77 protein-coding genes and 1 other RNA gene (2 of these 78 running past the window's edge) are annotated in these 115,343 nt (G+C 42.4%); 52 read left to right on the forward strand and 26 right to left on the reverse strand.

Annotation, left to right across the window (positions count from 1 at the left end; genetic code table 11):
- From OQ289_RS10230 to OQ289_RS10280, 11 genes are all read left to right on the forward strand, one after another.
- A protein-coding gene (locus OQ289_RS10230) for a hypothetical protein (RefSeq protein WP_270090635.1) crosses the window boundary here: on the forward strand, positions 1–170 show its end. The gene continues 2,326 nt to the left of window position 1, outside the view; only the last 170 of its 2,496 coding nucleotides appear in the window; its start codon lies off the left edge, out of view; the stop codon is at positions 168–170.
- Between the two features lie 371 nt (positions 171–541).
- Positions 542–3,721: a SusC/RagA family TonB-linked outer membrane protein gene (locus OQ289_RS10235; protein ID WP_270090636.1), complete on the forward strand. Its 3,180-nt coding sequence runs from the start codon at positions 542–544 to the stop codon at positions 3,719–3,721.
- A 12-nt stretch (positions 3,722–3,733) separates the two neighbouring features.
- Complete coding sequence (locus OQ289_RS10240) at positions 3,734–5,632, forward strand: RagB/SusD family nutrient uptake outer membrane protein (protein ID WP_270090637.1); 1,899 nt, start codon at positions 3,734–3,736, stop codon at positions 5,630–5,632.
- Positions 5,633–5,650: 18 nt separating this feature from the next.
- The gene (locus tag OQ289_RS10245) at positions 5,651–6,352 is read left to right on the forward strand and encodes a DUF3823 domain-containing protein (protein ID WP_270090638.1); all 702 of its coding nucleotides are present in this window, start codon (positions 5,651–5,653) and stop codon (positions 6,350–6,352) included.
- A gap of 144 nt (positions 6,353–6,496) precedes the next feature.
- Entirely contained in the window at positions 6,497–8,758 is a 2,262-nt protein-coding gene (locus tag OQ289_RS10250) for a GH92 family glycosyl hydrolase (protein WP_270090639.1), read from the forward strand.
- A 251-nt stretch (positions 8,759–9,009) separates the two neighbouring features.
- Complete coding sequence (locus OQ289_RS10255) at positions 9,010–9,837, forward strand: helix-turn-helix domain-containing protein (RefSeq protein WP_270090640.1); 828 nt, start codon at positions 9,010–9,012, stop codon at positions 9,835–9,837.
- A gap of 155 nt (positions 9,838–9,992) precedes the next feature.
- Positions 9,993–11,258: an OmpA family protein gene (locus OQ289_RS10260; RefSeq protein ID WP_270090641.1), complete on the forward strand. Its 1,266-nt coding sequence runs from the start codon at positions 9,993–9,995 to the stop codon at positions 11,256–11,258.
- A gap of 71 nt (positions 11,259–11,329) precedes the next feature.
- Positions 11,330–12,349: a hypothetical protein gene (locus OQ289_RS10265; protein ID WP_270090642.1), complete on the forward strand. Its 1,020-nt coding sequence runs from the start codon at positions 11,330–11,332 to the stop codon at positions 12,347–12,349.
- 57 nt (positions 12,350–12,406) lie between these two features.
- Entirely contained in the window at positions 12,407–13,645 is a 1,239-nt protein-coding gene (locus tag OQ289_RS10270) for a hypothetical protein (RefSeq protein ID WP_270090643.1), read from the forward strand.
- Between the two features lie 148 nt (positions 13,646–13,793).
- Positions 13,794–14,837 carry a glycoside hydrolase family 18 protein gene (locus tag OQ289_RS10275; RefSeq protein ID WP_270090644.1) on the forward strand — a complete coding sequence of 348 codons (1,044 nt, stop codon included), beginning with the start codon at positions 13,794–13,796 and terminating at the stop codon, positions 14,835–14,837.
- A 206-nt stretch (positions 14,838–15,043) separates the two neighbouring features.
- Positions 15,044–15,610 carry a hypothetical protein gene (locus OQ289_RS10280; protein ID WP_270090646.1) on the forward strand — a complete coding sequence of 189 codons (567 nt, stop codon included), beginning with the start codon at positions 15,044–15,046 and terminating at the stop codon, positions 15,608–15,610.
- Between the two features lie 347 nt (positions 15,611–15,957).
- Here the strand turns inward: OQ289_RS10280 and ssrA are convergent.
- Positions 15,958–16,325, reverse strand: a transfer-messenger RNA (tmRNA) gene (gene ssrA / locus OQ289_RS10285).
- Between the two features lie 296 nt (positions 16,326–16,621).
- On the opposite strand from ssrA, the gene OQ289_RS10290 reads away from it, so the two are divergent.
- The gene (locus tag OQ289_RS10290; protein ID WP_270090647.1) at positions 16,622–17,734 is read left to right on the forward strand and encodes a hypothetical protein; all 1,113 of its coding nucleotides are present in this window, start codon (positions 16,622–16,624) and stop codon (positions 17,732–17,734) included.
- A gap of 59 nt (positions 17,735–17,793) precedes the next feature.
- Here the strand turns inward: OQ289_RS10290 and OQ289_RS10295 are convergent, their stop codons facing one another.
- From OQ289_RS10295 to acnA, 4 genes are all read right to left on the reverse strand, one after another.
- A complete protein-coding gene (locus OQ289_RS10295; protein ID WP_270090649.1) occupies positions 17,794–19,821 on the reverse strand; it encodes a M3 family metallopeptidase in 2,028 nt (675 codons plus the stop codon).
- A gap of 123 nt (positions 19,822–19,944) precedes the next feature.
- A complete protein-coding gene (gene hisD / locus OQ289_RS10300) occupies positions 19,945–21,234 on the reverse strand; it encodes a histidinol dehydrogenase (RefSeq protein ID WP_270090650.1) in 1,290 nt (429 codons plus the stop codon).
- 14 nt (positions 21,235–21,248) lie between these two features.
- Positions 21,249–22,100: an ATP phosphoribosyltransferase gene (gene hisG / locus OQ289_RS10305; RefSeq protein WP_270090651.1), complete on the reverse strand. Its 852-nt coding sequence runs from the start codon at positions 22,098–22,100 to the stop codon at positions 21,249–21,251.
- A 305-nt stretch (positions 22,101–22,405) separates the two neighbouring features.
- Positions 22,406–25,183 carry an aconitate hydratase AcnA gene (gene acnA, locus OQ289_RS10310; RefSeq protein ID WP_270090652.1) on the reverse strand — a complete coding sequence of 926 codons (2,778 nt, stop codon included), beginning with the start codon at positions 25,181–25,183 and terminating at the stop codon, positions 22,406–22,408.
- A 132-nt stretch (positions 25,184–25,315) separates the two neighbouring features.
- On the opposite strand from acnA, the gene mnmE reads away from it, so the two are divergent.
- Both mnmE and OQ289_RS10320 read left to right on the forward strand, forming a co-directional pair.
- On the forward strand, positions 25,316–26,692 hold the full coding sequence (gene mnmE / locus OQ289_RS10315) for a tRNA uridine-5-carboxymethylaminomethyl(34) synthesis GTPase MnmE (RefSeq protein WP_270090653.1): 1,377 nt from the start codon (positions 25,316–25,318) through the stop codon (positions 26,690–26,692).
- Between the two features lie 116 nt (positions 26,693–26,808).
- Positions 26,809–27,210, forward strand: a complete 402-nt coding sequence (locus OQ289_RS10320; RefSeq protein WP_270090654.1) for a hypothetical protein — start codon at positions 26,809–26,811, stop codon at positions 27,208–27,210.
- Positions 27,211–27,279: 69 nt separating this feature from the next.
- Here the strand turns inward: OQ289_RS10320 and OQ289_RS10325 are convergent, their stop codons facing one another.
- The 6 genes from OQ289_RS10325 to OQ289_RS10350 form a co-directional block, all read right to left on the reverse strand.
- Entirely contained in the window at positions 27,280–27,939 is a 660-nt protein-coding gene (locus OQ289_RS10325) for a transcriptional regulator (RefSeq protein ID WP_270090655.1), read from the reverse strand.
- A 225-nt stretch (positions 27,940–28,164) separates the two neighbouring features.
- Positions 28,165–28,944, reverse strand: a complete 780-nt coding sequence (locus tag OQ289_RS10330; RefSeq protein ID WP_270090656.1) for a TIGR03915 family putative DNA repair protein — start codon at positions 28,942–28,944, stop codon at positions 28,165–28,167.
- On the reverse strand, positions 28,944–30,203 hold the full coding sequence (locus OQ289_RS10335; protein ID WP_270090657.1) for a putative DNA modification/repair radical SAM protein: 1,260 nt from the start codon (positions 30,201–30,203) through the stop codon (positions 28,944–28,946). Before OQ289_RS10335 ends, OQ289_RS10330 begins: the two co-directional genes overlap by 1 nt.
- A 486-nt stretch (positions 30,204–30,689) precedes the next feature.
- Positions 30,690–31,502 carry an META domain-containing protein gene (locus tag OQ289_RS10340; protein WP_270090658.1) on the reverse strand — a complete coding sequence of 271 codons (813 nt, stop codon included), beginning with the start codon at positions 31,500–31,502 and terminating at the stop codon, positions 30,690–30,692.
- A gap of 54 nt (positions 31,503–31,556) precedes the next feature.
- Positions 31,557–32,117, reverse strand: a complete 561-nt coding sequence (locus OQ289_RS10345) for an NADPH-dependent FMN reductase (RefSeq protein WP_270090659.1) — start codon at positions 32,115–32,117, stop codon at positions 31,557–31,559.
- Positions 32,118–32,259: 142 nt separating this feature from the next.
- Positions 32,260–32,631 (reverse strand): MauE/DoxX family redox-associated membrane protein, encoded by a 372-nt coding sequence (locus OQ289_RS10350; protein WP_270090660.1) that lies wholly within the window; start codon positions 32,629–32,631, stop codon positions 32,260–32,262.
- Between the two features lie 261 nt (positions 32,632–32,892).
- On the opposite strand from OQ289_RS10350, the gene OQ289_RS10355 reads away from it, so the two are divergent.
- On the forward strand, positions 32,893–33,327 hold the full coding sequence (locus OQ289_RS10355; protein ID WP_270090661.1) for an FKBP-type peptidyl-prolyl cis-trans isomerase: 435 nt from the start codon (positions 32,893–32,895) through the stop codon (positions 33,325–33,327).
- Between the two features lie 68 nt (positions 33,328–33,395).
- Here the strand turns inward: OQ289_RS10355 and OQ289_RS10360 are convergent, their stop codons facing one another.
- Positions 33,396–34,697, reverse strand: coding sequence for an ATP-binding protein (locus tag OQ289_RS10360; protein WP_270090663.1), 1,302 nt, complete (start codon positions 34,695–34,697; stop codon positions 33,396–33,398).
- A gap of 121 nt (positions 34,698–34,818) precedes the next feature.
- Between OQ289_RS10360 and OQ289_RS10365 the strand changes: the two genes are divergently transcribed.
- Positions 34,819–36,726: an AAA domain-containing protein gene (locus tag OQ289_RS10365; RefSeq protein WP_270090664.1), complete on the forward strand. Its 1,908-nt coding sequence runs from the start codon at positions 34,819–34,821 to the stop codon at positions 36,724–36,726.
- An 18-nt stretch (positions 36,727–36,744) separates the two neighbouring features.
- Here the strand turns inward: OQ289_RS10365 and OQ289_RS10370 are convergent, their stop codons facing one another.
- The gene (locus OQ289_RS10370; RefSeq protein WP_033565848.1) at positions 36,745–37,539 is read right to left on the reverse strand and encodes an NYN domain-containing protein; all 795 of its coding nucleotides are present in this window, start codon (positions 37,537–37,539) and stop codon (positions 36,745–36,747) included.
- Positions 37,540–38,130: 591 nt separating this feature from the next.
- Here OQ289_RS10370 and OQ289_RS10375 point away from each other — a divergent pair.
- From OQ289_RS10375 to OQ289_RS10385, 3 genes are all read left to right on the forward strand, one after another.
- Complete coding sequence (locus OQ289_RS10375) at positions 38,131–38,616, forward strand: hypothetical protein (RefSeq protein WP_270090665.1); 486 nt, start codon at positions 38,131–38,133, stop codon at positions 38,614–38,616.
- Positions 38,617–38,910: 294 nt separating this feature from the next.
- Positions 38,911–40,935: a DUF4836 family protein gene (locus tag OQ289_RS10380; RefSeq protein ID WP_270090666.1), complete on the forward strand. Its 2,025-nt coding sequence runs from the start codon at positions 38,911–38,913 to the stop codon at positions 40,933–40,935.
- Between the two features lie 147 nt (positions 40,936–41,082).
- Positions 41,083–41,556 (forward strand): SRPBCC family protein, encoded by a 474-nt coding sequence (locus OQ289_RS10385; RefSeq protein ID WP_270090667.1) that lies wholly within the window; start codon positions 41,083–41,085, stop codon positions 41,554–41,556.
- A 46-nt stretch (positions 41,557–41,602) separates the two neighbouring features.
- On the opposite strand, the gene OQ289_RS10390 is transcribed toward OQ289_RS10385, so the two are convergent.
- The 4 genes from OQ289_RS10390 to OQ289_RS10405 all read right to left on the reverse strand — a co-directional run bounded on the left by OQ289_RS10390 (position 41,603) and on the right by OQ289_RS10405 (position 46,870).
- A complete protein-coding gene (locus tag OQ289_RS10390; protein ID WP_270090668.1) occupies positions 41,603–42,649 on the reverse strand; it encodes an NAD(P)-dependent alcohol dehydrogenase in 1,047 nt (348 codons plus the stop codon).
- A gap of 93 nt (positions 42,650–42,742) precedes the next feature.
- Positions 42,743–43,630 (reverse strand): class A beta-lactamase, subclass A2, encoded by an 888-nt coding sequence (gene bla / locus OQ289_RS10395; protein WP_270090669.1) that lies wholly within the window; start codon positions 43,628–43,630, stop codon positions 42,743–42,745.
- A gap of 142 nt (positions 43,631–43,772) precedes the next feature.
- The gene (locus OQ289_RS10400; RefSeq protein WP_270090671.1) at positions 43,773–45,407 is read right to left on the reverse strand and encodes a UxaA family hydrolase; all 1,635 of its coding nucleotides are present in this window, start codon (positions 45,405–45,407) and stop codon (positions 43,773–43,775) included.
- 14 nt (positions 45,408–45,421) lie between these two features.
- Positions 45,422–46,870, reverse strand: a complete 1,449-nt coding sequence (locus tag OQ289_RS10405) for a tagaturonate reductase (RefSeq protein ID WP_270090672.1) — start codon at positions 46,868–46,870, stop codon at positions 45,422–45,424.
- A 309-nt stretch (positions 46,871–47,179) separates the two neighbouring features.
- Here OQ289_RS10405 and OQ289_RS10410 point away from each other — a divergent pair, with 309 nt between their 5' ends.
- The 7 genes from OQ289_RS10410 (at position 47,180) to nagA (ending at position 58,605) form a co-directional block, all read left to right on the forward strand.
- Complete coding sequence (locus tag OQ289_RS10410) at positions 47,180–50,263, forward strand: SusC/RagA family TonB-linked outer membrane protein (RefSeq protein ID WP_270090673.1); 3,084 nt, start codon at positions 47,180–47,182, stop codon at positions 50,261–50,263.
- Between the two features lie 77 nt (positions 50,264–50,340).
- Positions 50,341–51,888: a SusD/RagB family nutrient-binding outer membrane lipoprotein gene (locus OQ289_RS10415; RefSeq protein ID WP_270090674.1), complete on the forward strand. Its 1,548-nt coding sequence runs from the start codon at positions 50,341–50,343 to the stop codon at positions 51,886–51,888.
- 3 nt (positions 51,889–51,891) lie between these two features.
- On the forward strand, positions 51,892–53,907 hold the full coding sequence (locus OQ289_RS10420; protein WP_270090675.1) for an alpha/beta hydrolase family protein: 2,016 nt from the start codon (positions 51,892–51,894) through the stop codon (positions 53,905–53,907).
- Positions 53,908–53,912: 5 nt separating this feature from the next.
- The gene (locus OQ289_RS10425) at positions 53,913–55,337 is read left to right on the forward strand and encodes a Gfo/Idh/MocA family protein (RefSeq protein WP_270090676.1); all 1,425 of its coding nucleotides are present in this window, start codon (positions 53,913–53,915) and stop codon (positions 55,335–55,337) included.
- 22 nt (positions 55,338–55,359) lie between these two features.
- Positions 55,360–56,094: a glucosamine-6-phosphate deaminase gene (locus tag OQ289_RS10430; protein ID WP_270090677.1), complete on the forward strand. Its 735-nt coding sequence runs from the start codon at positions 55,360–55,362 to the stop codon at positions 56,092–56,094.
- A 9-nt stretch (positions 56,095–56,103) separates the two neighbouring features.
- Positions 56,104–57,417 carry a sugar MFS transporter gene (locus tag OQ289_RS10435; protein WP_270090679.1) on the forward strand — a complete coding sequence of 438 codons (1,314 nt, stop codon included), beginning with the start codon at positions 56,104–56,106 and terminating at the stop codon, positions 57,415–57,417.
- 3 nt (positions 57,418–57,420) lie between these two features.
- A complete protein-coding gene (gene nagA, locus OQ289_RS10440) occupies positions 57,421–58,605 on the forward strand; it encodes an N-acetylglucosamine-6-phosphate deacetylase (RefSeq protein WP_270090680.1) in 1,185 nt (394 codons plus the stop codon).
- A 6-nt stretch (positions 58,606–58,611) separates the two neighbouring features.
- On the opposite strand, the gene OQ289_RS10445 is transcribed toward nagA, so the two are convergent.
- Entirely contained in the window at positions 58,612–59,628 is a 1,017-nt protein-coding gene (locus OQ289_RS10445; protein WP_270090681.1) for a LacI family DNA-binding transcriptional regulator, read from the reverse strand.
- Between the two features lie 226 nt (positions 59,629–59,854).
- Here OQ289_RS10445 and OQ289_RS10450 point away from each other — a divergent pair, with 226 nt between their 5' ends.
- The gene (locus tag OQ289_RS10450) at positions 59,855–60,364 is read left to right on the forward strand and encodes a GNAT family N-acetyltransferase (protein ID WP_270090682.1); all 510 of its coding nucleotides are present in this window, start codon (positions 59,855–59,857) and stop codon (positions 60,362–60,364) included.
- A 34-nt stretch (positions 60,365–60,398) separates the two neighbouring features.
- On the opposite strand, the gene OQ289_RS10455 is transcribed toward OQ289_RS10450, so the two are convergent.
- Genes OQ289_RS10455 through OQ289_RS10470 form a run of 4 tightly spaced genes read right to left on the reverse strand, consistent with a single transcriptional unit; the run spans position 60,399 to position 65,180 of the window.
- Positions 60,399–61,316 carry a glycerophosphodiester phosphodiesterase family protein gene (locus tag OQ289_RS10455; RefSeq protein WP_270090683.1) on the reverse strand — a complete coding sequence of 306 codons (918 nt, stop codon included), beginning with the start codon at positions 61,314–61,316 and terminating at the stop codon, positions 60,399–60,401.
- Positions 61,317–61,345: 29 nt separating this feature from the next.
- On the reverse strand, positions 61,346–62,071 hold the full coding sequence (locus OQ289_RS10460) for an MIP/aquaporin family protein (RefSeq protein WP_270090684.1): 726 nt from the start codon (positions 62,069–62,071) through the stop codon (positions 61,346–61,348).
- Between the two features lie 27 nt (positions 62,072–62,098).
- Positions 62,099–63,598 (reverse strand): glycerol kinase GlpK, encoded by a 1,500-nt coding sequence (gene glpK, locus OQ289_RS10465; RefSeq protein WP_270090686.1) that lies wholly within the window; start codon positions 63,596–63,598, stop codon positions 62,099–62,101.
- A gap of 13 nt (positions 63,599–63,611) precedes the next feature.
- Complete coding sequence (locus OQ289_RS10470) at positions 63,612–65,180, reverse strand: glycerol-3-phosphate dehydrogenase/oxidase (RefSeq protein WP_270090687.1); 1,569 nt, start codon at positions 65,178–65,180, stop codon at positions 63,612–63,614.
- Between the two features lie 248 nt (positions 65,181–65,428).
- Here OQ289_RS10470 and agaR point away from each other — a divergent pair, with 248 nt between their 5' ends.
- The 5 genes from agaR to OQ289_RS10495 all read left to right on the forward strand — a co-directional run bounded on the left by agaR (position 65,429) and on the right by OQ289_RS10495 (position 75,448).
- Positions 65,429–66,190, forward strand: coding sequence for a transcriptional repressor AgaR (gene agaR / locus OQ289_RS10475; RefSeq protein WP_270090688.1), 762 nt, complete (start codon positions 65,429–65,431; stop codon positions 66,188–66,190).
- A gap of 153 nt (positions 66,191–66,343) precedes the next feature.
- Entirely contained in the window at positions 66,344–67,612 is a 1,269-nt protein-coding gene (locus OQ289_RS10480; RefSeq protein WP_033565867.1) for a Gfo/Idh/MocA family oxidoreductase, read from the forward strand.
- Between the two features lie 178 nt (positions 67,613–67,790).
- Complete coding sequence (locus OQ289_RS10485; RefSeq protein ID WP_270090689.1) at positions 67,791–71,192, forward strand: DUF1080 domain-containing protein; 3,402 nt, start codon at positions 67,791–67,793, stop codon at positions 71,190–71,192.
- A 435-nt stretch (positions 71,193–71,627) separates the two neighbouring features.
- Positions 71,628–74,870 carry a TonB-dependent receptor gene (locus tag OQ289_RS10490; protein WP_270090690.1) on the forward strand — a complete coding sequence of 1,081 codons (3,243 nt, stop codon included), beginning with the start codon at positions 71,628–71,630 and terminating at the stop codon, positions 74,868–74,870.
- Positions 74,871–75,061: 191 nt separating this feature from the next.
- Positions 75,062–75,448, forward strand: a complete 387-nt coding sequence (locus OQ289_RS10495; protein ID WP_270090692.1) for a VOC family protein — start codon at positions 75,062–75,064, stop codon at positions 75,446–75,448.
- Positions 75,449–75,479: 31 nt separating this feature from the next.
- Here OQ289_RS10495 and OQ289_RS10500 read toward each other — a convergent pair whose 3' ends face one another.
- Positions 75,480–76,826 (reverse strand): sensor histidine kinase, encoded by a 1,347-nt coding sequence (locus OQ289_RS10500; protein WP_270090693.1) that lies wholly within the window; start codon positions 76,824–76,826, stop codon positions 75,480–75,482.
- Positions 76,827–77,528: 702 nt separating this feature from the next.
- Between OQ289_RS10500 and OQ289_RS10505 the strand changes: the two genes are divergently transcribed.
- The 15 genes from OQ289_RS10505 to OQ289_RS10575 all read left to right on the forward strand — a co-directional run bounded on the left by OQ289_RS10505 (position 77,529) and on the right by OQ289_RS10575 (position 105,550).
- Positions 77,529–77,936, forward strand: a complete 408-nt coding sequence (locus tag OQ289_RS10505; RefSeq protein ID WP_033565872.1) for a hypothetical protein — start codon at positions 77,529–77,531, stop codon at positions 77,934–77,936.
- 100 nt (positions 77,937–78,036) lie between these two features.
- Positions 78,037–78,582, forward strand: coding sequence for a hypothetical protein (locus tag OQ289_RS10510; RefSeq protein WP_270090695.1), 546 nt, complete (start codon positions 78,037–78,039; stop codon positions 78,580–78,582).
- Positions 78,583–78,907: 325 nt separating this feature from the next.
- A complete protein-coding gene (locus tag OQ289_RS10515; protein ID WP_270090696.1) occupies positions 78,908–81,214 on the forward strand; it encodes a WG repeat-containing protein in 2,307 nt (768 codons plus the stop codon).
- A 65-nt stretch (positions 81,215–81,279) separates the two neighbouring features.
- Positions 81,280–83,778 (forward strand): WG repeat-containing protein, encoded by a 2,499-nt coding sequence (locus OQ289_RS10520; protein WP_270090697.1) that lies wholly within the window; start codon positions 81,280–81,282, stop codon positions 83,776–83,778.
- Between the two features lie 63 nt (positions 83,779–83,841).
- A complete protein-coding gene (locus OQ289_RS10525) occupies positions 83,842–84,516 on the forward strand; it encodes an NAD-dependent epimerase/dehydratase family protein (RefSeq protein ID WP_270090698.1) in 675 nt (224 codons plus the stop codon).
- Positions 84,517–84,565: 49 nt separating this feature from the next.
- Entirely contained in the window at positions 84,566–86,149 is a 1,584-nt protein-coding gene (locus tag OQ289_RS10530; protein ID WP_270090699.1) for a Na+/H+ antiporter, read from the forward strand.
- A 435-nt stretch (positions 86,150–86,584) separates the two neighbouring features.
- Positions 86,585–87,271 (forward strand): aspartyl/asparaginyl beta-hydroxylase domain-containing protein, encoded by a 687-nt coding sequence (locus tag OQ289_RS10535; RefSeq protein WP_270090700.1) that lies wholly within the window; start codon positions 86,585–86,587, stop codon positions 87,269–87,271.
- Positions 87,264–88,202, forward strand: a complete 939-nt coding sequence (locus OQ289_RS10540; RefSeq protein ID WP_270090701.1) for a hypothetical protein — start codon at positions 87,264–87,266, stop codon at positions 88,200–88,202. The genes OQ289_RS10535 and OQ289_RS10540 overlap by 8 nt, the downstream gene beginning before the upstream one ends.
- Entirely contained in the window at positions 88,193–89,737 is a 1,545-nt protein-coding gene (gene cysC, locus OQ289_RS10545) for an adenylyl-sulfate kinase (protein ID WP_270090702.1), read from the forward strand. Before OQ289_RS10540 ends, cysC begins: the two co-directional genes overlap by 10 nt.
- 206 nt (positions 89,738–89,943) lie before the next feature.
- Positions 89,944–90,795: a hypothetical protein gene (locus OQ289_RS10550; RefSeq protein ID WP_270090703.1), complete on the forward strand. Its 852-nt coding sequence runs from the start codon at positions 89,944–89,946 to the stop codon at positions 90,793–90,795.
- 62 nt (positions 90,796–90,857) lie between these two features.
- Complete coding sequence (locus OQ289_RS10555; protein WP_270090704.1) at positions 90,858–91,397, forward strand: phage tail protein; 540 nt, start codon at positions 90,858–90,860, stop codon at positions 91,395–91,397.
- A 5-nt stretch (positions 91,398–91,402) separates the two neighbouring features.
- Positions 91,403–92,557: an ABC transporter substrate-binding protein gene (locus OQ289_RS10560; protein WP_270090705.1), complete on the forward strand. Its 1,155-nt coding sequence runs from the start codon at positions 91,403–91,405 to the stop codon at positions 92,555–92,557.
- Positions 92,558–92,575: 18 nt separating this feature from the next.
- On the forward strand, positions 92,576–103,747 hold the full coding sequence (locus OQ289_RS10565; RefSeq protein WP_270090706.1) for an autotransporter-associated beta strand repeat-containing protein: 11,172 nt from the start codon (positions 92,576–92,578) through the stop codon (positions 103,745–103,747).
- A gap of 51 nt (positions 103,748–103,798) precedes the next feature.
- The gene (locus tag OQ289_RS10570) at positions 103,799–104,731 is read left to right on the forward strand and encodes a PorP/SprF family type IX secretion system membrane protein (protein ID WP_270090707.1); all 933 of its coding nucleotides are present in this window, start codon (positions 103,799–103,801) and stop codon (positions 104,729–104,731) included.
- Positions 104,732–104,974: 243 nt separating this feature from the next.
- Complete coding sequence (locus OQ289_RS10575) at positions 104,975–105,550, forward strand: hypothetical protein (protein WP_270090708.1); 576 nt, start codon at positions 104,975–104,977, stop codon at positions 105,548–105,550.
- A gap of 77 nt (positions 105,551–105,627) precedes the next feature.
- On the opposite strand, the gene OQ289_RS10580 is transcribed toward OQ289_RS10575, so the two are convergent.
- The 3 genes from OQ289_RS10580 to OQ289_RS10590 all read right to left on the reverse strand — a co-directional run bounded on the left by OQ289_RS10580 (position 105,628) and on the right by OQ289_RS10590 (position 107,489).
- A complete protein-coding gene (locus OQ289_RS10580; protein ID WP_270090709.1) occupies positions 105,628–106,062 on the reverse strand; it encodes a carboxymuconolactone decarboxylase family protein in 435 nt (144 codons plus the stop codon).
- 70 nt (positions 106,063–106,132) lie between these two features.
- Positions 106,133–106,825, reverse strand: a complete 693-nt coding sequence (locus OQ289_RS10585; protein WP_270090710.1) for an alpha/beta hydrolase — start codon at positions 106,823–106,825, stop codon at positions 106,133–106,135.
- Between the two features lie 82 nt (positions 106,826–106,907).
- Positions 106,908–107,489, reverse strand: coding sequence for an outer membrane beta-barrel protein (locus OQ289_RS10590; RefSeq protein WP_270090711.1), 582 nt, complete (start codon positions 107,487–107,489; stop codon positions 106,908–106,910).
- 233 nt (positions 107,490–107,722) lie between these two features.
- Here OQ289_RS10590 and OQ289_RS10595 point away from each other — a divergent pair, with 233 nt between their 5' ends.
- The 5 genes from OQ289_RS10595 to OQ289_RS10615 form a co-directional block, all read left to right on the forward strand.
- Positions 107,723–108,319: a hypothetical protein gene (locus OQ289_RS10595; RefSeq protein ID WP_270090712.1), complete on the forward strand. Its 597-nt coding sequence runs from the start codon at positions 107,723–107,725 to the stop codon at positions 108,317–108,319.
- 120 nt (positions 108,320–108,439) lie between these two features.
- Positions 108,440–109,354 (forward strand): sensor histidine kinase, encoded by a 915-nt coding sequence (locus OQ289_RS10600; protein ID WP_270090713.1) that lies wholly within the window; start codon positions 108,440–108,442, stop codon positions 109,352–109,354.
- 187 nt (positions 109,355–109,541) lie between these two features.
- A complete protein-coding gene (locus tag OQ289_RS10605) occupies positions 109,542–111,167 on the forward strand; it encodes a DUF6377 domain-containing protein (protein ID WP_270090714.1) in 1,626 nt (541 codons plus the stop codon).
- Positions 111,168–111,395: 228 nt separating this feature from the next.
- The gene (locus OQ289_RS10610) at positions 111,396–114,371 is read left to right on the forward strand and encodes a SusC/RagA family TonB-linked outer membrane protein (protein WP_270090715.1); all 2,976 of its coding nucleotides are present in this window, start codon (positions 111,396–111,398) and stop codon (positions 114,369–114,371) included.
- Between the two features lie 13 nt (positions 114,372–114,384).
- Positions 114,385–115,343 carry the 5' portion of a RagB/SusD family nutrient uptake outer membrane protein gene (locus OQ289_RS10615; protein WP_270090716.1) on the forward strand. The gene runs 562 nt beyond the window's last position, so the window shows 959 of its 1,521 coding nt (coding positions 1–959); its start codon is at positions 114,385–114,387; its stop codon lies off the right edge, out of view.

Genomic DNA, 115,343 nt, shown 5'->3' on the forward strand with positions numbered 1-115,343 from the left:
ACGAAGAAGCGATGACTGTACGATGCATTATGATGTCGAGATTAGGAATGCATAATGAGGCGAAGATGACTTATGAGAGTTTTACACAGGAATACCATAAGCTTTATGACGAACTTTATCCCATATCACTTCTGAAAATCTTAAAGAAAGATAAAGGAAACTCCTTTTAGTACTTTTCTTATTCACTTTTAATGATGAAATTAAATGGCTGTTATATAGCTGTTTGTGATTTATTATGTTCATGTTGGATCTAATTAATAAAATATTAAGTCAAAATTAAGCCTCCTTGATTTGATTTGCGGATACCAATTAAAAGAACATAATATGATTACCTATTTCAACACATCGTGATTTTGCCACTCCTTGATTTTCCAGTCACCAACGTTTGTCTCTTACCCGGGACATATTGTATGGTTACTATGAGGTAACCTTGTCATTTTATAAACCTGAATTCGTATGAAATATCTATGCAGCAAAAGCTGCACAAACACAAATAAGTTTAGATATTCCATATGGCCATTAAAAATCAAATTAAATAAGTATGAGTAATTTGAAGAGTAAACCAACATTTCGGTCTATCGGAGGAATCCTGTACCGGCATGTCAAGTATGCCCCACGTTATGCACTTTTTTTGGGCTGCGTAGCGACCCCTATTCATGAGACTTTTGCATTCTCTGACAACCTCTTTTCGACCACCCCGATTGATGTCAACCAACAGGTTCGGCTGAAAGGGCATGTCGTCGATGAAAATGGAGTAGCTATTTCTGGAGCCACAATCTCAGTTATCGGTACTACACGACAGGTCGGATCAGGTGTTGATGGATCGTTCGAGATTGATACCCATCATGGTGCTGTCATTCAGGTTAGTTATGTCGGGTATATAACTCGCAACATAACAGTAGATCGTGATCATCTTACAGTACGACTGTTGGTCGATGCCACCGGATTGGAAGAGGTCGTCGTCGTGGGATACGGCACCCAAAAAAGAGGCAACGTAACCGCCGCAATATCGACTATTCAATCCAAGGATATCTTGACGACTACACATTCCAGTTTGGCACAAAGCCTGCAAGGAAAAATTCCAGGACTGCAGATTAGACAACAGAATTCAGAGCCTGGAGCCTTTAGCTCAACGATTAATATTCGAGGTTTTGGCGAGCCTTTATATGTGATTGACGGTATCGTCCGAGACGGTGGAGTAGAATTTCAGCAGCTTAATCCCAATGATATTGAGAGCATTTCTGTGCTCAAAGATGCATCAGCTGCCATCTATGGACTAAATGCTGCCAATGGCGTCATTTTGGTCACAACCAAAAAGGGAAATAATAGTAAACCAACTTTTAATTATACCGGTACTGTTGGGTTTCAGCAACCAACCAATGTACCCAAAATGGCCAATGCTGCTCAGTATCTGGAGATGTACAACGATGCCATATTCTACCGTGATGGCGTTCATAGTATTAGTAAGGAAGAGTTGAATAAATGGAGGGAAGGAATTGCGGGGTATGAAAGCACCAATTGGTATGCGTCTACTTTCAAAAACACCGCAGTACAGCAACAACATGATTTTTCGGTTAGAGGTGGTACCGAGAATATTAATTATTTCACCAGTGTTGGTTATTTTAAAGAAGGGGGGCTGTTTAAAAGTGGAGATATGGGGTATGATCGATATACCTTTCGAAGCAATTTATCTGCCAAATTGAGCGATCGACTCAAAGCAGATGTTATGGTATCCGGAAGAAGGGGGAAACGTGAGTTCCCAGGGGGTGATGGTTTCATTTGGATGTATAAAGGCACCATTATCAGTAGACCCAATGAATCTCCTTATATCAATGGCGATCCTAATTACCCTGCCAATATCTACAATCAGCAAAATGCAGTCGTGATGTCCCAGCGTGACTATGCCGGATATACCGAAGATCGGAACAAAAACTTCCAATCCGCGATTACGCTTACATATGATGTTCCTTTTGTTGAAGGAATGAAAGCGTTGGGAACTATTTCATATGATAGCTACAATGTGTTTAATAAAAATGTTTGGAAGAATTATCGTATTTACAACCCAGATTTAAGCTCTTTAGTCTACAATAATCCTCGGATAGCCAATAATGCGGATGACGCGGAGCGAATGGTTTTTCAAGGGCAACTGAATTATGATAGAACATTTGCCGAACAACATAATATTAGTGCAACTGCGGTTTTTGAGTTGAAGAAATATACCAAAAAACATGCATATCTGTGGCGGGAATATGAGTTTTTTACAACGGATATTGTTGACTACGCCTCTGGAAGGCAAATTAACAACGGAAATGAGTTCGAAGAACGCAATATGTCCTACATCGGCCGTGTCAATTATGATTTTAAAGGTAAATATCTCTTAGGAAGCTCATTTAGATATGACGGATCTTATCGTTACGCTCCAGGCAAAAGATGGGGATTCTTCCCAAGTGTATCTGCTGGGTGGCGAATCTCAGAAGAAAGCTTTATCAAAAACAATCTGCCATTCGTGAATAATTTAAAAATTAGAGGTTCTTATGGTAGTATCGGGGAGAATGTGGGCGACCCTTTTCAACATATCCTTGGCTTTACGCCACAGACGAACGAAGGTGCAGAGTTTATTAACGGCTCCTACACCGGTGGGTTGAGTGCTCCTGGAGTCATCAATCCCGACTTTACTTGGGTAGAGTCTACAATCGCAGACATAGGAGCGGAAGCTACCTTATTCCGTGGTAAACTAAGTTTTGAAGTAGATTACTATCAGCGTAAAAAGACAGGAAAACCCATTGTTAGAAGCGGTGGGCTACCCAATACATTTGGAGGGTCTATGCCGGTCGAAAATTTTGAGAGTGAGCTGACTAGAGGGTTCGACTTTGTGATATCTCACCAGAATCAACTACGTGACTTTAAGTACGGGCTGAGCTTCAATATGAATTTAGCCAGGACCAAGCATCAGATTGTAGACAAGGCCGAAGCCAATAGCAGTTATGAGCGTTGGAGAAATGGATATGTGGACCGTTGGAACGATTTGGAGTGGGGATTCAACAAAACCGGCCAATTTCAGAATTATGAAGAGATTTACAACGGTATTGTATATGGTGGAGACAGGGGTAATACCCAAGTATTGCCTGGAGATTTCACTTACGAGGACGTCAATGGTGATGGAGTAATCGATGATAAAGATTTAATGCCAATCTTCAGAAATCGTGTCCCTAAGATGTTCTATGGCTTTGTATTAAATGGTGAATGGAAAAATATAGATATCAACATGGTCTTTCAAGGAGCTTCCCTATACAGCATGCGATTCAATGAAGTATTTTCCCAAATGTTTTTCAACAACGGCAATTTACCCGAGTATTTCTATGATAGGTGGCACCTGGCTGATCCATATGATTCCAATAGCGAGTGGGTAGCTGGTGAATGGCCTGCCAATCGATTTGTTGAGCATATGGGTGCCAACTATCGAGAAAGCAGTGCTTGGCGAATGAAAGCCGATTATCTTCGCCTCAAAAGTATAGAAGTAGGTTACCGAATTCCACTTAAAGCATCCGAAAAGCGTTTTGTAAACAGCATTCGTGTATATGCCAATGCACACAACCTGTTGACCTTTGCGGACTCATTCATCAAGCAGTTTGACCCTGAACGATTCGAGGGCGATTATCAAGCAGGGTACAACTACCCACTAATCAAGAGCTATAATTTTGGTGTTAACGTTACCTTTTAAATTTATTGAATTATGAAATATCATCAAATATTTGGAGCATTATGCAGCATACTCTTGATGTTTTGCATCGGTTGTTCAGATTATCTGGATGTTACCCCCCGAAATAAGATTCCTGGGGATGCCGTACTATCAGATCCCAATGGCGTCAAGGCTTTCTTGGCTAACCTGTATTATCAAGCACCTATTGAAGACCATGTATATCTCCCACGTGCGGGATTCAATGCCCGTGGTAATACCGGATTTCTATCCTTGGCCCAATACGGTATGGAGGCAATCCACTCCGAGTGGCCAAACTGGAACGAATATGCGAACGATTGGTGGGAGAAAGGGTACAAATTGAATAGAAGTATCAATATTCTTCTACAGGCTATTCCTAGTTTAACCATCGCCGATAGCGAAAAGCAAATTTTAGAAGGTGAAGCTGCTTTCTTGAGAGCGTATACCTATTTTGGGCTTGCAAAAAGGTATGGTGGAGTACCTCTCATTTTGGAAAATAAAGACTTTACCAATGACTTTGAAATGTTGAAAGTGCCGAGAAGCACCGAGTTGGAAACCTGGGATCTTATTTTGAAGGAATGTGATAAAGCAATTGCTGCGCTCCCAGAATCACATGCAAATGGGGAGGAGAATAAACGTAGGGCGACCAAATGGGCAGCTTATGCCTTGAAATCTAGAGTGGCATTACATGCTGCTTCGGTTGCCAAATATTGGGGTAGAGCCCCCCTCTCAGGTGAAGCAGTATCCAAAGGGTTGGTCGGTATGGACGCGAGTGTCGCCAACCGTTTTTATAGTGCTTCGATAGAAGCTGCCTTAGCTATTATGAATGCGGGAAAATTCTCATTATATAAAGCACAACCTACAACTCCTGCGGAAGCCACCAAGAATTATCAAGAGATGTTCGTTGACCCTAATCTGGCTAGTACTGAAACAATTTTTATAAAAGGCTATGCTCAGGTAGGCAACAACTTGTCCCATGATTTGGACGGTTGGAATGGCCCCAATCAAACTTCTGAAGGATTTCCGCATAGAGGGCGTACTAATCCCATCCTTGAGTTAGTCGATCTCTATGAAAGCTACGATAATCCAGGCCACGCTGCTCCAATCGTCACGACTATGGACGGTAACGTGTCTGTACCAGAAGGGTATAAAGCGTCTGTAGCCTATAGACATTTTGATAGTCCAGATGAAATTTTCAAAAATAAGGACGCTCGTTTTTTTGCATCCATCACCTATCCCAATTCGACATGGAAGAATCAGTCTATTGTCATTCAAGGTGGTATTGTCCGTCCTGATGGATCTCTATTGGATAGTAGGGGTGAGGTCACAGCTGGCGGTGCGACTTATTATACCTATGGAAAAGAGTTCGCAAATCAGTATTCAGGATTTGACGGGTCGGCTGATATGACTCGTACTGGATTTTTGATGCGGAAGTTTATGACTGAAAATAATCGATATGCTACTTGGTTACAATCTACCACAGATTTCATCGACATGCGCTATGCAGAGGTATTGCTCAATTTTGCCGAAGCTGTGGTAGAGAGTGGTTACAGTGAGCACAATGCTGCCAATCTAGCTGCTAAGGCAATAAATGATATTCGGTTTCGAGCTGGTCATACAGTAGCGGTAGCGTTAACGTTGGATAATGTAATACGTGAACGTACAGTGGAATTGGCATTTGAGAATAAGGGATATTGGGACTTGATACGTAGACGGACATTCCATACCACTTTCAATGATAAGATTAAACAGGCATTGGTCCCATTGTTGGATCTTAGAGGTGTAAAACCACAGTATATCTATGTCCGGAAGAATGTTCCGGGAGCCAATAGCTTGAATTTTCCAGAAAAGGACTATTACAGACATATTCCAAATGTAGCTGGCAATGGTGTTATTCAAAATCCTCAACATTAATCTTAAAAATTCAATACAATGAAGAAAATCATCCATTTAGTAGCAATAGCTGTATTGGGATTGAGCGTGTCCTCTTGTGAACTGAGCGAGATTGACAATTACGACAGTCCTAATGCGACCCTCTCGGGCGGTATCTATGATAAGGAAACCAATGAGCTCGTCCAGCAAGATATCATTCGAGGGATGCAGATCGAATACATAGAGCACGGATTCAGTAATCCACAGACACAATACATTGTGGTGAAAAACGATGGTTCCTATAGGAACAACCTCATGTTTGCCAATACATACTCCATTCGACCTGTTCGAGGCAACTTTGTCCCAATCGAAAGCCAAGAGGTACAAGTCAAAGGTGATACCGAAGTAGATTTTAAAGTGCAACCATATATTCGCATCCGCAACAGCAGTATCAAACAAGAAGGAAACAAAATTGTTGGAACCTTTCAGATTCAACAGACCGTGACCAATCCGGTCAAGCGTATTGGTCTTTTTGCGCATAGTGAGTTGAATGTGGGCGAACCTCTTAATTTGGTGAGCAGCCAATTGGATATCAATGCACAGACAAACGAGTCCCAGATCTACCGTTTAGAAATTGATTTGGACACGAATAACGCAAGGCTGGGGAAAGGAAAGTCTTTTTTCTTTCGTATAGGCGCATTGATTGATGCCAGTGAGGCGAAATTCAATTATGCTCCTGCATTGCGACTTGTTATTCAATAATTGCAGGTACAAAGATACTCGCAGGTTGGTAATATGTTTAGTTAGTGAAAAGTTATCCAGATAGGACCAAGACAAAGTGCCATGTAAATGATGGTCAACGAAGGTAGGCCTGTCTGGATTGGCTTTTCCAAAATAGAGATTTTTATGATAGCAATACTTAGAAACATTTTCCTTTATTTGTTAGCGCTTTCATGCGCAGGGTGCGTCTCCGTCAAGCAGGGGACGGGACCATCCGATGCCGTAAACCCCTATATGGGAAATATCAGTCATTTACTTGTGCCGACATATCCCACTATACACTTACCCAATAGCATGCTCCGGGTATATCCCGAACGACAGGACAACACCAGTGATCAACTCTATGGCTTGCCCGTCATGGTCACCAGTCATAGGGGGAGGTCAGCTTTCAACCTTAGTGTAGTAGATGGTACTGGCGTCGGTCGCTTCGATCGGGTATACGCTCTAGACTACGACAATGAGGTCATAAAGCCCCACCTATATACTTCAACGTTGGAGAATGGGGATATGGAAGTCCGCTACGCGCCATCCCATCAGTCGGCAATCTATGAAGTCACCTTTGTCCAACCCTATAGCCCGACGTTGGTGTTGAATACACGTGCTGGAACAATATCTGTGGTTGGTAATAGCATCTTGGCAACTCAGCAGATTGAGAATAATACCACTGTCTTCCTATTTGCCGAAGTAGATCAAGCTCCGATTCAAGCAGGGACACTTTCCCAGCAGGGGCACCTCCAACCCAATACTACGTTGACAGCATCTGACGATGCTACTGTTGTGATGCAATTTAAAGCCCATACTAGGCAGTTAAAGATTCGTTATGGCATTTCCTTTATTAGTTTGGAGCAAGCCGAACGAAATCTAAGGAGGGAAATAGAGGATTTTAACCTTGATTTGATTGCCGAACGAGGAAGAAAGCTTTGGGATAGTACCTTAGGAAAAATAGATGTTAAAGCACTATCCGAGGACGATAGACAAGTTTTTTACACGTCGTTGTATCGATGTTTCGAACGTCCAGTCAATATTTCCGAAGACGGACGCTATTACAGTGCATTTGACGGTCAAGTGCATACAGACAGTCGTCCCTTCTATACGGACGATTGGATTTGGGATACGTATAGAGCCACACATCCACTGCGACTACTTATTGATCATAAAGTAGAGGCAGATATCATTCAATCTTTTGTCAGGATGGCCCAACAAATGAACGACTTGTGGCTTCCTACTTTTCCCGAAATCACTGGCGATTCTCGACGGATGAATTCCAATCATGGAGTTGCGACCATTGCTGATGCCTATTTTAAGGGACTTAAGGACTTTGATGTCGCGACCGCCTATGAGAGCGGAAGGCGGGCTATCGAAGAGAAGACCTTAGCCCCTTGGTCAGCCTCACGTGCCGGCTGGTTGGACAATTTCTATAAAGAGCACGGCTACATACCAGCACTGCGTCCAGGTGAGGAAGAGACCGTACCTGAAGTCCATCATTTTGAAAAACGCCAACCTATAGCCGTTACGCTAGGTACAGCATATGATGAATGGTGTCTTTCGCGATTAGCAAAGGCATTGGGTAAAGAACAGGATTATCAGCGGTATGCAGAGCATGCCCTCAATTATCGCAATGTGTTCAATGCCGAAACCAAGTTCTTCCATCCAAAAGACAAGGATGGAAATTTCATCATGCCGTTTGACTATCGCTACGCTGGTGGACAAGGAGCTCGAGAATATTACGGCGAAAACAACGGTTGGGTATACCGATGGGATGTACCACATAACGTTGATGACCTGGTCAAATTGATGGGAGGGAGAGAGTCCTTCATCGCTAATCTGGATCAGACGTTTAGAGAAGGACTAGGCAAAAGCAAATTTGAGTTCTACAGTCATCTCCCTGATCATACAGGTAACGTTGGGCAGTATTCTATGGCTAATGAACCGAGCCTACACATTCCTTATCTGTACAACTATGCTGGTCAACCTTGGAAGTCACAAAAGCGTATCCATCAACTGATACATCAATGGTTTAGAAATGACCTCATGGGTATGCCAGGCGATGAGGATGGGGGCGGAATGTCCGCTTTTGTCGTATTTTCCATGCTTGGATTTTATCCGGTCACACCGGGTCTGCCCGTGTACGTTTTCGGTACCCCTTTTTTCAAGGAATCCAGCATGGCACTTCCAGACAACAAAGTCCTTACTGTGAAGGCCATCAATCTATCTAAGCAAAATAAATACATACAAGCAGTCAAGATCAATGGCCAGCCGTGGAATAAACCTTGGTTTTCACATGCTGATATTTCCGCAGGAGCCACTATTGAACTGACGATGGACAAATATCCCAATAAACAATGGGGGGCTGCCGAGCAGAGCGCACCTCCGTCATTCGTATTTTAGTAGTCCACCTTTATGTAACGGTTGACACATATGGCTATAAAGGTTTATCATGGATTCGTTTCCAAGTTCATAATTTAACATTAACAAAGGTCTAGCTCATTTTATTGCAGTGCTGGGCCTTTGTTATGGTAATTAGTCTATTGACGTTCTACAATCCAATGATAGGTCCAAAGTTCCTTCCTTCATCAAAATTTTGATACATATGAAATTTCTTTCGTAATTTTAGGAATAGAATATTTAACCAATTGGCTATGCAATCCCAATCATATCTTCCGCATGAGTCGCTAAGGCCTTACGTTCAATGTTTCGTCTATTCATGTGTTGGAGATCCAAACGATGTTGGATTACAAGAACTAGATCTTTTTCCGGTAGGATACAGTCTTATGGCATTTATTCTTAAAGAGAGCCATCAACTTTTTAATTTCGGCACTAACAAGAGTTATGATGTCCGATTTAATTTTACAGGCCAATTGGATCGATACCATCATCTTTTAGCATCCTCTTCGTCAATGATCTATGTGCTATTCAAGCCCCATGGAGCCTATCAATTGTTAGGTATTCCGCAACATTTGCTTAAAAATGAATGTACATCGCTATTCGATTTAATGGGCAGTAGTATTCATGAAATATTTTCCAAGATGGAAGACCAAGCACATAGTCCCAAGGCCGTGATAGCTCTCCTAGAGCAGTGGCTGTTGCAACAGTTTCATAGGCATCGTCATCTGGATACCAATCGCATTCGCTTGGTCTGTGAGGAGATTATCCTGCACAAGGGGAAGCTGTCTATTCAAGAATTGAATAGTACTTGTGGTATGTCTAAGAGTTCTATGGAACATTATTTTAAAGAGCAGGTGGGCCTCTCTCCAAAGGTGTATAGCCGCATTGTACGTTTTAATCAATTGAATAGGTTCTTAAGGGCAGGTGCTACTACTGATTGGATGGAGATTGTCGATCGCTATGGCTATTTCGACCAGTCCCATTTTATCCACGAGTTCAAGCATTTCTTTGGATATTCGCCTTCCCAAATGCATTTGAGTTACCAAAATCTCGCTGAGCATATCACCTCTATCGATAAATAGCCGCTTTGTCATTCTGTATTACTCCTGATAAGTTTGGGCTTTTTTACAATCCAATTCTTTGCAAGTAACCTAATTTTACCTTTGACAGGAGATGGTAGCTTTGCTTATCTATGCAGTTCACTTCTCTCTCGCGTATGGACTAACTAATTAAGGTTATGAAAAAGAAGTGGATTAATATCATATTGATACTCGTCGTAGCATCATCAGTCGCTGAGGGCCAATTGCTGGATAAAATTGGTAAGAAAGTAGAGCGGAAAGTAAATCAACGTATTGACCGCAAGACCGACAAAGCGATTGATAAGACCTTGGACAAAGCTGAAGACGTTATTGAAGGGAGCTCCACTAGGTCTAAGCCATCCACTAGACCCGAGAAGAATGGAAGTACAAGCGTAGGCCCTGTTGACTCACCTATGGCCGATGACTTCAGCTATGACTCGAAATTTGACTTTGTACCAGGAGATAAGATTCTGTTTTATGACGATTTCGAACAGGAGGCTATCGGCGATTTCCCTTCACGATGGAGTACGAATGGTGCTGGTGAGGTCGTATCCCTAAGGAGTGAGCAAGGTAAATGGCTCAGAATACCCGACAATAGCATTAGTTTTCCAGAGTTAGGAAGCCTACTCCCCCAGCATTTTACCATCGAGTTTGATTTGTATTACCCTGAGATAGGTAAAAGACCACCGATTACATTTGGATTTACCGAAGTGGCATCCCCAGATAGAACGCCATTGCTGCATAAAAATATTTTCTATTTTTTAATTCCACCCTCGGTCAAACAAGCTATTGGTTACAGCACGACTATGTATTCTGGAAGAGAGACATTGTTGGAATGGCCAGTCGACAAAAGGGTGAACATCAAAAACCATGTCAGTATTGCTATCAACGGTACTAGAGTCAGATTGTACATTCAAGGTCGTAAGATTGTTGATCTACCCAAAGGGTTTGATAAAGCAACCTATCGCAACAATTTTCATTTTCGTTCAGCACAACTATTGCCCAAGGCTACAGATGCCTTCTATATCAGTAATCTACGCATAGCCGAGACTGATAAGGACGCTAGGAGTTTGCTTGCTGAGGGGGGCAAGTACAGCACCACGGGCATTTATTTCAATACTGGTACAGCCGTAATTAAGCCGCAGTCTCAAGCGGTACTCAAAGAACTGGCAGCCCTGTTAAATGAAAATAGCGAGCTGCGCCTACTTATTGTCGGCCATACAGACAATGTGGGTAATACGGCCACTAATCTAAGACTATCTGAGCAACGAGCCATTGCCGTCAAGACAGCTCTGTGTACGCACTTTGGTATTGAAGACCAACGGCTATCGATTATAGGAAAGGGGCAATCCGACCCTGTGGCAGACAACCAGACAGTAGAAGGACGCGCACAAAATAGAAGGGTCGAGTTTTTACGACAGTAAATGCTTGTTAAGGAGAGCGTATTGGAGATCATGCATATTAATTTAAAAAAACATATAAAATGGATATCACAATGAGATTACTCACCGTCGCGCTTTGCATCACCATGTTCAGTATGTGTGGTGAAAAATCTGATAATGAGCCGGAGGTGTCAGATAAAGAGCTTTTTGTGTATGTTGGGGGAGGCGAGTCTATCGCAGGTAAGACAGTAGCTAAGTACTGGCGAAATGGAAAAGAAACCCTTCTTTCCGATCGTGAGTTTTCTACTTCTATCTCAGCAATTGCAGTATCTGAAGGCACCGTTTATAGCGCAGGTACTATGTACAACGGAATGTCTAATATTGCATTATATTGGAAGAACAACCAACAGATACTACTTACTCCGACAACTAGCAGTGCAAATGCCTTCGGTATCGCAGTCTCCGAGGATGATGTTTACGTGGTAGGGGCCGAAAAAAGCGCCGCTAGCTTCGAAGCCAAATATTGGAAAAATGGTACGCCTGTATCTCTGAGCAATGGAGCATACAATACATACGGTCGAGGTATAGCAGTATCGGGTGCAGATGTATATGTGGCCGGTTATGAAAATAACAGTGCAGGATCTATTGCTAAATACTGGAAGAATACTGTCGCCGTTCCATTGAGTGAACCAGGTGCTTTTAACTATGCTATGGATATAGCTGTGAAAGGTGAGGACCTATATGTAGCTGGATATGCCACTGTCGGAAGCAACACAATAGCCAAGTATTGGAAAAATACGGAACCGATATTGTTGAGTGATGCGTCTAGCTATGCACAAGCTCATGCGATCTTTATCGCTGGGCAAGATGTATACGTAGCAGGGTTTGAACACAACAGCGAAAATGTGTCTGTGGCTAAATATTGGAAAAATGGTGTTGCGATACCGCTGTCGGATGGACGTTTTCAAGAAAATGCTAGAGCAATCTACATCTTGAATGGTGATGTATATGTGGCCGGATTTCAGGTCAAGAACGGAATCACTTTGGCTAAATATTGGAAAAATGGAAAAGAAGTGTTTGTTGGAACAGGCGACAACCATGCTACACTTAGCAGTATAGTGGTTGTCCAATGAAGACTTGGTTGTGCATATTGCTAGACAGCGATCAGTTACTAACTAAAGATATGATTTATGAAATATATACTCCTTGTAATATTTTTTATTTTTTTCCAGACGACAGATGCCCAAGAAGAGAAAAAAGTAGAAGTATTCGAAAAGCCAGAAAATGCAAAGCCTTTTCAACCTAACGACAAGCTATGCTTCGATTATCAGGTTGTTTTTAGTGGTGTGTTCAATGGAAGACCTACTACCGGCTGTTTCTTTATCAATATCGAAATTGGTGCCGTTTTGAGCTTCGGATTTGATCAAGCTACTCAGTCAGGTTGCAACTATGATTTCCAAAGTAAGGATTTCAATGCTTATCTCTACACGCTTAAAGGGAATACTTATACCTACTATAATAATATAGAGCGAGAACCCAGGTCCAAGATCGAGACGATTAATCACTATGTTCGCACGGGGAATACGGAGTCGGCAAGTCCTGAAAATATGTATGTGGGGAAGAAATTCTACCATAAAGATCATGCAAAAGAATTCGGAGGTGCTCAGTTTAAAGGGCAACAATATGTTTCAGATAATGGTGATATGTCTATTTTCGTTCTGGTTGACGAAAACTTTCCCGATATGTTCGAATCTTACCAATTTTTGGGAGCTTATGGCATTGGCTTCATCCATACTTCCAAAGGTACCTATTTAGTATTAGGGTATCAACAAGACAAAACCGAATCAGCCATCGTTGATCTGAAGAAAATTGCTGGAAGTGAATGCTTTTTAGCTGCAAATTTCAGAAAGGAGGAACTTACCCGTACATCCGTTCACTTGGATGAAACAGATGAGTACTCAATGGATATTGAAAAAAATATCGCTAAAGCGAAAGTCTTGGTTAGCAGTTGCGCGGCTTTAAAGCTTAAATTTCATGAAGAACAAAAACGTCAGAATGATGAAAAAGCTACCCAATTACATTATTTAAAAACAAATAAAGTGGATTATAAAAACCAAAAAGATTTACAAAAAGCCTATGGCAAATATGATCCATTTGCAGTCTTTGTCCTGATGCGAATGGAGGAAGAATATAAACTTTGTCAGATAGACGAGTATTTGAGTCGTGAGCTTGATAATATTGAAGAAGTAAACAAGGCGATTAAGCGAAAACAATGCCTTTTTCAAAAGGTAACCAAATTGAAGGCTATAGAATCCAAGGTTGCTTCGGCAAAGCATGCTTATCGAAATGATGATCGTGGATGGAAGGCGGAGCAAAAAAAATCGCTAATGGCCATACATCAGACAATCAAGGAACATCCATGTAACTGATTCCATTTTTTACAGAAGCTTTCAAGCATATTTCCTCTACAAATTATAGCTAATAGCGATAATGAGATTTTTTTGTATCTTGTATCCATTAGACGAAGAAGTCTACCAGCTAAATTATTGACCTAACCTTCACGTAATGATGATTGATATGCCTAGAAATACAATGCACCTAAACAAATATACCGTACATGGATTTGTTATCCTCTTAGTGGTATTAGGAAGCATTTTGCCAATTAGCACGTTCGCCGATAAGCCTCCCAAAAAGGTTGTGATTGCATATGTAACATCGTGGACTAGCGTCGTCCCCGATCCTCACCATATCACGCATATCAACTATGCTTTTGGCCACGTTAATGATAGCTTTGACGGCATTCGTATTGACAACGAATCTAGACTAAAGACAATTGTGGCTTTGAAGCAAAAGAATCCCGATCTCAAGGTCTTGCTATCTATTGGTGGTTGGGGGAGCGGGAGGTTTAGTGAAATGGCTGCAGACGAGTCGCGACGAGAAAAGTTTTCAAAAGATTGCGCTAGAGTAGTGAAAGCATTTAATTTGGATGGTATAGATATCGATTGGGAGTATCCGTCCAGTAACGCGGCGGGGATATCATCCTCCCAGGCCGATACGCACAATTTTACGTTGTTGATGAAAGATATAAGAAGTGCTATTGGAAATAAGCAACTGTTGACATTGGCCTCAGCAGCGAATGGGAAATACATTGCATTTGCTGATATCGTTCCTTATGTGGATTTCGTGAATATCATGACCTATGATTCTGGGGGGCCACCTTATCACCATGCGAGTCTATATCGCTCGGAAATGTCGGGAAATGTGACCTGTGAAGAGGCTGTAAATGCACATGTAGCAGCAGGTATGCCCATAGAGAAGCTTGTTTTGGGTATTCCGTTTTACGGACGTGGAAACAAAACCGAAATTAAGAATTTTATTGACTACAAGGATCTTTTACAATTGGAGGGATTCGAAAGAAAATGGGATGACAAAGCAAAGGCCGCTTACATGGTGAATGACAAAGGCGATTTCGTGTTGACTTACGAGACTCCCGAATCTATTGTTCTTAAATGCAAGTATATACTGGAGAATGGGTTACGGGGAGCAATGTATTGGGAGTATGCTGGAGACACTGATCAAGGTGTATTGCGTAATACGGTTTATAAAGGAGTCCTGAAATAAATCGGGGACATTAGTCACATATTTTTCAGATCCATTAAGATTTCAAACATTATTTCGGTCGTATCACAGAAAATATTTGTGTGTCCAGTAATTTAAGAGCGAATGGCTACGTACGTTACACCTTTATCTTTTACTACGTTCAAATGACGTGATAGTGCTAGTAAAATCAAATAACCAGTATATTTAGTATATATAAACAATGATACATGACACGTAACCGAAATAGGCGCATAAAGAATATCTTTATAAGGGTTACATTCTGTATATATGGTATTTTAATGTTGTCTGGATGTACATCATTGCAGCAGACCAAGCGCGACGGCTTGCTAGAAATCTCAAATCTGAAGACGTTTGATGGGATATATGAAAATCCCTTCGGCAAGAATAGCGACGCTATGTATGCCTCGTTGTGGAACCAATTGGTGTTACGAGATAAATTGGATACGCTCGATTTTCGAAGTGCTAGGATAGGACTTAAAGCAATATCTAAAAATCAGATTAAGGCCACCTGGCTAGAAGGTGATACCGAAAAGAAAAGTATCATATTGAAAGGAGCGCTTAAAAATAATTATTTTGTATCTCGCCACAAACGAACGATAATTCCCATTCCGCTGATTTATGGAAAGTTTACAAATGATCAGTTCCAATTGTCATTGAATAAAGAAAAGCAACTACACGTCGATAGGTTGCAGAATGCCTGGGGATGGGTGTTCGTTTTTCTAGCTGATAACGACCGCACGTCAAGCTATGTATATAGTAGGGTTGTAGACTAAGAAGGCTGACATGCTCTTTTTAGGGCGTAGTTGTCCAATCGATTGATAAGACCTATTATGCTTATTGTAAATAAGCGGATATAGTGATTTACTAAATCAGCCTCCATGCTTCTGATATTTTACATACGATTTCATTGACCGTCATATGGTATATAGTCCGGTACCAAATGCAAAAATAGTACTGTTAAGCACGGAAATAGGAACGTGGTGTTCGACAGCAATTTATAGTATAAAGATGGTCTCTATCGAACGTCTATAATAACAGTTTCATTTTTTGTTTAAAATGAAAAGAGGGTGAGTGTTGAGCGTTAATAAAAAAGGAGACAACTTCTATTAAGTGTCTCCTTAAGTGGAGCCGGAGAGATTCGAACTCTCGTCCAGTCATGGTACTGTATACGCTTTCTACATGCTTAGCTTCTCTTTGGTTGTCGGGAGAGGGAAGGTGAGTTGCGGACCTATACCTTTCTCCGTATTTGCTGTTTCTCGCCGCTGCTTAGCAAAATCACAGTGGCCAGTTCTATTGTTCGATGCCCCGAGTGTTAAACCAAAGAACAGGATCTAACGGGACAAATAGCTATGTTAAGTCTAACTTAAGCAGCTAAGGCGTAGTTTTCTTCGCCAGTTGTAATTCTGAAAGTTCCGATTAAAGTGCTCTACTAACAACGCACTGCATGCTTACATAACCGTCTCCATCCTGTCAATTCCGGTCGACCCCATTCAGTTATTGTAACCACTACAAAAGTAGTTAAAATCGACGGTATATACAAGTTGTGGCCGTTTAAGCATAGATGGACTTAGTCAAAATAGAAAATATGGAGGAGATGTAAAAGGGGAATATTAGTGCGACCTAACGTGTGAAAAATCATATGTATTGGACTAAAGGGTTTATTAGGTGGTATTTAGGAAATTAATTCGTATATTAGAAAATACGATTTACGATAAAACAAATGCAGTTTTGATTTGTTTATGCTTTGATAAAATTATAATTAAAAATATATAAAAAGATAAAAAATGGCCAAGTCAAAATCATCCAATGAAAAAAAAGACAAGAAGGAGAAAGAAGTGGCTCCACTTGTAAAAGGAAAAAAAGCAGATGCAAAAAAGTCTGAAAAGAAGAAAGTAGAAGACACAAAAGCAGTTGCTACTAAGAAAAAAGATACTACCAAGAAAAAGGTAGATGCAAAAAAGGCTAAAGATAAAGCTAAGAAAACTAAGAGTAAACAAAAGGCTTCTAAACTCGAAAAAGCCTATAAAAAATTGACGAAAGAGGTAAAATCTCTGGTTGGTAAATTGAAAGCAAATGTAGAGTCTGCTGTCGAGCAGGTCACTAGTGATAAAAGTGCAGATAAGAAAACTGTAAGTCCTAAAAAGATTGCAACCAAAGCCCCAGCAGTAAAGGTAAGTCCGTCGTCACCAAAAAATGCGACTAAGGCTAAGCCAGTGGCAAAACCAGCTACTGCTACAAAATCAAATGTGGCTGCAGCAAAAACCGTAGCGACAAAAGCTCCTGTTGCAAGTAAAGCAGTAGCTTCGTCTAAAACCGTACCTGCTAAAGCCCCTGTAGCAAAAGCAACTACAGCTGCTAAGACAACTAGTGCACCAACTAAAGTAACCACACCTGCTAAGGCATCTGCAGTTAAGACAGCCACACCAGCAAAGGCAGCAGCACCAGTTAAAAGTGCCGCGATAAAGGCGCCCGCTTCAAAAGCACCTGTAGCTAAATCAACAGCTCCCGCAGCGAAACCCGCAGCACCAACAAAAACTGTAGCGGCAAAATCTCCAGCGGCGAAAGCACCTGCTAAGGTTGCTCCGAAGAGCCCTGCAGTAAAGCCTGTGGCTTCTAAGACCCCAACAGCGAAGACCGCAAGCCCCGCTGCGAAACCTGCACCAGCTAAAAAAGTAGCCCCTGCAGTGACTAAATCAGCTGCACCGAAAGCGACCACTCCTGCACCGAAAGCGACCACTCCTGCACCGAAAGCGACCACTCCTGCTGCGAAAGCGACCACTCCTGCAAAAAAGGTGGCGGCTCCGGTGGTTAAAAGTACACCCGCTCCTACAGCTGAAACTAAAGCACCTGCAACCAACGCTACTGCTCAATCAGCAACAGAAAATAAGGATGCATAAACACTTTTGTGTTGACACATTAAAAGGGGCGAAAGTTATAAACTTTCGCCCCTTTTAATTTATATCAGCCCTGCTCGTTTGAGTAGAGCTTCTGGACTTGGTTCCTGTCCTCTGAAGCGTTTGTAAAGCTCCATCGGATGCTCCGTACCCCCTTTGGATAAAATATTGTCCTTGAACTTAGTGGCGATTGTCCTGTTGAAAATACCATTCTCCTTGAAATACTCAAAGGCATCAGCATCGAGTACCTCAGCCCATTTGTAACTATAATAACCAGAAGAATATCCGCCATTAAAAATGTGTGAGAATGCAGGACTCATAGCGTTTTCCGCTACATCAGGATACAGTTGAGTGGCTGCAAATTGCTCATTTTCGAAGGATTTAAGGTCCGTAACCATTTGCGGATCTTGACCATGCCAGCCCATATCTAGCATGCCGAAGCTAAGTTGTCTTAAGGTTGCCATCCCTTCTAAGAATGAAGCACTATCTTTTATTTTCTGTACCAACTCCATCGGAATTTCGGTGCCCTGCTCATAGTGTTTAGCAAATAATGCCAATGCTTCTTTTTCATAGCACCAATTTTCCATGATTTGACTGGGCAATTCTACGAAGTCCCAATACACGGATGTCCCGGAGAGAGTGGGGTAGGTTGTATTGGCAAGCATTCCGTGTAAAGCATGTCCAAATTCATGAAATAGTGTTGTGACCTCATTGAAAGTAAGCAAGGAAGGCTTGGTGGCGGTGGGTGGAGTAAAATTGCATACAATAGATACATGAGGTCGCTCTTGTTGACCTGCTTTGCTGTATTGAGGCTTAAAGGATGTCATCCAGGCACCGTTACGCTTTCCCTTTCTTGGGAAAAAGTCGGCATAAAATACCGCCACAAAATTTCCCTTCTCGTCGTGTACTTCAAATGTTTGTACGTCTTTGTGATATTTATCAATCGTATGGATTTCATTGAATTGAATGCCAAAGAGTTTGTCTGCGACATCGAAAGCACCCTGTAGTACGTGTTCGAGTTGGAAATAGGATTTCAGCACCTCGTCATCTAACTGAAACTTTTGTTGTTTGAGTTTTTCTGCATAGTATGCACCATCCCATTTTTCGAGTCTATCTATGCCGTCTTTTGCTTTTGCAAATGCTGTTAACTCGTTGAATTCTTGCTCTGCTGCTGGCTTCGCTTTAACCAATAGGTCATTTAAAAAGGTGTTTACTTTCGCAGGTGTCTGCGCCATACGTTCTTCCAGGACGAAATGTGCATGGGTGTCATATCCCAGTAATTGAGCACGACGGAATCGAAGTTTGGTAATCTTTAATATGTTGCCTTCATTGTTGTATTCATTTTGTTGAAACGCTTTACGACCTGCAGCAATACTAATCTCCTTTCTTAAGTCCCTGTTGTCAGCATAGGTTACAAATGGGATATAGCTAGGGTAGTCCAATGTAAAGATCCATCCTTCCCTTTCATATGTTTGGGCAAGGGCACGTGCTGCTTCCTTTGCGCCATCAGGAAGTCCTGACAAATCTTTTTCATCGGTTAGATGCAGCTGATATGCATTTGTTTCAGCCAAGACATTTTCACCGAAAGTAAGTTTCAAAACTGCTAGCTCAGCATCGATATCCCGCAATATGTTTTTTTGTTCATCATTGAGCAATGCTCCATTGCGGACAAAGTCCTTATAGTTTTTCGTTAACAATGTTCGCTGTTCGACAGTTAGTTGCAAACTGTCTTTTTTATCGTACACTGCTTTGATTCTTTTGAAGAGCTGAAAATTCAATGTGATGTCATTGCTGAGTTCTGTCAGCTTGGGAGCGATTTGTTGTGCAATTTGATCAAGTTCATCGCTTGTCTCTGCTGAATGAAGATTGAAGAATATATTGGATATCCGATCTAGTGTCATTCCCGAATAGGCCAGTGCTCCAATGGTATTCTCAAACGTTGGGGCTTCAACCTGTTGGGTAATAGCTGTAATTTCTTCTCTAGTGGCATCAATAGCAGCTTCGAAAGCAGGAATATAGTGTTCGTTTTTTATTTTAGAAAATGGCGCAGTGTTGTGTACTGTGGCAAAGTGGTCTGTTAAAATACTCATAAGGTAAAAATAAGATTATAATTGCAAGTCGGGAGAGAAAAGTCGTAATAATGGCGATAGGATGATATAAAAATTCCCCTAAACCGTAAAGGCATAGGGGAATATAAAAGGTTTTGCACTCGATTATTTGCTTTTACGAATCGTAACTGCATTTTTATGGGCATGTAAACCTTCGAGCTCAGCTAAAATTTCGACTGTAGACCCTATTTGTTCAAGTCCTTCTTCAGAGATATGTTGGAAGGTGATTTTTTTGACAAATGAATCGACCGATACCCCAGAATATGATCGTGCATAACCTGAAGTAGGTAGTGTGTGATTGGTGCCAGATGCATAGTCTCCAGCACTCTCTGGCGTCAGGTGTCCCAAAAATACAGACCCGGCATTTAAAATCTGACTAGTCAGCGGTTTCCACTGGTCCGATTCAATGATCAGGTGTTCAGGAGCATAGCTATTAGAAAACTTCATGCCTTCAACAAGATTGTCAACGATTACCCCATAGGAAGAGTCTAGTGCTTTTTTTGCCATCTCCCTTCTCGGGAGCACTGCGAGTTGATCCAACAAATGTTTATTGACTTCGTCGATAATTTGCTCGCTAGTCGCCACTAATACAGCTTGGCTATCCACACCATGTTCGGCTTGCGCTAGCAAATCAGCCGCAACATATGCAGGATTGGCCGATTCATCGGCGATAACCAATACTTCGGAAGGTCCTGCAGGCATATCAATACTGACATTGCTCATGCCTTGCACCAAACTTTTGGCCTTGGTGACAAATTGATTTCCTGGTCCAAAAATCTTATCCACTTTAGGGATGGTCTGTGTACCATAGGCCATTGCCGCGACGGCTTGTGCTCCGCCGACAAGATACACGCGTTCTATTTTTAATAATTTTAAGCAGTAGGCTACGAATCCATTAATCTTGCCACTTGCTTGTGGTGGTGAGCATACAATGATTTGTTTGCAACCTGCTATTCGAGCTGGGACACCCAACATCAAAAGCGTGCTGGGCAGTACTGCCGATCCGCCAGGAATGTATAGCCCCACTTTTTCAATGGGTCTTGGTTCACGCCAACACTTTACACCTGGCATGGTCTCTACCACACGTTCGCGCTTCAGTTGGTAGCTGTGAAATTTGTGAATATTGTGAAAAGCAATTTCCAACGCTCGCTGTTGGTCACGGTTAATGGTATATGCCAATTCGTCGATGTCATCCGCATCTAAATAGAGCTTATCTAAGCTAACTTTGTCAAATTGAGCAGCGTAGTCTATGAGCGATTGGTCCCCATGCGCACGCACTTGGGACATAATCTGCAAGACCGTGTCTTGTATTGCAGCCGAGGGGTCAGCATTCCGAGTCACCAATTCTGCCAATTGGTCCTCAGTAAGTTCATTATAGCGATATTTCTTCAGCATTTTTGTTTTTGGGCTTACATGATGATTTTTTCAATTGGCATCACGACTATTCCCTGCGCTCCAGCAGCTTTTAGCCTGTTGATTTTTTCCCAAAAATCGTCTTCACTAATTACGGTATGAACAGCCACCCATCCTTCTTCAGCGAGAGGTACTATTGTAGGGCTCTTTACACCGTGGAGCAACGTTGTTACCGCAGATAGATTTTTTTTCTCAACATTCAGCACTACATATTTGGTTTCTTTAGCCATTAGGACTGATTCTATGCGTTGTACGAGTTCGCATAGGATATGATTGTCTTCAAGTCCCTTGCGGCCGATAAGTATAGCTTCCGAACGTCTTACATCAGCAAAAGGTTTCAATCCGTTGCTCTTAAGGGTACCTCCTGTAGACACAATATCACATATGGCATCGCTGAGCCCTAGACCAGGAGAAATTTCAACAGAACCTGATATAAGGCGGATGTCCGCATTGATATTGTACTCATCCAAGAAGTTTTTAAGAATTACCGGATAAGAAGTTGCGATGGCTTTGCCATTTAGATCTTTCAAATCTTCTATCGTACTGTCTTTGGGTATCGCTAGTTTTAGGGTACACTTGCCGAAACCAAGCCTTTTGATGTAGGATACTTGCGCCTCTGACTCGTCAATCACATTTTCGCCTACGATCCCAAGATCGGCAATACCTTGCTCTACATATCCCGGTATATCATCATCCCGGAGGAACAGAATTTCCAATGGAAAGTTGGCGACCGAAGTAATGAGGGAGCTTTTGTAATTTTCAAAAACAAGACCACAATTTTTAAGGATTTGTACAGACTTTTCGTTTAATCTACCCGATTTTTGGATAGCTATTTTGAGATTTTTCAATGCTTTATAATGTTAGCCGTAAATTATTAATAAATAGGATTCAAACACTGGAGAAAAAATGCTTCACGTAGAAACACATCAATTACATATCGCCGCAGGGGCGATGATGAAAATGAAAGTGATGTACGCATGCAAAGTTCATGTTTGTCATTAATAATACGCCAAAAATAATCTTTTATTAATAGTAATCAAATAAAAAAGCGTTTTTTTTATGAGAATAGAAAATAACCTGCAATTGTCTACAATCCCCGTAATTTATTTCAGGGATTGTAGACAATTGCAGGAAGCATACTTTAGAAATTAGTCTAGTTTGTTTCCTTTAAGTATTCGCGCAGTACATATTGTAAGATACCATCATTTTTGTAATATTCTATCTCGATGGCCGAGTCCAAACGTGCCTTGACTTGAAAATCTATAGTGTTTCCATTTGGGTGAATAGCCTTGACATCTAGGGTCTTATGAGGGGTTAGTTCATCGGCCAAGCCAGCGATGGAGTATGTTTCCGTACCGTCCAATCCTAAAGACTCTGCATTTTGTCCCTCTAGAAATACCAGAGGTGCTACACCCATACCCACTAGGTTACTGCGATGTATACGCTCAAAACTTTCGGCGATAACAGCTTTCACGCCTAAGAGAAAGGTACCTTTCGCAGCCCAATCGCGTGAGGAGCCTGAACCATATTCTTTTCCGGCCAAGATTATCAGTGAGGTGTGATCTTGCTGATAGGACATGGCTGTCTCATAGACGGTCTTGACCTCATTCGTAGGGAAGTAACGACTGAAACCACCTTCTTTATCGACGATTTTGTTTTTGATACGTACGTTTGCAAATGTGCCGCGCATCATAACCTCGTGATTTCCTCTTCGGGAACCATATGAATTAAAGTCAGCGCGTTCTACGCCGTGGCCTGAGAGGTATTGACCAGCGGCTGTCTCTTCTTTAAACGAACCCGCAGGTGAAATATGGTCGGTAGTGACAGAATCGCCAAGGTATAACAGTACACGGGCATTTTGGATGTCGCTCACAGGTTGAGGCTCTGGGGCTAGATTTTCAAAGAATGGCGATTCTTTGATATAAGTAGAGTGCTCGTCCCATTCGTAATTCTGATCGAGGCTCACTTCCAATTCTTGCCAGTCCGTCGACCCGTCGAAAATAATGTCATAAACTTCTTTGAAGTCTTCTTGTTTGACACAATCATTTATTGTATTGAGGATCTCTTCACGTGTAGGCCATATATCTTTTAAATACACAGGATTACCATTCGGGTCATAATCCAGTGGGTCGGAGAGGAGGTTGATGTCTACCCTTCCAACAAGCGCATAAGCGACCACGAGCATTGGAGACATAAGAAAGTTCATTTTGACCTGTGGATGTACGCGTGCTTCAAAGTTACGATTGCCAGATAATACCGACGCGACAATCAAATCTCCTTTATCCACTGCTTCAGCAATCTGTGGTGGTAGTGGCCCCGAGTTGCCAATACAGGATGTACATCCGTATCCAACAGTGTGGAAACGGAGGGCGTCAAGATCGGCATCCAATCCAGCTCGTTGTAAATATTGCGTGACCACTTTGGAGCCAGGCGCTAGTGAAGTCTTTACCCACGATTTGGTGCGAAGGCCACGTTCTATGGCATTCCGCGCTAATAATCCTGCGCCAATCATCACTGCAGGGTTGGACGTATTGGTACAGCTTGTGATAGCGGCGATGACTATACTACCGTCACTTAGGATAAACTCCTTGTTCTTATGTTTGATTCTAACGGATTGAATAGCTTCTTGTTCAACCTGGAATGGCGTATCGCCAGATATAGGAGTCTTTCCAAAGATGAATTCTGTCCCTGAACCACCGTCCGCTAGCCATGCGGATTCGCGACGATCAATGACGGGGTGGTACTCGCGGTTGTGCTCCCTTTCCAATAGATCGGCAAACTTGCTATTCAGTTCCTTAACGAAAATCTTATCCTGTGGACGTTTAGGCCCCGATACAGTAGGTTCTAATGTACTGAGGTCGAATTCGACTATGGAAGAGTATTGAATGGTCTCTTTACCTGTGCGCCAAAGCAAATTTTCCTTACAATAGGTTTCTACGATTTGGATTTGCTCTTGAGATCTATTGGTGCCATGCATGTATTCCAAAGTGCGATTGTCTATTGGGAAATAGGTCACCGTGCAGCCAAACTCTGGAGACATGTTGGATATAGTTGCACGGTCTGTGACCGTTAGGTTGTCCAAGCCATCGCCATAGACTTCTACAAATTTTCCGACGACACCTTTGTCACGAAGCACTTTGGTGATAGATAGCACCATGTCAGTAGCAGTACATGCATCGGGAATGTGGCCATGGAGCTTGAGCCCAATGACCTCAGGACATGTAAAAAAAATGGGCTGCCCTAGCATAGCCGCTTCAGCCTCAATGCCACCAACACCCCATCCCATAACGCCAATTCCATTGACCATTGGCGTGTGTGAGTCTGTTCCTACAAGTGAGTCCGGAAAAAGCCAACCGTCACGGTCTATGACCCCTTTGGCGAGATATTCAAGATTGACTTGATGGCATATGCCCATTCCTGGAGGTACTACGGTGAAGTTGCGAAGCCCCTTTTGAGCCCATTTTAACAATTCGTATCGCTCAGTATTACGCTCATATTCTAACTGTACATTTTTATCATAGGAGTAATCTGTACCGTAATAATCTACCTGTACAGAGTGGTCTATTACTAAATCTACAGGGATGGCGGGATTGATTTTTTGCCCATCTCTACCATGACGTACGTATTCCGCTCGTAGAGAGGCCATATCTACGACAGCAGGTACACCTGTAAAGTCTTGCATAAGAATCCTCGCCGGTTTGAAGGGGATATCTTTGTCTACCGGTGCAGGGGTCCAATTGACCAGTGTGTGTATATGTTCATCGGTAATACTGAATCCGTCGAAATTGCGTAGTACATTTTCCAATAGAATTCGGATACTAAAAGGCAGGTGTTCGACCGAGCCTTCTGGCAGTTGCTTTAACGAGCTGTAATGGTACTGTTTACCATTGACGGACAGCTGCTGAAGTGATTTTGCTTTTGAATTGTTCATGGTTATCTCTCTTGATATAAGGTATAACAAGTTACTACTAAAATCGTTGGTAAAAAAGTGAAATAGTCGTTGTTACGCTATTAAGACAATCTGCGGACATTTGCATTACCGCTAATTATGTATCTTTGCCGCATGTCTTCAACTGTCATACAACAACAAGAAACCATAGTAGCATTGGCTACTGCTAGCGGTAATGGCGCTATTGCAGTCATCCGCCTTTCAGGAAAGCAAGCCATAGATATTGCTGATGAGGTCTTTAAAGGTAAGAACCTACTTGAGCAACCATCACATACCGTACATTTCGGGACAATTCGCGATGGCAATGAAATCTTGGATGAAGTATTGGTCACCTTGTTTATAGGCCCCCACTCTTACACGAAGGAGAATGTCGTGGAGATTTCTACCCACAATTCAAAATATATCATTGAAAGAATCATCCATTTGTTGATAAAAAAGGGAGCTCGTGCAGCGCGAGCGGGTGAATTTACTTTAAGGGCTTTTTTGAATGGAGGAATGGATCTTTCTCAGGCGGAAGCCGTGGCCGATCTAATCGCCTCAAACTCGGCGGCTTCACACCAGATAGCGATGCAACAAATGCGAGGCGGTTTTTCCAGCCAGTTGAAACAATTACGCGAAGATTTGATTCACTTTGCATCATTGATCGAGCTGGAGTTGGATTTTTCTGAGGAGGATGTCGAATTTGCAAATCGGGACCAGCTTAAAGACTTGATTGTCAAGATTGCAGCGGTAATTCGCAGATTGGTTCAATCCTTTGAGCAAGGAAATGTGTTGAAGAATGGTGTACCTGTTGTCATTGCCGGAAAACCGAACGTCGGCAAATCTACTTTATTGAATGCGCTTTTAAACGAAGAGCGAGCCATTGTTTCGGATATTGCAGGTACGACACGTGATACCATCGAAGATGAAATCAATATACATGGTGTCACTTTTCGATTTATTGACACGGCTGGAATCCGAGAGACAGTAGATGTTATAGAGGCCAAAGGAGTGGAGCGTACTCGGGAGAAGATGAAATTGGCTAGACTGATTGTTTATTTGTTCGATCCTATACAGGATACGGTTTCAGAGGTGCAGCAGCAATTGCAGGAGGTCCGAAGTCTAGAGATCCCTTTTGTGACTATCATCAATAAGAGTGATTTACTAACGGACCAACAAAAAGCAAGTTATGCTTTACTTAACCCGATTTATATATCTGCAAAAGAGAAAATTGGCGTAGAAGAGTTGAAAGACGAGTTGTTGAATCAAGTCAATCTTGCTAACCTCAATACGGATGATGTGATGGTTACGAATATTCGGCATGTAGAGGCATTACAGCAGACTCAAGAATCCTTGGATAGAGTGCTGTTCGGAATTGATAATCCGGTGACCTCCGATTTCTTGGCCATGGATATTCGGCAAGCTCTACATCATCTAGGAGAGATTACGGGCTCCGTATCAACGGATGATTTATTGGAAAATATTTTTTCTAAATTCTGTATTGGCAAATAGATGGCGCTATTGGAATAGCGGAGTGCAATGAATTATCCCTATATTCAGGGAGTGCGTCCTAACTATTGTTATCTTATCTTTGACGTTAAATGATGATGATGAAAAGTCTTTGTATTTTGATATTTCTATTTTGCACATCGGTGGTGATGGCGCAAAAGCAATTTGGCCTGAAGTTCAACTTTGTGACGAATAATGGTACTATAGCGTCCAATGTCCGAGTAAAATTTTTTAAAGATATCGCAGATGACGTTGTCGTTGTTAAGGAATTAAGGGCTAACCATAAAGGTATTCTGAATTTTAAACTCGCCGATAATTATTTTGATGAAACCGATTCGGTGTTTATACAGGCATTTTTCGAGGATCCTAAAATATATTATCTGAATTACGAAGGGAAATTTTCAAAAAAACAATTTCCCTTGAATAAAACAATTGTATTTGAATCGATGGCACCTGTAAGTCTTGACGAAATAGACGATTCGATACCCCATCCCCCCACACTTCCTAAACGCTCGAAGTAAAGAATAACCAGTACTAGCGCATTGCGACTCTGATATCTAGTACTTGGAATAGTTGGAAGCCTGGTAGCTTTATAATCGAGTTGGTGCCACTGGGGGTCGCGGCTCTTGATCGACATGAAGTTCGTCCACTAATAAATCGGTAATAACTTTATGCATTTTTTTTTCGTTGACAACAATTTTGCGAATGATATTATTGTAGTAGATGTCACTCTTAAATTCCTGTTCTATTTTCGTTACAAAATTTGGAGCTAAGGATACATATGTCAACAGCAGTTCTGTTCGCTTATCATTCATTTTTGTAGCCCTAAGATTCCAGATAATGGCATATTCTGAGAAGAAAAATTGCTTTTTAGGAGGGGGCGGTTTCATGTTTTTTTTCTTTAGTGTATAGCTAGTAAGCATGTAGATACTGGGTATAAGCGACGTTTTGTTCGTAGACGAAAGGAACTTGTTAAATTCTTTTTCATCCTCCGCTAGAAAGCTATGGTCTCGTCCTTTCTCTTCAATCTGAAAGGTAGCGATGCTGTCATTGCTCCCAAGAGAAGTTATGCGGAATTCTCCTTCACGATATAGCTCGGCCATTTCCGGGACTGCATCGCGTACTTGCTCGAAATGAGCAACTAATATGCTTGACGCAGGCTTGCAGATAATAGATTGACCCTGTAAATTATTTAGAGCTGTTACAATAATGGCAAGGAGCAGGCAATACTTATGCACCAATCTCTTCATGGAAGTATTTTTTTCGTTAAAGGTAGAGTAAAGAAATATATTTTTCAATATTATCTTTTCTTGTTAATGTCTGAAATATGTTTACTGGAATCAAAAGGAAAAGTTATCCAATGACAACGCAAAATAGGTATACCACTGGACAGTACAAAAAAGTCGATATGTATAGCTTTTTCGATAGATTAATGATGGCATGTGAATAGCATAAACATAAGGTTATTAATACAACTACAGTAGTTCGGATGCTTTCTTTTCTGTTAGATACTTCCAATATCTCTTTGGAACGTGTTGCAGATGCAGTTTCATATTACGCCGGGCAACGATGTTAGTGCTTTTGAAATACTGTGCCCAAAGCCGTTGATATTTGTTCTCTGTGTCGTCCAGCGTCACATGTGAACCTACTGTGATCAGGTCGTTTTGTTCAATTTTACTAAGTTGCACCTCTTGTATATTGGTTTGGTCGTAATGGATTCCGTAATTGCGCTTGACATCGTAGATAAGCCAGTGTTGATCAGCATATCGTTTTTTAAAAAAATCGACAATTAAGGGCAGTACATTGAAATCAGGATCTATCAAGGCATAGAATAGGCCATCACTGCTTTTTTCAAAACGGACAAACGCCTTCATTCGATGCCGCTCTCGATTGACTCTCTTTAGGGTTTGAGCATAGTGCAAGACTTGTGGGTCACCATAGTTATCTAAGATGGACCGATCCTGACGAAAGATGAGGATGATGACGGCAAAGATTGCATGCCAGGCCTTAGGCTCTTCGGAAAGAAAAGTACGATAGAAACCACTGACTTCTTGTTTGCTGCACCTCATCCGTAAGCCAGTTATGACGCGTATAGCCTTTTGGGGGTCAGTAGTGATTGACCGATCCTTATCGAAGAAGGAGGGGTGGTAGTTACTTCGAGATAGGGGAATAGCCAGCCATTCTCTACGTTCGAAACATTCAAATATTGCCGTTAAAAACCCCAAGTAAGAGCCGTCAAAGATATAAGATTGCATTAAAATAGCGAGAGTTGGTTAGTGTTAGCTGAAAGCTGTGTATACTTACTGGCTGATGTTGACATGATTTGCTGTCGGATAGCAGACATGGGTGGTTCGCCCAGGCGAATAATTGTATCCATGCAGGTCATGAAAAAACGGGCTCTTTTAAAGGCTACACCTATTTTAATGAGCTGATACTCATGTAGCTTTCCAAATTGACGTGCACGGATAATTTTCAATGCGGATTGACGACCAATACCTGGGATGCGAATAATCTGTTTGTAGCTCGCGGTATTGACGTCAATAGGGAAGAAGTGCGGATTGCGAAGGGCCCAACTGAGTTTAGGGTCAATATCAAGTTCGAGTTGTTGAAAACCAGGATGTAGGATTTCGTCTAGTCTGAAATCATAGAAGCGCAACAGCCAGTCGGTCTGATATAGCCGATTTTCGCGAACTAACGGTGGCGCTGATCCTATCTGTGGAAGCAAGTTGTTCTGATTGTTAATCGGAATGTAGCCACTATAATAGACCCGTTTTAATTTATAGCTGCTGTAAAAATCCTGGGCCACATTCATAATCTCAAAATCGGATTCGGGAGTAGCACCTATAACCATTTGTGTGCTTTGACCTGCGGGTACAAATTGAGGTTTGTGTTTGATTAATTTGGATTCCGACTTTAGGGCCTGGATTTCACGTTGTACAAAAGCTAAAGGCTTGCGTACAGAAATGTGGTCTTTTTCGGGGGCGACCAATTTGAGGCCTGCTTCTGTGGGAAGCTCCAAATTAATACTCATCCGATCCACATATAGGCCCGCTTCCTTAATAAGCTCTTCGCTGGCACCAGGAATGGTCTTAAGATGTATATATCCATTGTAACGCTGTTCGCTGCGCAGTTTTTTGACAATTGATAGTAAGCGTTCCATTGTATAGTCAGCGCTCTTAAAGATGCCTGAACTGAGAAAGAGTCCCTCAATATAATTTCGTCTATAAAAATTCATAGTCAATTCAACAACCTCTTCGACAGTAAATGCAGCTCTCTTGACATCATTGCTCTTACGACTTACGCAAAAGGCGCAGTCATAGATGCAATGATTCGTAAGTAGGATTTTGAGCAGCGATACGCAACGACCATCCTCTGTATACGTGTGGCAGATGCCCGAAGATGACGCGTCTCCAATTCCGCCCTTGTTTTTACGCTTACTACCACTTGAACTACAGCTGACATCATATTTCGCCGCATCCGCCAGTATCATCAATTTTTCTTGAATCCTATCCATATCGTTATCCTTATCTACGTGCGCTTATAGCTAGCTATTAAATTTAGTAAATATAGCTAATATTTTTAGTTTACGTAGATTTTTGTTGTATTGTAGGAGTCAATTGAAGTCTGGTGTTGAAAGTAACTTATGTTTTTGCCGGGAAGCACGCAAAAAAAAACGCCTTAATAAAAGCGCATCTTTCAATTAAAAAATCTGATTTTGATTGAAGGTTAACGGGTCGTTAACGCTTCTTTCTTGATAGTAGAGGTTTCTACCGGTGTGTGGTTTACAAATCCCCAATTTGTAACGTAAAATAAGTAGGGATTTTTCTGAAGTTGGGTGTTGTTTACTTTCTTTTTTTTAATCATATATTTTATCCTTTCTTTTTGATTTATTCTAATATAGCAAAAAGAAAGCCAATAACCAAATCTTCCGCGAAGTTTAGTCATTGGCTTTGTGACATTTGACTTATAAATGATATCAGTCTATATTGTTCCCGGGGTCTTACTTCTTGGTGAAGCGCATCACGGCGATGTCACCCATGATGAGATGTAGGGTATTGTTGTCCTGGATATCGTACGTAGTTACGGTTTCAAGCGTCTTGAAAAATACGGATTCACCACTTCCTTCACAAGCCATCTTTGTGGAAGCTATTGGTCCAAAATTAATGGAGTGACCATTGAGCTTCAATGAGCCGTTATAGTTGTTGCAACTACTGTTGCCATTGATTTTTTTGTTGCTTACATCGAAGGTAATCGTAGGTTTTTTATTTGGATATAGACCCTCAAACGCTATCCGTGGTCCAGAAATGTAGTTTAGCTCCCAAGTACCATTTAAAGCCTGTTCTTTTGATCCGTCCTGCTTGATTTCTTGAAATTTAGCCAATGGCGCCATTCTAGCTTTATTCAACGATAAAATATTACCGCTCACGGTATAGTTATCGACCGTTGTGAATACTTTTGACAGCCCTTGTTCGATAGACATGTCTTCACAGGCCATCATCGTCGACATTCCCTGGGAGAATTTGATGCGCATATTATCAGACAGTGTAAATGTCCCCCCTAGACCATTGCAACCTCCACTAGCACTATATCGATTCTCAGAAGGATCCAATTCCAGGAAGGGTTCTTTCCCATTTATTTTATCACCTACCGGTTTGCCATTCAATTCAATAAGCTTCCATTTCTTGCCCGTAATGGTAGCGGATGTTTCCGTTTTTTGCTGATTGCCCATGTCTTGCGTCCCTTTTTTAAATAATCCGCAGCTGCTAAGAGCCAATGAAGAAGCTATCATGATAGCTAAAATATTTGTTTTCATAGTTGAGGTATTTTTGTATTCCATAAATGCGATATAAATGTTAACAGTCGCACACTATTTGCGGACCTGTTCGATCCACTTCAAAAATGCAGCCACAAATGATTTAAGAAACAAAATAGTTTCCTCATTATTGATTTTTCCATTTTCGTCAAGTAATTTCTTGATATTTCCAATATAGGCTTCAGGCTGTTGTAAGGGCAATATGTTTAAGAATACCATGGATTGGCGAAGGTGGTGATTGGCCCCAAACGCACTTAGATGCCCTAGGGATACACTAATAATGGCCCCAGGCTTACCATCCCATATATTTTTTCCGTAAGGTCGGGAACCGATATCGATTGCGTTTTTGAGGACAGCTGGGACCGATCGATTGTATTCAGGTGTAACAAATAGTACAGCGTCACAGCGCTTTAATGAAGAACGAAAAGAAGTATAAGAATTAGGAGGGGTACCATCGTCATCAAAGTCCTGGTTATACATCGGCAACTCACTTAGGTCGATGAAGTTTAGCTGTACATGCTCGGGAATAAGAGCTGCTAGATTGTTTGCTAATTTTCTGCTGTATGAATCTCTTCTGAGACTTCCTACAAGGACGCCTATATATAATGTATGCATACCTATTCGTTTATTGGTATACAACAATGTATAGCGTGTAATGTTTGCTGGCGCCCATTCGGTGTTAAGGCTAGCATAAGGCTAGGCACTGCATGCCTCATTGGTTCAAGGCATGCAATCGGCCAACTAACGGATTAACAAATTATGCGACCATGGGTTTGTATTTGCCCCAATTATCGGCGATCATCCAAAGGTTGATAGCAAAAAACGGTAGAGCAATCATCAGACCGGAGGGTTCAAGTATCAAACCGTGTAATACGATCCCAACCATCACCGGAAATATAACCAATGCTCCAAGCGCCCGGGTTTTTGGAAAAATAAACAATAGCCCCCCCAGCATTTCCATCGCACCGACGAGCGGCATTAGCCAAGTGATAGTGACGAATGCACCAATGACCGTCATTTGTTCGTCGGTCATTTCCGGCATGGGCATATAATTAAGGAATTTGTTAAGGCCCGCATTAATGAACATCAATCCAAATAATAGACAGATAATGAATTTGACTGTTTTCATGATAAGATTTATTTAGTGTGCGTTTATCTATTGGTAGATATACCCAAACTTACATAATTTCATTTTTATGTGCAATATCATTATCTTACTTATGGATGGATTATCGGATTACCTATGCTATATTAACCATTTGTGTTGTAGCTCGATACGGGAAAGGGGCTTATGGAATGCGGGAGGCACTTGCAATTGTTATCTCCTGACCTTGCGTATAAAAGTAAGGTTATATAGATTTGTATTTTTATAAGACTAAACATACCCTCTGTGGCAGCGTCAACAAAATATCTAAAGAAAATTAAAGATCTAGCAGCAAAAAACTTGCAGGAAGGAATCACATTCCTACAAGAGAATGGAAAACGAAGTACGGTAATCACAACGTTGTCTGGTCTGCAATATGAAGTCTTGAATACTGGGACAGGTCTGCTGCCATCAAAGACATCCAAAATAGTATGTCATTACAGCGGACAATTGCTCGACGGTACGGTATTCGATAGCTCCTACAAACGAAAGAGACCTGAAACTTTCGAAATCAAAGACCTAATTGCCGGATGGCAAGAAGCGTTATTGCTTATGCCGGTAGGTAGTAGATGGAGGGTTTATATTCCACATGACAAGGCATATGGATTTCAATCGTTAACAACGACTAGTGGAGGCAATTGCACCCTAATATTTGAAATGGAGCTACTAGGGGTGCTTTAGGAAAGCAAATTAGTAATAATATCTTGTATCGCCTTCTTTGTCATCATGTACGTTAATCGTTTGACGTGCTATTTTGTATGGGGGTTATGGACGAAATTAAGATTGATGATGCTTTCTAGGTCGGCATATTCGGACTCCGTGAGCGGTGTAATCTGCTCGACGATAGATAGGATCTGACTCCGTTTTTCCGTCTGCAGAGTGAGGTTCAAAAAAGCCAATAGGATTCTTTCTTGATCAGCTTTGAGGTTTCTAAATACGCGCGGGATGACACAATATAATACGCTGGTTACAGCAATCAGGTCATTTTTTCTAGCTAAATCTACTTCATTATCTGAAGGGAAATACGGAAGAAGGCCTTTTTGTTGAATGTCATGGATATATTTTTCCGCAGCCATCTCTCGAACATACTTCTTTTCCTTTCTACTTAGGAAATCGCGTAGATCAGCAATAAGTTTTCTGTAGACAACATGGTGGTTCAGCTCGCTAAAAAGGTTGTCGCTTTCACCCTCTGATACAGATTCACGCTCAAAATTATTAAAGAACGAGGATGTTATATACACACTGTGATGAAAGTCTAGCGCATTGTTGTTGAAGCTGGTCAATTCCTTGCCAATCTCTATCTTATTCGTATTGAGATAGTAGTAATAATACCGATCGCCAATAACGTCTCCCCAGCGTACAAAGTTAACGTCAAATCGATAGGTACGGTCCTCCTTGTCTGCGATGGTCCACGTGACGGTATCGTCCTCTTGGATTAAATGTTCATATCGAATTGGGATATCATTTATCGTGAGTGCATAATGCTTGTCTTTGTTGAGCAACAGAAACCATCCGAATTCTTTTGCAAGGAATGTTTCAAAATCCTGATGCAACAGCTGCTGTTCGGATACCCCAAATATGCCTTCCAATACCACTTTTGTGCCGGTATGACCATTTTGGATAGGGTTAGCGATAGAATCGTCATATTCGTTTTTGCGGTCACGTTCCATCAGGATGTCATATTGCAAAAGCTGATTACCTTCAGCATAGATTGTTTCCCAAGTGGCTCTAGTGGCAAGTAAAGTAAAGGAAAAGCGCCCCTTGCCCTTTTTCCCCTTGACGTAAGAAGATCGTTGAAATGTTTGTCTTTTAAGCGAGTCGAGGAAGTTACCGAAAGAGTCTCGTAGTGTCAGTAGATGAATACCTTCTCCATTATCTTCAATAGCAATGTAATTGAGATAACCGAGCTCATTGGCTGCATATCTAATATTAACCCTACTAGCTTTAGCATCAAATCCATTCCATATATATTCGGCCAATACTTGTCTGTAGTCTTTGGGAAGACCTGCCGAATCGATACTTGCATTGGTGACTGTCGCTATGTTCTTCATGATGGAAAATGTGCTTCGAAAAGCTAAGATAGCAAAAGTTTCAAATTCTTTGTTTACCGTCAAACTATCAAACTGTGATGAGGAATACCTATTTTTGGATTTTGAAGTTAATTCTTGTCGGATGACATATTTTGAAACCCTAAGCCATTTATTAGAAAAGGAACAGCAGTATGATAAAGAAGAGTATCAACGCTTGCTGCAGACTGGATCGTTGAATAGTCGTAAGCAAGCGGGACTCTCCTGGTATCCCATCATGATTCGGAACGAAGAAATCGGTCTGGGAGATTATGTTCAGCTTGTGGTGGAACGGACTGTGAAGGATGGGCAATCGCATCGGTTCAGATATGGGATGTCGGTCGCGTTGTTTTCAAATTATGATCCCCTAAAAGATAGATTGGTGGGTACGGTGGCATATGTCAGCGGCGATCAAATGAAAATATCCCTGCGTGTGGACGAGTTGCCAGATTGGGTAAAGTCTGGAAAGTTGGGCGTGGATTTACTCTTTGACGAGAATAGTTATCAAGAGATGTTCAAAGCTTTAAAGAAGGCTGATGTATTGAAAGATGAAAGAGAAGCTGGTCGTTTAATCCGTCTACTGATAGGTGTGGAGGACAATGGGATCAACGCTCGCCGTGTCGTCGAACTTCCCGCATTCGTTTCGGAGTTGAATAGCTATCAAAAGGCAGGGGTTAGCCAAATCCTAGATGCCAATGCATTGACAATCTTACATGGTCCTCCAGGCACTGGCAAAACAACGACTTTAGTCCAAGGGATAAAAGCCTTGCTAGCCCAAGAGAGGGGACAAGTTTTAGTTACTGCTCCTAGTAATACTGCGGTAGATCTCATGACAGAGAAGCTACACGAGGCAGGCGTAAAAGTGGTCAGGATTGGAAACCCAGTAAAAGTGTCAGAACAACTTCAAGAGTTGACCTTGGATGGACAACTAGATCGTCATCCAATGCAAAAAGAGCTGAAGAATATCCGTAAAAAGGCCGAGGCTTTTCGAGATATGGCAAAGAAATATAAACGCCAGTTTGGTAAAGCCGAGCGGGAGCAGCGCAAAGCACTTTTCCAGGAAGTTCGATCCTTGATGAAAGAAGCTGAGCAAATAGCGCAGTACATGCAAAAAGGAATATTAGACCATGCTGAGGTCATTTGTGCCACGCTGGTAGGCTCCAATCATACCACTATCCAAGACCGTAATTATACAGCTGTCTTTATTGATGAGGCTGGTCAGGCAATGGAACCCGCTTGTTGGATTCCGATATTAAAAGCGGATAAACTTATTTTGGCTGGTGATCACTTACAACTTCCTCCAACAATCAAATCCACTTCTGCTGACGTGCGTGCACTTCATGTCACATTGATGGAAAGACTAGTGTCGTTGTATCCTGGGTATGTATCTACACTTCGGCAGCAATACCGTATGCATGGCGATATTATGGCATATCCATCTCGGGCACTCTACCACAACGCATTGCTTGCTGATGCTACCGTGGTAGGACAGCAGCTTATGGACAATGACCGTGCATTCCTCTTTATAGACACCGCGGGAGCGGGATTCGACGAGCTCCAAGAGGGAACTACGCTTTCCAATAGAGATGAAGCACAGTTTGTGCTTCGTCATCTCACTTTATATTTGGAAGCTGCAACCTTTAATGCCGAAGGTCGAATACCTTCTGTAGGTATTATTTCGCCTTACAAGCAGCAGGTACTTTTGCTGAAAGAATTGATTTTGGATGAAGGGCTGTTGAATACTTATCGAAGTCACTTGCAAGTACAGACTATTGATGGCTTCCAAGGTCAGGAACGCGATATTATCTATATTTCGTTGACCCGAAGTAATGCTGAGGGCCAGATCGGTTTCTTGAATGAAGTCAGAAGAATGAATGTCGCGATGACAAGGGCGCGATACAAACTTGTGATCGTTGGTGATAGCTCAACGATAGGGCAGCATCCCTTTTACGCGGATATGATTCAATACGCCGAATCCTTGGATGCTTATAAGAGTGTATGGGAATGGTTGTAGAGATCTGCAATATTGGATTTACTTTAGTTTGACCAAGGGGTGATTAAGTCCATTGACTTCGTTTTTGATAATTTCATACTTATCTAGGCTATCTAAGAGCTGAGTTAAGTTTTTGAAACCGTATGTTCTGGCATCAAAACTGGGGTCAATCTTTCGTAAAGCGGAGCCGACCTTTGCAATGAAGGTCTCATCGTCTTCATTGGTGGCAATGTCGAAAGCTTTGTTTATTTTTTGCAGCTCCGATTTGGGAAGTCGAGAACCTGGCCCGTTGGATTTGACTTTGTTCTTGACTTCTGCTCTTTGGACCGTCTTAACTGCTGTAGATTTAGGCGTCACTTTTTTGACAGGCTTTTCTGTCAACAATTCTTCTTCTTTTTCTTCTAGATTCTCCGTAAATGTAAATATTTCACAAGAATTGACAAAAGCAAGCGGGGTACTCTTGCGTCCAATCCCCATAACGAAGAGCCCCTCTTCACGAATCCTCTTGGCTAGGCCAGTATAATCGCTATCGCTAGAGACAATACAAAATCCATCTACATTCTTACCATGAAGGATGTCCATTGCATCAATAATCATGGAGCTATCAGTCGAATTTTTACCTGTTGTATATGCAAATTTCTGAATCGGGCTGATGGAATGTTCGTTGAGGACGCCCTTCCAGCTGTTCATCTGTGGATTGGTCCAGTCACCGTATATCCTACGGATAGTGGCTTTGCCATATTTTGAAACCTCTACGATAAGTTCCTTAATTAGACTGGCTTGTGCATTGTCTCCGTCAATGAGTACAGCAATGTTAAATTTGGTATCCGTCATAAGGAGTTTACTAACTGCGTTTGTAGAGTACACGTTTCCAATTGGTGGTTAATAGTGAAAAGAGTATATCCAAGAATGCTATCATTATATCCAGTATATTATTTAGGGTAAGTTACGTAATTTTTTTATTAATATCCGTGAGTGGTACCACCATATTTCTGCTTGCAATGGGATTATTCATCTAAAACTTGGTGGAATTGTCATTGGTCATTGTCAAAATGCGTGAATGATAGTCTCACAAAGTCGACCCCTTATTATCTACAAATTCACATTTAAAATATTCTTTAGGTAGTATTACCATAGCTTTTATATAGCTAGTGGCTATAGTAAGGCTATGTAAAGGCTATGTTAACCCTATGCAAAAGGTATCTTAACACTTGATTTGATGTTAATAGAATCCCTACGTATGGTAGAGATGATGTACTAATAATTTTGTCTTGAAAGAGCACGATTGTGCTTTTTGCTTCACCTTTCTTTAGCTAGTGGATAAGCAGCAACTGGAATAATCTAGAAAAAGTTAAAAAAAGAGATTACTACACTGTAACGTTTTGTCGGGAGGGGATACTAATGATGAAACAAAATATAAAAGTTATGGAAAGCAGTTTATATCATTGGAGAAGCGATTTTGGAACTTCGGACAGCTACTTGTATAAAGGAACCCAAAAATTGGGAACTTTACACAACTCCACATTTGAAGAGAAAGCTATAGCAAGTCTAGGAAATAGTAAGTATACGTTTCAAACCAAGGGAACATTTAGACAGCATACTCAGATATTGAATCCAGTGGGTCAACTTGTTGGCGATATTGTACTCACAGCCTGGGGTAATACCGCTACTGTGACATTAAATGGCCATTGCTATCAATGGAAGTCTAGCAATTGGTTAGGGACAAAATGGGAGTTGGCCGATAATACAGGCAGTAAGTATGAGATGTCTTCCGACTTATTTGGGGGCGTCATCTTTGGAAATATAGAAGACGAGCTATTACTCATGACGGGTTTGTTTTTGCGCAATTATTATTGGCAGTATATGCTGCTTGCATTTATACCTCTACTTGTGGTATTGATGTATTTATAGGGTATAGGTCGGATTTCCAAGCTATAGGATTAGCACTTCATACATCTTGAATGACTCACAACCCGACGGGCAACTCATCGATCAGCTTAACGCTTGGTAAAATACCCTGATTTCAGGGATTGATGTGTCTCGGATGTTTAACTACTTTTGAGTCATTGTAGCCATCGTGGTACAATTGTTTTTAGCATATCCCCGTGGGTGTGGTGATAGGTTGTTAGTATAGTGCTGTTGGGCCTGTCTATTTGGATAGGCCTATGCAGTTTTTAAGTAGTTAGCTTTAATTATATAATGAAAATGCAGATAAGATTGAGCGTATTAATGATGGTTGGGCTTTGTGCAGTTACGGCGATTCCGCTAAAAGCGCAGCAGCTCGCGAACCGTATACCTAAGGAGGCAGATGTTGTTGCCGTATTGAATCCCAAAGAAATCATGATTCAGAGTAATGCAAAGTTACTCAATGAAACGTTAGTGAAAAGCGGTTTTTTTAATAATTTTCAAGATGCGATGGGGCATTCGGTAGATCGTTTAGAAGATATTGGAGTGGACCTACAGCAGTATATGTATGCTTACCACAGACGTACGGATAGCATTTCCTATACCGGTTACATTGCGCCCATTAGCAACCTGGAAAAATTTGAAAGCCTGCTGCCTGATAGTCTTGTGAATTTGGGCGAGTATGAAGGATATCAATATTGGAAAAATAGCCAAGGTACACTGCTGGCGTGGAACAAGGATGTCATCTATGTGTTGGAAGGAAGTCTGCATACCGAGTTCTTTGACGTTGATTCTATAGCCAATAGATATGGCATAGATCATGTGGATATGGCCGTACCTTACGAATATCTGGAGGAAGACGATGTTGCGGAGCCCACACAATATGAAGAAGACATGGTTATCGATGATTCCTGGTTGGAGGGAGAGCTTGTAGATAGTGCCAGTGTGCTGGACGAGATCGATACTGCATGTGCGTATGTTATTCAGGATGAAGAGGAGATGACATTCGAGGCCTATCCATTTGACGAAGAGGTCGATACAGCAGAGGTGGATTATATGATAGAAGACACTGCCTACGATCAAGCGTATGCAGATTCGGTAGCTAAACAACATGCGGAAGCACAGCAGAAGAATGATTCTATACACCATGTCTTATCTGCGCAATGGACAGAGAATGAAATGAAGCAGTTGCTTTCCCCGTCACATGAGCCGCTATCAAACAGCTATTTGGGAAGTATCCATAAAAAAATGCCGCTAGCACGTGTATGGATTAAGAGTGTGGACGAGTTGTATGGAAGTATACTTCCCACAAGCTATTTATCATCCATATATCAAGGATTTAATCCCCAATCTATCATGTCAGGTTATAAAGAAGCTATTTTTGATTTGGAGCAACAGGGCAATACGTTGAAAATTACATCTCGATTGGGATTAGAACAAGATCTTCTCGAAACCTCAAAACGGATTTATAACCATAAGCCAAATCCTAAGTTCTTTAAATATCTTACAGATAGCACCGTTGGATTCATGTCGCTCAACATCAATTCGGAAGCTTATATGAAAGGGATTCCAAATTATTTGGCTAGTCGTTACCAATGGTTGTTTGGCACTGAGCAAGAAATAATATCATTAGCGACTTTGGCTATCGATATTGCCTTTGACGAGTATGCGATATCCAAGATAATGCCTGGAGACAACTTGGTCGTGGTCAATGGAGTGACAAAACTCAAAATGGAGTATATGGACTACGAGTACGACGACGACTACAACATGAAAGAGGTTATGCAGAGTAAAGAAGAAGTCGTACCTCGCTTCGTGTGGATGTTTACCTCTAAGGACCAACGCTTAATCGTGAAGGGATTGCAGTTAGCCGTTGCGAAAGAGGTGGCGCAATATGTTGATGATATTTATGAAATCCCACGTAAACGTGGACAGGAATTTCCGATGTATGTCTTATTTAAAGATGACATTGTGATGGTTTCCAATGATAGGCAAGAGTTAGTCCATATACAGCAGGGGAAGTTAGGGGGTAAGCCGAATAAAAGTTTTGAAAAAATCGTCAAGAACAATGTGTTTTCAACGGTCTTGCAACCTAAGCGTATACCCGCTCTACTCTCCGAAATGGATGTGCCCATTTCCAAGGAATGGAGGGCATCTGTGGATGAATTGGCTCAGTACGGGAATGTGGTCATTTCTTCAAGGGGAATTGTCAAGAATGAGGCCGTGGCCGAGCTGTCCCTCACTTTGCCCTCTGAAAAGGCGCATGCTTTAGAATATATACTAACTGAAATCAATCGTCAATTGTTGCATTCAGGATTGGAGTAAGTATTGTTGTTTTTTTATAGCACTTTACCACATGGGCCCGTAACCGACAGGATACGGGCCCATGTGGTATGAAGGCGATTTGTCGTCATTTCGTTAGGATAGGTTAATAATTCCAAGTAGATTTGAGTGTACCAGTTAGACAACGGGATGAAATATACACTATATCGGGAACAAGAATTGGGATGTAGCCTGACTACTGCTTGGTCCTTTTTTTCATGTGCTGCTAATCTAGCTTCCATTACCCCACCAGAAATGAAGTTCAAGGTTTTGTCTACTTTGGCCGATGATGTCATCCATGAGGGGATGATACTCGATTATGCTGTTTCGCCATTATTGGGGATTCCGTTACAGTGGCAAACATTGATTACCCAGGTAGACGTCTTGAAAAGCTTTACCGATTATCAAGTAAAAGGGCCTTATCGCTATTGGAACCATTTCCACGAGTTTGTAGAGACAGATAAAGGTGTTTTGATGAGCGATACAGTGGTCTATGAACTGCCATTTGGCTTCATAGGCAATTGGGTTCACAGTTTATATGTTCAAAGAAAGCTCAATTGCATTTTCGATTATCGATCTGCAATTTTACGTGGGCTATTTAGGCAGGAAGAGGTTTCAAACTAGCCATGCGAGCCAACAGTCGACATGGCTAGTAATCATGCTGGTCGGCTTATAATGTAGCCATATCAATAACAAAACGATAGCGAACATCTCCCTTTTCCATGCGCTCGTATGCTTGATGGATATTTTTGATGTCAATCAATTCGATATCGGATACGATTTGATGTTCAGTACAGAAGTCAAGCATTTCTTGCGTTTCAGCAATTCCACCTATACCCGATCCTGCGACACTTTTGCGGCCACCAATTAACGCGAAAGCTGAAATTTGATGCGCTTCAGAGGGGGCGCCAACACAAATGTGTACGCCATTCATTTTTAGTAAAGACAAGTACATATTCATATCATGCGGAGCACTGACGGTATCTAATATGAAATCAAATGTGCCTACAGCTTGCTGGATCTGAGCTGGGTCTTTGGTGACAACAAAGTGGTGTGCACCTAGTTTTTTCGCATCGGCTTCCTTGTTTGGGGAGGTGCTGAGTACAGTGACCTCCGCTCCAAAGGCCACGCCAAATTTGACGGCCATATGTCCTAATCCGCCTAGACCAAGTACGGCTAGCTTATGTCCTTTACCGACTTTCCAATGGCGAAGTGGTGAATAGGTTGTGATACCTGCACACAGGAGTGGAGCGGTAGCAGCGAGTGAAAGCTTATCGGAGATGCGTAAAACGAAGTCCTCGTTTACCACGATGGTATTGGAGTAACCCCCATAGGTAGGAGCGCCATCGGTATATTTGTTGCGCCCATTATAGGTTTGGATATTGCCTTGCTCACAATATTGTTCTAATCCTTCCTTGCAATTGTCACATGTCCTGCAGGAGTCTACCATGCAACCGGTCCCGGCCAAGTCGCCCACTTTAAACTTGGTGACCTTGTCCCCGATCTTAGCGACCCGACCTACAATCTCATGGCCAGGTACCATTGGAAAGATGCCCGGAAACCAGTCATTGTGGATTTGGTGAAGATCGGAATGGCATACGCCACAAAATAGAATGTCAAATTGTACGTCATAGGGGCCTACCTCGCGACGTTCAAATTGCCATTCGGCTAAATCTGACTCAGGACTCTGAGCAGCATATCCTTTTGTTGTAATCATATGTGTTGTATTTTAAATGTTTTTAATTTAACAGGAATTTCTTGTATTTGTTTGCTGCAATTAGTGTGATAGGAAGCTATTGAATGTGCAGTCCTACTTTTTAAGGTGTAAATAGGTAATTTGTGATACAGCTGCAATAATTTGTTCATTCGTAGATTCGTCTTCGAGGGAATTGACGACAAATACGCTGATGGCATATGCTGTCCCGTCCGCTAATTGGACGACCCCCACATCATTGACCGCTCCTGTGAGGCCATATGATGTGGTGCCGGAGGACCCCGTTTTATGGCTGACGATGCTGCCCTTTGGTAACGGAGCTGTAATCCGCTTCTTACCTGTACTGGTTTCCGTCATTACCTTCCAGAAAAAATCAAGGTATTGGGGAGACAATAGATTGGACTTATAGGCTTTTACTAGAAGTTCATTACTAGATTTTGGACTGCTATAATTTAAATATTGTACATTCCAATCGCGATGCATCGCTTCTTCATTTGCTACGATTTTCATATCTGAAATACCCAATTTTTGTATATAACGTTGGACCACCTCCTCGCCACCGATCCATCTCAATAATATGTCACAGGCATTGTTGTCGCTTTGGGAGACCATGACAGCTAATAATTTTGATATAGGTAAGGTAAGGTTTCCTTCTGGATATTGGTCTCGCAGGGGGCTCCATGTATCTAAAAGCAAATCCTTTTTGGCGACATAGATACCGTGGTCTAATGGAAGTTGTTTTTGTTGTAGCATGTCGAGTACTGCAAGTGCAATTGGAAATTTGAAGACGCTTTGCATTGGAAATGTGTGTTCGCCATTTACTTGGAGCTCAACGCCATCTTTCAAATTGAGTATGTGTACGCCAATATGGGCTTTTTTGTCTCTTAGGATAGCATCGATTTGTATATTCCACGAGGACTGGGATAATGCGGGATGGATTCCTATAAGCAATAAAGATATAAAGATAAGGTAGTGCTTTCTCATCGGAGTGTTTTTTACGTAGTGGTGAAGGTGCTCTGAACGGATTGACTTAATCTATTCAAAGTACCTGCCCTTAGTGGGCAGGATTTCATCATTACGTAAATATACAGGATAAACTTCTCTCCTGAAATAGTACTTCTGTATTTTATAGACTAACTCCTCGTTTCCAAGGAATAAAATCATCTTGTTGCAATTTTACAGCTTTGGGGATGATATGACCGCTTGCTGCTTGAATACAGTATTCTAAAATCTCGGCTCCCATTTGTTCAATGGTCATCGTCCCATCAATAATAGGGCCTGTATTGATATCTATGATATCTGACATGTGTGCCGCTAGATGATTGTTAGTGGCGACTTTAATCGTTGGACAGATTGGATTTCCTGTTGGCGTGCCTAAGCCTGTGGTGAACAAGATTAGGGTTGCACCGGCTGCTGCTTTACCTGTTGTCGCTTCTACATCATTGCCGGGAGTGCAGACGAGATGAAGACCTGCCTTAGTTGCAGGCTCCGTATAGTCTAATACGTCGACAACGGGAGAGGTTCCTCCCTTTTTAGCTGCACCATTACTCTTGATGGCATCCGTTATGAGCCCATCTTTGATGTTGCCTGGAGAGGGGTTCATGTGAAAGCCAGACCCTGATTGTTCGGCCGCGAAACTATAGGCCGACATTAGATTGATAAATTTATGTGCCGAATCTTCCTGAACCATTCGATCTAGAAGTTGCTGTTCGGCCCCACAAAGCTCTGGGAACTCTGCTAATAACACCTGTCCACCTAAGGCGACCAATAGGTCGGAACAATATCCTACGGCGGGATTGGCGGAGATTCCACTAAAACCATCACTACCGCCACATTTGACACCAAGCGTTAATTTACTGAGCGGTTGCGGTGTCCTTTGTATTTCGTTGGCTGTTGTCAATCCAATAAAAGTATCCTTTATAGCCCTTTGTATCATTTCGCGCTCACTGCCAATATCCTGTTGACCAAAAATCAAAAGAGGCTTGTCGAATGCCGGATTACGAAGTTCGAGCTCTTTTTTAAAATCGTGTAATTGTAGATTTTCGCAACCAAGAGCTAGCACGGTAACTCCGGCGACATTCGGGTGATCGGCGTACGCAGCTAATAGTTTGGCAAGTACGGCAGCATCTTGACGAATGCCGCCACAACCACCTTGATGGGGGAGGAACTTGATTCCATCTATATTAGGGAATATGCGTCCTTGAATAGGTTCGGTCGTGGGCGAGAAGTCTATTTGTCGCAGATCTTCTTCGTTATGATAAGCCTGTAGTAGAGAACGTGTGAAATCGGTATACCTATCAGGCATACCATAGCCTAGTTCATTAACCATGGCTTCTTTTATGATCTCCAGATTTCTATTTTCACAAAATACGGTGGGGATGAATAGCCAATAGTTAGCCGTCCCGACTCGACCATCTGAACGAAGGTATCCCGAAAAGGTGCGGTCCCTAAACCTACTGACATCGGGTGGAGTCCATTGGTATTGAATGGGTCTATATGCAAAGGCGTCAACGGCATGTTTGGTATTGTGTATATCCATAAGGGCACCACTGCGTACATCCCATTGGACGCGACCTACAACGACACCATACATGATAACTTCTTGCCCTTGATGGAGATCGTGTATAAAGAACTTATGCTTGGCAGGTATGGCATCAATGAGCTGATAAGATTCAAGCCCATACCGTACGGTGGTCTGTGCCGGTAAATCTTGTAAAGCGACTAGGACATTGTCGTCAGGGTGTATTTTTAGGATATTCATGTCTGTTGTAAGAATTATTGTGGAATGAAGTAGTCAATGGCTTTGATAAGGCTGTGTTGTTGGGCATAGGCTATAATCTCCTGTACGAGATCGTTCAAACCTGGAAAGTTTGTGTCTTCGCCCCATATCTGCTTGTCAGAAAGTATGTTGTGAAGGAAATTGCTTTGCTGTACATGCGTAAACATTGTTGAGCGGTAATCATCTTGGAAAGTGACTTTACCTATTACTTGCTCGCGAGACGTTATCAAGTAGGCCGCCAATCCAATTGCTATCCCGACTGGCGGTGTATCATGTTGACTATACCAATGCCGAAGGAGGGGGTACACCCGCATTTTCATTTTAGTCGTGTATTGAAGTGCAATTGATTGCCATTGATGAGAAAGAAATGGATTTTTGAATCGATCGATGACGGCCGTTCCAAAGGATTGGGTATCTTGTTCCGAAATTCCAGACTGCTGGATTATCGGGCTAATCTCCTGAAAGAGCAGATGGTGGATGTAACGATCCAAAACTGGCTCATCGAAAAAGCTTTTTACATATTTAATGTGGGTCATAAGTGCCACGCCACAACATAAAGTATGGGTAGCGTTTAGCATTCGAAGTTTGATTTCTTTATATTGTTCTATATTCGGGACAATCTTGACTGATGGGTCAATCTCAGAGAAGCTTAACCTGTCGCGAACCACTGGACTATCCGATTCAATAGCCCATAGGCGATAGGGCTCGGCCATGATTGCCAATTTATCTTGATAGGGAAGTGTCTCCGGTGGTATACTGCCTGGCACGATACGATCTACTAATGAATTGCAGAAGTAATTGGCTTGGTCCACCCACGTGATAAACGTATTGCCAAGCTGGTGTCGTTCTGATATTTGAATTACAATACGCTTGAGTACCGCCGCATTGTCCGATATAAGCTCCGTGGGAATGATAACCAACCCTTTAGTGATATCACCCTCAAAATGCAGAAATCTTTTGTGTAGATAAGCCGTCACTTTGGCAGCAAAGCTACTTGGGGGAGCGTCATGAATATCGCCATCGGTCTCTACTATTCCAGCCTCTGTCGTATTGGAGATGAGAATCTCCATCATGGGGTTCTCGGCTGTTTCTAATATTTCTTGCCAATGTGTATGGGCGGATAATACTCTAGAGATAGAAGCGTTGATCTGCTTGGATTCAATAATTTGTCCGTTTTCAATGCCTTGCACTAAAAGAGTATAAAGTCCATCTTGATGATCAAAGGAGTTGCTATCTCCTTGGGATGTAGACTTGATGACCAATATACGACCATTGAAGATACCGGCCTGATTGGCTTTATGGATATAATCATCTGGAAGTCCCCTTAAGAGGGCGCCTGTACCGAATTGAATAACGCGCTCCGGCAGGTTGAATATTGCATCCGGTGGTAGGTCAACCTGTGTTGCGTCTATATGTTGTAAATGTTGCTTAGATAAGTGTATCATAATAAATTGTTTCCCCATGTATCCTTATCAGGGATTAGGGTATGGATCGTGATACAAGTCTAGCTGTTATTTTGATCATGAACAAGAGAAATCTATGATAGCGTTATCGGTAAATGATAACGTGTTACTAAATCAACCTATATTTTTCAGAACCATTCAAACACCACACCATATATAGCGACTTTTTTTTCGATAACGCTACCGCTACTTTATTCGGCGATTAAGTTGTATTTCTAGCTGTGATGGTTTTTCTTTGGGAATAACACAATTGAAATAAACTAAACGCTAACATTTTTAAATGGATAAATTATGATACATCGTATCCACATTAAACGGTTGTTTTTCTTAAGCTCGTTGATTTGTTATCTCTTCATTTGTATGGAGAATCTACATGCGCAACTTGCTGATAGAACAGGACACGTTACAAACTCTGCCGATCGTATGCCTTTGGAAGGTGTGACCGTGGCAAATCTCACAACACAATTACAAGCTCGGACTGATAAAGAGGGTAAGTTTACGATCAAAGCTGCAGCTGGTGATAAACTCAAATTCTCCTTGATTGGTTTTAAAGCTGGTGAATTGACGGTTTCGGCTCAAGGGATATTAGAACTGTCGCTAGCTGAGGATAGCTTCAATATTGGTGAGGTAGTGGTTACAGCACTGGGTATCAAGCGGGAGACCCGGGGGCTGACTTATTCTACCCAACAGTTGGATGGTAGCGCTGTCAATGATGCACGAGACAATAGTGGTAATATCATGACCAGTTTGACGGGAAAGGTAGCTGGGGCGGTCATTACCACAGCTGCTTCGGGGCCAGGGGCTTCAGCCAGAGTAGTGTTGAGAGGCAATAAATCCATCACTGGCAATAACAATGCACTGATTGTGGTGGATGGTGTACCGTATGATAACTCGAGTGCACAGCAAGCTACAGGTACCACGTATAATTATGGGACTAGTGATGGCGCTGCGAACATCAATCCAGATGACGTCGAATCTATCAATGTGCTGAAGGGCCCATCGGCCGCTGCACTTTATGGAAGTCGGGCGGCTAATGGCGCTATCCTGATTACGACTAAGCAGGGTAAATCGGGCAAGTATAGCATAGACTATAACGGTAGTGCTTCATTCGATCAAGTGAATATGTTGACCAACTTTCAGAATGCCTATGGGAGAGGGAATGGCGGGGTAGCCGGAACCAATGTTGGGGAAAGCTGGGGGCCGCAGGGACAAACGTATGCCAATAACGTAAAGGATTTTTTTGAAAATGCGGCTACATTCAATAACAGTATCAGTACCTACGGTGGTACTGAGAAGGTGCAGGGCTATGTATCTTACTCCAATAATAAGATTGGTGGTATCATCCCCGGGAATGATATGAAAAGAAACAGTGTAAACTTACGGGTAAACACGGAGTTGATTCCGAAATTAAAAACCGATGTTAAATTAAACTATGTCAATCAGCAAATAGACAATCGTCCGCGTTTGGGAGATATGGGCATTCCGATAGAAGCTTATATAATGCCGCGCGATATGGATCAGGCGGAACTGAGAGATTACGAGACAATCGATCCTGCAACGGGTGAACCACTACGTAAATATTGGTCTGGTGCTGCAATCTATGATAACCCTTACTGGAGTACCAATCGGACTTCTGTCAACGAAGTCAGGGATCGCATTACGGCCATGGGGTCTGTGACTTACCAGTTGACAGATTGGTTGAACATCATGGGAAGATACAGTTTTGATAAGTATATAGACAAGACGGACGGTTCGTTTTATGCGAGCACGGTATCATTAGGGGATGTGCGTCGTGGAGGTAAGTATTTTGAGACCAATGCCCGCTACCAAGAAAGCAATTTTGATTTCTTGGTGAACGGTAACAATGCCATATCCGACGATATCAAGGTGACTTACAACGTTGGAGCCAGTTCGTTAAATAGAACTTATAGTACCTTTCAAAATATGGCCAACGGGCTGTCAATTCCCAATGAGTTCAGTTTGAAGATGGCTACCACTCCTGAATATCTTCTAATTAGTGGGTATAAGCGACGTATGAACTCCGTGTACGCTAGTGCACAAGTGGCTTTTTATAATAATGTGTTTTTGGATATGACGGCGCGTAATGATTGGACTTCTACATTAAAGGCGCCTCATAGCTACTTCTATCCATCAGTAGGGGTATCGGCAGTATTCAATGAATGGTTGAATATGCCATCTTGGGTGAACTTTGGTAAAGTAAGGGCTTCTTATACCCAAGTAGGTAATGATCCTGACCCGTATTTGCTTAGACAGCTCTATTTATTTGGACTTGGCGCTGGAAATGGGTTTATTTCCAGATCGCCAATTAAATCAATCCCGGATTTGAAACCGGAATTGACCAAGTCATTTGAGACGGGATTGGATATGAAGTTTTTTGAAAATAGACTTGGATTTGATCTGACTTTATATAAGAGTAACACAAACAATCAACTATTGTACTTAGGCCTTCCAATGGCAAGTGGCTATAGCCGCCAATACATCAACGCTGGAGATATCGAAAATAAAGGAATTGAGGTTCAGCTGACGGCTTCTCCGATAAAGCGGGAGAATTTTGAATGGCAGACTACCGTAAATTTTGCTGCCAATACCAATAGGATTATCGAACTGCATGAAAAAACCAAACGGGCAAATATTACCGATAATACCAAGTATGCAACGGTAGTGGTCAATGAGGGAGGGAAATATGGGGATTTGTATGGATATAAGTGGAAGCGTGATGCGCAGAGTGGGAAATATGTTGTAGACGCAAGTGGACTTCCTTTGGTAGAGGCGAATCAAAAATTGGGTAACTTTAATCCGAAAGCACTATTGGGTTGGTCCAACTCCTTTAATTATAAGAACTTTACAGTAAATACACTTATTGATGCCCGTATCGGAGGAGAGATAGTTTCCGGAACTTCAGCCTATTTAGCGGCATTTGGTGTTGCAGACTTTACAGAGGCCTATCGTGAGGGTGGATTGGTATTAGACGCTGTAGATGTGAATGGGGCTGCCAATACACAAGCAATTACCGCGCAACAATTGTGGACCAAGGTTTCACAAAATGGACGGGATGCCTGGGGGGAATTTTTTACATATGATATGACCAATGTCCGATTACGGGAGCTTTCAGTTAGCTATAGATTTAACCTTAAGAACACGGAAGTCATCAAGAATGCTCAAGTATCTGTGACCGGACGGAATCTATTCTTTTTCTACAGGGGAAAATCTGTATTGGATATCCCTGGAATAGGTAAGACCAAGAATCCAATAGATCCAGAAGCGGCATTAGGTGCGGGCAATTATCAAGGGATAGAGGTTGGGTTGCCGCCTTCTGTCCGTACATTCGGTTTGAATCTAAAGCTTACCTTTTAATTACGATACATAAGATGCTCATGATACCTACTAAAGTAGGTCGGACTTAATTTTCAATAATAGAAAAAAATACTCCAATGAAAAGAAACATGATATATGGTACATTGTTAGGACTGAGTTTGATGTCCTGTACCAAAGACTTTGAAGAAATAAATAAGGACCCCAATAACCTAACGGTCATCACCCCGCGCGAACTACCTTTTATGTTTGCCAAGGCACAATCTTCTTCGGCTATGAACAGGTCGTTCTACCAAACGGTGCAAAATCTAGGGGCGGATTTATATGCGCAGTATTTCGCCCTGACGACCAACTCTTTTACCACGGATCGCTATTTATTGACACCGGATTGGCAAAGGCGTTTTTGGACAGTCGTCTATGTCGATACAGCGCCGCAATTGAAAAGCATATTGGAAAATACGGAGGCCAATTCAGGGGAAGCAGCATTGGCTAATATTATGTGGGTCTATGCTTTTCATCGACTGACCGATCACTTTGGCCCGGTGCCATACTTTGATGCGGCAGAGGCAAAAGATGTAATTGCATATGATCCAATGGACAAGATTTACGATGATTTTTTTGTCCGGTTGACTACTGCTGTGGAACATTTAAAGGCATTGCCTGCTGGGACGGCAGTCTTTGAGGGCTATGATTTGGTCTACGATGGAAATAAAGATAACTGGATTAAGTTTGCGAATGCTATGCGACTTCGACTGGCCTTACGGATTTCAAAAATAAACCCCAATAAGGCAAAGGCCGAGGCCGAGGCTGCTGTAGCCGCAGGTGTGATGACCAATAATATACAGAATGCCTCAATGTTGAAAGCCCTACCTGGTAATGATACAAACGGATTGTCACAGGTCGCCGTGTGGAATGAGTTCTCAATGAGTTCAACGATTGCTTCTTATTTGAAAGGATATGAAGACCCTCGATTGGGTATATATTTTCAACCAAGTAAAAATGGAAATCAATTTAATAGTGTGCGTAATGGTTCGACGTCTGTTGACTTGGGGAATGTGAGAAATCAATCTGGATCTAATTCGAACGTGGGTACATACTGGGTAAGATACAGCGGAGGCACCATCGAGGGGAATTTGACGGCCAAATTTCATGTGATGTGTGCAGCGGAGTCGTTTTTCTTAAGAGCTGAAGGTGCACTCAATGGATGGAATATGGGGGGGACTGCTCAGGAACTGTATGAGCAAGGGATACGGACGAGTATGGAGCAATGGGGTGCAGGCGACGCGGGGACAATTAGCAGCTACCTGTCTTCTACGAAACTCCCCATGGCACCAGGAGATTATCACAATTCACCAGCAGTAGCCAATACGGCTATAAAATGGGGGGGGAGTGTAGCTGAACAACGCGAACAGATTGGTGTACAAAAATGGTTGGCCATATTTCCTAATGGAATGGAAGCATGGGCTGAATATAGAAGAACCGGATATCCAAAAATGTATACTGTCATACAATCTGATAATTCGGATCTGCAGGCAGGCTCTTTTATCAATAGATTGCCTTACCCATTGACCGAGGCAACGGATAATTTGGCGGAACTCAATAAGGGACGTGCTTTGCTAGGAGGAGCAGACAATGCTGCAACAAGACTTTGGTGGGATGTGGACTGATAGATGATGAACAAAAGCATATGGATAATAGGACTGATGATGAGTATGGTACTAGATAGTGGAGCGCAAGGGTTGCTGCCGAACGTTTTGTCTATACCTAAAGAGATTGATGCGGCAAGGGTATTAATAGAAAATCGCGCCGATGAGTTGGAGGGTAAGGTATATACGGATGGATATGCTAATCCTGAAGCGATTTTAAAGGGTATTGCAAATAACCTGCAACTGGATGTTGGAGATGCTCCGGCATTGGATATGCGGATTGTCTCTTCTAGCGACAAAGGCAATTACACTATACACAATCTTATCTTCCAGAGTATGGAAGGAGTGTATGTGCCCGCCAATCTGTACGTACCCAAAGGTAAAGGGCCATTTCCTGCTGTACTCAACAGTCATGGACACTGGCCGCCGGGAAGGAGAAGTGAGATTGTGCAACGTACGTCGCAGATATTGGCTATGAATGGGTATGTATGCTTGAGCATAGATGCAATGGGGTCGGGCGAAAGAGGTCGGGAGCATCAACATGAGTATCATGGTGCCAATCTGGGATCTTTGTTGTTGGATCTGGGGACGCCCTTAATGGGGGTACAACTTATGGAGAATAGGCGGGCAATAGATTTGTTGTGTTCCCTTCCATATGTGAATCAGAAGTATATTGGTGCTACTGGTGCCAGCGGCGGTGGGAATCAAACAATGTGGTTGGCCGCGGTAGATCCGCGTGTGAAAGCTGCGGTTCCGGTGGTTAGTGTCGGTACTTTTCGCTCCTATATTATGAACAGTAATTGTGTATGCGAGTTGCATCCCAATGGGCTTTTGCATTTTGAAGAAGGCGACATATTGAAAAGTATGGCACCCAAAGCCATCAAGATTCTCACCGCGTTGAAAGATGGTAACGCAGCCTTCAATGTACATCAGATGCTTAAATCGTTTCGCATTGCGAAGCTCGCTTATCAACAGCGAGGCATAGCAGATCAAATTGACTATGAGTTATTTGACGAACCACATAGTTATACAACGGAGATGAACGTCAGCATGGTCAAATGGTTTGATCAAGCATTTGGAAATATACACCGTCGAGCCATTGATACCACTGGTATCAGTCTGCTGGATACCACTCAATTGGCCGTATTGGGACAAGGCGTTGCCAAGGACGAAATACTGACTATTCCTGCGTTCATCAGTCAGCGGTTTGGTCACGTGGAAAAGGAGCTTTTGAATACAGGGCTTGGGGATAAGGAGAGCGTACAAAGCCAACTTCGACAATTGCTGTCAAAGAGAGGAGTAGACAAACTGCTATCAACGCAGACCCTACTTCCGATGGATGGATGGGAAAGGATTGTTTTAGAGACTGCAAATCGACAATTGATTCCATTGTTGTTGAAGTCGCCGACGACGGAGGCTGGATCGATGCACATTTTCTTTCCTTCAAAGGGTAAACAGGAGCTTTCTTATCCTGAGGTTGAAGAAGTCTTAGCGAAGGGGAATGGTGTTGCCATAGTGGATTTATTCGGATTAGGTGAGCGTGCGTCTAAAAGCGGTGATCTTATCGATGGGGCATTGCCACGTTTTCATACGCTTTCCCGATCGACGATATGGCTAGGTGAGACGATGATGGGTATATGGGCAACTGAAATCGATATAGTGCTGGGATACCTGCATCAAGGAAATAAGGGGCGTAAATTGGAGGTGGTAGCCGATCGCGAGACTGCGCTGGCAGCATTGATCAGTAGTGGACTGGCCACAACCCGACAAGATTTGAAGCTTCGACAGCTGCCCATCAGCTATGTACCGGAGCTAAGAGGAAGTTTGGATAGTTACAACATGGCTATTCATATCCCTGGGATATTGAAATGGGGAGATATCCCTTTGCTACTGGCCCTTAGCGGAGATTCGGTGACCTTAGAGGATGCCCATACAATCATGGGAAGGAGTTGTACCGAAAAGGAGAGGAGAGCACTCCAGCAGAAGGTAAATATTTATAAAAACAAATTTAACAACGAAGGTTCACTTCAACTTAAATAGTTAATATGGGAACGAACAGAAGATCATTTTTGAAATTATCAGGTCTGGCCGGAATCGGACTTTTGACAGGATGCCAACAACAGGAAAAGGGTACAGCAGAAACACATTTGGACCATATCCGTCAGCAGGCCTCCAAGAAGTATACTGCTGCTTTTAATATGTCTGGATATGCAGCTCCAAAAATCGATACCGTGCGAGTGGGCTTTATCGGTGTCGGGAATAGAGGTTCTGCTGCGGTAGAACGTATGAGCCAGATTGGAGGGGTGGTCATCAATGGAATTTGTGATGTACGTGCCGAAAAAGCTACCGAAGCCAAGGCTCGAATCAAGACTTCTGGTCATCCGGCAAAGATTTATGCAGGTGAGGATGAAGACTGGAAAAAGATGTGCCAGGAGGACGAATATGACCTCATCTATATCGCAACGCATTGGAAGCTACATGCGGAAATGGCGATTTATGCAATGGAGCATGGTAAGCACGTTGCATTGGAGATTCCTGCCGCAACGACAGTAGAAGATTGTTGGAGATTGGTGCAAACATCCGAAAAAACAAAAAAACATTGTGTGATGCTGGAGAACTGCTGCTACGACTATTTTGAGCTATTGACGCTTAATCTCGCAAGACAGGGATTCTTTGGTGATATTGTCCATTGTGAGGGCGCCTACATCCACGATATTTTGAACAGCTTTTTTGATGAAAAGAAGCGTTACGATTTTTGGCGTTTGAAGGAGAATGCCTCGCGTAACGGAAATTTATACCCGACCCATGGTGTGGGGCCTATCTGCCAAGTGTTGAAAGTGAATCGAGGAAATAAGATGGAGTATATGAGCTCCATGTCGTCCAAGGACTTTATGATCAACGAAAAGGCCAAAGAGATGGCGAAAACGGACAAGCGATTTGAGGAGTACGTCGATAAGCCTTTCCGTGGGAATATAAATATCTCTAATATATTGACGAATAGTGGAAGCACCATCATGCTCCAACACGATGTGACATCACCACGCCCGTATTCACGTATTCATATGGTGAGCGGCACCAAGGCTTTTGCCCAGAAATACCCGCTTCCTGGTAAGATTGCAATCGGGCATGAGGATTTTATGGGCGCAGAGGAGATGACAAAATTGGAACAGCAATATACACCTGGTATCGTCAATAAAATAGGGCAATTGGCTAAAGAAATCGGTGGCCACGGGGGGATGGACTTTATGATGGATTGGAGGCTGATAGACTGCTTAAGAAATGGCCTTCCAGTGGATATGGATGTGTATGACGCGGCGAGTTGGAGTGTGATTGGTCCACTTAGTGAGTGGTCAGTTGCTAATGGATCACTCCCGATTGAAATCCCAGATTTTACGAACGGAAATTGGAAAGAGAATAACGTGCACGATATCAATTTGATAGCAGGTGGAACAACAAATGTATTGAAATAGTAATTTAAAAAAGAGAATAACTGTGAACGTAAGGAAATTTAAAACTCGAGAAGAATTGGGCCAGTATGCAGGTGAAGCTGGTATAGAAGCTATAAAAGCGTCAATTGAAGCAAGAGGAGAAGCAAATGTAATATTAGCGACAGGTCAAAGTCAATTCGAAACCCTGCAGACATTAGTAGGCGCCAAAGATATTGATTGGACGAAGGTTAGGATGTTCCATCTGGATGAGTACATTGATCTGCCCGTCACGCATAAGGCCAGCTTCCGCAAATATTTGACGGAGCGCTTCGTGGACATTGTAGGGCCATTAAAAGAAGTGGTGTTGATTAACGGAGAGAAGGACCCTATTGATGAATGTAATCGTCTCCATAAAAAAATTCAAGATCATCCAATTGATGTAGCATTTGTAGGGATTGGCGAAAATGGACATTTGGCATTTAATGATCCACCAGCTGATTTTGAGGTAAAAGATGCTTATCTTGTTGTCAACCTAGATGTACAATGTAGGCAACAACAGCTTGGTGAAGGTTGGTTTGCATCATTGGACGAGGTACCCGGTCAAGCCATTAGTATGTCGATCCATCAAATTATGCAATCGAAAAAAATAATATGTGCCGTACCTGATGAGCGAAAAGCATTGGCTGTGAAGAATTGTCTTACGCTTCCGATATCCAATCTACATCCTGCGAGTATACTGCAGGACCATGCAGATTGCACCTGCTATTTGGATCAAGGGTCTGCATCTTTACTCAATTAACCAACAGATATGACAACAGCATCACTAGATAGGAAAACTACATTCGTGTCTATAGGTATCATCGGCATGATGTTCTTTATTTTTGGATTTGTCTCTTGGGTGAATGCAATCCTGATACCTTATTTTAAAATTGCATGTGAATTAAGCAATTTTCAATCTTACCTCGTCGCATTTGCATTTTATATTTCCTATCTGGTGATGTCAATGCCGTCTTCATACCTGCTTAAAAAAGTGGGCTATAAAAACGGGATTATGATTGGTTTTTGGATCATGGCGCTAGGGGCGTTTCTATTTGTGCCAGCGGCTTACGGAAGGACATATATCATCTTTTTGATAGGCTTGTTTACCCTAGGTGCAGGTCTGGCCGTGCTTCAGACGGTTGCTAATCTATATATTACGCTGATCGGCGAAAAGGAACGAGCGGCTCAGCGGATCAGTATTATGGGAATATGCAATAAAGGGGCAGGAATACTGGCTCCTTTAGTTTTTTCTTGGACTATCTTACGTCCGCAGGACAATGAACTCTTTAAGCAGATTCCATTGATGGACGAGTTGACTCGAGCAGCCGCTTTGGACGAATTGATTTTACGGGTAGTGTGGCCTTATACAGTGGTGGGGATTGTTTTGTTCTTAATCGGTGTAGTAGTCAAGCTGTCTATTCTCCCTGAATTGGATCAAAAAGAAGACGAGGAGATTGACAACAGAGGAAGGAAGAAAAAAAGCATTTTTCAGTTCCCACATCTTGTTTTAGGGGCTGTAGCTATATTTTTGCATGTGGGCACACAGGTCATAGCTATTGACACCATCATTAACTATGCAGGATCTATGGGCTTATCTTTGCTCGAGGCAAAATCACTTCCATCTTATACCTTATCGGCTACGATCATCGGATATTTGTTGGGTATCGTGCTCATTCCTAAAATTTGTAGTCAACGGACGATGTTGAAAATCTGTACGTTACTTGGACTTACTTTGGCGATATTAGTCTGTACTACGGATGGACATGTTCATTTTTTTAATATGGACCTGGATATTTCAATCTGGTTTATTGTATTGATTGGATTGCCCAATGCCCTTATATGGGCGGGAATATGGCCATTGGCACTTGATGGTCTTGGGAGTTATGCGAAGCAAGGGTCTGCACTTTTGATTATGGGCTTATGTGGCAATGCATTACTGCCTTTGCTGTATGGCTTGTGGGCAGATGCGGTGGATGTGAAGACGGCGTATTGGATATTGACGCCCTGCTTTCTGTATTTGGTTTTCTATGCGTTCAAAGGTCACCAACTTCGGGCCTGGACAAGTGCCCCTAAAAAAAACTAATATATGTTGACAATTACAAATGCCAAGATTATTGTTCCAAGTCGTATTATCGAGAATGGAACAATTTGGATTGCGGATGGTAAGATTATAGATTTAGCTGAGCATCCTGTAGGTCAGGAGGAAGCGAGGGGTGAATGGTTGGATGCTAGCGGGCTTTATTTGGCACCTGGTTTTATCGATATACACGTGCATGGAGGTGGTGGTGCTGATTTCATGGACAATACGGTAGATGCCTTTGTGCAGATTGCGCAGACTCATGTCAAATATGGGACCACATCCATGCTGCCTACGACTTTGACCAGTGAACCAGAGGAGCTGCTGGAATTGTTTGACATTTATGAAAAAGTGCTACAGCTAAAGAGCGGGGGTTCTCGTTTCTTAGGCCTACACTTAGAGGGACCTTATTTTGCGATGAACCAACGTGGCGCACAGGATCCGCGTTATATCCGCAACCCCGATCCAGGGGAATATGAGCCTATTTTGGAAAAGTATCACCATCTGATTGCTAGATGGAGCGCAGCTCCAGAGTTGCCAGGAGCTTTGGACTTTGGACGTAAAGTCGATGCGTATGGTATATTGGTCGCATTGGCGCATACAGATGCAATTTATGAGGAGATCATACCCGCAGTAGCGAGTGGATATCGATTAGCGACGCATTTCTATTCTGGAATGTCGGGGATGACTCGCCGCAATGCCCACCGGTATGCTGGGGCTATTGAAAGCTGCTTTCTGATTGATCAGATTGATGTGGAAATCATCGCTGATGGTGTGCATTTGCCGGAACCCTTTCTGCGATTGATTCACAAAGTAAAGGGAACGGATAAAATAATACTCGTTACAGATGCTATGCGGGCTGCTGGAATGCCAGAAGGTAAAAGTATTTTGGGTAGTTTGAAACGAGGTGTGGAAGTCATTGTGGAAGAAGGCGTGGCGAAGCTACCCGATTATTCGTCCTTTGCAGGAAGCGTGGCTACCGCAGACAGGCTTATCCGTACAATGGTCAATCTGGCCGGAATCAGTTTATTGGATGCTGTACAAATGCTAACGGCCAATCCTGCTAAATTATTGGGAGTGGCTGATAGAATAGGAACAATAGATATCGGGAAGGATGCCGATATTGTCCTATTTGATGAGCAGATAAATATTCACCATACGTATGTGCTTGGTGAAACCTGTTATCAGAGGTAATCGTACTCACCATTTTCGGGTAACAGAGTCTCGTATGATTAACTTTCCAGGCAGTACGATGTCCTTAATTTCAAAGTTTTTGTTTTTAATGTGACGGATGAGCAATGCACAGCTTTGTTTTCCAATATCCAAGGCAGGTTCTTCTATTGTCGTTAAATTGGGTTCGACCACGGTGGAAATGGGGTCGTTGGTAAAGCCGATGACACCAATGTCTTTTCCAACTCGAAGACCAGCTTTTTTGATAGCTAAGATAGCACCGACTGCTTTGCGGTCATTGACTGCAAAAATGGCATCGGGGCGTTTGGAAAGCGCTATTAGTTTTTCCAGATCTTCGGTACCATGGGCTTGTGAAAAACCGGAATGAATGATCAAGTTTTCGTCTACAGGTATTTTGCTTTTTTCTAGGGCTTTGATATAGCCACTTAATCGTTGTTGGGTGAATTTGAGGTCTTTTGGACCAGCTATATGTGCTATCCGTGTATATCCATTTTGGATGAGATACTGTGTAGCTTGGAAGGCGCCAGCAAAGTCATCTTGTACCACTTTGGAAACCTGCATGTCATTGGGGACCCGATCAAAGAAGACAATAGGGAGTCCTTTGGACATAAGTTGTTCAAAATGGTCATTGATATAGGAGTCTGAAGAGATGGAGATGAGCAGACCGTCTAAACTACTCGTTGAAAGATTTTCCATAAGATTTTTCTCCCGAGCAAGGTTATCATTGGTTACATATAGAATGATATTATAATCTTGTTCATAGGCTTCTTCCTGTATGCCGGAAATAACCATGGAAAAATAATAGTTGGTAATAAAGGGGATGACTACACCAATGTTTTTGGTGGATCCAGAGGCTAGAGCCGAGGCATTTTTGTTGGGTTTGAAATTTAGTTTTCGCGCTAGGGCCAGTACTTTTTCTCTGGTCTCGGGGTTGACATCGTGCGTGTCTCGGAATGCCCTAGAGACTGTAGATACGGAAATATTCAACATTTCCGCAATATCCTTGATGCCAATGGGGTTCTTCATCTATGAATGGTTGGTTTATAAATAATGCTTCACAATTTACTAAAAACAATTAATATGTCACCATTCATACGTTTTTTTGATTGGACCGTATTCTAATTTTGCAGCTCCTTAGTCTTAAATATTTACATACTAAAGCAATCGTTTATGTGGCGTTTTTTAGCCAGATATTACCGAATGAAAAGCATTTTATCTAAGTTTGGTGTATTGACGCAAACTAAGTATTAAGATGATAAGTATTATAAGTGCAGCAGTACAGCATATCGAAGAGATTCGAAAAATCGCATTTAAAACATGGCCCATTACTTTTGGAAAGATATTATCCGAGGCTCAGATTGAGTATATGTTGAACATGATGTATAGCCAAGAGGCACTGATGAGGCAGATGGAGGACCAAAGGCACTGTTTTCTGCTCGGAGTGGAGAATGGTAGATACTTGGGGTATGTCTCTTATGAACTGCACTATCAGGATGAGGCTATTACAAAAATCCATAAAATTTATGTTTTACCAGAAGCGCAGGGAAAGGGGGTAGGTAAGGTCTTACTTAGCAAGGTGGAGGCAGAAGCTATGCTACATGGGGATCAAAAGCTCGCTTTAAATGTAAATAAGTATAATGAGGCGGTGTATTTTTATAATAAAATGGGATTTGAATGTGTGGGGACAGAAGATATTGACATTGGCTCAGGTTTTTTAATGGAAGACAAGATAATGGAAAAGAAATTGGCAACCGTAGAATAGGGTTGCCAATTGTCATGATGAGTCAAATGGTGCATCACAATAAGTTAGGATAGTCACTAATTATACCGTCCACTTTCAATGTCCGAAGTCTCTGGACCTCTTCCTTATCATTAGCCGTCCAAGGCACAACTTTAATCCCTTTCGCATGGCAGTCTTTTACGAATTGAGTGGTGACAATCTTGTAATGGGGACTGATAATAAACGGTATAAAGCCTAGGTCTGCAACAAGATTATCAATGGATTGCTGATTTTTGGCGTCAATCAGATAGGATGATTTTATCTGAGGATAAATCTTGTGAAGATATTGAATGGTCCGTTTGTCAAAAGATTGGATGACAGTCCTAGAAGCGATTCCTTTGTCTATGATGACTTGGGTTAATAAATCTACGAAGGTCTTAGGATCAGGGTGAAGTATACCGTCACCTTTGGCGGAACTTTTCGTTTCAATATTATAGAACATCGGTGCTCGATGCTTGTTTTTAGCTTCCTGCTCAACGGCGGTAATTAACTCTGATAGCAGAGGAATATGGGTTTTAAGTTTTTTTTGCTCTGGAAAGTCTTTGAAAAACTTAGTGCCCGTATCGTATTTTTTGAGGTCTTCATAAGGGAGACTGAATACTTTTAGATATTTTTTGTCGGCGGGAATGTCCTCTCCGTTTGGATATTTGATATACTTTGGATTGAGATAGTCGTCATGCGTTACAACCACTTTTTGGTCTTTTGTAATATGACAATCCATCTCTAGTGTGGTGATATTTGGCCATTCCTGCATGGTCATTTGCATGGCTTCTATCGTGTTTTCGGGGTATAGTCCTCTGCCTCCACGATGAGCTTCTGCTGAGAAATCTGGGAATTTGGTATTCACGTTTGAGTCCGATTTTTTTAAAGTGGAGCAGGATAGGAGGCCTAATGTCAAAATTAGACCTCCGATATTGAATATTGTTGGTTTCATTTGTCTGGATTGTTGTCGTCCGTCTGCGCTCAATTAAGGGTAAGATAAAGACCAACGGCTAGCAGACTACCGATAATTGGACCTAAGACCGGTACCCAGGCATATCCGATGTCAAAGCTGGCTTTGTTTCGGATAGGGAGTAAGGCATGGATAATACGAGGTCCTAAATCTCGGGCGGGATTTATGGCATACCCTGTTGTTCCGCCCAGTGCTAAGCCAATGACCCATACTATAAAGGCTACTGGGATAGCGCCAATAGAACCTAAGCCCACGGTGGAATCATCTGCTAACTTGGCATCTGTAAAATGGAAAATTGAAAAAATCAATACAAATGTGCCTACAATCTCGCTTATTAGGTTTATAGGGATATTCCGAATGGCGGGCGCGGTGCAGAATACCGCTTGTTTGGCACCAGAATCTTCAGTTGCATCGAAATGATCTTTGTAAAGTAGCCACACCAAAAATGCACCTGACATGGCTCCTAAGAATTGGGCCACAATATAGACGGCACCCTCTTGTATACTCATCTTTGCTAAAGCCATATTGGCAATGGTTACTGCAGGGCTTAGATGGGCGCCACTGTATGGGCCAGCAATCACTACCCCCGCAAATACAGCAAGAGCCCAGGCCGTGGTGATAACAATCCATCCCGAATTGTTGCCCTTGGTTTTATTAAGTACTACGTTGGCTACTACTCCTCCTCCCAGAAGGATGAGAACTGCGGTTCCGATTAATTCAGCTAAAAAAGGTGTCATAAATTATCATAAAGGTTTATAGGTGTCTTATTTGTTCTCTGCCCAGAATAGTGCGGTCTTAACTGCTCTGTGCCACTCATGTATCAGCGTCTTCGTATCGACTTGCTTATCTGGACGGAAGGTCTTGTCTTCTTTCCATTGTTTGGAAATTTCTTCAATATCTTTCCAAAAGCCGACAGCAAGGCCAGCAAGATAGGCCGCACCCAATGCAGTAGTCTCAGTGATTTGCGGTCTGATGGTGGTACTACCGAGGATGTCCGACTGGAACTGCATTAAAAAGTTGTTTTGGGTAGCACCGCCATCTACACGAAGTTCTTTAATGGATAGCTTGGCGTCGGATTCCATTGCTTTAAGTATGTCAAGCGTTTGGAAGGCGATGCTTTCCAAGGCAGCTCGAGCGATATGCGCTGAGTTTGCGCCTCTGGATAGGCCCACTAATGTGCCGCGTGCGTCTGGATTCCAGATTGGAGCCCCGAGGCCAGCAAAGGCAGGGACGAGATATACCCCATTGGTATCTGCTACGGAGCGGGCTAATTTTTCTACGTCTGACGATGACTTGATAATGCCTAATTCGTCTCGAAGCCACTGGACAATGGCACCACCGATGAAGATACTTCCTTCTAGTGCATAGGTGGTTTCTTTACCTATTTGCCAAGCTACGGTAGTTACGAGCTTATTGGTCGAAAATACTGGTTTTTGGCCGATATTCATAAGCATGAAGCAACCGGTGCCATATGTATTCTTGACCATTCCTTTGCTGGTACACATCTGCCCAAATAGTGCTGCTTGTTGATCCCCGGCGATACCTGCAATCGGAATGTTATTGGAAAGGATGTCTAGTGAGGTCTCTGCATAGACTTCGGAAGAGCTTTTTACTTCTGGTAATAACGATTTGGGGATGTCAAAAATAGTCAACAATTCCTGATCCCACTCCATCTTCTGGATGTTATAGATCATGGTGCGGGAGGCATTGGTGACATCTGTTACGTGTGTCTGTCCATTGGTTAGGTTCCAAATCAACCAACTGTCTATCGTTCCAAATGCTAATTCTCCATTTTCTGCTTTCTTGCGGGCCCCCTTAACATTGTCCAGAATCCAATTTATCTTAGAAGCTGAAAAATAGGCATCGATCAACAAGCCTGTTTTTTCTTGGATAAGGGCCGAGTGTCCTTGTTCAGCTATTTTACGACAGTAATCAGCTGTTCGTCTGTCTTGCCAAACAATAGCGTTGTAGATAGGAGCTCCTGTTTTTCGATCCCAGATAACAGTGGTCTCACGCTGATTGGTGATACCGATTGCTTTAATTTTGGACGAATTGATTTTGGATTTGGACAGCGCTTCGGCTAGCACCGAGATTTGTGTAGACCAAATATCTTGTGGATCATGCTCCACCCATCCCGACTGTGGGTAGTGTTGTTTGAATTCTTTTTGCGCAACACATTCAATTTCCCCCGATTTGTTAAATATGATGGCTCTTGAACTGGTTGTTCCTTGATCAAGGGCGACTATAAATTCTTTGTTCTCCATGGTTTATAATGGGTTATTTTAATATATAATTTAGAGTAAGTTGTTCGTATGCCAATAGTTGGTTGTCGATCCACTGTTGATCTTGATGAAGGGTCTCTGCCATCAACTTGGCCACAGTCGGTGCCATTTCCAAGGATGCTCGAGCGTCTAGGAACAAGATGCGCATTCGGCGGGCCAATACATCTTCTACCGTGCGAGCCATTTCGTGTTCCACAGCCCAGACTACCTCAGCACCTATATGTGCAAATTTAGAATGCAGGGGGGCAGCTAAAGCAGGTATACGGGCTGCAAGTTCACGGATCCCTTCGACATCGCTACCATAAAATTTCCAATGTCCCTGCTCTTGGTTATGTACATAGCCGTGTATTCTTAAATCTGTGGTGACACATGGTTCAGCAGGCAAGTTAGCGATTTTGATAGCTAAATCTACGGTCTGCTCAGCCATTTTACGATAAGTGGTCCATTTGCCACCGGTAATGGTAACTAACCCGGAAGCATTACTGATGAGCTTATGATCTCTTGATATCTCTTTGGTGCTATTGGTGTCATTATCTTGTGGGGCGGCTAAAGGCCGGAGACCTGCGAATACACTCAATACGTCTGCGCGCGATGGAGCAGTCTCCATATATGCATGCGCAGTGTCCAAAATAAATTTTATCTCCTCCTCAAGCGGTCGTGGCTCAATCTGGTGTAGGTCCAAAGGGGTGTCGGTAGTGCCCAACAAGACATGGTCATGCCAAGGCACACCAAAGAGAACACGGCCATCACTTGTTTCGGGAATCATAAGGGCATCGGTGTTGCCTAAAAACTTCTTATCGATAACAATATGGGTTCCTTGACTGGGTCTCACTAAGTTTTTGTGCTTAGGTTCCTCCATTTTGAGGATGTCGTCTACGAATATTCCCGTCGCATTGATAATAGCGCGCGCTTTAATCTGGTGTGATATACCCGTCTCTTGATCTATAAATGTCAAACCCGAGACTTTGCCCATTTGATCTTTGTGTATTTGTGTAACATCGGCGTAGTTGAGTACAGTCGCTCCATGTTCGGCTGCTGTTTGTCCTAAATTCAGAGCCAATCGGGCGTCATCAAACTGTCCATCATAGTATTGTATCCCCCCCTGTAGTTTGGACTTTTTCACAGTAGGCAATCGGTCAATTACTTCTGCTTTATTTAAGGAGATTGACTTGCCAATACGTAGGCTTCCAGCCATCCAATCATATAATTTGAGTCCAACCAGATATTTAACACGACTGAAAAATGAATAGCAGGGAATGATGAAGCTTTGTGTACGCGCTACATGTGGAGCATTTTTGAATATTAATCCGCGTTCACGCAATGCGGAGAAGACAAGTTTGACATCTCCATTGGCCAAATACCGAACTCCTCCATGGACGAGTTTGGTGCTGCGACTCGAAGTTGCTTTTGCAAAGTCGTATTTTTCGAGAAGGATGGTCTTAAATCCTCTCGAAGCCGCATCCACTGCTATCCCAAGTCCGGTAGCACCGCCTCCTATAATGGCAATGTCCCAATGCTCGGTCTGAGAAAGGGATTGAATGCTTGTATTTCTGTCAAACTTCATATACGTATTATTTAATGTAAGCAATGGTTAACTCCTTCAGAAAATATCTGGATACCATGATAATTAACTTTTGTCTCAAAATGTTTGCTGCTGCTGTTAGAAATTTCTTTTTACGCTCACTGCAATACAAAACAAATATAATAAAATAAGTAAACGAAAGTAAAGGAAAATAAACGAAAGTCGTTGTTTTTTTATATTCGTTATAATCTTTAAAGTTTTTACCTTAGAGAAATTGAATAGATTATATTATGAACAGCGTCGAAAGGCATCATTTTATCCTGGATAAGCTCAAGCAGAACGGGAATATCACTGTTTCGGAAATATGTGAAGAGCTGGGTGTATCCACTGTCACGATTCGAAAAGATTTAAAATTTTTGGAAGATAGTTCTTTACTTTTTAGGGTGCACGGGGGTGCAACCTGCCAAAATCCGTATACCACGGACCGTACGGTATTCGAGAAGGAAAAGCTGCATGCGGATGAAAAGACGAGAATTGGGCGTGCGGCTGCAAAGTTTGTCGAGCCCAATGATTCTATTATAATAGCCTCGGGTACTACCATGCAATCATTGGCGAAAGAGATAGACCCTCAGGGGCAGCTTACGGTGGTCACGTCTGCTTTGAATGTTGCTCATCAATTGATTCAGCATCAGAATGTTGAAATTATTCAACTAGGGGGTACATTGCGAAAAACATCGACTTCAGTCACTGGAGCCTACGCGGAGATGATTCTTAAAGATTTTTTTTGCTCGAAGTTGTTTTTAGGAGTCGACGGTATAGACTTGGACTTTGGAATTACGACGACCAATGCCAATGAAGCACGGTTAAATAGAGCAATGATTGCATCGGCTCAAAAGGTAATTGTACTGGCTGATTCTAGTAAGTTCGGACGTAAAAGCTTCGGTAAAATTTCAGAGATGAACCAAATAGATGTACTGGTAACGGACCAAGACGTAAATCCTAGACTTGTGGAGAGATTAGAATCTTTGGGGATAAAAGTTATCATCGTTTAATAAGTTTTTGTTTGACCATAAAAATTTTACAATTAAATTTTCAATTCAAAGATCAATATAAAATTATTTTAATATCTTTAAAAGATGGAGTTGATAAATTTTGACTTCACGTAACGATTTATAAATCAACACCTAAAACTTACAAACAACAATATGAAAGAACAAAACAATTCAAGACGTGAGTTTATCAAGAAGTCAGTTATAGGGGCTGCCGCTTTTACAATTGTACCACGTTTTGTGTTAGGGGGGCAAGGTTTCCTAGCTCCTAGTGATCACCTAACAAAAGGAGTAATCGGTGTAGGCGGAATGGGGAGAGGACATTTTGAGTACGCGGGCACCAAGACCGTTGCAATCTGTGACGTGGACACGCGCCATTTAGCACTCGCGCAAAAAGCGCTGGGCGGAGGTGTGAAGGAATACCACGACTTTAGGGATTTAGCAAAGGCTCCAGATGTAGATATCGTGCATATCGCAACTCCACCACATTGGCATGGTTTGATGGCTGTAGAAGCAGCCCGCTCAGGCAAAGATATCTGGTGCGAGAAGCCTATGACACGAACTATAGGTGAAGGTTTGAAGGTTAAAGAGGCTGTAAAGCAGCATGGTAACATGTTTAGGTTGAATACGTGGTTTAGATTTAAAGATAACTTCTACGGTATGAATGTACCGGTCTCAAAAATTAAGAGATTGGTGGATACTGGTATGATGGGGTGGCCTTTGAAGGTGACTATTAGCAAGCATACTGGATTTGACTGGAAATTTTTCTGGATTGGTAAAGAAGATTTGCCAGTGGAGAAAGTTCCTTCGGAATTGGATTATGACATGTGGTTGGGTCCAGCTCCATACAAGCCGTATAGTACGCATCGTGTGCACACTACTTTTAGAGGATATTGGGATTATGATGGTGGTGGACTTGGAGATATGGGACAGCATTATCTTGATCCGGTTCAGTATTTCTTAGGTAAAGATGAGGAGAGTCCGGTGTCTGTTGAAGTGGATGCTCCTCAACAGCATAGTGATGCCGTTGGGACTTGGAGACGTGTTGTATATACCTATGCTGATGGATGTCAGATTATTTTGGATGGCGAAGGTAAAGATGAGGGAGTCGCTTATATTGAAGGACCTAAAGGAAAGCTTTATAAGGGGTTTGTTTCGGATATCCCAGATATGGAAAGAAAATTGGCACAATATCCAGAGCCAGCACCACAGATGACGGACTTTTTAGAGTCTGTTAGAACAAGACAGAAATTTGCATTGAATGAAGAAAATGGTTTCCGTTCTTGTACTTTAGTCAACATGGGGCTTATAGCATTAAGATTGAACAGATCGTTGAAGTTTGATTCGGTCAAGCAGGTATTTATAAATGATGAGGGAGCTAATCGTTTGATTCATCAACCGATGAGAGGTCCTTGGACAATTTAATTACTTTCCAATAATACCTTAAAATGAAACCATCATATCATACAAGGCTTTGCTTAAATAAGGACATCTTGTCTACTATGATTGCTTCATCGCGTTTAAGATTCAATTTAAATTCTGATGGAACCAATCCCGATTTGATTAGGGAGGGCTCTTGTCAGCCATTAAGAAATATAAAAGGATGAAAAAAACTTTTAATCTACTAACAGCTCTATTTATATTACAGGTTGCCGCGCATGCGCAGTTACCTTCTAACCGTACTTCTGCAACCAAGATTGCGGATGTATTGGCTCAACAGCCTGCCGAGGAAAACGAAAAGTTTGCGGCGGCAATGAAAGAATTGGAGAACTTCAGTCCCGATGATATCGTGGAATTGGTTACCAAACTGCAACCGCAGGGTGGCAATAATGCAAAAATCGAGTATGCAACAAATTCCTATGCATTCTATGTAACGCAAGCTGGTATGGACGCCAAAAGGGAGTCATATGCCAAAGGATTGCTTGTAGCCTTGGACAAGTTGGCTGATAAGGACAACAAGGGATATGTCATTAAACTGCTTCAACAAGTAGGAAAAAATGAATCTGTCTCTTCAATAAGCAAGTATTTAACGGATGATTATTTGGTAGGTAAAGCTTCAAGAGCACTTGTTGCCATCAATACCAATGATGCCAAATCAGCATTAGTGCAAGCCTTAAACGGTGCGGATTCGGATGTAAAGAAAACGGCTATCGTGACTGCTTTGGGCGATTTGAAAGTTGCGGAGGGAGAAGCTAAGATTCTAGAGTTGATTAAGAATACCAATGCTCCTAAATTTCAAAAAGCTGCTTTCACAGCACTTAGTAAAATTGGAGGTGAGCAGTCGGCGCCAGCTTTCTTAAATCAAGTAGAACTGGTCAAGTATAAGTACGAAGCCAATGACATAGCAGGCTTGGCCGCAGATTATGCAGAGACGCTTGTTGATAATAAGAAATCCGAGCAGGCCCAGAAGATTGCTGAAGCTCTTTTTAAAGGAGCGACCGCTAATAATGCTATCGAAACAAAGATTGCAGCCTTGCAGATTTTGACGAAAATCAATCCTACTAAACAGAAGAAAGCGCTACTAGCGGCGGCTGTTAGTGAAGACGCTGCTTATCGTCATGTCGCGCTTCAATTGATAGGAGAGCTGGGTGATGCTGGAGACACAAAAAAGCTTATCGGCGCATTGAAGAAGTCTAGTCCAGGTGTTCAAGAGAGCATACTTGATTACCTAGCGCTTGAAGGTAAAGATTCCGATATCAAGAATATAGAGAAGGTTGTTTTGAAAAGCACGACAGGCGATGCCAAGATAGCTGGATTACAGGCACTGGATGCCTTGACGAAAAGTCAGATTACACCTTTGTTGATCAGTCAATTAAAGGGGGCTGATGCTCCGTTGGTGGCCGCTATTCAAAAATTGCTATTGGCTTCTAAAGATGCCAATACTATGAATATTGTCAACGAGTCATTATCTACTGCAGATACGAAGACGCAGATCGCCTTATTGGAGGTCCTGACCAGCAGAACTAATGCAGGATCGGCTAAGGCCGTCTTACCTTTAGCAAAAAGTGCTGACGAACAGGTACGTCTAGCTGCGTACAAAGCCTTGCCTACTGTAACTACAGACAGCGATATCAATGATTTATTGGGGTTATTGCCTACTTCAACGGAGAAAGAGACGCCATACCTACAGGTTGCACTAATTAATGCAATCACCAGTAGCAACGATAAAGATGCCTTTTTGGAAAAACTTGCTAAAAATGTGTCCATTTCTGCTTCGACCTCTGTCTCTAAGTATTTCCCGATATTTGCGGGTGTGGGCGGCTCGGAGTCCCTTAAAGCGGTACAGCAGCATAGCAATTCGGATGTACCTGACCTGAAGGGCAAAGCCATTGCAGCATTGGCCTCATGGAAAACAGCCGAAGCATTGCCTGCGCTAGTGGAAATCTCCCGGACGGAAAGCGATGCAGCAAACTTTGATGTGGCTTATAAAGGTTTAATAAAACTGACGAATATTGGAGATTTCAGCGCTGAACAAAAGGCTTTGTATTTGAGAGACGCTTTTGCTATCGCTAAAACTGATGCACAACGTAATCAGGCTTTGGGTTCACTTCAGGGAACTGGCACTTATCAAGCTATGATTTTTGCAGCTCAATATATGGATAATGCTGCATTGAAATCTAGTGCTTCGAATACTGCCATGAATATAGCGCTTGATCATAAGGAGTATGTTGGTGAAGAAGTACGTGCTATTTTAAACAAAGTGATCGGCAATCTTTCGGGTAGCGAAAGCTCTTACTTAAAAGAAGCTGTCGTGCGCCACCTTGCTGAAATGCCTAACAAGGCAGGATTCGAGCAGGTATTCAACGGCAAAGATTTAAGTGGTTGGAAGGGCTTGGTTGCCGATCCAATCAAAAGGTCTAAGATGGATGCCAAAACGTTGGAAGCTGAGCAGGTGAAGGCTGATCAAAAGATGCGTGAAGGATGGCATGTTGTCAATGGCGAATTGGTATTTGATGGCCACGGAGATAATATAGCCACTATCAAACAGTATGGTGATATCGAAATGTTGGTCGATTGGAAACTGGATAAGAATGGTAAAGAGGGAGATGCAGGTGTGTATTTGAGAGGTACTCCACAAGTGCAAATTTGGGATATTTCGAGAACGAACGTTGGAGCACAAGTAGGCTCTGGCGGTTTATATAACAACCAGAAGCACGCTAAAGATCCTCTTAAAGTCGCTGATAACCCATTGGGTGAATGGAATACTTTTAAAATCAAGATGATTGATGATAAGGTTTCCGTATGGCTTAATGGCGTACTCGTTACTGATAATGTCCCGTTGGAAAATTATTGGGACCGGAATCAGTCTATATTCCCGACTGAACAAATTGAATTGCAAGCGCATGGTACAAAAGTGTATTATCGTGATGTATTTATCAAGAGCCTTCCAAGGAAAGAAGTGTTTGCACTGAGTGCACAAGAGAAGAACGACGGGTTTGATATGCTTTTTGATGGTACTAATCTAGATAAATGGATGCCTTCGGAAGGATATGGTATCAACGAGGAAGGACATTTGATCGTCTATCCGAATGCTAAATATGGAGGTAATTTATATACAAAAGATGAATATCAAGATGTGGTATATAGATTTGAGTTCAAATTAACACCTGGTGCCAATAACGGAGTAGGACTTCGCACGCCTTTGAATGGAGATGCAGCTTACCAAGGCATGGAGATTCAAGTTTTGGATAATGAGGCAGATGTGTACAAGGATTTGAAACCTTATCAGTATCATGGATCTGTATACGGTGTAATCACTGCAAAAAGAGGTGCTTTGAAGCCAGTGGGTGAATGGAATACGGAGGAAATCCGTATCCAAGGAAACAAAATCAAAGTAACGGTAAATGGTACTGTGATTCTTGATGGCGATCTTGCTGCTGCTTCCAAAAATGGAACGCTAGACGGTAAAGAACATCCAGGCTTGAAACGTACGTCTGGGCATATTGCATTTCTAGGACACGGATCGGAAGTGTTTTTCCGGAATATCCGCGTGAAGAAATTGTAAATCCTGCAATACTTTTTGAGATTGAGAGCCAGCTTCTATTTAGAAGCTGGCTCTTTTTATTGGAAAGAGTAGGTAGCTATGCAAGCATAGTTGTTTGTAGATATGTCTATTATGTTTGCATAGTTTTTCCTCCTACTTCTTGGCTATTTGTAACATCAATTATGAATGTTGTAACTTTTATTGAAAATAGTTATCCACAATCCACATTTGTTAAAATTTGTTAATTTTTCAACGAATTAGGTTTTGGGGTTTAATTCTCAACTTGAAACGGCCGCTGGATTTATGAATTTTGCAACCAACTATTAGTTGTTTAGAATACTTATAAATAGCAGGGTGGTAATGGGCGGCTATTGTATATTAAGTTTGTGTTAAGTTTACAAATAATACAAAACGACTTTATATTTTTGCAGAACAATATATTCATAATTCAAAATAATGAAGAAATCTTTACTATTTTTTGCTTTGGTTCTTGCAAGCTATGGTACTATCCAAGCGCAGGTCACCACAAGTAGCATGACTGGGTTAGTTACGCAAAGTAGCGGACAAACCACAGCTGGCGCAACTATTAAAGCTGTTCACGTGCCATCTGGAACGGTGTACTCCGGATCTGCAAATGCTGCCGGGAGATTTAACCTTCCAAATATGCGTGTAGGTGGACCCTATAAAGTTGAAGTGACCTATGTTGGTCACGACCCTTTAGTATATGAGGATCTCTTCCTTCAACTAGGACAACCTTTTGTCCTGAATGCAACATTGGATGAAAATACTACAAATTTGGATGAAGTTGTTGTTTTGGGAAAAAGGGGAAGTAGTAAAACTGGGATTTCTACTGAAATAAGTCGAAAGAAAATTGAAGAGATGCCTGCAATCTCTAGAAGTATCACGGATTTGACAAAGATGACTCCTCAAGCGAACTCCCAAGGGGACGGGTTTTCCTTCGCTGGTAGAAATAGTTTGTTTAATTCTTTAACATTGGATGGTGCTCAAATGAATAATGCATTTGGCCTATCTGCACTACCAGGAGGACAAACTGGTGCTCAACCTTTTTCATTGGATGCGATTGAAAGTATTCAAATCAACCTGTCTCCGTATGACGTAAAACAAGGAGGTTTCACTGGAGCGGGAGTAAATGCGGTAACGAAATCTGGCACTAATACCTTTTCTGGATCAGTCTATACGTATTTTAAGAACCAAGATTTACAGGGTTATAAGGTTGCAGGCGAGAAAATCCCAAAGACAGAGATATATTCTAATAAGCAGTTCGGTTTTACCGCCGGTGGGCCCATTATTAAAGATAAGTTATTCTTCTTTATCAATGGAGAGACTACTAAAAGGACCACCCCCGGAACAAATTTCTTGGCCAATAGGGGTGAGGTAGATGTTGCAAATGTATCGAATGTAACGGCTTCAGATATGGATTTAGTAAAAAATACTTTACTGAATCGCTTTGGATTTGATCCAGGTATTTATGAAGGTTTTGAAAATCAACAGAAGGCAGATAACATAACGGCAAAATTAGACTGGAATATAAACGATATCCATAAGCTTACTCTTCGCTATAACTATTTGAATTCATACAGGGATGTCAATCCGAGCACTTCTAATAGTAATGCAGGTAGAGGACCTAGCAAAACATCCTTGATTTTTTCTGGTCTACGTTATAAACAGTTTAACAATATCAATTCCATCACTGCTGAGTTGAATTCGAATTTCAGTAATCGGTTCGCAAACCAATTGCAGATTGTATATTCTGCATTCAGAGATTATAGAGAGACTGCAGGTGGAGCGTTCCCGTTGGTAGATATAGAAAATGGAAATGGAGCAAATTACATTTCCTTTGGTACTGAACCATTTTCTGGTTTAAATTCATTGGATCAGAATTTGTTTACCATTAGCAATAATTTTAATTACTTTGCTGGAGCGCATACGTTCACTTTTGGAGGGTCTTTAAGTTATCAAAAATACAGCAATGCATTTGCTCAGATGTTTAACGGACAATTTAGATATAAAAATCTAAATGACTTTATAGCTGCTGCAAATGGAGATGAGAGTGTTAATCCGTTGCTTTATCAATTGACATATTCTGTGATACCAGGAGTCGCTAAACCATCAGCGGATTTCAGCCTAATGCCTATTTCTCTATATGCACAGGACGAATGGTTTGTTAAACCTAATTTCAAACTGAGTTATGGTGTTCGTGCTGATATTCCAGTATATACGGGTACTATCAAGACAAATGAACAAGTGAATGCAATGACATTTGCTAATGGAGAGAAACTTGATGTTGCCCGTCTCCCAAAAACTCGAATAATGGTTTCTCCAAGAGCGGGATTCAATTGGGATGTCAATAGTGACAGGTCATTATTAGTTAGAGGGGGGACGGGCATATTTACTGGTGGAACACCAGGAGTGTGGTTGACCAACCAAGCAGGACAGACAGGTATGACATTTGGTAGCGATTTCCTGTCCGATCCTACAAATAGGCCATTCAATCCTGATCCAACTGCTTATATTCCAGCAAATGCAAGCGGACCAGCTTCGTATGAAATTGATGTTACATCACGAGACTTTAAAATGCCACAAATATGGAGATCAAATTTGGCTGTTGAATATGCTTTACCTTGGGATATGAGAGCTACTTTAGAAGGAATTTATACCAAATCTCTAAATGAAGTCTATCACAGGGATGCGAATCTAATTGAACCTAAAGGTAGCTATATCGGTACGGGAGATAACAGAGAATATTACAATGGTGGTAGCGGATCTAGAATCAATTCCAGCATCACCAGAGCGATTGTTCTAGACAATACCAACAAAGGATATGCTTATAACATCACCGCACAACTGGAGAAGAGATTTGGGAAGTACGGGGATGCTATGGTGGCTTATACCTATAGCGATGCTCGTGATATCTCGTCTAATCCAGGTTCACAGGCAAACTCGGCTTATACAGGCAATCCTATTGTAAGTAATCCAAACAGTCCAGTATTGGCTTATTCTAGTTTCGTAGTTAAAAATAGAATAGTGGCAGCTGTCAATATTAATTTCAACATTACTAAAAATCTCCCCTCTAAAGTTGGACTTTACTATGAAGGAAGACCTTATGGAGATACTTTTGGCGCAACTAGATTTAGCTATACTGTTGCAGGAGATATCTTGAATTCAGGGGGAAGATTCGGAAATGCTTTGATGTATATACCAGAGAATCGACAAGATATTCATTTGGTCGATCGTGTTAAAACGGATGACAATAACAATATCATCGAAGTATTAGAAACTGCAGATGCGCAATGGTCTAGATTGGAAGAATATATCAATCAAGATGAATATTTAAAAGGCAAGAAGGGGGAATATGCAGAACGTAATGGCGCTGAGTATCCTTGGATGAATCGATTTGACTTAAGGTTTACGCAAGAATTATCGGGTATCATAAAAAGTAAAAATGACCATAAGCTTCAAGTTATGGTTGATGTTATCAACGTAGGTAACTTATTGAATAGCGATTGGGGTATAACTAAAACACCTGCGATAAGAAACTTTTTACAGTATCAAAAAGCTGTTGCAAATACACCTACATATACGGTAAACCCTAACTTAGGGAAATCAACTTTTATCAATAATACAGGAATTGATTCCAGATATCAAATTCAAGTAGGTATTCGTTACATCTTTAACTAATCGTACTTCAACTTAAAGACAACGCCTTCCTTGGATTTCCAAGGAAGGCGTTGTTGTTTAACTCGTTATTTGTAGCCTAACATAACCTTTTACGCGACATTTTGTTATATTCCTTAATATGGACTTGCCTTATGACAAGTCCAATGAAAATTAAAAGCGGTAATTTTAGGTAATTATAAAAGAATGGTGTTATGAATCCAAAAATGATATGGGCCAATTTGGCTGTAGACGATTTAGAGCGCACGCAACAGTTTTACTCCGAATTAGGATTTAGAATCAATGGAAGCTCAAAAGAGTTGACAAGTGTTTTTTTCGGCGACAACAGCTTTGTCATCAACTTCTTTGTTAAAGATGTATTGCGCGAGGCGATGAAAGGCGAATTAGCCGATACAAATGTTGGTGGCGAAGTTATATTTACACTCTCCGCCGAAAGTAAAGACGATGTAGACCGTTGGGCCGAAGAAGTAGAGCGGGTAGGAGGTACAGTAGTATCCCGTCCGGAAGAATTTGGTAAGGGATATTACGGATTTGTTTTCTCCGATCCCCATGGCCACAGGTTTAATGTTTTTTTTATGTAGTGTGGGGCGTTTATGCCTACCTTATTCGCTGTCAATGTGAGGCTACTTTTTTGGCCTCCATTCCTAACTTATTTATATGAGACAAGGTTTCGGAATATAGGATTAGGGGATTTTGTGTTGGTAGGCCCACTGAAAATACAGATCCTTCATTAGGAATGCTTTTGATATCGACCTCTCCATTGTTTCGCTCGATCAGGTCTCTGCATAGGACAAGCCCCAATCCTGCTCCAGGTTCATCTCCAGTACCCAGGGATTTGTGCTGGACGATGTTAAATAATAAAGCCGATTGGGATGCATTTATACCAACTCCTTCATCTTTGATATGGATAAAGGTCAATTCTTTATTTACCGATGTGTAGATGCTGATTTGTCCCTTGGTGTAGCTGAATTTGATTGCATTGCTGATGAAATTGCGTAAAATTACAATAACATGGTCTTTGTTGGCGAAGACCGCGGTTTCGTCGTTTATGTTAAGATGAATGGTTAATTGCTTTAGTCGTATTTGTTCATCGAATAACCTGATAATGTCGTCAAGGATGGGTTTGACTATAACGGTTTCAGATCTATGTTCTATTCCCCTTAGATTGCTGCTTCCCCATTGCAACAAGTCGTCTAACGTTTGATTTTGTTGGATAATTTGTTGGTGCAAATGTTGGATGAATTCGGGAGCAGCAGCACCGTGTAGTAGTTGCTCCTTAAGCGCGCACACCATTCCTTCTAAACTCGCAAACGGACTTTTGATATCATGGGCGATGATAGAAAATACTTTTTCCTTTTCCTGATTGATCGACTGCAATTTGAGACGTTGTTGTTCAATTTTTCTCATATTGTTGTAGATGATCTGTTTAAAGAAGTTGACCACCACAAGGATGAAGGCAAGGGCACTGACTATATTATATACAGCACGGGACCTGGGTACAGACTTTTCGAAAAACACGATAATGGGTGATGTATATATAATGACTATGGCTAAGATAACTGCCGTTCCAAAGACCACATGGACACGTCGACTATCATATAGAAGCATGGAGACGATTAAGATACATAAAAGAAAATATTCTCCTCCATTACGATATAGCAAGGCGCCAGCAAAGAAAAAAAGATAGTTGCTGGCCAATAACATTACCTTGGCGAAATTAAGTTTGCCATAGTATTGGAATAAGAGTACGGAAAGGGAGCTAATTGTGCTGAAGAGATTGATCGTCGATAGGAGGTAGCGATGTTCAATAAAATTGACGGTCGCAAAATAAATCGTTGGAAATATGCATATCAAAGCAATCAGATTGACCATATGAACCCGCTTCGATTCGATATAGGACATCCCCGAATATGTACCAGTATCCATTAGGACTTTCCAATATTTTCGGAAACTTTTCATAGGCAGATTATTCCATTTGCTAAAGTACACATAAATACGGTAAATCAAATAGTTACATGAGAATTAGCCTTGTAGGTGTCTTTATTAATTCGTTTGTAGACTACGATTCATTGTTCATCGAGATAGATTGACGTAGAGCAGCGTCCATGTAAATTGATACTTGTATAATTACTTTAAGATTGGCATTGAACAGGATGTACAGCACATTAAATCGGCAAAAATCTGACGGCTCGGCTCGATTAAACTATCTTTTTAGCTCCTTTGAAGACCACTTTTTGGATAGTTTTCCTTGTATCTGGTAACTACCCGTGGAGTAGTTGTGTATGCACTTGAAAAGAAAAAGTAGGACTTGCTAATTAATTTAACGCTCGACTGCTGCTAACCGTTTAAGTTTTGAGTCGATGTCTATGTTTTCATTTTCAATTCATTGCATGGTTAACTACCCGTAGGGTAGGGGTGTTTACTGTGTGGAATTAAGGCTAATTAACCCAAAAATCGCTCCTGATTGTTTCGAGTGGTGGCTTCTGTGTGGTCGTTCAATCTAAGGGTTTGAAAATCAAGAATTCATTCTCTTTGCCTACTCTGGGAGTAGTGACTACCTAGCCGACAACTACCCGTCCATTGTTTGACAAAATGGATAGGGTCATTCTATCTTTGCGGCGTAATAATTTATTCAAACAAAATTTTAAGTATTTAGTAATTATGAAAATTATCAAGGGTGTTTTGGTTGCATTGGTCTTAGTTAGTCTATTCGGCTCATGTAAAGGTAAGAAGTTGGTAGAAACGGGTATCAATACTCAAACTACTAGGATTGATGGTAAGTTGAAAAGGTCGGAATATACCATTTTGAGTGGTAATACTGCCTATACTGTAGAGAACAAAAAAGAATATAAAAAATATACACTAGATCAACTCAAGAACGTAGCGGTCATGATGGCCGAGAAAGCTGCTATTGAAAAGGGAGCAGACGGTATATTGAATCCGACCTATACTGTTGATCAAAAGGGAAAGAAATATACGGTAACTGCCCGTGTAAAGGCTTATAAAATCAAATCAGATGATGAATATATCGATATGGACAGTCAGCTGAAATCCAACGATAATAACTAAGCAACCGTGCGAAAATCATTGATTTTTTAGCATATTAATGTTTTGAAGGGGGTGTCTCAAAAATATACTGATGTCATCCCCTTAATAGTTTACCAAGCTTATGAAAGTTATTCAATTTAGATATCTTTTGATGCTACTTTTCATTCTTTTTGGGAAGAAAGCCGAATGTCAGCTCATCAGTTTAGATGATTTGTTATCTATGCGCACTACATCATTGCCCGATCTGCAGATTATGATGTTAGAAAAAGACTACTATTTACTGCAAATAGATCGAAATACGTCAAAGAGAGTAGATTCTGTAGTATTCATAAAACGCGACGAAGATTATTCCCTTACTTTTAATATAAAAAAGAAAAGCGAAGACAACAGCATCACTTTAGCCCACTATAATGATGCAAGCTTTCTTAATTTCAGTAAGGAATTAAAAAATGACAAGTATAGGCTTCTTCATACTGAACTGGTCCCACCCAAGGGCATATACAGTTATTATCTTTGTAAAGACAAAGGCATTGTACTGTTAACATCTGTTAACCATGAAAAGCAAGGAGACATCTCCAGTCTCAATAGACATAGGCAACAATATCGTTTTTCCATTCTTTCGGCAAGGGAATCTCAACAGATTTTGAGGAAATACCGTTCAAAATAAATTTGTCTTCTACGTATTGTTAGTATTGGTTTCGTGGACCGATTTTCAGCTTACAGGAAAATTGATTGCTGTCTAACGTTATCGAAAAATCTATTTGTTACTAGGATGTTTTTGATTTGAACCGCTAATTTGTCAGCTACTGTAATGGTCTGAAACCATATCTCCGAATTTAATAGGTGCATAAATGCAGCGTTGAATAATCTCGAGTATTGTCGACTAGCGATTGGTCAATTATGGGCTGATTGAGAAAGAAAAAACTAGCTGGTTTCAGGGGGAGATTTTTCCGACGAAAATGAAGATATTTGAAACAACAAATACCTTGCTAATGAAATATCTTTTTATTTTCACTCTCTTATTACAGCCATTCTTAGTAGCAGCACAAGCAGTAGAAGTTGTGGAGTCGATAGCCTTTGGCGATTATCTCTCGCCTTTGGTAAAAGTAAAGAAAGATAGTAAAGCCTTCTATTATGATTTAAACGGGAACCATTGGATAGATGATGTCGAGGACCACGCAGCAAATCTATTTGTAGTGGTGAAGGATGGGCATTACGGTGTTTTAAAGGATAACGGCGACCTAGTCGTGCCTTTTGAGTATGACGAAATAAATCTTGCGACGAAGTATGAGGGACAATGGCATGAGGGAAAACAATATGATTATATATACATAGTCTTAAAAAAAGATGGTAAAGCAGGGGTTGCCGATCAGAATGGAAAAATAGTCGTACCTATACAGTTTCAGGATGCTCAAGTGGTTAATAAAAACATTGTTGGTGTCGCTGAAAATAATGTATGGGGATGGGCTACTGTCAAGGATGGTAAAGTGCTACAACAGCCTATGTATGATTATGTGACAAATTTTTTGTCCGATGAATTCGTAGAGATGCGTACTCCGGATAAAAGTGGATTGGCCAGAATTGACGGAAAAATGATCATACCAGTTGAGTACGATGATTATCTGCGGTACGTGATTGGGGGCAAACAGACCTATATAGAGGGGTCCAAGGGAAAACAACGTTTTCTAATGGATACCACAGGGAAAGTTCTACTCTCCGGACATGCGGACTACAAAGCTATTGTTGATTCGGAATGCTTGATTTTTAAGCAAGACGAACGATATGGTGTCATCAATCCAATTACACAAAAAGTGATGGTCGCCAATGAGTTTGAGGCCCTACCGTCGTGGATCAGAGGTCTTGGGATTGCAAAGAAAGCAGGTAAATACGGAGTGATTGATATGCATGGAAAAATCCTGTTGGGCTTGGACCACGAGGAAGTCCGGTTCCTAACCGCGAGTGGCCAACCTAAATATGATGGTATTCCTGTAATAGCTCTTACTCCACCTGATCAAGGTAGGGCAGTACCTGAGGAAGTGAAGAAAAGAATGGCTTATGAAGCGCAGATAGAGCAGTCGCCTTATCTTATCGAGGTCGTTAAAAATGGACAAAAAGGAATCTACAGCTGGACCGGAAAAACTATAGTGCCAATGGGGAAGTATAATAATGTACAGTTGCATTATTATAATGGGAAGACATTCTTCTTAGTAGAGTCCAATCAAAAAATGGGAATTGTGGACCAAAATGGAAGTGAAATACTTTCTCCTCAATATAGTCGTAACGATACGTACCAATATTCCAAATCAGCGATTGAGAGTCGGCTCGATTTAGTCAATCGCTTTATCGTATTTTCTGACGGGAAAGAGCAAGGTCACTATGCACAGCGTATAGGCTTGTTTGATTTGGACACAAGGAAGGTGTTGATTATGCCACACGAGCAAGATATTAGGATGCTAAATGACCGATTCATTGTTGCCAAGAAGTTGATTAAGGATTATGAGTATGAATTTGTCTTATACGATTTGGAGCGTGGCGGCAATCGTGTATTTCCTCCTGCTACCGTAGATGTACGCTTATTGAGCAATCGTTTTTTTTTACTAGAGGCCAAAGACAAATCTTTGCAAATTACAGATGTAGACGGTAGGCAGATGTATGCCAACGCATCGTGGACATCGGAGGGGAGTTATGAATTGATTCGCTTTCCAGCGTATAAGGATAGCGTTAAGGGTGACTTCTATCATGGGATAAAAAAAATATACAGCAACGAGGGAAATCTCTTTATCGATACATTAGGCAAAGAAAGACGATTTGACAAAGTTGAACAAGTCGACGATTTCTATGATGGATATGCTTTGGCAGCCAAGAAAATAGAGGATCAGGAGAGCCATTCGGGATTTAAATACAAAAGGGGAATGATTGGTTTGGATGGACGTATCGTCGTCCCATTTGAGTATAACGAAGTCTATACCAGTGGAAAGGATTCCGAATTATTGATTTTCCTGAAGGAAGGGGCGCAAATGATGGTCCGCCGGAATGGCGTCACTGTACTTGGTCCTGGGTATAGTGATATCGAATCCAGTAGTAACTATGCCAACTTTACTTTTACGAAGAATGGTAAATATGGTTTGGCAGACTGGTCTGGTAACATCTTGGTGCAACCGCTGTACGATGATATTCGACGGAACTACGATGATATCGAAAAAACATGGCCGCTTTTGGTGAAGGAAGGGGAATGGTATTATTTTGTGAATAAAGAGGGCCGTAAGTACCCGATAAAAGCAAAGCAGAAGCATTACTAGCCTTAATTAAATCCTTTGGTCTCGTCAGGTTTTACGGATGGTAGAACGGTCAAAAAAAATGAAAAATGAAACGATTTATAGTTTATTTCTTGGTCACATTTGTTATTGCATCAAGCGCTCAAGCGCAATTCGATATCCCTTCTAATGGCAGTGAGGGTGTGCGCATGGCTCCCTTTAGAAATGGTTTTGCCAAAATAACCGATAATGGTCACGTGTATTTTATCGACACAAGTGGGGATAAAATCGAGCTTTTAGAAACTTCATCGGTTGGTTTCAACGATGCTTATGCGGTGCAAGACTATGAACGAGAAATGGCGACTTACCCAAATTTATTTCCAAAAACGGCGCTAAAATATCGAAAGGGCGATAAAGTGGGGGTCATCTCTCCCAGGGGGGATGTGCTACTCCATCCTGAGTATGACGATGTAGATACCCAATTTCGTCAGTTTTGGAAAGTAACGCGTGATGGAAAAATAAGCTTAGTATTTCCTGATAAGACATTTTTGCCTTTTTTTGAAGATATTGGATACTTAGATGGCCAATATTTCGATGTGAAGCAAGATGGAAAGTGGAATCTCTTTAGCAAGTCGCAAAATAGGATAGTCACCAGTGGTGGTTACGAGGCATTTGATTATTGTGGTGGCTGTGGCAGTGGTTCACCTTATCTCTATGCACAAAAGGGAGGGAAATGGGGCGTGATAGACTGGAATGAAAAAATACTTGTGCCATTCGAATATGAACATACTCACCATAGCATGCGAAGCGATAATTGGGTCCGTTCGTTTTCAAAGGAAGGGCAACCCCTGATTGTACATATCCCTACGAAAAAGGAGTTTAGGGATGCCGAAGTGTTGATGGGGCTGTTGGTCATCAAAAAAGATAATCTTTACGGAGCATATGGACAGGACGGAGAGCCTAGGGTCCCATTCGAATTTGAAAAGATTGAATTACCCAATGAGAATTCATTCCTGGGCTATAGCGGCGAGTACCTCATCACGACAAAACAACGCAAAAAGGGCGTCATTGACCTATTGGGGAAAGAAATCTTACCGCCCTTATATGATGATGTGAAGATTTACGACGACTATTTGGTCGTTAAGCGACAGCATAACACGTATCTGTTGAACAAGGAGGGAAAGATTCTCTTTGAAATCGAGAACGGAGAGATCGTACATGCAAATGAATATTTTTATTCATCAGGTAGTAAAGGTATGTCTATTTTTAAAATCAAAAAAAGAGCATTCTATGGGTTGTATTTTGCAGAGACAGGTGTTTATGTGGCTCCAGAATACTACGATATCCAATTTTTCGATTTCAAAGACGAAGATAGTCAGCAGAAATATCTACTCGCCGAAAAAAATAAGTTATCCAGTTTGTTCGATACAACGGGACGCTTGCTATTGGAGAATTTAGAAGGAGTTTCGGGATTTTACAACGGCCCAGAAAATCTAGTACAATATGTCAAAAATGGACAAGCGGGAGTGTATGATTTACAATCTAAAAAAGAGTTGATTCCGGCTATGTATGATCGCTTCGAGATTTGGAAATGTGGAGATAGAAGCTTTCTAAAAGCAAATTTACGGATGCCAGAAAGTGAAGCTAGTGATGATTTTGATACGCAAAGGAGTCATTTGTATGATTTGAAAGGTAAAAAAGTGCTGGAGGCTGATATAGCTCGGTTGGATACGATAGATACAAAGCGGTGTTTGATTAAGGTTGTCGAGCAGAATAAGAGCAAATACGTATTGTTAGATATGGATAATATGCGGTTTGAAACTTTAAAATATAAGGCTGTATATCGGATCAACTCTACCAAAGTCGTGTTGGTGTCAAATGATGACAAAGTGGGTAAACTGTACGACATGGCCGCTAATAAAGAGTTGAAAGGTACCTACGGTTTAGATTTTGTAACCCAGGGCTATCTGCCTCAGAATCCAGGACGTGAATTGGTGATTCTGCCGTTTAAAGGGGACATGGCTTTAATATATAATGAAAAGGGATACGGATACATTAATGAAGCAGGTAAGGTAATCGTTCCACCGACCTATTTATGGGCATTTGATTTTGTAGGAGAAGGCGCCATGGTCTGCCAATCAGAAGGCGAGGATGGCTATTCGCATAATTTCAAAATGGGCTTTATTGATAAAAAAGGGGATGTAATATTTCCCTTAGAATACGACTTGATTAATTCAGGATTGAATCATTATGAATCCTATTTTCTTGGTAATTCTGTCGTGTTGAGTAAAATCGATCAGTATCGTTATCAATATGGTTTAGGAGACCTCCGTACCGGGAAGGAATTGCTTCCTGTTACGTACACGCAAATAAGATCCATTCAGAACGGAAACTATCTATTGCTCCAAAAGGACAATAAGTTTGGTATCGCAGATTTGAAGGGTAAGATAATTGTGTCGGTTGATTTTGACGAGATATTATTCGATGCGCCCTCATATTTCGATTCCAATATGGAAGCTACAGGAGATATTTTTCCACTATTGGTATACCGTGATGGCGTTTGGAAATATATTCAAAAAAATGGTGTCTTTCTTTCAATAGTAGAGTGAAACTAACTATTACAACTTAACCATATTATTACTATTTTTAGTGTATATAAATGGAGTAAGTCTATGATATCCAATCTCAAAGTAATCATCACCGGCGCTACTGGAATGGTAGGTGAAGGGGTATTGCAAGAATGCATTGTCAATCCTAAAATCGAAAAGATTCTGCTGATTAATCGTAAGGAGAGCAATTACGTGCACCCTAAAATAGAACAAATTATCATCAACAATTTTAGTGATATTTCGGCTATTGCTGAGCAGTTTGTAGGTTACGATGCATGCTACTTCTGCCTAGGAGTATCTGTGATAGGGATGAGTGAGGAAGAGTATACAAAAGTTACCTATCACCTGACGTTGGATTTTGCTAGGCAATTGGCGGCAATCAATCCGCAGATGACCTTCTGCTATGTATCCGGTAGTGGGACCGACAGCAGCGAAACGGGAACGAAGATGTGGGCGCGAGTGAAAGGCAAGACTGAAAATGATTTGATGAGCTTGCCCTTAAATGTCTATAATTTCCGACCTGCTTTTATGAATCCCACCCCCGGCGCTAAAAATGTGAAAGGATTTTATAAAGCCATAGGCATTTTGTTTCCGTTGTTCAGATTTTTTAGCAAAACTTATTTTCTAACGCTGGAGGAGGTGGCGAAGGCCATGATTGAGGTAACCTCCTCTGGATATGAAAAACATATTTTGGAAGTACAGGATATCGCCCTACTTTCCAAGGTGTCTAGTGACTAAACTAACGATAGTTAAGGTGAATAGTTGACTACAAAAACTCCGTATCACGATGATTGAACACTTTGTTTTTTACTTGGCATTGGTCTTGGTTATTATCATAGCCATCATGTTAGCCAACAAATTGAGGGTTGCTTACCCTATTTTATTGGTAATTGCTGGTTTGCTAATCAGTTTTATTCCGGGCATTCCCGCTATAAAAATAGAGCCGGAGCTCATTTTTATTATTTTTTTACCTCCACTGCTTTACGAAGCTGCTTTTGCTGTTTCATGGAAGGAGATGTGGAAATTAAGACGTATCATCACCAGTTTTGCCTTCATCGTGGTATTCCTGACGGCGATATCGGTGGCATTAATTGCCAACGCCTATATTCCAGGATTTTCACTTGCTCTCGGTTTTGTGTTGGGAGGTATTGTATCCCCTCCTGATGCTGTTAGTGCAGGGGCTATCTTAAAATTTGTAAAAGTGCCCAAAAACGTTTCGACGCTTTTAGAAGGTGAGAGTCTCTTTAATGATGCATCTTCTCTTATCATCCTTCGTTTTGCAATGGTAGCGGTTGGTACTGGCCAATTTCTATGGCAAGATGCGACCCTTATTTTTAGCTGGATGCTGATTGGCGGTGTGGGGATAGGACTGCTAATCGCATTTGTTTTTTTGAAAATCCATAAAGTATTTCCGACCGACGTCAATATGGATACTATACTTAGTCTTGTTGCCCCCTATATCATGTATATAGCTGCTGAAGAAGTACATGCCTCTGGAGTATTGGCTGTGGTCAGCGGTGGTCTGTTCCTTTCGGTTAGACGATATGAATTTTTGAAAACCTCCGAATCTCGCTTACGTGGCGCCAATGTATGGGAGAGCTTTGCCTTCTTGATTAATGGTATCGTATTCCTTTTGATTGGTTTGGATCTTCCAGAAATCATGGAGGGGCTCAATCATGAAGGCATAGCCTTCTCTGAAGCGATAGGGTATGGACTATTGATTACTGTCGTACTCGTCATCGTGAGGTTTATTGCGGCATATGGAGCGGTGATAGTGACGCTGGTGATGCGCAACTTTATCAAGGTGGCAGATCCCAATCCGGGGCTAAAAGCCCCCTTGTTATTTGGATGGACGGGGATGCGCGGAGTCGTCTCTTTAGCGGCTGCATTATCCATTCCAGTCACCATGGACAATGGCGAATTGTTTCCACATCGCGATTTGATCCTGTTCATCACCTTTGTTGTAATTTTGACCACATTGATCGTGCAGGGATTGACCTTACCTGCATTGATTGGAAGACTCCAGCTTTCTGAAGGAAAGAGCGATTATCTTTCTGAGGAAGCGGCAGAGGCATTATTATGGAAGGGCATGCGCCATGCGGCCTTTACTTACCTGAACGAACAGCATAAAGACAAAAAGGTCGAAAATGAATATTTCAGAAAGTTAATGGATCGTTGGGAAGAAGAGGATAAGGATGACGCCGTTCACAAATTATCTTCAGAAGCCAAGGAAATATATTTGGAGACCTTAGAGCGACAGCGTATATGGCTCCGGGAAGAAAATAGAATTAATCCGAAACTAGACGAGGAGATTGTGAGAGGATATTTGTTGAAACTAGATTTGGAAGAGGAGCGATTGCGCATAGGATAAGGTTTTCGCTCTCTCCGCGATAGGACCAATCACCCTCAAAAAAATAGCATAATTTATCGAAGTGGTAAAGGGAAAATCGAATGATTTAGCCCAAGTATATCTCGAACAAATCGCCCTGCTTATCATCCTGAGCTTTGGGTAAGCAGGCGGTCTTTAAAACGCCTGTTTTCGAGGTCCTCACGAGCCTATCAATTTTGAAAACGACAATTGGTTGATAGATAGGTTTTTATAATTTCAACTTTTTTCAATACTACCCGAAAGTATGGGCCGTGATTTGATAACTAAACACTAAATTTGCTCTATAATACATCTGATACCTATAGTGAAAAGACGATTAGCCTTTAATCCAGTATGTATTTCAATAGAAGAGTAAATATATTATATGTCGTGTTTCCAGAAATGGTTAATATTCGATAGTGAAGCTTTTTGAAAAATATGACGAGCTATATAAAGTTTGATACCAAATATGATTCAGCTAAGTTAATCGCCGAATTGGATTACTGTGCGGATGCACGGTGGAGACCTCATTTTAATACCCAGGATTATCAGGGAGAATGGGACTGTATTGCGCTACGATCAGGAAGCGGTGACAGCTCGGATATCGGGGCGATTTGCAATGGAGAAGCATATGCGGATACGGATTTACTCAAACAACTTTCTTATCTACCTGAGGTTATTGATAGTATCCCAGGCGTGAAGGAGTCTGTCCGGTTAATGGCCCTATACCCCAATAGTGAAATAAAGCCACATAGAGATTTGGATTGTTCTTATCGCGACGGGATTTATCGTATCCATATTCCGATATGTACCCACCCCGATGTAGAATTCTATCTAGATGGGGAGCGTATAGTGATGCAACCGGGGGAATGTTGGTACTTGGATTTTTCAAAAACACACCAAATTGTAAATCGTAGCCATCAAATCAGGGTCCATTTGGTTATAGACGGTATACGTGATGCGGATACAGATCGGTATTTTTTTGATAACGGCTATCAAGAGTCTCCTAGACCAGAATATGACGATCAAACCAAATTGGCGATGATTGCTAATTTGGAGATGATGGATACCGATACAGCTCGCCAACTTATAGCGAGTTTAAAGAGCGAATTGCAAAATGGTTAAAAACTGGATCCCATATAAGCTCGAAATCGTCGATCGAATGGTGCGCGTGCTATGGCTTGACCTTGGAGATCGGCCTATAGCCGAACCTTTTTTTGACGAAACAATTCAACGAAGCAGAACGCAAATGCGTCGTAGGTCGCATCTAGTCTCCGTTAGCACCTTAGCGTTTTTATGCGATTGGGCATTAGCAATCGATTCCATCCAACCTACAGCTTTTATTTTTCACGTTAGCCGATGTGGGTCTACGTTGTTGTCACAATGTTTGGCCACTGATACTCAGAATATCGTCATACCAGAAGCGCCCTTATTGGATGAAATATTATGTTTGGATGAGAGTATGTTGCCTGTTAGTATCTCACGGGAAAACCTCTTTAAGGCTGCTTTGGCTTTGTTGGGACAAAGTCGTCTCGAACAGGAACGCTTCTTTGTGAAACTGGATAGCTGGCATGTGCATCGTTATGACTGGTTAAGACAATGGTTCCCCAACACGCCTTTTTATTTTCTCAGTAGAGAGCCGCAAGCGATTATTCGCTCCCACGAGAAGCGTAGGGGTATTCAGATGATTCCAGGATACCTATCGCAAGACGCCAATCCCGTGAAAGTTGAGGAGGCGCATTATCGTAGCTTTTCGCTGTTCACGGCAGATGTTCTCACTAGTTTGTATAACAGATTGTCTGCCATCCGGTCCAGCCATCATGCATTAGACTGTTTTTTCGACTACGGGGATGGCATGTTGGAGATGTTGGCTGGTTTTGATCGGCATGTGGGCCATATCATATCTAATTGGGTAGAGACGAGTCGACGCTTATCCTATCACAGTAAGTATCCCGAGCAGATATTCGAGGAAGAGCAGAGTGAGTGGAGTGATTTCCCGTATCGGGATTGTCTCGATAGTTATTTGAAATTTAGCCAGTTATCACTATGCCGCTAAAGAAGGGAATAATAATACAACTGACGGGTCTATCCGGATCAGGGAAGTCAACTTTGTCCAAAGGAGTTAAGTCCCAGCTGGAAGGTCAAGGCTATAGAGTTGCTGTCGTCGATGGGGATGAATGCCGCAAGACGTTATGTAGCGACTTGGGGTTTTCCAAAACGGATAGAGTTGAGAATATCAGGCGGTTAGGCGTACTCGCAGAGACCTTGATTACAACCCATGATGTAGTCCTAATAGCTGCTATCAATCCATATGAAGAGGCTCGTGAGGGGTTGAGGGTGCGCTACGATGCGAAGGTCGTGTACTTGGAGTGTATTTTAGAAGTCTTGATGGTGCGAGATCCAAAAGGCTTATATTATAGAGCAATGCTGGGTGAAGATCATCCAGATCATATTTCCAGCTTTACTGGAATCTCCGATCCATTTGAATATCCGCAAGATGCTGATATCGTATTGGATACGGCTAAACAAACTGTTCAAAAGAACACTGTTACATTAGCTGAATGGATTGTTGAACAAATTGAAAAAAGGCTACATACAGCGTGTTTTCATACATTTTTGAGCCAAATTATCGCCCATATAAAAGCAGCTCCAAACGAAAAGAACCGAAGTGATTCCTTTTCGTACGATGAACAAGTATTTCGATTTGTTTTTGGCCTAACACTTTTTGATTTGATAGAATATGTCTATCGAGAGTTTACAGACTTGAATGCGTTTGAAAAGTGGGTGAAAAAGTATGATGACGAGGAGACTTTTCGCGCCAAAATATACGAATTTTATAAACTGACACACCTGGTAGACGGTAATCAAGACTATCGAACTCAAATATTGACGGATGAACAACTGGAAGATTGGGAGCGGGACGGGTATCTTCAACTTTCTGGCCTTGTTTCGGATGAAGACTGTGACGCGGTCGTGAATACCATCTGTAGACGCCTAAAGATTGACTTAACGAATGCGGACACCTGGTGGCCAACTGATAGCAACAAGCTACAAGGGATTATTATACCTTCTTTACACACACATGAGACGAAGACTGTCGCATTAAATCCGAAAATACGCCAAGTGTTCGAGGATTTATACCAAAGCAGGTCTATTATACCGAGCGTCACACCTTTGGGGTACAATCCCCCTGAGCGAGTAAATTATTCCTTTAGAGGCAGTCCCTTGCATTGGGATGTTGATTTCCTTAAAGGGGTGAGTTATTATATACAGGGATTAGTGTATTTGAGTAATGTGGAGGAGCACGGAGGGGCTTTTAGTTTAATACCCGGATATCAACATCGGTTGGCATCTGCGCTTCAGGAATACGGAACAGCGGAACATGTATTGGAATTACTTCGTCAACAAAAAGTAGATGTACGACTAAGTGGAAAAAAGGGAGACCTGATCGTATGGCTAGAAGCTATACCACATGCCGCAACGGCCAATAGGTCTGATAAACCTCGATTTGTACAGTATGTAGCTTATCAGAAAAGGGAATCTGATGGCGGTACAAGGTTGACTAGTTCTCTTGGTGTGGAGAGGAATTGATTGATGGTCAGGTTTTTAAATTTGTCCCTCATTTGTCCCCCTTGAAAATGGGGAGTATAGGTACGTGTATAGTTAAAATTGTAAATAATTAACCGAAAGATAAATCCATTTGGATTAGACATCATATTGATGAGTACTTGAAGATATAGATGCTATCATCTGGTTCGAGAGTATGCAGTTGAAAAAACGAAATAGAATATTTTTTTATGAAAAGTAGCGACCGAAGGTTATTTCTAAAAAATTCTGGGCTCCTGTTGGGATCTCTTTTGATTTCCAGAATTGGAGTGGCCCAACCCTTGTCCCGGACGGCAAGATTCAATTTAAGTTTAAACTTAGCACAAGTGAACTTCTTTTTTACGGGGAACTTGAACCGCAGGCAACATTTGGAGTCCATTGTCGCGCCTTTATTGCGAAACATGTCTGGCATTTATCTGGACACGGGCAATTTTACGGAGCATTCACAAGCTAATACGAGGTATAGAGTAAGCCAAATGAATGCGTTGGGATATCAGGTTGCGGCATTGGGAAAACATGAAGTGGATATGGGAGAGGAGAACTTGTTAAAACTGGCCAAGTCATGTGACTTTGCATTGGTGAATAGCTTGACGGCTTGGCGTAATTCGGAATTAACGAATTGGATTAAGCCTTTTCAATTGGTGGAGATTGGAGGTAGATGTGTCGGGGTCCTTGCTATCGGACCTGCGTGTCCTTCTAAACAGGACATGGATAAATTGACCAGACTAGCGAAGCAATTAAAGAAGGAAGAGCAATGCGATATGATCATATGCCTAGTGCCGGAGGGACTCAAAAAGGAAGAACTCTTGGAATTGGTTAGAGAAAGTGGTGATGTCGATTTATTCTGCTGTGCAGCAACAGATGCTAGAGCTGGTGTATGTCAGATTCTTAAGAATGGCGATAACGCGGAGACAACACTGATCTATGGGGGAGAGGAAGCAATAGAACTGGGGCACTATGCCGCAAATATGTCCGCTTCTGAATATGTATTGCCGAATAGAATGGCTTGCCACCCACCTAAAGCTGCTACGAGCTGGTCGTAGGTTTTAGCGAGTGTATACGATATAAATAGAGACTAATATTAATTATAAAAAAAGATAAAATTATGGAACCTTTTTTAGGAATGATTTGCACATTTGGATTTAATTTTGCTCCAAGAGGCTGGGCCATCTGTGGAGGGCAATTGATCGCTATTCAGCAAAATTCGGCACTTTTTGCTCTTATTGGAACTTACTATGGAGGGAATGGACAAAATACGTTTGGACTGCCTGACTTGCGTGGAAGAGTGATGATTGGAGCGGGACAAAGTCCTGGGTTATCCAACTACAATATAGGAGAGGTTGGTGGAGCGGAAAATTTTACATTGACGATTAATCAGTTGCCAGCACACAGCCATTTCATCCCGGCTACGACGTCTGCTGGAAACACTTCGAATCCTACAAATGCACGGTTGGCCGCAAGCCCTAAGGTAGGCTCGGGGCCCAATGCAAGTACTTTAAATACATATTCTAATGATACTGCGGCGGCTAATGCTACTATGCCCACCCAGATTATCGGTAATAATTTGCCTACTCCCCTTATACAGCCCTATTTGGCGGTAAATCATTGTATAGCTATAGAAGGTATTTTCCCTTCCCGTAATTAGTAAAAATGAGTAGACCCTTGAAAATTGGTTTTTTAACACCCTTCTCCTCGGTGTACCCCTTCTATGGACAACATATGATGGCTGGCTTTTTTACAGCCTTTGCACAATTTGGGCTTACGGCGAATGATGTGGTGTTTGTACCGATATATATTGGACAAGGACAGCACAAGGTGATGCAAGAAGCAGTTCAAAAGCTATTGTTCTTTGAAGGCGTAGATTTAATAACGGGAATGGTGAATATAAAGGCCTTGACCGAAATATCCACCTTGTTCGATACCTATAATAAGCCGGGGCTTTTTATAGATTTTGGAGAGCTGATCCATCCTCCAATTGGTTATGGTAAAAACGTAGGCTGTCTTTCCATGAATTATTGGCAAAGCGAGTACGCGCTCGGAAAATGGGCCGTAGCGGAGTTTGGACCTGACGGACAAATTATCATGCCCATCTACGAAGCTGGTTTTAACCTCCACCAAGCGTTCCTGGATGGGGCAGGGGCTGCTGGTTCGACCGCATTGAATAGCATGGTCCTACCTGAAAATTATGTGAATAAAAATGGTGTTAATTTGCAACCTTTTTTTGATGCTATCGATCGGGATACCCCCAACTTTGTGCATGCTATTTTTTCGGGTACATTAGGAACCGAATTTTTGAAGCAATGGAGAGAAAGTAAATTTTATGATACGATACCCTTGCTGACCGTAGAGAATATGGCCTATAAGGATATGTTGAATGATATTCAACATTTGCGTGTGAAGTTTTATGCGGCTTCTAACTGGCAAGATACCGATCAATCTATATCAAATCAATCTTTTGTACAGCAATTTGTACAAGCCAATCATCAGCCTGCATCTGTTTTCAGCATGTTGGGATTTGAATTGGGCCAAGTGGTGGTCCAAATGCGAAGCGAATTGATAAAAGGAGATGGTAGTTCGGCTATTGCTAAATTTCGACAGTCAGGAATAACGGGACCAAGAGGGCCAATTACAATACACGGTTGGAATGCCTCTACTTACCCAATTGTCGACATCAATCAAATCGTGACGACCAACCACCATATAAATTATACCGTATTATCTCAGGGCAGTGCTTTGGGATATGATACAACACAAGTCTTTGAAGAGTCAGTAAGTGGTTACCTAAACCCATACTGGTCTGTATAGCCTAAATTAATGCAACCTATGAAAAAATACTTATATCACGTTCTTGTACTTTTGTCTACTTGTGTACTGGGAATATTTTGTCATCAATCGGCCTGGGCGCAGAACTATAACGCACAGAATATAGCGACTGGGGGACTGTATACTGCATTAACCAAAGATGTAGATGGCAACATTTATGTGATCAGAGCAGTTTCACCTAATGATGCTAATTATCAGTTGGTGAAATATACCAACGGTCAGGGGCAACCAACAGTGCTCTACTCGGGATTAACACATGATGCGGGTAACTATCCTTGGGGATTAGCTGTGGCAGCCAACGGCCAAATCTTCGTCAGTACCCATATCGGGGACAATGGGAATAAGATTCTAAAATTGACGAATAGTAACGGAATCTATACCGTGTCTGATTTTCAGAATAATCCTTCCAAATATTATACCGGATTAGCAATAGATGCAAACGATCGACTTCACGTGCTACAACATAATGGAACGTCCTATGAGGTTGTTCGGTATCATAATTTGAATAATAATTCAGGTTATACCTCCTTATTTTCAGGGATTCCTTCGGAAGCAGGTTTAAGTTATGCGACAAATTTGGCAATTGCGACAAATGGTGATATTTATTACACGGAACCCTTTTGTGTGGATGAATGGTATGCACATCTTATTTCTATGAAAGGAGGTGTTGTCAAGGTTGCCAACAACGGTGGAAACTACAATTATACGTCAAAGACCTACCTCTCAAAAGATAAGTATGCAAGTGCCCTGTCTATTGAAGGTAATGATTTGTATGCCTTGGAGAGTACAGGTGCGGCAGGCGGCTATAAATTATCCAAATACAGCAATTTATCAGGAACAGGGGCGGCATTACGTACCGATTTAAAGGCAAATGCTTTTATCTACCCTTGGGGTGTAGTGTTCAAGGGAGATATTGGCTATTATACGACGGGAGATGATGGTAATTCAGGAGGGAGTGTGATGCGGATTGTTCCGAATCCGAATGCCGGAAGTGAACCTCCTAATGAAATAATAGGACCAGAGAGTAAGGATATTTGTGCCAATGTCCCTACAAGTTTTTCGCTCACAACTACAGGGGCGACTGCACATCAGTGGGAAGTAAGCACTGATGGCGGTAATACCTTTAATAATGTTCAAAATAATACAAACTACAATGGTGTCACTTCGGCAACTTTATCCATTGTAAATACACCAGCTAGCTTTAATACATATATCTACCGTTGTAAGGTGACTTTTGGCGCTGCAGGCAGTAAATACTCCTCGATAGCCAATCTATTGGTGACTGATCAGGTGCAGATAAGTACACAACCCCTAAATACGCAAATAACTATTGGTGGGTCGGGATCTCTTTCAGTAACGGCATCTGACGCAACAAGCTATCAATGGCAACGAAAAATAGGTGGCGGTGTATTTTCGAATATCAGTGATGGTGGAAGCTTTTTTGGAACTAACTCCGCTACATTACAAATAACAAATGCTACGGCGGCATTGAATAGTGATCAATTCCGGTGTATTGTAACCAATAACTGCCTTTCTGCCAAAGTTTCGAATGTCGTTACGCTGACCGTAAATGCTGCACCTTCTATAAGTCAACAACCTGGAGATAAAACGATAATGGCAGGAGGGCAAACTGCTTTCACAATGCTTGCCATAGGAGCAACAGGCTACCAATGGCAGGTTAGTACGGGAGGGGCTTTTTCAGATGTTGCCAACGGTGCGCTATACAGCGGCGTAACTTCCAATACCCTCACTATCACAGGGGTGACGATGGGCATGAATGGTTATTTGTATCGTTGTGTGGTTAGTGGAGCTATACCCCCTGAAGCGACATCACTTCCGGCTAGGCTAGCTGTAACAGTACCTCCTAATCAGGCTCCAGTGATTGTTAATCTGCATGGCGATCTAGTTGCTTGGGCGGGTGTTGGAAATACCGTTACGCTAGATGAAAGTGGTAATGCAGGTGTGAGTGATGCCGATATGGATGCATTGAATGCTGGTCTGGGGGATTATAATGGTGCTTCCTTGACGGTACAGCGGGCGGGCAATACCGTATCAGCCGATGATTTTGGCTTCATTACTACGGGTGCATCATTTACAGTGGTTGGCAATCATTTACAAACCGGAGGATCTACTTTTGCATCTTTTACAAATGCGGGCGGTGTGTTGACGATATCCTTTACTAGTTCGGGCACAGCTGCGACGAGGACATTGGTCAATGAAGTGATACAACGTATTACCTACCGAAATGATACCCCTGCGGGTGACGCCACTATGCGCTTCACCTTGAGTGATGGCATTGCGAGTACTACCGCAGATGTAACAGTTGCCAGCGATACTATCTATGTCACCAATACGACAGATACTCCTACGATCAATGTTGCTAATGGTGTTAGCTTCAGTGAAGCCATTGCAATTGCTGCGGCCGATGCCACCGGCAGCCAGACGCTGATTTTTACTAACAGTTTCAATTCCAGCGTGTCGCTGGCCGGCAACTTGTCGATCAACGAAAGTCTGACACTTAATGCGGATGCGGCTGGGGGCTTGGTCATCAGCAGCGGTGCCACTATTACCCTGGGCGGCGGTACCACATTGAGCTTTACTAATTCCTCTGGCACTGTCGATATCGCCGCCACGCTAAGCGGAACTGGTTCGCTGACTAAGGACGGCGCTGGCACCCTGACATTGTCGAGTGTCAACAACAAGACTAATATGTCGGGCGGCATTACCGTCAACGCGGGCACACTGGTGGTCAGCGATGACGATCATCTATCCTCCGGCACATTGACGCTCAACGGCGGCACGTTGACCAACAGCAGCACTAGCTTTACTATCGACAATACCATCGCATTAGGTTCCAGCGGTGGTACTTTTAATGTTGGCGGCGGTAACGGTAGTACCCGATTAACCCTGTCGGGCATTGTTTCCGGCACGGGCACTTTGACTAAGAATGGTCAAGCCATCCTCCAACTGGATGGCAACAATACGTATTCCGGCGCGACCAGCCTAATGGCTGGAACTATGATTGCCACTCACTCCAATGCACTCGGTACCACTGCCGGCGCAACCACTGTCAGCAGCGGCGCAACCCTGCGATTTGCTGGCGGGCTCACGGTAGCTGAAGCCTTAACCATCTCTGGTGCCGGCAAGACGGTCAGTAGCGTGGATTATGGTGTATTGCACTTAATTAATGGCAGCAGCACCCTTAGCGGCAATGTGACCCTGGTGGGCGATGCCAACATCAGTGTTGCCGGTGGTACATTGATTGTCAGTGGGGCACTTATTGGTAGCGGCAATCTCAATAAAACGGATGTTGGTTCGCTGCTTTTGTCCAATACCGGTACCGAAGCTAGCATGAGTGGTGGGATGACGGTATCCGCTGGTGCCTTGGAGATCGACAATGATGATCAGCTTTCATCAGGAAGCCTTAGCCTCAACGGCGGAACCCTTGCAGTAATAGGCGTCACAACCATTGACAATAACATCGATATCACCGCCAGTTCGACTATCAATACCAGTGCTGATGTCACGCTCAGTGGTGTTGTTAGCGGTACGGGCGAACTTACCAAAGCCGGAGTCAGCACGCTGAGCTTGAGTGGTACCAACACAGCCACTGGAGCGGTCAATATTTCGGAGGGCGGTCTGACTATCAGTGGTGGTAGCAGTATCGGAAACACCAGCGCCGTGACCGTGGCAAGCCTTGCAACCTTGACCTTGAGTGGCGGAGATGAAACCATCGGCTCTTTGGCGGGTGCGGGGAACGTAGTGTTGGGGTATAAGCTGATCATCGGCGGTAATAACAGCAGTACAACGTTCAACGGTGTCATTTCTGGCATAGGTAACGGAATTGCCAAAATCGGTACCGGTACGTTCACCCTTTCCGGCTCCAATACTTACTCGGGTAGCACAACTGTTAGCGCAGGAACGCTGGCGCTCTATGGTGGAACTGCAATTAATGATGCCAGTGCAGTTACTGTTTCAAGTGGCGCCACGCTCTCCCTGAACGCAAATGAGACACTGGGGTCGTTGGCTGGAGCAGGTAACGTTTCATTAGGCGATTTTGCCCTTTCATCAGGTGGCAACAACGCCAGCACCACTTTCTCGGGTGTATTTAACGGCTATGGTGGGTTTCTGAAAACCGGTAGCGGCACGCTGACCTTGTCAGGCAGCAATAGCGGTACCTTTTTCGGCGGCATGGCGGTGTCTGGGGGCGGTACCCTGAGCGTGGCTAACGATGATAATTTGGGGTCAGGAATACTCAGCATCAACAACAGTACTTTTAGCATTACTGGCGCGACCACTATTGATAACAGCATCACCCTTATCAGCGGTGCAAGCATCAATAACGCGGCAGCAGTCACGTTATCGGGTGTTATTAGTGGGAGTGGTAGCTTCACGAAAACCGGTATTGGCGTGCTGACATTACCAGGGATAAATACCTATGGCGGTGCTACGCAAGTATTGGCTGGTACCTTGGCCGTAAATGGTGCATTAAGTGCAACAAATATCGTTGAAATTGCATCTGGCGCGACTCTTATAGGCTCGGGTAGCGTAACAAATCTTAACGTTAATAATGGCGGGACACTTTCACCTGGCAATAGCGCTGGGACCTTTACGGTGGACGGAAACTTGCTAATGAATTCGGGCAGTACGCTGGCTATAGAAATCAACGGCACCACTGCAGGTACTGATTATGATCAGGTGGTTGTTCTTGGTAATGTCAATGTGAGTGGCGCTAACTTATCTGTGACTCATGGTTACACGCCGGGACAGGGGGATAATTATTCTATAATTGTCAACGATGCCGTCGATGTAATTAGCGGTACATTTAGTGGTTTAGCTGAAGGCTCGACAATTACTGCCGGTGGCAATGGTTCAGTATTGACCGCCAGTTACATTGGTGGAAGTGGCAATGACTTTACGTTGACGGCTCCTATAAATGCAGCTCCGGTTATCGGCAATTTGAATGGAGATGCTGTCACTTATATAGAGGGTGGAACTGTGGTAGTAATTGATGCAGGGGCTGACGCAACTGTAACCGATACGGATTCTCCTGATTTTGATGGGGGCAATGTGGCGGTTTCCATCGCGGCTAACCGTGTACCGACGGAAGATGTACTTTCCATTCGGAATCAAGGAACAGCAGCGGGGCAAATTGGTGTCTCTGGATTAAATATTACGTATGGCGGTACGATTATCGGTACTCGTACAGCTAGCGGTGGGACGGATACATATGATTTGGTCATTACGCTAAATGCTTCGGCCACACCTGCTATTGTGCAGGCGTTGCTCCGCAATCTGACCTATACGAATACCAATACGACGGATCCATCCACATCAGCGCGTACTGTAGGTGTAACCATCAACGATGGGGATGGTGGCACGAGTACTCCGGCTAACGTTACGCTGGATGTAGTGGCCGTCAATGATGCACCTACACTTACTGCGACAGCTTTAAACCCGACCTTCACAGAAGGGGGGGAAGCAGTCGCGATGTTTTCAAATGCACAATCTTCGACTATCGAAGCGGGGCAGTTGATACAACAAACTACGCTTACGGTTTCAGGAGTACAAGACCCCAATACAGAGGAATTGTATATAGAGGGTACTAGAATAGTATTATCAAATGGAATGAATAGTACCACTGCGGTCAATGCCATTAATGTGAATGTTTCTGTTGCAGGCACTACAGCAACTGTAACGCTATCCAAGTTGAGCGGAGTTAGTACTTCGGTATGGAATACCCTCGTTAATGGAATAACTTACCTTAATACCAGTAAAAATCCGACAACAGCAGCTCGTGTAGTAGCCTTAACGAGCATCCAGGATGATGGTGGCATAGCCAATGGTGGCGTCGATCGGACTACACTATCGATAGCATCTACTGTAACTATAGTGGCCGTAAACAATGCGCCGATAGTTACTACTAGTGGTGGTAATACCGCCTATACCGAAGGTACACCTGTTGCGGTAGATGCTGCTCTTACGGTTACTGATCCGGATAATACGACCTTGGCTACTGCAACAGTAGCGATTACGGGTAATTTACAAAGTACACAAGATGTATTGACATTTACCAATGATGGGGCTACAATGGGTAATATAACGGCAGCGCTGTACAATAACGCAACGGGTGTACTGACACTTAGCTCCGTTGGATCCTCGGCGACTTTGGCGCAATGGCAGGCAGCTTTGCGTGCGGTTAAATACAACAACACCTCGCAAAATCCTTCAACAGCTGCACGTACGATGAGCTTCAAAGTACACGATGGTGGTCTGGAATCTGTGGCCGCTACGAAAACTGTCTCCGTGATCGCTGTCAACGATGCGCCTGTTGCAGTAGATGACTACATTACCCTGACCGAGGATATACCAGTAGTGGGCAATGTGCTAACGAATGATTCGGATCCAGAAAGTAATGCCTTAACGGCATCCTTAGTCACGCCGCCTGTTAACGGTACGGTAGTCCTGAATGCGGATGGTAGTTTTACCTATACACCGAATGCGAATTACGCGGGTAGGGATAGTTTACAATACCAAGTCTGCGATGATGGAGTTCCTTCCAAGTGTGAGACAGCATGGTTGCATTTAACCATCAATCCGGTAAATGATGCACCTGTAGTTACAGTGCCTGCAAATATTTCCGTAACGGAAGATGTAGCTTCTCCGCTTACAGGTATTAGTTTTAGCGACGTAGATGCTGGAGCAAATTCAGTGCTGGTGACTCTGTCAGTGCCTAGTGGTGCATTGAATGCTGCAAGTACAATGGATGTAACGGTAGGCGGAACTGCCGAAACGTTGACACTTAGTGGAAGCATTTCGAAGATCAACGCTTTTATAGCAGCGGGTGCTGTCACATTTACTACGGCTAGCCATGCAACTACTAATGTGATATTGACAGTATCCATTACCGATAATGGACACACTGGCGGAACGGCATTAATGGATACCAAAACTACTACACTAGTTGTTACGGCTGTCAACGATGCACCGGTCAATTCGGTACCGGGCGCGCAATCCGTGGATCAAGATGCTACACTGGTCTTTAGTGCTTCAAATAGTAACTTGATTTCAATTTCGGATGTCGATGCTGGAGGTGGAGTTGTAAAGGGTACCTTGACGGCAACTAACGGCTTGTTAACGCTTAGCGGTACTAACGGACTTTCCTTTATATTCGGCGGCAACGGAAACGCGACAATGACTTTTGAGGGGGCAATTGCAGACATTAATGCCGCCTTGGACGGATTGGTATTTACTCCGACACCAGGTTACAATGGTCCAGCAAGTATTCAGATCCTTACCAATGATTTGGGGCTTACTGGTACAGGTGGGGCCCAAATTGATATCGACAATATCATCATTACAGTCAACTCGATTAATCCGAGAGTCATTTCGGTTGGCGCGTTAACGGCTAATGGTACCTATAAAATAGACGATGCTATTGCGCTTACAGTAACTTTTGATCAAGCGGTTACCGTGGATGGGGGTGTACCTACACTTGTATTGGAAACTGGTACAACTGACCAATCAGCAACTTATGTAGCTGGAAGCGGAAGTAATACCTTGACGTTTAACTATACGGTACAGGCTGGGGATCAATCGTCTGATCTGGACTATATATCGACGGCTGCGCTTTCTTTGAATGGTGCTACTATTAAAAACACCTTTGCTGATGATGCGATATTGACCTTGCCAGCGGTTGGCGGATCTAATTCCATTGCCGGGCAACGTAGCATCGTGATAGATGGGGTTGTTCCTACGGTAACATCGATGAGTGTGCCTGCAGATGGATATTATGTCCGAGCACAAAACCTGGACTTTATAGTCAACTTCTCGGAAGCTGTAACTCTAGACGTCACAGGTGGTTCGCCTAGGATTGCCCTTAGCATTGCCGACCAGACGACATATGCTGGCTACCTATCAGGTTCAGGAACCACGACATTAGTATTTCGATATACAGTAGCAAATGGATTACAGGATGATGATGGTATTACTGTTGGATCGTTATCACTTAATGGAGGAACGCTTTGGGACGCAGCAGGCAATAACGCTGACCTGACGTTGAATTCAGTGGGCAATACAAGTGCGGTAAAAGTCGACTCAAAAATATCACAGGTTGTTTTAAGTATCAATGATGGTGAGACTCATACCAACAATGCACAAGTAAATTTAAATTTACAAATTGACGATACTGATTTGAGTACCATGAAATTCTCCAACGATAATGTTTCCTGGAGTGCTGAAGAGTCATTCTTTAATACGAAACTTTGGGACTTAACACCTGGGGATGCGACGAAAACGATTTATGTAAGTGTCAAAGATTTAAGAGGCAATATCACCGAAACAAGTGGTAGTATAATATTAGATCAAAAGGCACCAATCGTGACGGGTGTTGAACATGGCAAATCGTACAATGACGATCGTACCATTAGCTTTGACGAAGGTACAGGTACACTAAATACGACTTCCTTTATTTCAGGAGAGATAGTGGATGCAGAAGGTACTTACGAGTTGATCGTAGTAGATGTCGCTGGTAACAGGACAATAGTAAACTTTGTCATTGACAAAACTGCACCAGCACAGCCGACCAATCTCGTTTCGACTGCAGGCGATACGGAGGTCAACTTGACTTGGGATGCAAATGGCGAAGTCGACTTGCAGGGATATATTTTGTATTCGCAAGCGCAGGGCAGTAGCAGAATTAAGTTAGCCGATATCCCTAAAGGGACAGTGTCCTTCTTACATACGGGCTTGACCAATGGCATATTGCACCAATATTTCTTGGTAGCAGCTGACACCCTTGGCAATACGAGTACGGAAGCGCTTACCTCAGCAACTCCTATGGGTACACAGAATATTACATTTACTCCTTTGGCAGATAGGACGTATGGGGACCTAGATTTCTTGTTGAGTGCCAGTGCAAGCTCTGGTCTTCAGGTATCTTATACGACTTCTGATGCTACAGTGGCTGAAGCCTACAAAGATGCCGCAGATGGAAATAAATGGAAATTGAGAATAACAGGTGCTGGTACTGTTGATGTAATAGCAAGTCAAGGCGGCTCAGCTGCTTATTTACCTGCTGTTGATGTTACACAGACCTTGAAAGTAGGCAAGGCCAATCTTATGGGGATCAGCTTTACGAATGCTACGTTTGGTTATGACGGTACGGCCAAATCACTTGCCACGACGGGTACTTTGCCTGCGGGTGTTACAGTCAACTATAGCGGCAATGCGCAGACGGAAGCTGGTATATATCCAGTAACGGCTACGATTGATGGTGGCAACAATTACATCGGAGAGACACTTACTGCAGAGCTGACGATTACCAAAGCTGCCCTAGTAGGCATTAACTTCGCTAATGCTACATTTGGTTATGACGGTAGGGCCAAGTCACTTGCTATTACAGGTGCCTTACCGATAGGTGTTACAGTCAGCTATAGCGGCAATGCGCAGACCGAGGCTGGTACATATCCAGTAACAGCTACGATTGATGGTGGCAACAATTACATCGGAGAGACACTTACTGCTGACTTGACGATTAGCAAAGCTGCCTTAGTAGGCATCAACTTTACGAATGCTACGTTTGGTTATGACGGTACGTCCAAGTCACTTGCTATTACAGGTGCCTTACCGGCAGGTGTTACAGTCAACTATAGCGGTAATGGCAAGACGGAAGCTGGTACATATCCAGTAACGGCTACGATTGATGGTGGTAACAACTACATCGGAGAGACACTTACTGCTGACTTGACGATTAGCAAAGCTGCCTTAATGGGTATCAACTTTACCAATGCTACATTTGGTTACGACGGTACGGCCAAGTCACTTGCTATTACCGGGGCCTTACCGACAGGTGTCACGGTCAACTATAGTGGCAATGGCAAGACGGAAGCTGGCACATATCCAGTAACGGCGACGATTGATGGTGGCAACAATTACCTCGGAGAGACACTGACTGCTGACCTGACGATTACCAAGGCTGCCTTAGTAGGCATCAACTTCGCCAACGCGACCTTCGTTTACGACGGCACGTCCAAGTCACTTGCTATTACAGGTGCCTTACCGACGGGTGTTACAGTCAACTATAGCGGCAACGGCAAGACGGAAGCTGGTACATATCCAGTAACGGCCACGATTGATGGTGGCAACAACTACGTTGGAGAGACGCTTACTGCTGACCTGACGATTACCAAAGCTGCTTTAGTGGACATCGGACTTGCCAATGCGACCTTTGTTTACGACGGCACGTCCAAGTCCCTTGCTATTACAGGGGCCTTACCGACAGGTGTTACAGTCAACTATAGCGGCAATGGCAAGACGGAAGCTGGTGTACATCCAGTGACAGCCACGATCGACGGTGGCAACAACTACGTTGGGCAGACGCTTAATGCTAGTCTGACGATTACCAAAGCTGCTTTGGTGGGCATCGGTTTTGCCAATGCGACCTTCGTTTATGACGGTACGGCCAAATCACTTGCTATCACAGGTACCTTGCCAACAGGCGCTACGGTTAGCTACAGCGGCAACGCCAAGACTGTGGCTGGTGTACATTCCGTGACGGCAACAATCGATGGTGGCAACAACTACGTTGGGCAGACGCTTAATGCTAGTCTGACCATCACCAAGGCACAGCAGGTCATTAGCTTTGCTGCTATCGAGCCTGTATATCGTGACGCTGGTGAGCTGCAGCTTGACATCAGCAGTAACAGCGAATTACCGATTAAGATCTACAGCGACAATGTGCTGGTAGCAGAAGTTACGGGTGATCGGACCGTCACGGTGAAAGGTGTGGGCCTTACCCGTATCCGTGCAGAGCAAGATGGAAATGCCAACTATATGGCTGCCGAGAAGGTAGTTCGTGAATTACGGGTACGTAATGAAGATGGGGCGCGTCTGCCAGTACGGGTAAATCAGGCGGTATCACCTAATGGTGATGGTATCAATGATTATCTGCGTATAGAAGGTATCGATGAGTATCCAGAAAACAAGATTGCGATCTTTGATGCCAACGGTAACCTCGTACGCGAGATCAAGAACTACAACAATAGTAGCAATTACTTCGATGGTGTACGAGAAGGCCGTGCAGTGCCAACAGGGACCTATTTCTATGTCTTAGAAGTTCGCATGGGTGGCAAATGGCACTACGACAAAGGATTTTTCGTAGTGAAGTACTAGACGACAGCGACATCTTGAATTGCTTACCGCTTATAGCATAAATAACAGAAAATGAAGATAACAACAAAAATATCAATCTGCAGATACAGGATAATGGCGATTATGGCCATTATCATGCTGCTGTCCAACGTTCGTGTAAGTGGGCAGCAGTATATCGACCCGGCATTGTCGGGCTCGTTTAGCAAGATGTTGAACCCCAGCTTTAACGCCCTGCTCAATGGAGGTGAAGGTGATGCGGCTTTGGTATATCGATACCAATGGGCGGGTCTAGACGGAGCGCCCAAGAGCATTTGGTTCAATGGGAACCTCGGTATTGGACAACGGGGCATTGCTGTGGGAATTAATGCCAAACAGTTTCGCATAGGTGTGGAACGCTCCACGGAAGTGTCAGCCAATTTCACCAAGACCCTTCAGATTTCGGATCAAGAATATGTAGGCCTGGGCCTGAATCTGGGCTATACCCAGCAACGGGGAGATTTTACTTCCTTAGCTCCGGAGGACCCCGCATTCCAGAACGTACAGTATGGTACCCTGCTCTATGGACTATCGGCCTCTTTAGTCCGACCAGATAAATACTATGTTGGACTATCCATGCCTCGCGCTATCTTTGGATCAAATGATTCAGATTATGTCCGTCAATTTGGACGTGACAATACCTTCTATGTATCTACGGGTATGCTTTTTGATCTAGGCAGTAATTTTCATCTACGACCTAATCTGTTGGCCAGCTACAGAGAGGTGACCGGGCTACAGTTCGACGGGTCGGCGACACTCTTCATCAGTCCCAAGGTGGGTATCGGCGCTGGTTATAGGCAACGTGGCGACCTGATGGGGATTGCAGAGTTCAACATTGGCAAACTTCGCTTTGCATATAGTTATCAACAGAATCTTAAGAATAAGGACCTGAATAGATACATTACCAACAGTAGCCATGAACTTGGTTTATCTTTTAAATTTGGGTCTCGCGGATTCTCGATGCTATAACAGCAGACTGATAAAGGAATATAGGGGTGTATCCGTAAAAGGATGCACCCCTATTTTTTACACATTTTTTGGAATTCAGATAAAAGACTTCGAAATACGAAGCGTATATCTACCCTATACTGTAGCCGTCATAAAATTCCCTATTTTTGGGGATGGTAGCATCGGCATCATTTGATTACTTTTGACGCTTAGGTTTAAAGAGCAGGGCAAGGTTATGGAAAATGAATTAAGGAAAAAATAAATATGAAAAGCAGAAAAAATTCAAAAATAATACTCAGCATAGTATTGCTGACACTTGTAACCGGTTGTTCCTTTACTGCCACCCAACAAGGTCCCGCCGATGAGACTCGTGCAGATAGTGCCGCTACTACTATTACAAGTCCAAAAGTTAGTACACTATCCAACACCTCAAGAAGCAAATCCCAGCAAGTATTAGACCTATTACCGGTGACCATATTGGAAGACCATGAAAAGGATGTGTTCAAGAAGTATGGAATTGAATTTACAGGAAATTGTTACGCTTGCGATCTGGCGAAGATAGAAGTCACTGCAAAGCAGGTAATCGTGACCAATGTATGTGATAGTACGTTGCAGGAGCGATTTGATATCATTGATCTGAATGATAGCGGGGCTGAAGTGAAGGTAAAAACTGTTGGAGTTGTATTTATTTTCAGGAACACCGAAGAGGGCCCGGTGCGTGAATTCATTGTGCAAGGAGACCTCAAATTAAAAGAGGGACTCAGATTGTCAAAATATTACATACCGGTGGTCACCTTGGAAAAGTTTGAGGTAAAAGATTGTGGCGAGTTTGACGGTTAAATCACGTAATACAGCGGTTGACTACACTTGTGTCAGCCGCTGCAACATTCTGAAATATGCTATAAATTTGTGTAGGCTTATTTCGTAGGCACCAGGTGGAAGGCGATAGCCATTCGATTGAGCATGTTCATATGCGATATTGCCAAACTGAGATCAACAAGTTCCTTGTCATCGAAGTGCTTCGTTGCATTTTCGTATACTGCATTTCCCACCTCTTGCCCTGGGAGTATGGTCATTTCTTCGGCCCAGGCCAGTGCTGCTCTTTCAGATTCACTAAAAAAAGGCATAAACTTCCAGTTGGAAATAGCATTTAGCTTCCGTGGATCTTCGTTTTCTTTGATGGCATCCTTCCAATGTAAATCTATACAATAGGGGCAGCCATTGATCTGCGATACCCTGAGGTATACCATGTGCAGCAATGCCGAAGGTAGGGTGGAGGTCTTAAGATATCCATACATGGACAACAAGGTACGGTAACCCTCTGGTGATACTTTACTATACTCTATACGCATACAAATAATTTAAAATTATATCCCCAATATAGGGACTAATACCAATTTGTGCAAGTTGACTTTTAGTTCGTTATACGGCACCTGCAGCCCTGATAATTAAATCCGTTACCTCGGTGGCTTTCGAGGCCAAGGATGCATGACTGGCATCTAGGTGTAGGATTTCTCTCGCTTGTATATGCTCCGCCATTTCGACCTGTGTCTGGGGTGGTATCATGTGATCTCGATCGGATACTTGGTACCAACTAGGTTTCGATTTCCAGGCCGGTTGGCCGGCAGCATCTTGAAAACAGTTCGCGTGGATAGGTTTTTGGCAGAGCGACAGGATCGTGCCCTCATCTTCACTTAGGTCGGCGCAGAAATGCACGTGGTATTCATCATATTTAATCCAAAGAAAGCCCTTACTGTCTGGATATATGCTCTTACCTCCAGGCGGTTGATCCCGACGAGAAAAGATACTTCCCAAGCTGTCTCCTTTATCCGGCGCAAAGGCCGCAATATAGACCAAACCTACTACTTTATCGTGATTGCCTGCACCGGAGATTACGGCTCCCCCGTAAGAGTGCCCTACTAAGAGTACCTTTCCTTCCTGAGCTGCGATTAAATCGGTGGTTTTGTCGATGTCGTCTTGAAGCGAAGTCAAGGGGTTTTGTGCGCTCCTTACCGTATATCCTGCTGCCACCAAGGGTGTAATCACATGTCGCCAATGTGAGCCATCTCCCCATGCTCCATGCACCAGGATGATAGTCAATTCTTTCTGTTTCATCGTAATTCTATTTATCAATTGTATGTGTTGTTTTACAAACACAGGTTAATAAATAATTGTTTGACTCTTAAATACGATTCGGTTAAATAATCTTCCAGCGGATGCCGAGTTGGTATTGCCCTATTCTTGCATGTCCGTCATTAGGTAGATTTGAAAACCCTTTGAGACCTCCTCTATATTTGAAATAGAGCATTCCCATATCAATGCCTAGACTGTATGATAGCTGTGTGCTAGATTTGAATGCCTGCCTACCATCATTTAGCGTATAGCGGTCATCATTTTTCAATGAGTTGAATTCAGGGCCTGCCAAGAGGGACATGAAATTCCCCAGGTCTACTTTAAATAAGATAGGCACACTGAAATAGGTGAGTTTTTTTGTGCCGTTGCCAATCATAGGGTCTTCACGGTCATAATTACGGTGTACGTTGATCCGAGCTGAACTATACATGGGTTCTACCTGAATACCCAAATTAGGTTTGAAGTTATAAAATAGAAACACACCACCCTGAAGCCCCAATTTGTGTAACGAGCGATAGTGGTCACCGTCGGCGCTGCTGATATTAGCACCACCTTTTAAGCCGATGTGAAAACCTTGGCGTTGTGCGTAGACCTGAATGCTACCAAGCAGAAGGAGCAATACGAGGGAAAGTTGTCGTGTAGTCATCTTGCAAAGATGGCCAAGATGAATGAATGGTACCATCAATTTTGTCGTGAACCGTTCAAAAGTATGGGTGAATCGGACATCAACGGAAGCCGTAAGTAAGACTATGGTTTGGTGTCAAATCCCTGGGGAGATGTTTTTTATTTGTAACAAGTTAGGGTATATCCTGTTGTTTCCTATGAATTAATTTGTTACATTGCGGGTTATATCCAATTTTTTAATAATTCGATGTCCGCATGGTGGAAAGTTTTTCTAAAATCAAAGGCTGGTTCTTTTATTTTCCTCCTATAAGAGGGTATTATCCTAAGGGCAGCTTGCGCATGAATATCTATGCGATGATGGTGGTATTTATGTACATAGAAGTCGTTGTCAAGATGTGTGGTAAATCACTTAGTTGGCCTATGCATCTCTTGACGTTCGGCTTGATTGGTGCTGTCATATTCATCTCAGGGGAGTGTGTAATCCGTGCTAGAATGTGGCACCACCTATTCGTTGCCAAACACCGGCCGAACAAACAGCCTCCTATAGCTGATGCTATCGCTATGACAGTGTTGGCCCTGTTTCTATTGACCACGCTCTATGTATTGCCCTTTCATAAAATGGAGGACCCAGATTTGTTTCAGGTGAAATTGAAGTCTTTGTTTTGTTATGGTTTTTTGATCGCTGTATTATTGGCCTTTCCTCGTATTATGGAAATTATTATGGCAAATTGGAATAAAAAGAACAAGTTGAAACCCATCGAGTTTGAGCAACATCCCCATATATTACGTAGGTATGCATCAATAGGTTCTCGGCTACGTTTGTTTATTAAACTGCCAACCTTGTTTGAGTAAATTAAACCCAATACTCTTACTTATATTGACTATATTAGAACGAATAACATGTGCCACCCTATGTCGCGACCCCTTGATTGCAGGACGCACACTTGCTACCTCTGAGGAACCAATTTGTATATGGAAGACGTAACACTTATTAAACTCTTGATTGCCGGAATTATCATCAGTAAGGTGATTGTAGGCATATTATTTTACCTCTTTTATAAAAGTAACAGGCTGCTCAAAAACGAACGGACCCAGTTGCTCTCGGCAACCGAACGAATAAAGATACAAGTTTCTCAAATTGAAAATCAGAATGATGCATTGCTAAAAGCTGAAGATTTTAAATCTAAGGTTTTTTCGGCGGTATCACATGATTTGCGCGTGCCTTTGAGCTCTTTTCAGAGTTTACTTGCATTTTCTAAAGTAGTCGAAATTCCTGAGGGTGAGCTTCGGATTGCATTGGCCAGGATAGGGGCTGAACTCGAAGAATCGGGAAAAATGCTCAATGACATGCTGGTCTGGACTGCTGGACAATTGGCAAAAGATGAAATCAAAAAAAGTACATTTTTGCTTCACAATGTCATAGAAGAGACTTTGAGACTCTTTCAAGCACAAGTCAATACGAAGGATTTAACAGTGCACAATACGTTGCCAAAGGATTTGGAAATTACCGCTAACAAAGAGTTTTGCAGCTTTATTGTCCGTAATTTGTTGAGCAATGCTGTCAAATTTAGCTATAGGGGCGGGCATATTACAATAGGTTCACGCATTCAAAATACCGACCAATACATTTTGTATGTAAAAGATGAAGGAGTAGGGATGAATGGGGAGACCCTTACTTTTCTACAACAACGGATACCTAGCACCAGCCAACTGGGTACATTCCAGGAAAAAGGTGCGGGAATTGGATTGGCTTTATGTCAGGATTTTGCGATGCGCATGTCTTGGTCCATCCATGTTGAGAGCCAACCTGAGCAGGGAAGTACGTTTCTTATCGCTATACCTATGTCTGCTTCAGGCGTGTCTCGACCTGATATTGCTGTTGCCTAAGTAACGTATCTTTGCCGGTGGCGACCCCTATGTGTATAGTAAGATTGCTACTACATATTGTTGTCCTGTAGTAGTAGGTAGGGACAAGTATATCCCTTACCATGCCAATGTAATGAAGAGAGGGTGATATTTTGTATCTTGTGCATGTTAATTTGCAAATCTTTAATATAATATAGTATCGTTTGGGATGGATAGTTTTTTTCGTAGCCTGCTGATCTTTTGTTTTTCCATAACACTCACCATTGCCCATGCTGCACAGGATAGCACGCTGATATATCATGAATTGGATAAAGCGATGGACAATCAGGCGTACTACGTTCAAAAACGTCAAGATGCGCTCTCTAGATTGAAGCAGGAGGCCAAGCAATTGCAGTATGACCATCGAGCCTACTTCGATAAGAATTATCAAATTTTTGAAAACTACAAAAAATTCCAGTCAGACTCTGCTATAAGCTATCTCAATATCTGCCAAAAGCTATCAGCCAATATGCATGACAGCTTGACCGTGAAAGTAAAGTTGGATTTGGCGTGGCTGTACTCCACCGTAGGGCGATATATTGAAGCACAGAATATATTGAATACCCTACATGCCAATAGCGTGGGCCCAGCTCTAAAGTACAAATATTACGAGACTTATAGCTCCTTCTATAGCCATTATGGTCAGAGCAACAATATTACCGTTTACTACCAAAAAAGCGAGATATATCGGGATTCTTTGTTGATGTCCATTCCTCAACAGTCTGATCTTTATAAATTGACCTATGCAACCAAAGTGCTATTTAAAGGCGATAGGGAACAGGCGAAGACACTCTTCCTTCCTCTGCTGGCACGCTTTGAAAATAACCTCGAGAAGCACGCGTTGGTCGCTTACTTTTTAGGTATTATCTATAAACAGGAGAAAGATGTCGCTAGGCAACAATATTATTACTCTGTCTCCGCATATGCCGATGTGATTTCGGCGAATAAGGACAATGCTTCTCTTCAGGAATTGGCATTGACCTATTATGAGGCAGGCAATTTTGATAAAGCATTCCTATTTATAGAAAAAGCCATTGACGATGCAATGTATTGCAATGTACGCTATCGAGTTATTGAAGGTACATCCTTTTATCCAATTATAAACGCCGCCTATCAGCAGAAGATAAATGATCAAAATCGGAAGTTGTCCATTAATTTGATCTTAATCAGTATCCTATCCATTGTCTTGATCGCTGGAATTATTGTCATCTATAGGCAGATGAAATATCTCAATAAAATACAGCAAGAGTTGTCCCTCACGAATGGTCGATTGCAGACGCTCAATGAAGACCTCAGCTTAGTCAATAATCGTCTTTCAGAATCCAATCATATCAAGGAAGAATATATTGCCCAATTCTTTGATATGTGCTCTTCTTATATCGATAAGATGGAGAGCTTACGAAAAGTCCTACTGAAGCAGGCAACCAACAATCAGATTAAGCCTCTTATCGAATATCTTAAATCGACTAAGATGGTAGAGGCTGAAGTTCAAGAACTCTATAATAATTTTGATAGTATCTTTCTAAATCTTTATCCCACATTTGTCCACGACTTCAACCATCTGCTACAAGACCAAGAACATATATTACCCAAGAAAGGGGAGCTGCTTAATACCGAGCTTCGAATATTTGCATTGATTCGACTTGGTATTACCGACAGTGTCAAGATTGCGAGTTTTCTCAGGTACTCTCTTCGTACGGTATATAATTACCGGACGAAAGTACGGAACAAAGCGGCAGTTTCCAGGTCAGATTTTGAAGATTTAGTGCGGCATATCGGTGTGATGGATCGCTAATAATACATCAATCACTACTAATTCAGTACTTTTTCGTCTGTCTTTTTGGATTCAATGTCTTATTTGTCAGTGTGTTGTATATGTTTTTCAGTACTTTTCATGACCCTGCTGTTTTAAAGCAGTATTGCTTCACCTAGATTTGTTTTAAATCCTGGGCAGCTACAGAGGAGTACACACCTAAGGAAATAAAATAACCAATTTTAGTTAATTACCAATTCGAACAAACACATGAAACTTTTTACACAAAAAAGTACACTGTTATTCTGGTCTACCTTTATTTTATGCCTGCTGGCTGTATCGCCCCTGCATGCACAAAATCTGGTGAGCGGCAAGGTGACAGATGCACTATCCAATGCTCCGTTAACGGGGGTATCTATTGTTCAAAAGGGGACCGGGAACGGCACTACCACTGACAAAGATGGGGTTTATCATTTGTCGGTACCCAAAGGCTCTTCATTAACAGTTTCTTATGTTGGGTATGATAAACAAGAACTTATCGTATCGTCTGGAACTTTAGACATTGCGCTAACGGCGACATCCAATATGCTCGAAGATGTGGTCGTCATTGGATATGGGGCTGTCAGGCGCAAGGACGTGACGACTGCTATCTCATCAGTATCCACAAAAGACCTTGAACAACGCCCTATTGTCAATGTGGCACAAGCGATACAAGGAAAAGCGGCAGGTGTTGCCGTGGTGCAGCCGAACGGTACTCCAGGAGCGGAGATGTCCATACGAGTACGCGGGACGACATCCTTCAATGGTAGCAACGACCCGCTGTATGTCGTCGATGGGGTCCCGGTGGATAATATCCGATTTCTATCGGCCAATGATATTACCGATATGCAAATCCTAAAAGACGCCTCTTCAGCTGCAATATATGGGTCTCGTGCAGCCAACGGTGTCATCTTGATCACGACAAAGGCGGGAGCGACCGGCCAAGCCAAAATTAGTCTCAATGCCCAATTGACCCATAATGTGGTTAGCAACTCATTTGATGTGCTCAATACCGAGCAGTATCGCGAGTTGCAGAATGAAATAGGCGTGCTCAGTCTTCCTAATACACTTGCCGATCAGACCGATTGGTTTAAAGAGACCTATAAGACAGGACGATTGCAGAACTACCAATTGTCTGTTTCCGATGGAACGGAGAAACTGAAATACTTCCTTTCAGCGGGGTATGTCAATGAGACAGGAGTATTGGATGCAGCTTACTTTAAACGTTATAATTTTAGGGCAAATATTGATAATCAGATCCGTACATGGCTGAAGGTAAATGCTAACATTACCTATTCTGACTATGCCAACAATGGGGTATCCACGGGGGTAGGTGCCAACAGAGGTGGCGTAGTGCTATCCGTCGTCAACACGCCTACTTACGCGCCCATATGGGATCCTGAGCATCCTAAGCAATATTACAACAACTTTTATGGCATCAGTAACATTACCAATCCATTGGAGAATATAGCGAGAAGCAAGGATAATAGGGATAAGGAAAATCGACTGATTGCTTCTGGAAACGCATTGATCAGCTTTCTGCCGACCTTGAATTTGAAATCATCGTTTACCTTAGATCGAAGAAATGCATGGAACACAAGGTTTTTGGATCCTATCACAACAGATTATGGTCGGAATCAGCATGGCGAGGGATCTGATCTCCGCAACATGAATACCGTCCTCACCTGGGACAATGTGCTTACGTATAAAAAGACAATTGGGCTACACAACATAGAAGGAATGGGGGGCACCTCATGGACTGATTCTCACTACACCAATAGCTATATTTACGGAAGCTACTACAATGACGAGTTGGTTCAGACTTTAAATGCGGCCAATAGGATTTCATGGGATGCTACCGGATCAGGTGCTTCCGGCTGGACCATTATGTCTTATTTTGCCAGAGCGATGTACAATTATGACGGCAAGTATCTGTTGACCGCTAATTTTAGATCTGACGGGTCTTCCAAATTGCATCCTGATTCAAGATGGGGATATTTCCCTTCATTTTCTGCAGCTTGGCGTCTTTCATCTGAACCTTTTCTATCAGACATCAGTTGGATAAATGATCTAAAGATTCGTGGTGGGTGGGGGCAGACCGGCAATCAATCGGGAATAGGTGATTATGCTTATCTCATGCTTTATAATTTTGTACGCAAACCTTGGTACCAAGAAGAATTTGCAAAAGCTGTCCCTGGACTAGCTGTTGCCAATCTGCGTACCAGTGATCTTACTTGGGAGACCACGAGCCAATCGGGGTTAGGAGTTGATTTCATGGGCTTGGACAATAGATTGTCCGTTAGTTTGGATTATTACTACAAGCGCACGACCGATATGCTGATGTTTTTATCCCTTCCTGAAGGTCCCAATGCGATTAATACCCTCGTTCGTAATGAAGGTACTATGGTCAACAAGGGTTTTGAAGTTACTATTGGCTCCAAGAATGTGAGAGGTCCATTGAATTGGGAGACAGACTTTAATATATCATTCAATCGCAATAAGCTGGAGGACCTAGCTTTGCAGCAACTGTATTCCACGGCCGTAACGAGTAATTTTGTCAATGAAGCTGTTGTCCGAAATGAACCTGGACGATCTTTGGGCGGTTTTTTTGGCTATATCAGTGATGGTGTTAACCCCGAGACAGGTGAATTGATGTATCGCGACCTCAATGGTGACGGCAAATTGTCGGTATCCGATCGAACCTACATCGGAGATCCCAATCCTAAATTCACCTATGGAATGACCAACAATTTTTCTTGGAAGAACTTTGATTTGGGCATATTTATCCAAGGAACCTACGGGAATGATATTTTCAATGCCAGTCGGATTGAGACAGAAGGGATGTATGATGGCAAAAATCAAACAACTAGAGTTCTGGATAGATGGCAGATACCTGGACAGATCACGGATGTCCCCAAAGCTGGATTCAATATTAAGAATTCGACTTATTTTATCGAAAATGGTAGCTATCTGCGGGTGAAGAACATATCTCTGAGCTACAATTTCAAAGGTGACCAGCTGCAAAGGATAGGAATATTCAAATTGCAGCCCTACATCTCGGCCAGTAATCTTTTGACGTGGACCAAGTACACAGGGATGGATCCAGAGGTCAATCAATATGGCAATAACGGTGCTGTCCAAGGGATAGATTGGGGCACATATCCACACAGTCGATCGTTTGTAGTCGGTGTCAATGTAGAATTTTAAAACAGAAAGAGTCATGAAATCGAAAGTTATAACAGCATTATTGTCAAGCAGTCTACTGGTGTTGATCTCCTCCTGTTCATTGGTACAAGATCCTTTGGATCGCTATTCTGATGTGACCCAAGGAGTGGACGAATCCGGCAATAAAATAGTATTCAAGAATAAAGAGGAAGCAAAGAGCTACCTCAGCACGTTGTACCAACAACTGCGCGATCGGCAAGAACATTGGTACGTAGACCTATTGCTTATTGGTGAGTCTCATGCTGACAATGCGTATGCTGGCACCACAGGGGCAGAAGTACTTCCCTTTGAAAATAACGCAATAGAAGGATCCAACTCTGTCGTCAATAGAGACTGGCGTCGTTATTTGGAGGATATTGGTAAGGCTAATAGATTGATCATCCATGTAGATAGCGTGGACGATGCTTCCTTTTCTAACCTAGAGCGTAACACCATCAGCGCGCAGGCCAAGATATTTAGAGCTTTGGTCATGTTTGACATGGTTCGCATCTTTGGCGCTATACCGGTTGTCACCACAGAGGCTCCAGATATCACCGGCGAAAATATAGAGGAAGTATATCCCCTTTATTTTCCGAAACAATCCACTGAGCAGGAAGCTTATTTGCAGATCGAAAAGGACTGCTTGGAAGCATTGCAATATGCACCTGACAATAACGCAGCGGACAAAACCAAGTTTAGTAAGTCTGTGGCACGGGCATTACTAGCCAAGGTATATGCCGAGAAGCCATTACGTGATTATGCAAAGGTCATCCAATACTGCGATGCCCTTGCTGTTGATGGGTTTGATCTGGTTACGGATTTTGCCGATCTATTTGGTATGAATGCTGCCAATACCGATACCAAGATGCGGAATACGAAAGAGTCTATTTTGGAAGCGCAGTTTTTTCCTGGAGGTGGCAATTGGGCTACTTGGATGTTTGGTCGGGATCTCATCAATTATGACAACAATTTCAC

The sequence above is a fragment of the Sphingobacterium sp. SYP-B4668 genome, assembly GCF_027627455.1.
Classification (GTDB): domain Bacteria; phylum Bacteroidota; class Bacteroidia; order Sphingobacteriales; family Sphingobacteriaceae; genus Sphingobacterium.

Coding starts and splice junctions, on each gene's coding strand:
- OQ289_RS10460 (WP_270090684.1), bottom strand. CDS start 62,071: ATGACACCTTTTTTAGCTGAATTAATCGGAACCGCAGTTCTCATCCTT.
- acnA (WP_270090652.1), bottom strand. CDS start 25,183: ATGAACAATTCAAAAGCAAAATCACTTCAGCAGCTGTCCGTCAATGGT.
- OQ289_RS10350 (WP_270090660.1), bottom strand. CDS start 32,631: ATGAAAACAGTCAAATTCATTATCTGTCTATTATTTGGATTGATGTTC.
- cysC (WP_270090702.1), top strand. CDS start 88,193: ATGCCGCTAAAGAAGGGAATAATAATACAACTGACGGGTCTATCCGGA.
- OQ289_RS10560 (WP_270090705.1), top strand. CDS start 91,403: ATGAGTAGACCCTTGAAAATTGGTTTTTTAACACCCTTCTCCTCGGTG.
- OQ289_RS10420 (WP_270090675.1), top strand. CDS start 51,892: ATGATGAACAAAAGCATATGGATAATAGGACTGATGATGAGTATGGTA.
- agaR (WP_270090688.1), top strand. CDS start 65,429: ATGAACAGCGTCGAAAGGCATCATTTTATCCTGGATAAGCTCAAGCAG.
- nagA (WP_270090680.1), top strand. CDS start 57,421: ATGTTGACAATTACAAATGCCAAGATTATTGTTCCAAGTCGTATTATC.
- OQ289_RS10500 (WP_270090693.1), bottom strand. CDS start 76,826: ATGAAAAGTTTCCGAAAATATTGGAAAGTCCTAATGGATACTGGTACA.
- OQ289_RS10410 (WP_270090673.1), top strand. CDS start 47,180: ATGATACATCGTATCCACATTAAACGGTTGTTTTTCTTAAGCTCGTTG.
- OQ289_RS10445 (WP_270090681.1), bottom strand. CDS start 59,628: ATGAAGAACCCCATTGGCATCAAGGATATTGCGGAAATGTTGAATATT.
- OQ289_RS10485 (WP_270090689.1), top strand. CDS start 67,791: ATGAAAAAAACTTTTAATCTACTAACAGCTCTATTTATATTACAGGTT.
- OQ289_RS10525 (WP_270090698.1), top strand. CDS start 83,842: ATGATATCCAATCTCAAAGTAATCATCACCGGCGCTACTGGAATGGTA.
- OQ289_RS10480 (WP_033565867.1), top strand. CDS start 66,344: ATGAAAGAACAAAACAATTCAAGACGTGAGTTTATCAAGAAGTCAGTT.
- OQ289_RS10235 (WP_270090636.1), top strand. CDS start 542: ATGAGTAATTTGAAGAGTAAACCAACATTTCGGTCTATCGGAGGAATC.
- OQ289_RS10535 (WP_270090700.1), top strand. CDS start 86,585: ATGACGAGCTATATAAAGTTTGATACCAAATATGATTCAGCTAAGTTA.
- OQ289_RS10515 (WP_270090696.1), top strand. CDS start 78,908: ATGAAATATCTTTTTATTTTCACTCTCTTATTACAGCCATTCTTAGTA.
- OQ289_RS10510 (WP_270090695.1), top strand. CDS start 78,037: ATGAAAGTTATTCAATTTAGATATCTTTTGATGCTACTTTTCATTCTT.
- OQ289_RS10540 (WP_270090701.1), top strand. CDS start 87,264: ATGGTTAAAAACTGGATCCCATATAAGCTCGAAATCGTCGATCGAATG.
- mnmE (WP_270090653.1), top strand. CDS start 25,316: ATGTCTTCAACTGTCATACAACAACAAGAAACCATAGTAGCATTGGCT.
- OQ289_RS10450 (WP_270090682.1), top strand. CDS start 59,855: ATGATAAGTATTATAAGTGCAGCAGTACAGCATATCGAAGAGATTCGA.
- OQ289_RS10530 (WP_270090699.1), top strand. CDS start 84,566: ATGATTGAACACTTTGTTTTTTACTTGGCATTGGTCTTGGTTATTATC.
- OQ289_RS10295 (WP_270090649.1), bottom strand. CDS start 19,821: ATGAGTATTTTAACAGACCACTTTGCCACAGTACACAACACTGCGCCA.
- OQ289_RS10375 (WP_270090665.1), top strand. CDS start 38,131: ATGGAAAGCAGTTTATATCATTGGAGAAGCGATTTTGGAACTTCGGAC.
- OQ289_RS10335 (WP_270090657.1), bottom strand. CDS start 30,203: ATGGATAGGATTCAAGAAAAATTGATGATACTGGCGGATGCGGCGAAA.
- OQ289_RS10255 (WP_270090640.1), top strand. CDS start 9,010: ATGCAATCCCAATCATATCTTCCGCATGAGTCGCTAAGGCCTTACGTT.
- hisD (WP_270090650.1), bottom strand. CDS start 21,234: ATGCTGAAGAAATATCGCTATAATGAACTTACTGAGGACCAATTGGCA.
- OQ289_RS10250 (WP_270090639.1), top strand. CDS start 6,497: ATGATAGCAATACTTAGAAACATTTTCCTTTATTTGTTAGCGCTTTCA.
- OQ289_RS10390 (WP_270090668.1), bottom strand. CDS start 42,649: ATGATTACAACAAAAGGATATGCTGCTCAGAGTCCTGAGTCAGATTTA.
- OQ289_RS10520 (WP_270090697.1), top strand. CDS start 81,280: ATGAAACGATTTATAGTTTATTTCTTGGTCACATTTGTTATTGCATCA.
- OQ289_RS10405 (WP_270090672.1), bottom strand. CDS start 46,870: ATGATACACTTATCTAAGCAACATTTACAACATATAGACGCAACACAG.
- OQ289_RS10260 (WP_270090641.1), top strand. CDS start 9,993: ATGAAAAAGAAGTGGATTAATATCATATTGATACTCGTCGTAGCATCA.
- OQ289_RS10435 (WP_270090679.1), top strand. CDS start 56,104: ATGACAACAGCATCACTAGATAGGAAAACTACATTCGTGTCTATAGGT.
- OQ289_RS10290 (WP_270090647.1), top strand. CDS start 16,622: ATGGCCAAGTCAAAATCATCCAATGAAAAAAAAGACAAGAAGGAGAAA.
- OQ289_RS10610 (WP_270090715.1), top strand. CDS start 111,396: ATGAAACTTTTTACACAAAAAAGTACACTGTTATTCTGGTCTACCTTT.
- OQ289_RS10550 (WP_270090703.1), top strand. CDS start 89,944: ATGAAAAGTAGCGACCGAAGGTTATTTCTAAAAAATTCTGGGCTCCTG.
- OQ289_RS10245 (WP_270090638.1), top strand. CDS start 5,651: ATGAAGAAAATCATCCATTTAGTAGCAATAGCTGTATTGGGATTGAGC.
- OQ289_RS10570 (WP_270090707.1), top strand. CDS start 103,799: ATGAAGATAACAACAAAAATATCAATCTGCAGATACAGGATAATGGCG.
- OQ289_RS10275 (WP_270090644.1), top strand. CDS start 13,794: ATGCCTAGAAATACAATGCACCTAAACAAATATACCGTACATGGATTT.
- OQ289_RS10600 (WP_270090713.1), top strand. CDS start 108,440: ATGGAAGACGTAACACTTATTAAACTCTTGATTGCCGGAATTATCATC.
- OQ289_RS10400 (WP_270090671.1), bottom strand. CDS start 45,407: ATGAATATCCTAAAAATACACCCTGACGACAATGTCCTAGTCGCTTTA.
- OQ289_RS10470 (WP_270090687.1), bottom strand. CDS start 65,180: ATGAAGTTTGACAGAAATACAAGCATTCAATCCCTTTCTCAGACCGAG.
- OQ289_RS10595 (WP_270090712.1), top strand. CDS start 107,723: ATGGTGGAAAGTTTTTCTAAAATCAAAGGCTGGTTCTTTTATTTTCCT.
- OQ289_RS10385 (WP_270090667.1), top strand. CDS start 41,083: ATGAAATATACACTATATCGGGAACAAGAATTGGGATGTAGCCTGACT.
- OQ289_RS10340 (WP_270090658.1), bottom strand. CDS start 31,502: ATGAAAACAAATATTTTAGCTATCATGATAGCTTCTTCATTGGCTCTT.
- OQ289_RS10360 (WP_270090663.1), bottom strand. CDS start 34,697: ATGAAGAACATAGCGACAGTCACCAATGCAAGTATCGATTCGGCAGGT.
- OQ289_RS10330 (WP_270090656.1), bottom strand. CDS start 28,944: ATGCAATCTTATATCTTTGACGGCTCTTACTTGGGGTTTTTAACGGCA.
- OQ289_RS10585 (WP_270090710.1), bottom strand. CDS start 106,825: ATGAAACAGAAAGAATTGACTATCATCCTGGTGCATGGAGCATGGGGA.
- OQ289_RS10415 (WP_270090674.1), top strand. CDS start 50,341: ATGAAAAGAAACATGATATATGGTACATTGTTAGGACTGAGTTTGATG.
- OQ289_RS10490 (WP_270090690.1), top strand. CDS start 71,628: ATGAAGAAATCTTTACTATTTTTTGCTTTGGTTCTTGCAAGCTATGGT.
- OQ289_RS10495 (WP_270090692.1), top strand. CDS start 75,062: ATGAATCCAAAAATGATATGGGCCAATTTGGCTGTAGACGATTTAGAG.
- OQ289_RS10345 (WP_270090659.1), bottom strand. CDS start 32,117: ATGCATACATTATATATAGGCGTCCTTGTAGGAAGTCTCAGAAGAGAT.
- OQ289_RS10280 (WP_270090646.1), top strand. CDS start 15,044: ATGACACGTAACCGAAATAGGCGCATAAAGAATATCTTTATAAGGGTT.
- OQ289_RS10380 (WP_270090666.1), top strand. CDS start 38,911: ATGCAGATAAGATTGAGCGTATTAATGATGGTTGGGCTTTGTGCAGTT.
- glpK (WP_270090686.1), bottom strand. CDS start 63,598: ATGGAGAACAAAGAATTTATAGTCGCCCTTGATCAAGGAACAACCAGT.
- OQ289_RS10575 (WP_270090708.1), top strand. CDS start 104,975: ATGAAAAGCAGAAAAAATTCAAAAATAATACTCAGCATAGTATTGCTG.
- OQ289_RS10455 (WP_270090683.1), bottom strand. CDS start 61,316: ATGAAACCAACAATATTCAATATCGGAGGTCTAATTTTGACATTAGGC.
- OQ289_RS10265 (WP_270090642.1), top strand. CDS start 11,330: ATGAGATTACTCACCGTCGCGCTTTGCATCACCATGTTCAGTATGTGT.
- OQ289_RS10580 (WP_270090709.1), bottom strand. CDS start 106,062: ATGCGTATAGAGTATAGTAAAGTATCACCAGAGGGTTACCGTACCTTG.
- OQ289_RS10590 (WP_270090711.1), bottom strand. CDS start 107,489: ATGACTACACGACAACTTTCCCTCGTATTGCTCCTTCTGCTTGGTAGC.
- OQ289_RS10365 (WP_270090664.1), top strand. CDS start 34,819: ATGACATATTTTGAAACCCTAAGCCATTTATTAGAAAAGGAACAGCAG.
- OQ289_RS10565 (WP_270090706.1), top strand. CDS start 92,576: ATGAAAAAATACTTATATCACGTTCTTGTACTTTTGTCTACTTGTGTA.
- OQ289_RS10605 (WP_270090714.1), top strand. CDS start 109,542: ATGGATAGTTTTTTTCGTAGCCTGCTGATCTTTTGTTTTTCCATAACA.
- OQ289_RS10270 (WP_270090643.1), top strand. CDS start 12,407: ATGAAATATATACTCCTTGTAATATTTTTTATTTTTTTCCAGACGACA.
- OQ289_RS10505 (WP_033565872.1), top strand. CDS start 77,529: ATGAAAATTATCAAGGGTGTTTTGGTTGCATTGGTCTTAGTTAGTCTA.
- bla (WP_270090669.1), bottom strand. CDS start 43,630: ATGAGAAAGCACTACCTTATCTTTATATCTTTATTGCTTATAGGAATC.
- OQ289_RS10325 (WP_270090655.1), bottom strand. CDS start 27,939: ATGAAGAGATTGGTGCATAAGTATTGCCTGCTCCTTGCCATTATTGTA.
- OQ289_RS10425 (WP_270090676.1), top strand. CDS start 53,913: ATGGGAACGAACAGAAGATCATTTTTGAAATTATCAGGTCTGGCCGGA.
- OQ289_RS10370 (WP_033565848.1), bottom strand. CDS start 37,539: ATGACGGATACCAAATTTAACATTGCTGTACTCATTGACGGAGACAAT.
- OQ289_RS10240 (WP_270090637.1), top strand. CDS start 3,734: ATGAAATATCATCAAATATTTGGAGCATTATGCAGCATACTCTTGATG.
- OQ289_RS10555 (WP_270090704.1), top strand. CDS start 90,858: ATGGAACCTTTTTTAGGAATGATTTGCACATTTGGATTTAATTTTGCT.